Origin of the sequence: Streptomyces sp. CS113 (assembly GCF_002188365.1) — a bacterium.
Lineage (GTDB): Bacteria > Actinomycetota > Actinomycetes > Streptomycetales > Streptomycetaceae > Streptomyces > Streptomyces tendae.
In genome coordinates this window covers 6,817,771-6,931,350 of record NZ_KZ195574.1, presented here as the reverse complement: position 1 = coordinate 6,931,350, position 113,580 = coordinate 6,817,771, and the positions used below count along the sequence as shown (strand labels likewise).

Here is a 113,580-nt window from a genome sequence, read left to right as displayed (position 1 = left end):
AGGTGCGCGTACGCCTTCGCCTGCATCGCGTACAGGTCGGAGGCGAGCGCCGGGGTGATGTGCCGTCCGGCGGCGCGCAGCGCGGCCTCCGCGAAGGCGACGGCCTGCCGGTACTCCCGCGTGAACAGCGCCTGGTTGACCAGCAGTGCGATGACGTAGGCGCCGAGCCCACGGTCGCCGCTGGCCTTGGCGAGCCGCAGCGCCTGGTGGAAGTAGCGCTGGGCGAGGCCGTGCGCGTCGGAGTCGTACGCGCAGATCCCGGCCACCGCGACCAGGCCCCCGGTGGCCCGGTGCAGCTGCCGGCCGGTGGCGTCGGTGTAGCCGCCGCGCAGCAGCGGCGCGGCCTCGGAGTTGAGGAAGCCGACGATGCGGGCGCGGGTCGCGATACCGCCGGCCTTGCGGTACATCTGCTCGTAGTGCGTACGGGCGCAGCGCACCATCTCCAGGTCGGCCGCGGTGACCCGGTGCCGCCCGCCGCGGGAGACGTCCGTGTCCTCGGGCGGGTTCTCCCACTCCCACACCGGCATCACGGCGGGCGTGCCGGTGAGCGCGGGCGCGCCGAGGATGTGCGGGCGCTGCTGCTGGTCGGAGCGCCACAGGGCGGTGGCCCGCTCCACGAACCCGGACAGTGAACCGGTGTGCGGGGCGGCCGGTTCGCCGGGGACGCCGAGGCCGATGTCGTCGAGGGTGACCGGCCGGTGCAGCCGGGACGCGAGGACCTCGCAGATCAGGTCGGGCACCTGCCCGCGCGGCCGCTGCCCCTTCAACCACCGTGCGACGGCGGTGTGTTCGTACCTCAGTGCGAGCCCGCGTATCCGCCCCGCCTGGTTGACGTGCGCGGCCAGTCCCGCGTGCGAGATCCCGGCCTCGTCGAGGATCGCGTCGAGCAGGGTGTTGGGCTGCATGGTGCCCCCCGGTGGATCGGTGCCGACAGCGTAGTGTGCCGGTCTTCACACGGGGTGTGAACGGAGTGCGTGCATCCGCAGCGTGTGCGCGCTGTCGCGGAGAGTTCCGGGCCGGTTGACTGAAGGGCCTCGAAAGAGGCCGGCCGGGCCGCCGGCTCCCCCTCGTACAGTGCGGCGGCCCGTATCCATGCCGTCCGCCCGGCTGCCTGCCCGACACTCCGTGGCGGGGCGGACGGCTCCGCCGGCCGGAGAGGCGGTCAAGCGCCGCTCAGGTGCTGCCCCAGGGGCGCGGGGAACTGCGCGACCAGCCACCGACTGCCCGCGGCCGCCGAACCGGCAGAAACCCCACGCCCCTTGGGCGAACCGCTAACTACGGAGCACCGCTCCGACCCGCTCGCCCGCGAGGGCAACCGCCGCGTCCCGCGCAGCCGACGCCTCGTCGACCGTCAGCGTCCGGTCCGCCGCGCGGAAGCGCAGCGCGTAGGCGAGCGACTTGCGCCCCTCACCGAGCTGCTCCGCGTTGTCGTACACGTCGAACAGCCGGATGGACTCCAGCAGTTCGCCCGCGCCCTCGCGCAGCGCCGCCTCGACCTCCGACGCCGGCACGAACTCCTCGACGACCAGGGCGACGTCCTGCGTCGCGACCGGGAACGTGGAGATGCCCGGCGCCTGCGGGGTGTCGTCGCCGACCCGCTCCACGGAGTCGAGGTCCAGCTCCATCGCACAGGTGCGCGCGGGCAGGCCCAGCGTCTTCAGGACCCGCGGGTGCAGCTCACCCGCGTGTCCGACGACGCGCTCCTCGCCGTCCACGGTGACGAACAGCTCGGCGCAGCGGCCCGGGTGCCACGGCCCGTACTGGCCCTTGCGGACGCCCAGTTCGGCGCCGGCCTCGCGGGCGACGGTCCGGGCGGACTCGACCGCGTCGGCCCAGTCGGCCGGACGGCCCTTGCCCCACCAGCCGGCCTGCTCGCGGGCGCCGGCCAGGACCACGGCGACGTGCCGGGGCTGGTCGGGCAGCGCGGCGTCCAGCGCGGCGAGGTCGTCCTCGCTGGGGCGCCGGTCGACGGGCAGGTCGGCGGCGACGCGCTGCTCGTCGCGCGGGTGGAAGACCAGGCCGGTCTCGAAGAGCGCCAGGTCGTGCGCGCCCCGGCCGTCGTTGCGGCGCAGCGCGCCCATCAGGCCCGGCAGCAGCGAGGTCCGCAGCGCGGGCTCCTCGTCGCTGAGCGGGTTGACCAGTTTGACGACGCGGCGGGCCGGGTCGTCGGCGTCGAGACCGAGCTGGTCGAAGACCTGCTCGCCGACGAACGGGTAGTTCAGCGCCTCGACGTAACCGGCACCCGCCAGGGCCCGCCCGACGCGGCGGTGCAGCCGCTGCCGGGAGGTGAGGCCGCGGCCCGCCGGGGGCCGGGGCAGCGTGGAGGGCAGGTTCTCGTAGCCCTCCAGGCGGATGACCTCTTCGGCCAGGTCGTTGATGTCATCGAGGTCGGGCCGCCAGGACGGCACGGTGACGATCAGCTCGTCCTGGCCGTAGACGTCGCAGCCCACCTCCTGGAGGCGGCGTACGACGGTCTCGCGGCCGTACTCCACACCCGCGACCTTGTCCGGGTGGTCGGCCGGGACTCTGATGGTGTGCGGTGCGGACGGGGCGCTGATCTCCGTGACCCCGGCCTCGGCGGTGCCGCCCGCGAGCAGCACCAGGAGGTCGACGGTGCGCTGCGCGGCAGCGGCGGCGGCCTGCGGGTCGACGCCGCGCTCGAAGCGGCGGGACGCCTCGGAGGACAGCTTGTGGCGGCGGGCGGTGCGCGCGATGGACACCTGGTCGAAGTGGGCGGCCTCGATGACCACGTCACTCGTCGCGTTCCCGCCGTTCTCGGCGGCGTCGTGGTCCGCGATCTCGGTGTTGGCACCGCCCATCACACCGGCGAGGCCGATCGGGCCGCGGTCGTCGGTGATGACCAGGTCCTCGGCGTGCAGCTTCCGCTCGGTGCCGTCGAGGGTGACGATCTTCTCGCCCTCCTGGGCCCGGCGCACGCCGATGGTGCCCTGGACCAGGGAGCGGTCGTAGGCGTGCAGGGGCTGGCCCAGCTCCATCATCACGTAGTTGGTGACGTCGACGGCGAGCGAGATCGGGCGCATGCCGACCTTCTGGAGCCGGCGCTGGAGCCAGATCGGCGAGCGCGCCTCGGCGCTGAGGCCGGTCACGGTGCGGGCGGTGAAGCGGTCGCAGCCGGTGGGGTCGGCGATCTTCACCGGGTAGCCGTAGGCGTTGGGACCGGGCACGTCGAGCAGGGCCGGGTCGCGCAGCGGCAGGCCGTAGGCGATGGCGGCCTCGCGGGCGACGCCGCGGATGGACAGGCAGTCGCCGCGGTTGGCGGTGACGGCGATGTCCAGCACCTCGTCGACCAGTTCCAGCAGCTCGATGGCGTCCTTGCCGACCTCGGTCTCCGGCGGCAGCACGATGATGCCGTGGGTGCCGTCGTCGCCCATGCCCAGCTCGTCGCTGGAGCAGATCATGCCGTGGGACGTCTTGCCGTAGGTCTTGCGGGCGGAGATCGAGAAGCCGCCGGGCAGGGTGGCGCCGGGCAGGACCACGACGACCTTGTCGCCGACGGCGAAGTTCCGGGCGCCGCAGACGATCTCCTGCGGCTCACCGGTGCCGTTGGCCTGTCCGACGTTCACCGTGCAGAAGCGGATCGGCTTCTTGAAGCCCTCCAGCTCCTCGATGGTCAGCACCTGGCCGACGACGAGGGGGCCCTTGAGGTCGGCGCCCAGGTGCTCGACGGTCTCGACCTCCAGACCTGCCGAAATCAGCTTGGCCTGCACGTCGCGGCCGGTCTCGGTGGCCGGCAGGTCGACGTACTCCCGCAGCCAGGAAAGCGGGACCCGCATCAGATCTCCATCCCGAACGGCCGGGTGAACCGGACGTCACCCTCGACCATGTCTCGCATGTCCTCGACGTTGTGGCGGAACATCAGCATCCGCTCGATGCCGAACCCGAAGGCGAAGCCGCTGTACTTTTCCGGGTCGATGCCGCAGGCCGTGAGCACCCGCGGGTTGACCATGCCGCAGCCACCCAGCTCGATCCAGCCCTCGCTGGAGCAGGTGCGGCAGGGCCGGTCGGGGTTGCCGACGGACGCGCCCTTGCAGACGTAGCAGAGCATGTCCATCTCGGCGGACGGCTCGGTGAAGGGGAAGAAGTTCGGCCGCAGCCGGGTCTTCATCTCCGCGCCGAACAGCGACTGGACCATGTGGTCCAGCGTGCCCTTGAGGTCCGCCATGGTCAGGCCCTCGTCGACGGCGAGCAGCTCGACCTGGTGGAAGACGGGGGTGTGGGTGGCGTCCAGCTCGTCGGTGCGGTACACCCGGCCGGGGCAGATCACGTAGACCGGCAGCTCGCGGGAGAGCGCCGAGCGGATCTGCACGGGCGAGGTGTGGGTGCGCAGCACGACGCCGGACTCGGCGCCGCCCTCGGGACCCTGCACGAAGAAGGTGTCGGCCTCGCCGCGCGCCGGGTGGTCCGGGCCGATGTTGAGGGCGTCGAAGTTGAACCACTCGGCCTCGGCCTCGGGGCCCTCGGCGACCTCGTAGCCCATGGCGACGAAGATGTCCTCGATGCGCTCGGAGAGCGTGGTGAGCGGGTGGCGGGCGCCGGCCGGTACGCGGTCGTGGGGCAGCGTGACGTCCACGGCCTCCTCGACCAGGACCCGCGCGTCGCGCTCGGCCTCCAGCTCCTCCTGGCGGGCGGCCAGCGCCTTGTTCACGGCACCGCGGGCCATGCCGACGCGCTTGCCCGCCTCGGCCTTGGCCTGCGGGGGCAGGGCGCCGATCTCGCGGTTGGCCAGCGCCAGCGGGGAGGCGCCGCCGGTGTGGGCGACCTTGGCCTCCTGGAGCGCGTCGAGGGAGTCCGCGGCGGCGAAGGCGGCGAGCGCCTCGTCCCGCATGCGCTCGATCTCTTCCGGTTTCAACGCCTCGACCTCGACTGGGTCGTACGACTTATTCGGTGCCGACATCTCTTCCCGTGCTTCCGATTGGCTGGCTGGGACGCCCCGTCTACGGTCCTCAGGCGGTGCGGAGACGCTTCGTCGACGCTTCGTCTGCGGATCTGGACGCAAAGGTGCCAAAGACCGAGTCTAACGGGGCTGTGGAACGCGGATTACGCCCGTGGGGGTCGTCGGCCGCCTCTGGTGCTGCTCAGCTGAGGTACGCCGGTGCCGCCACGGGCAACGTAAATCGGAACTCGGCGCCGCCGCCGGGGGCGCGGCCGACCGTGATGGTGCCGCCGTGGGCCTCGACGATGCCCTTGACGATGTACAGCCCGAGGCCGGTGCCGCCGCGCTTGCTGCCCCGCCAGAAGCGGGTGAAGACGCGGTTCATGGATTCCTCCGGGATGCCCGCCCCCTCGTCGCTCACCGTGACCGACGTGCCGGTGTCCTCCCCCTCGCGGGGCGACGCCGTGGGCGTGACGTCAATGGTGACGGTTCCCTCGCCGTGCCGCACGGCATTTTCCAGCAGGTTGCTCAGCACCTGGTCGACCTTGTCGGGGTCGGCCCACAGGTCTGGCAGCGGCTGCGCGAGCCGGAGCAGGAACCGGTCGGCCTCCTGTCCGGCGGCGACGTACGCCTGGATGTGCCGGCCGACGGCGGCGCCGATGTCGACGGGCTGGCGGCGCACCTCCAGGCGGCCGGAGTCGATCCGGGAGATGTCCAGCAGCTCGGCGATGAGCCGGGTGACGCGGTCGGCGTCGGCGTCGACGGTCTCCAGCATCAGCCGCTTCTGGTCGTCGGTGAACCGCTCCCACTTGGCCAGCAGGGTGGCGGTGAAGCCCTTGACGGAGGTGAGCGGGGAGCGCAGCTCGTGGGCGACGGTGGCGATCAGCTCGGCGTGGCTGCGCTCGGTGCGGCGGCGGGCCTCGGTGTCGCGCAGGGTGACGACGACGCGGTGGACGGGGCCGAGGCGTTCGGTGCGGACGTAGCGGGCGGTGACCAGGACCTCCCGTCCGCCGGGGAGCAGCAGGTTGCGCTCGGGCTGCCGGACCCGGATGGCGAGGCCGCCGTAGGGGTCGGTGAGCTGCCACCAGCGGCGGCCCTCCAGGTCCTCCAGCGGCAGCGCGCTCTCCAGGGGCTGTCCGAGGGCCTCGGCGGCGGGGGTGGCGGTGATGCGGACGGCGGCGGCGTTGAAGCAGACCACCCGGCCGTGCTCGTCGGCGACGACCAGGCCGTCGGGCAGCTGGTCCGGGTCGATGCCGAGGTCGGCGGGATCGCCGGTCGTGCGGGGCGCGGGCGGGCGCGGCACCTGGTGTGCTCCCGGTGCGCTGCTCGTGCCGACGCTCATCCCCGTACCCCACCTCTCAACCGCGCAGGGGCCTTGAGCTGGTCACCTTACTAGCTCTCGGTGACGGAGCGGCACCCTCCGGCGGCGCGCTGTGCACGCGCCGACGCGTAGAGACATACGGCGGCGGCGGTCGCGAGGTTCAGACTCTCCGCCTTCCCGTGGATCGGGACGCGCAGGACGGCGTCGGTGAGGGCTCGGGTCTCCTCCGGGAGCCCCCAGGCCTCGTTGCCGAACACCCAGGCGGTGGGCCCGCCCATGGTGCCCGCGTCCAGCTCGGTGTCGAGGTCGTCCTCGCCCGCGCCGTCGGCGGCCAGCACCCGCACCCCGGCGTCCCGCAGCCCGGCGACGGCCCGCTCGACGGGGACGCCGACGGCGACCGGCAGGTGGAAGAGGGAGCCGACGGAGGCGCGTACGGCCTTGGGGTTGTACAGGTCGACGGAGGCGTCGGTGAGCACGACCGCCTCGGCCCCGGCGGCGTCGGCGCAGCGCAGCACGGTGCCCGCGTTGCCGGGGTCCCGCACGTGGGCGAGGACGGCGACGAGCTTGGGCCGGGCGGCGAGGATCTCGTCGAACGGCGTGTCCAGGAACCGGCAGACCCCGACCAGGCCCTGCGGGGTGACGGTGGTGGAGATGTCCTCGATCACCGCGTCGGCGGCGAGGTGCACCCGGGCGCCCACCTCACGGGCGGCCCCGACGATGTCGGCGTACCGCTCCGCGGCCTCGACGGTGGCGAACAGCTCGACCAGCGTCTCCCCGTACCCCGCGGCCTCCCGCACGGCCTGCGGCCCCTCGGCCAGGAACAGCCGCTCCTTCCCCCGAAAGTTCCGCTTCCCAAGCCGCCGCGCGGCAGCGACACGGGGAGAACGGGGGGAGATCAGCTCGGGGGCGGCGGGTCGCACTCTTCTCACCTTCACAACTAAAGCAACGCTGGCTGGGGCGCCCCTTCAGGGGCGCGGGGAACTGCGCGACAAGCCACAACGGACCCGCAGCCGAAAGAGAACCGGACGGGCGGCAACCGAAGGGACCCGCAGGCTCCAGCCTGCGGGTCCCTTCGACAACCGGCTAAAGCCAGCGCAGCGTCACGCCGCCTTCGGCGCGTTCACATCGCTCGGCAGCGCCTTCTGCGCGACCTCGACGAGCGCGGCGAACGCGTTCGGGTCGTTGACGGCCAGCTCGGCGAGGATCTTGCGGTCGACCTCGACGTTGGCGGCCTTCAGGCCCTGGATGAAGCGGTTGTACGTGATGCCGTTGGCGCGGGCAGCGGCGTTGATGCGCTGGATCCACAGCTGGCGGAAGTCACCCTTGCGCTTCTTGCGGTCGTTGTAGTTGTAGACCAGCGAGTGGGTGACCTGCTCCTTGGCCTTGCGGTACAGGCGCGAACGCTGACCGCGGTAGCCGGAGGCCTGCTCGAGGATCGCCCGGCGCTTCTTGTGGGCGTTGACTGCCCGCTTGACGCGTGCCACTTGTTAACTCCTTGTAGCGGGGCCGCGGTGGTCGTCACGCGGCCCGGTATCGATGGGGTCCCGGTCCTGCCGTACGGCGCTCAGTGGCGCCCGTACGTCACTTGCCGAGAAGCTTCTTGATCTTCGCGGCGTCGCCCGGGGCCATCTCGGCGTTGCCGGTGAGGCGACGCGTCACGCGGGACGACTTGTGCTCGAGCAGGTGGCGCTTGCCGGCGCGCTCACGGAGCACCTTGCCGGAGCCGGTGATCTTGAAGCGCTTGCTGGCACCGCTGTGCGACTTGTTCTTCGGCATAGCGCCGTTCTCTCCTCGTCGGTGGCGCTCCGGTGCCCGGTCGTGAAACCGGGCACGGGGTGGAGCGTCGCTCTTGTATCGGTTGGTGTCCTGGGGACTGGCGGTCCCCCGGGGTCACGCTTCGGCGGGTGCCTCGGCCTGGGCCTCGACGTCCTCGACCTCGACCTCGTCGGCCTCCGCGGCGTTCTGCGACTTGCCGGGGTTCGCCTTCGCGTCCGCCTTGCGCGCTTCCTGCGCCTGGCGGGCCTCGGCCATCGCCTCGGTCTTCTTCTTGTGCGGACCGAGAACCATGATCATGTTCCGGCCGTCCTGCTTCGGATTCGACTCGATGAAGCCGAGGTCCTGGACGTCCTCCGCGAGCCGCTGCAGCAGTCGGTAGCCGAGCTCCGGCCGGGACTGCTCACGACCGCGGAACATGATCGTGATCTTGACCTTGTCGCCCTGCTTGAGGAACCGGACGACGTGACCCTTCTTGGTGTCATAGTCGTGCGGGTCGATCTTCGGCCGGAGCTTCATCTCCTTGATGACCGTGTGCGCCTGGTTCTTGCGCGCCTCACGGGCCTTCATGGCCGACTCGTACTTGAACTTCCCGTAGTCCATGAGCTTGCACACGGGCGGACGGGCGTTCGCCGCGACCTCGACGAGGTCGAGGTCGTACTCCTGCGCAAGCTCCAGGGCCTTGGCAAGCGGGACAATCCCGACCTGCTCGCCGCTGGGACCGACAAGTCGCACCTCGGGAACGCGAATCCGGTCGTTGATGCGGGGCTCGGCGCTGATGGATCCTCCTCGGTAGCACCACGCGGCGGTCTGGCGGACAGCCGCGTAACGTCTGTGTTCGATAGACCTAACCGCGCCGGCACACAAAAAATGCCCCGGACGATCACAGGCGGGGCTCCTCGAACTGCTACCGGAGCACCGCCGCGATGACCGCGGGGCGCGATTTCGGGCTGGTCACCGCCGTGGGACGGGACCGCCTGACCGGTGACCCGCCGTCCGGAGGACGGCCAGGTGGGAGTTCGAAGCCTCCACTTGTGGGCCGGATCCGCTGCCGTGGGCGTGCGTGTCCGACCGGTCGTTACACAAGGTTAGCAGCTCGGCCGGGGAAGGGCTAACCGAGTCCGAGTGGGGCCCGCTCCCCCGCTGCGCCTATCGTGTGCGGCATGAGTGAGACCCCTGCTGAATCCTCGGCGAATCCCGACTTCGACGCCATGACCCGCGACATCGCCGAGGTCCCGGCGGTCGAGGTGATCGTGACGGTCGCCGTCAACCTGATGAGTGCCGCCGCCGTGAAGCTGGGCCTCACCGAGGAGGGCGACGCCCACAAGGACCTGGACGAGGCGCGCAAGCTGGTGCACGCGCTGGCCGGTCTGCTGGACGCGACCGCGACCGAGATCAGCTCGTTCCACGCGGCGCCGCTGCGCGACGGGCTGAAGTCGCTCCAGCTGGCCTTCCGCGAGGCCTCGCTGGTCCCGGACGAGCCGGGCCAGGGTCCGGGCGAGAAGTACACGGGCGCGGTCTACGGCTGACAGCCGCCCCCTGACACCTGCCGACCGGCAGGAACTATCCCCGTACGTACAAGGGCTCGCCCGGCGGCGTCGCCCCGGCCGGCAGCAGTGCCAGGTCGAGGCCGCGCACCAGGCGGGCCCTCAGTGTGTCGTCGGCGGCCAGCCGCCCGGCGACCGCGCGGGCGGCCTTCGCCGCGTCGGCGTCCGGGTCGAGGACCAGCGCGAGCGTGCCGTCGGCGCGTCCCGGTCCGAGGTGGGCGCGGAGCACGGCGGGCTCGTCGGCCAGCGCGGCGCGCACGGCCCCGGCCACGGCCGGGTCCGCGAGCGGGTCGGTCGTCGTACGCCCCTCGGCCAGCGCCAGCAGCACCGCTCCGGTCAGCTCGAACGGCACCGGCCCCGCCAGGTCGAGTACGACGGTGTCCGCCTTCTCGTGCGCGGCGGCCTCCAGTGCCTGGCGCACGGGTACGGCGACGGGGCGGGCCGCGGGGTCCCAGCGGGCGAGCGACGCGGTCGAGGTGAAGGCGGGGAGCGCGGTGCGGCCCCCGGCCTTCAGGGTCGGTACGGCCATGTCGCTGGTCTTCTCGCGGCGCAAGCCGTTCTCGTCCTCCTCCACCTCGCCGAGTACGGCGACGACGGGGACGAGCAGCCGGGCGCCCTTGAGCGCCTCCAGGACCGGGCCGACGGCGGCGCGGTCCTCGGCCCAGGCGGCGAGCGCGGCGCTCAGCCGGGGGTCGGCGGAGCCGTCGTCGTCGGAGAAGGCGGAGTCGGGGATGTTCTTGTTCGCCACGGTCCCCGACCCTATCGGGGGGCGCGCACGGCGCTCGTCACCGGGCTCTCAGGGATCTCTGAGCGGGATTTGACCTCCGTCGAAGGACCCGCACAGCAAGCGCCTGGACGATCGCGGCCATGGCATCCTCCAGAGCCCGGCGGGCGCGGCGGCCCCGTCGGCGGCGTGCCCCGGTGTGGTCCGCCCTGATCGCGTTCGCCGTCGTCGGCGCCACGGCCACCGGCGCGGTGTACTGGCAGGGGCACGCACGCCCCGGCGCGGGCGGCGCCGTATCGTCGTCGGCCTCGGCACCCTCGGGCGGGGAGGCATCGGTGGAGACGGTCGAGCCGGTCGAACCGGGGATCGACGGCGACGCGCGGCTGGCCGCGGCCATGGCGTCGGTGCCGGTGGCGGACGGCGCCGAGGTGTCGGTGGCAGTGCTGGACCCGGACTCGGGTGAGGGCGCCTCGTACGGCACCGGCGCCTTCGACACGGCGAGCATCGTCAAGGTCGACATCCTGGCGGCGTTGCTGCTGCGGGCGCAGGACGAGGGGCGGCCCCTCACCGCTGCGGAGAAGTCGTACGCCGGCGCGATGATCGAGAACAGCGACAACGACTCGGCGTCGGCGCTGTGGCGGGCGATCGGGACGGCCGAGGGGCTCGACGCCGCGAACGAACGCTTCGGGCTGACGGACACCGAGGGCGGCCGGGGCCCGCTGTGGGGCCTGACCCGGACCACCGCCGCCGACCAGGTCACGCTGCTGCGGCAGGTGTTCGTGGCGGACGGCTCGGCGCTGAGCGCGGCCTCACGTGCGTATGTGCGGGGACTGATGGAACACATCGCCGACGGGCAGCGGTGGGGTGTGTCGGCGGCGGCCGACGCGGCCGCGGGGACGGACGGCTCGGCGTGGGCGCTGAAGAACGGCTGGCTGCGGCGCAGCACCACCGGACTGTGGGTGGTCAACAGCGTTGGGTGGGTGGCGAGCGGCGGCCACGGCTACCTGGTGGCGGTGGTGTCGCGGGGCAGCGGTACGCAGGCGGAGGGGATCTCGCTGACCGAGGCGGCGGCACGGGCGGCGGTCTCCGTGCTCGCGGACGGCGCGCCCTAGGGACCTCTAGGCGCCTCTAGGGACCTTCTAGGGACCTCCAGGCCCTCTAGGGACCCTCCGGGCGGTCGTCCGGGCGGTCATCGGGGCGATGTTCCGGGCGGTCAGAATTCCTCGTGGCGTTCGCGGCGCCCCCGCCACAGGACGACGGCCGCGACCACCAGGACGCCGCCCGCGCTGCCTGCCAGGGGTGCGGCCCAGGCGGAGGTGTCGTCGTCCGAGGCTGGGGCGTCCGGTCCCGGGCCGAAGTACTTTTCGCCGTACGCCGCCGCCTTCAGCCCCTCCGGCTTCAGCCGTCCGGCCGCCTCGATGGCGGCGGCCGGGTCGACGAAGCCGAAGCCGCGGGAGTCGTCGCGGCCCTCGGCCGGGGCGTTGCGGGCGGTGTCCTCCAGGACGGACTTGACCTGGGCCGGGGTGAGGTCCGGGTGGGCCGCCTTCACCAGGGCGGCGGCCCCGGAGACGAAGGCGGAGGCGGCACTGGTGCCCCAGCCCTCGTAGTACCGGTGGTCGGGGTCGGCGATGATCACATCGACGCCGGGGGCGCTGACCGTGGCGTACCAGCGGCGGGTGGAGAAGGAGGCGCGGGTGCCGTAACGGTCGACGGCGGTCGCGGCGATCACGCCCGGGTAGGCGGCCGGGTAGGAGACGTGGTCGCCCTTCTCGCCGCCGTTGCCGGCCGAGGCGACGACGATCACGCCCTTCTTCAGGGCGTACTGGATGGCCTCGTCCTCCGCCGGTTCGGGGTGGGCGGAGGCGGAGTCGTCTCCGAGGGAGAGGTTGATGATGTCGGCGCCGTGGTCGGCGGCCCAGCGGATGCCCTCGGCCAGCGCGTTGCCGCGGGTCTTGCGGGCCTTGGCGCGGGAGGGGTCGCCGTCCTCCAGGATCACCCGCAGGGGGAGGATCCTGGCCTCCGGGGCGATGCCCATGACGCCTTCGGTGTTGCCGGTGCCGTGTCCGTGACCGGCGATGATCCCGGCCATGGCGGTGCCGTGCCGGGCCCAGGAGCGGTCGCCCTCGCTCGCGCCGAAGCCGACCAGGTCCTTGCCGGTGAGGACGTTGCCGGCCAGGTCGGGGTGGTCGGCCTCGACTCCGGTGTCCAGGACGGCGACGGTGACGCCCGCGCCCTTGGTGGTGCGCCACGCCTCCTGGGTGTGCATGGCGTCCAGGGCCCACTGCTGGGCGCGGATGCCGTCGGCGTGCGCGGCGGGGGCCGGGGCGAGGACGAGGGCGGCGGCGAGGAAGAGGCTCAGGGCGCCGCCGGTCCTGCGGCGGATGTCCGCGGGGGTCACGAGGGGTGCTCCGTGGGCGCGCCGACGTTCTTGCGCAGGGCGCGTTCGACACGGTCGGCGAGGCCCTGCGCCTCGTGGCCGAGACCGGCCTGGGCGGGCGCCGACGCGGCGCCGGACTCGATGGCTCCCTCGGCGGGTTCGGGCTCGTCGACGGTGCGGCCGTCGGCCCAGCCGGACACGGCGTAGACGACGACCGGGGCGTCGCTGAGGACGGAGACGGTCCAGGAGGCCCGCTGCGGTGCGCCGAAGCCCGCGGCGACCGTGTCCTTCGCGGCGTACGGCAGGGGCATGAGGTCCTCCCGGCGGCCCAGGCCCTGCTTTTCGAACCGGTCCGCCAGCGCGGTCATGGCGGCGGCGTCGGCCTTGGTGAAGAGCAGGCCGACGGTGGTGACGTAGCTCTGGGTGGCGTCGGTGTAGGTGGCGCGCAGCAGGCGTGAGCACCCGACCGGGTCGAGCGCCTTGGCGAGGAGCCGGTCGAAGGCGCCGGCGCAGTCGCCGTCCGGGGCGACCCCGACCCGTGTCCAGGTGCGGTCGGCTCCGCCGGGTCCGGCGCCCTTGCCCAGGAGGGTGGGCGGGAACAGCTGGTCGACGGGCACGCTGTGCCACAGGTCCCCGGCCTCGGTGTACGCACTGCGCGCGCCGTCGTCCGCGGAGTCCCCGGCGAGCCAGCTGCCGGTGACGGCGCCGGTGAGGAGCCCCACCCCGAGCACCAGGCAGACGGCGGCGGCGACGGCCTGCGGTCGCGGACGCCCGCCGAGCGGACGCGGCCGGGCCAGTCCGTCGTACCCCTCGGGCTCCCCGAACCAGACCCGGGGCCGGGGGTCGTGCGGGGTGCTCCAGGAGAGGGCCGGGTCGGGGGTGCGGGCGGCGGCGGGGCCGGAGGGCGGGACGGCTGCCCGGGGCGCGGGAACGTCCGTTCCGGCCGCCGTCTCCGCTTGCGGCGCCGCCGGGATCGGGCGCAGGCGTGCGGTCGTCTCCGTCGGGGTCGGTGCGGGAGCGCCGGCACGGCGGGACGGCGCCTGCTCCGCGCCGCCCCCGTGCGGGGCGTCCCGGCCGACCGTCGGCGCGGCGTCGGGGAAACGGGCGGAGGGACTGGGCGGCGGGGCGGCGTCGGTGCTGCGGGCCGAGGGGATGGACGGCGGGACATCGGAGGCCCGGGAGTCGCCGAGCCGGAAACGCGGGTAGCGGGTCCGGGCACCGGGGCCCGTGGGGTTTCCGTCCCGGCCGTCGTCCGGGGTCGTGGGTGTGTCCCCACGGCCGTCACGGCTCGCCGTGGGTGCGGGTGCGCCGGCCTCACCGGTACGCCGGGGCGCCCCGGGCTCCGCGGCCTCGCCGCGCTCTCCTGCCGGCCCCTGCGCCGGGCGGGGAGGCACACCGGGGCGGGGCGGGGTCTCCGGGCGCGGCGGCACCGGCGGACGCGGCGTCGCCGCCCGGGAGGAGGCATCCGGGCCGGGCGCAGCTTCCGGGCCGGGCCCGGCCTGGGCACCGGCCGACGTCCGCGGTCCGGAAGCGGCATCCGGTCGGGACTCGGAGGCCGGACGGAGAACGCCGCCGAACCCGGGCGCGGAGTCCGCTCCCGGAGCAGGCGCAGGCGCGGGCTCGTGCCCGGGACGGGGCGGTACCGCCCGGCCGAACGGCGCGGCGGGATCCGGCGCGGAGCCGGAACGGTCCGGGGACTCCGGGCCAGGAGCCGCGTCCGGACCCCACGCGGACCCCGGCACCGGGGCGCCCCCGGCACGCGGCGGCGCCGGCGGCCCGGCGGCGGCATCCGGCCGGGGCGTCTCGTTCGTGCCCGGCGCGGGTGCGGAAGGCGGTCCGGGGTGCGTGTGCGCCGGCGTCTCGGGGCGGGGCGGGGTCTCCGGGCGGGGCGGTGCTGCGGGATGCGGGGGGAGGGAGGCGCGGCGCGCTTCCGTGCTCATGCACCCCCCGTTTCCTCGGGCCCGGCCCGTTTCTCCGACGCGGGCCGGAGACGGTGGTCCTGACCGCGGTCTCCTGCCCGGCCCGGCGCGGAACCGATCCGTCCCGGGCACGCATACCCGCTCGGGGGGACCGCCATCCCGGCGCGGGCTTCCTGGGCCCTGCCGCCGGGGCCGGACCCGCCGTGCGTGCGCGTCACTCTACGGCGTGACCCCGCCGGAGGGGGAACCAGTCCGCACGCCCGTGGCATTGGCCCGGATCGTCCCCCTACCCTGCGGTAATCCTGTCTGGCAGGCTTCCGTCATGACCGCACGCGCCGCCGACCGGGCCCGCTACGACCGGGCCACCGCCCATCTGGACGCCCCCGTGGCGATCGTGGACCTGGAGGCCTTCGACGCCAACGCGGACGATCTGGTCCGCCGGGCCGGCGGGAAGCCGATCCGGGTCGCCAGCAAGTCCGTACGCTGTCGTGCGCTGCTGGAACGGGCCCTGGCCAGGGACGGTTTCGCGGGCGTCATGTCGTTCACGCTGGCCGAGTCCCTGTGGCTGGCGCGCTCCGGTTTCGAGGACGTGCTGCTCGCCTATCCGTCGGCGGACCGTGCCGGGTACGCCGAGCTGACCGCCGACCCCAAGCTCGCCTCCGCCGTGACGGTGATGGTCGACGACGTGGCGCAGCTGGACCTGGTCGACGCGGCGCGCGCGGGCGACGGCGGCCGGGAAGTGGTGCGAGTGTGCCTGGAGTTGGACACCTCGCTGAGGTTGCTCGGGGGCCGGGTGCGGGTCGGGGCCCGGCGCTCGCCGCTGCACTCCCCCGCCGAGGTCGCCGGCCTGGCCCGCGCGGTGGCCCGCCGCCCGGGGTTCGAGGTCGTCGGCATCATGGCGTACGAGGGGCACGTCGCCGGGGTCGGCGACGCGCTGGCGGGGCGGCCGTTGCGGTCGCGTGCCGTGCGGCTGATGCAGGCCGCCGCCCGCCGGGAACTCGCCGAGCGGCGGGCGGCCGTGGTGCGGGCGGTCCGGGCCGTGGTGCCCGGTCTGGAGTTCGTCAACGGCGGCGGCACGGGCAGCGTGCAGCACACCGCCGCCGAGGACGCGGTGACGGAGATCGCGGCCGGTTCCGGGCTGTACGTGCCGCGGCTGTTCGACAACTACACGTCGTTCAGCGGTCGTCCGGCGGCGCTGTTCGCGCAGCCCGTCGTGCGGCGGCCGGGCGTCGGGGTGGTGACCGTGCTCGGCGGCGGGTATCCGGCCTCCGGCGCGCCGGGCCCCGACCGGCTGCCGGTGCCGTACCTGCCCGAGGGTCTGCGCTACGACCCCCAGGAGGGCGCCGGCGAGGTGCAGACGCCGCTGCTGGGCTCGCCCGCCGACGACCTGCTCATCGGCGACAAGGTGTGGTTCCGGCACGCCAAGGCCGGGGAGCTGTGCGAGCGGTTCGACGCGCTGCACCTGGTGGCGGGGGACGCGGTGACGGCGACGGTGCCGACGTACCGGGGCGAGGGGCACACCTTCCTGTAGCGCGGGCGCTCCGGTCCGGGGTCAGTCCGTCGGGCCGATGCCGCTGCCCACGCCGCCGCCGGTGTCCGCGTCGCCGATGGGCCGGATGCCCTTGGTGATCCGGTCCATGTCCGCCAGGGGCGGTCCGTCCGCGCCGGCGTCGAAAACGTAGCGGACGAGGATCGGGGACTCGGTGCCGACGGTGGAGGGGAACACCATCGACTGCACGTAGCCGCCGGGCCCCTTGGCCGTCGTCACCCGCCAGCGCACGTAGTACCCGGCGCGTCCGGCGACCGCGACGGGACCGGACGCCACCTCCTCGTGGGACTCGATGCCGCCGAAGGGCTTGTTGCCGATCAGGTCGCGGTCGTAGGCGTCGTCGGCCGCGTCCTCGATGTCCTGCTGGGCCAGGACCTTCGGGGAGGACTCGGCGTTCGCCGTGACGGTGCGGGAGACGACGAGGCCGTGCCGGCAGACGCTGCCGTCGGCGGGGCAGTCGTAGGTGCCGTCGGTGGTCATCATGACGTCGTCCTCGGCGACGTACTTGGGCCGGACCCAGCCGTCCAGGAGCGGAAAGGTGACGCCGTTGAGCTGGTCCTCGACCAGGGCCGGGTCGTCGGCGGCGGGGGCGGAGGCGGTAGCGGTGGCGGAGGCGGTGGCCGAGGGGGACGGCGGGTCGCCGACCGGCTCGGGATCCGTGGCGGTCGCCGTGACCGGCGGGGCCTGCGTGCGCGGGCTGCCGCCGTCGTCCTCGCCCAGGACGAAGACGCCGGTGACGATCGCCGCGACGAGCACGGCCGCGGCGGCGGTGAGGGCGACGGCCCTGCCGCGTCCGCCGCCGCCCGGTCCGCCCGGTGCGCCGTCGGAGGACGGGGGCAGGGTCTCCACCTGGCCGGGCTGCCCTGGGTGGTACACCGGCGTCGGCGGCTGCCCCGTCCACGCGGCCGGGCCCACCGCCGGCCCGTACCCGACGGGCTCGGGAGCGCGGCGGTGGTCCGTCCAGGCCGTGCCGTCCCACCACCGTTCCTGGTGCGGGGCCGACGGGTCGCGGTACCAGCCGGGCGGCGGCGTCATGCTCATCCCGGCACTGTAGGACGCCGTGCGCGGTGTTCTACAGCGGTGTGACGTACGCCCCGGAGATCCCGCCGTCGACCAGGAAGTCGGTGGCGTTGACGAAGGAGGAGTCGTCGCTGGCCAGGAAGGCGACGGCGGCGGCGATCTCCTCGGCCTCGGCGAACCGGCCCACCGGGATGTGCACCAGGCGGCGCGCGGCCCGCTCCGGGTCCTTGGCGAACAGCTCCTGGAGGAGCGGGGTGTTGACCGGTCCCGGGCACAGCGCGTTGACGCGGATGCCCTCCCGCGCGAACTGCACGCCCAGTTCCCGGGACATGGCGAGAACGCCGCCCTTGGAGGCGGTGTACGAGATCTGCGAGGTGGCCGCGCCCATCCGGGCCACGAAGGACGCGGTGTTGATGATGGACCCCCGGCCCTGGCGCCGCATGTAGGGGATGGCGGCCTTGCAGCACAGGTAGACGGAGGTGAGGTTGACCTCCTGGACGCGCTTCCACGCCTCCAGCCCGGTCTCCAGGATGGAGTCGTCGTCGGGCGGCGAGATCCCGGCGTTGTTGAACGCGACGTCGACGCTGCCGTAGGTGTCGTACGCCGCCGCGAACAGCGCCTCGACCTGTTCGGCGACGGTGACGTCGGTCTTGACGAAGATTCCGCCGGTCTCCTCGGCCGCGGCCTTGCCCCGGGTCTCGTCCACGTCGCCGCAGACCACGTGCGCGCCCTCGGCGGCCAGTCGGCGGACGGTGGCGAGGCCGATGCCGCTGCCCGCCCCGGTGACGACGGCGGTACGGCCGACCAGGCGGCGGCAGACGGCGTCCCCGGTCGTGTGTGGCTCGGTCATGAGTGGTCAGGCCTCCGTACTGATGAAGACGTTCTTGGTCTCGGTGAAGGCGGTCAGCGCGTCCGGGCCCAGTTCGCGGCCGAGGCCGGACTGCTTGAAGCCGCCGAACGGTGTCCAGTAGCGGACGCTGGCGTGGGAGTTGACGGACAGGTTCCCGGCGCGCACCGCGCCCGACACGCGCAGGGCGCGGCCGACGTCCCGGGTCCACAGCGAACCGGACAGGCCGTAGGCGGTGGCGTTGGCCAGGCGGATCGCGTCGGCCTCGTCCTCGAAGGGCAGGACGACGGCGACGGGCCCGAAGACCTCCTCGACGGCCACGCGCGCGTGCGCGTCGACGCCGGTGAGGACGGTCGGCGGAAACCAGAAGCCGGGGCCGCCCTCGGGCGCCTTGCCGCGGATCCCGGCGGCGTCGGCGGGCACGTGGGAGCGGACGCGTTCCAGCTGGGCGCGGGAGATCAGCGGGCCCATCTCGGTGCTCTCGTCGGCCGGGTCGCCGACGCGGACGGCCTCGATCGCGGGCGTGAGGAGTTCCAGGAAACGGTCGTACACGGACCTCTGGACCAGGATGCGGGTGCGGGCGCAGCAGTCCTGGCCCGCGTTGTCCAGGAAGGACATGGGTGTGGCGGCCGCGGCGGCCTCGATGTCGGCGTCGGCGAAGACGATGTTGGGGCTCTTGCCGCCGAGTTCGAGGGTGACGGGTTTGAGGAGGGCGGCGCCCTTGGCGGCCACCTGCCGGCCGACGGCCGTGGACCCGGTGAAGACGATCTTGGCGACGTCCGGGTGTTCCACGAGCGCGTCGCCCGCGACGGGCCCGTGTCCGGGCAGCACCTGGAACAGGCCCTCGGGAAGGCCCGCCGCCAGGGCGAGTTCGGCCAGGCGCAGCGCGGTGAGCGGGGTCGTCTCGGCGGGCTTGAGGAGGACCGCGTTGCCCGCCGCGAGCGCCGGCGCGGTGGCCCAGGCCGCGATCGGCATCGGGAAGTTCCAGGGGGCGATGACGCCGACGACACCGAGGGGTTCCAGGAGCGTGACGTCCAGGCCGCCGGCGACCGGGATCTGGCGTCCGGTGAGCCGCTCCACTCCCCCGGCGGCGTAGTCGAGCAGGTCGCGGACGTTGCCGGCCTCCCAGCGGGCGTTGCCCAGGAGGTGCCCGGCCTGGCGGACCTCGAGGCGGGCCAGCTCCTCCAGGTGCTCGTCGACGGTGGCCGCGAAGCGGCGCAGCAGCCGGGCCCGGTCGCCGGGGGCGAGGGCCGCCCAGGTCGCCTGGGCCCGTGCGGCGCGGGCGACGGCGGCGTCGACGTCGGCCGCGGAGGCGGCGGGGACGGTGGCGACGACCTCTTCGGTGGCGGGGTTCAGGACACGTAGCTCGTCGGGGAGCTTCTCGGACGGCTCGGACAGCTCGGACGACTCAGACAGCTCGGACGGCTCAGACGGCTCGGACAACCGGTGCCTCACATGCGTTCGAAGGAGCGGCGCAGTTCCCAGTCGGTGACGGCGGCGTCGTAGGCGTCCAGTTCGACGCGCGCCATGTTGCGGTAGTGGGCGACGACCTCGTCCCCGAAGGCGGCCCTGGCGAGGGTGCTGTTCTCCCACAGCTCGGCGGCCTCGCGCAGGGTGGTGGGGACGTGCGCGAAGTCGGCGGCGTAGGCGTTGCCGGGGCAGGGCTCGGGCAGCTCCAGGCGTTGCTCGACGCCGTGCAGTCCGGCCGCGACCAGGCCGGCCACCGCGAGGTAGGGGTTGACGTCACCGCCGGGGAGGCGGTTCTCGAAGCGGAGGGAGCGGCCGTGGCCGACGACGCGCAGGGCGCAGGTGCGGTTGTCGCGGCCCCAGGCGACGGCGGTGGGGGCGAAGGAGCCGGGCTGGAAGCGCTTGTAGGAGTTGATGTGCGGGGCGTAGAGGAGGGAGAACTCGCGCAGCGCCACCAGCTGTCCGGCGAGGAAGTGCCGCATGACGTCGGACATGCCACGGCCCTGGCCGTCGTCGGCCATGGCGTTGCGGCCGTCGGCGTCGGCGAGCGAGAGGTGGATGTGGCAGGAGTTGCCCTCCCGCTCGTTGTACTTGGCCATGAAGGTGAGGGACATGCCCTCCTGGGCGGCGATCTCCTTGGCGCCGGTCTTGTAGACCGCGTGCTGGTCGCAGGTGACCAGGGCCTCGTCGTAGCGGAAGGCGATCTCGTGCTGGCCGGGGTTGCACTCGCCCTTGGCGGACTCGACGGTGAGGCCGGCGCCGGCCATCTCGTTGCGGATGCGGCGCAGCAGGGGTTCGACGCGGCCGGTGCCGAGGACGGAGTAGTCGACGTTGTACTGGTTGGCCGGGGTCAGGCCGCGGTAGTTCGCGTCCCAGGCGTGTTCGTAGGTGTCGCGGAAGACGATGAACTCCAGCTCGGTGCCGACCTGTGCGGTGTACCCGTGCCCGGCGAGCCGCTCCAGTTGGCGGCGCAGGATCTGGCGGGGCGCGGCGAGCACCGGGGAGCCGTCCTCCCAGGCGAGGTCGGCGACGACCATCGCGGTGCCCTCGTTCCAGGGCAGCCGGCGCAGGGTGGCCGGGTCGGCGTGCATGGCGAAGTCGCCGTAGCCGCGGTCCCAGGAGGACATGGCGTAGCCGTCGACGGTGTTCATGTCGGCGTCGACGGCGAGGAGGTAGTTGCAGCCCTCGGTGCCGTGTTCCAGGACCTCGTCGAGGAAGAAGCGCGCGGCGAACCGCTTGCCCTGGAGACGGCCCTGCATGTCGGGGAAGGCCAGGACCACGGTGTCGATGTCACCGGCGGCGACGAGGGCGTGCAGTTCCTCGACCCCGAGCGGGGGTGTGCGGTCTGCCACGGGGAGAGCCTCCTTCTGGCCGGGAGCCATAAGGTATTGCCGGGAACCTTTGGTTGGGAAGGGGGCGCGGCCGCGTGCGGGAGGAATCCGCCGGGAGGGCCGGAAGTACCGGAAGTGCCGGGAGCGTGGCGGACCGGCTGGCGCCGGTGCTGCGGCCGGTGCGGGCCGGGAACGGCTTCGAGGAGGCGCTGGAGCAGATCCTCCAGGTCGTCCGGCTCGGCCTGGTGGCGGGCGGCGAGCGGCTGCCGGCCGAGCGGGAGCTGGCGGAGCGGCTGGGGATCAGCCGGGTGACGCTGCGCGAGGTGCTGCGGGTGCTCCAGGACCAGGGGCTGGTCGAGGCGCGGCGGGGGCGGTACGGCGGAACGTTCGTGCTGCCCCGCGCGGACGCGGCCGGCGAGGACGAGCTGCGGCGCCGGGTGGCGGCGGTCGACATCGAGGACGTGCTGCGCTTCCGGGAGGTGCTGGAGGTGGGCGCGGCCGGGCTGTGCGCGGCGCACGGGCTGACGGACGCGCGGGCGGCGCGGCTCGGCGAGGCGCTGGCCGGTACGCGGGAGGCCCCGCTGGCGCAGTACCGGCGGCTGGACACGATGCTGCATCTCACCCTGGCGGAGCTGTGCGGCTCACCGGCGCTGGCGGCGCAGTACGCGGCGGTCCGCGCCACCCTCAACGACCTGCTGGACTGCATCCCGCTGCTGGTGCGCAACCTGGAGCACTCCCAGCGCCAGCACGCCGCGCTGGTGGAGGCGGTGCTCGACGGGGACGCGGACGGGGCGCGGGAGATCGCGCGGGAGCACTGCGCGGGGACGGCGGCGCTGCTGCGCGGGTTCCTGACGTGAACGCCTTGCCGTGACCACGTCCTCCGGCAAAGGTATGGGAACGGTTCTTTGTCTGGAGGACGGATGGCCGACCGGCCGCTGATCGGTGTCAGTACGTACCTGGAGCCCGGCGCGCGCTGGGGCGTGTGGGAGCTGGAGGCGGCGCTGTTGCCGGCCGGGTATCCGCGGCTGGTGCAGCGGGCGGGCGGGCTGGCCGTGCTGCTCCCGCCGGACGCACCGGAGCACGCCGCCGAGGCCGTCGCCCGCGTCGACGGGCTGGTGATCGCGGGCGGCCCGGACGTGGAGCCGGTCCGTTACGGCGCCGAGCCCGATCCGCGCACCGGTCCGCCGGCCCGGGCCCGGGACACCTGGGAACTGGCGCTCATCGAAGCGGCGCTGGCGGCGGGCGTCCCCCTGCTGGGCATCTGCCGGGGCATGCAGCTGCTGAACGTCGCCCTGGGCGGCACCCTCGTGCAGCACATCGAGGGGCACGCCGAGGTGGTGGGCGTGTTCGGCGGCCACCCGGTGCGGCCGGTACCGGGAACACTGTACGCCGGTGTCGTGCCGGAGGAGGCGTTCGTGCCGACGTACCACCACCAGGCGGTGGACCGGCTCGGCACCGGCCTGGTCGCGTCGGCGCACGCGGCGGACGGCACCGTCGAGGCCCTGGAACTGCCCTCCGCCCCCGGCTGGGTCCTGGGCGTGCAGTGGCACCCGGAGATGGGCGAGGACGTACGGGTGATGCGCGCCCTGGTGACCGCGGCCCGCCCGGACCGACCAGTACCCGAGGACGAGCCGGTGCCCGAGGACGAGCCGGCACTCGACGATCGGCCGATGCCACAGGACAAGCCGGCACGCGACGATCGGCCGGTAGCAGCGGACCGGCACGGCCGACGCGGGTGACGGAGTCGGTGACACCCGACCGACGCGGGTGACGGAGTCGGTGACGCCCGACCGGCGCGGGTGACGGAGTCGGTGACGCCCGACCGGCGCACGGGCGGAGCCTGCCGCGCACGCCGCACGCCGCACGCCGCGCTCCTCGCAGCACGCGGACCGCGAGAGCCCCCGCCCCGCCGCGGGCCGAGCCCGGCCCGGCGCCGTCGCCGCACCCACGGCCGGGTCGCCGACTCCCCCCGACGAACCCGGCCGACGCGCGGGGACCGGCCCGACCACACGACACCCGGCCCGCCGGAGAGGACGGCCCGCGCAACCCCCTGGGCGGGTCCCGGCCGGCCCCGTCGGCGCGGCTACGCCCTGGTCAGGGACAGCAGCCGGCGGGCCGGACCGGTGGGGCGGTGGCCGGTGGGCCACACCGCGCGCAGGTCGCGGGCGAGGACGACGTCCGCCACGGGGACGCTCACCAGGCGCCGGGTGGTCAGCTCCTCGCCGACGGCTAGTTCGCTGAGGACGGAGGGGCCGGCGCCGCCGACCGCGGCGGCCTTCACCGCCGTGGTCGAGGACAGCTCGATCAGGGGGCGGGCCAGGCCGCCCAGCGCCGCGTCCAGGACCTGCCGGGTGCCCGAGCCCTTCTCCCGCAGGATCAGCGGGGTGGCGGCCAGCTCCGCCGCCTTCAGCGGGCGCCTGCGCCGGGCCCAGGGGTGGCCCGGCGCGGTCACGACGATGAGCCGGTCGTGGCCGATGACCGCGGAGTCGAGGCCGGTGGGCACGCTCACCCCTTCCACGAAGCCCAGGTCGGCCTCGTCGGACAGCAGACGCTCCGCCACCGCCGCCGAGTTGCCCGCGAGCAGCGACACCGCCGTGTCCGGCAGCTGGGTGCGCAGCGCGACCAGCCAGCCCGGCAGCAGGTACTCGGCGATCGTCATGCTCGCCGCGACCCGCAGCCGCGAGTCCCGCCGGTCCCGCAGCGCCTGCGCGCCCGCGTCGAACGCCTCCGCGGCCTCCACGATCCGCCGCGCCCAGTCCGTGACCAGCGCGCCCGCGTCGGTGAGCCGGGAGCCGCGCGGCGAGCGGTCCACCAGGGCGACGCCCAGCTGCCGTTCCATCGAGCGGATGCGGCTGCTGGCGGCCGGCTGGGTGATGCCCAGCTCGCGTGCCGCTCCGCCGAGGCTGCCCAGGCGCGCCACCGCCAGCAGCAGCTCCATCGCGCCGAGGTCCGGTACCCGGTGCGCCAGCGAGCCCGCCACGTGCCGTGCCCGGGTGTCGTGCCCGCCGTCCGCGGCTCCCGTGCCGCCGCCCGTGTCCCTGCCCGTGCCCCTGCTCATAACTCCAGCTTATGCCCTCATAGAGACAGGGTCCCTGGTCAGGGGCTTCGCCCGCCGGGACGGTGGATCCATGGTCACCGCAGCCCAGCACCGCTCGCCCGTCCCCTCCCCCGCCGCCGGCCCGGCCGTCCGGCGGGTCCCGGCCGTCCGCCACCTCGGTCCCAACTGGTACGCCTGCGTCATGGGCACCGCCATCGTCGGTACGGCGGGGGCCGCGCTCCCGGGGCACGTGCCCGGCCTGCGGGCCGTCTGCACCGCGGTCTGGGCGCTGTCCCTCCTCCTGCTGGCGGTGCTGCTGGCGGCCCGGTCCCTGCACTGGCGTCACCACCGCGACCAGGCCCGGGCCCATCTCCTGGACCCGGCCGCGGCCCCGTTCTACGGCTGTCTGTCGATGGCCCTGCTGGCCGTCGGCGGCGGTGCCCTGGTCCTGGGCCGGGACTGGATCGGCACCTCGGCCGCGGTCGCCCTGGACACCGTGCTGTTCACCGCCGGTACGGTGATCGGCCTCGCGGCGGCGGTCGCCGTGCCGTACCTGATGGCCGTACGCCACCGGATCGAGCCGGGCTCGGCCAGTCCGGTCTGGCTGCTGCCGCTCGTCGCACCGATGGTGTCCGCGGCCGTCGGCCCCCTGCTCGTTCCGCACCTCCCGCCGGGGCAGCCCCGCGAGACGCTGCTGCTCGCCTGTGTCGCGATGTTCGGCGTCAGTCTGCTCGCGACCCTGGTGACGCTGCCGGTGATCTTCGGGCGGCTGCTCACCGGCGGGCCGCTGCCGCTCGCGCTCACCCCGTCGCTGTTCCTCGTCCTCGGCCCGCTCGGGCAGTCGACGACCGCCGCGGGGAAGTTCGCGGACGTGGCGCCGGGCGTGCTGCCGGGGCCGTACGCCGGGGGCTTCTCGGTCTTCGCCGTGCTGTACGGAGTGCCCGTCATGGGCTTCGCGCTGATGTGGCTGGCGCTCGCCGCCGCGCACGTCGTACGGGCCCGCCGGGAGGGCATGCGCTTCTCGATGACGTGGTGGTCCTTCACCTTCCCGGTGGGCACCTGTGTCACCGGCGCCGAGGCGCTGGCCCGGGAGACGGGCCTGGTGGTCTACGACGGGCTCACCGTCGCCCTGTACGCCCTGCTCGTGGCGGCCTGGGCCGTCGCCGCCGTGCACACCGCCCGGGGCGTGCTCAGCGGTGTGCTGCTCGCAGGGCCGCGGCCAGCACCCGGGGCGCCTCGGCCAGTGACGGCCCGTACCACGTGAGGTACCGGCCGTCGACGAGGGCGCAGGGCAGGCCGGGGAAGGCCTCCGGGCCGTCGTCGGCGGTGAAGCGGTACGGCTCGTCCGGCAGCACCACGAAGTCCGGGCGGGCCGCCCGCAGCTCGTCCACCGGCACCTTCGGGTAGCGGTCGGCGTGGGCGGCGTAGAGGTGGTCGACGCCGAGGCGGGCCAGGACGTCGCCCGCGAAGGTGTCGCGACCCAGCACCATCCAGGGCCTGCGCCAGATCGGTACGACGGCCGTGGCACGCCGCTCGGGGGCGGGCGGGTCCGCCCAGGCGGCCGCCGCCTCGTCCAGCCAGCGGGGCCGGGCGGACGCGCCGCAGGCGGTCAGTACCCGCTCCAGCTCCGTGAGGGCCTGCGGGACGGTGCGCACCTCGGTGACCAGCACCTCCACGCCCGCCGTTCGCAGGACGTCGAGGTCGCCGGCGCGGTTCTCCTCCTCGTTGGCGACGACCAGGTCGGGGCCGAGGGAGAGGATCCGGTCGGTCTTCGGGTTCTTGGTGCCGCCGACGCGCACGACGTCGAGGCCGGCCGGGTGGCTGCACCAGTCGGTCGCGCCGATCAGCGCCCCGGGGACCGTGCGGGCCACCGCCTCGGTCAGCGAGGGCACCAGGGAGACGACCCTCACCCGCGCGTCCTCACCTGCGCGGTCCTTCCCTGACCGCCTCGATGTGCTCGGCGACGGCGACGACGATCAGCCGGGTGTCCGGCACCGTGGCCCGCCAGCGGTGCCGGACCCCGCCGGTGAGGTACAGCGTGTCGCCGCGCCCGAGGCGGTAGGCGCGGCCCTCGGCCTCGATCTCGACCGCGCCCTCGGCGACGAACATCAACTGGTCGTTGCGGTACTGGAGTTCCCGGCCGGCGTCGTGGTCGCCGGTGAACTCGGAGGCGTGCATCTGGTGGTGTCCGCGCACCAGCGAGCGCACTCTGGGCGCCAGCTCGGGGTCGGGGTCCTCGGCGCGGACCACGTCGACGCTGCACGCGGGGTCGGCTGCGGCGAGGAGCTCCACGGCGGTGGTGCGCAGGGCGTCGGCCACCTTCTCCAGGGAGGTCTGGCTGGGCCGTGCCCGGTCGTTCTCGATCTGGCTCAGGAAGGGCACGGACAGGCCGCTGCGCTCGGACACCACGGCGAGGGTGAGTTCGAGGTCCCGGCGCCGCCGCCGCACGGCCGCGCCCACCCGCAGGTGCTGATCCTTGTGGTCGCCCATCGCTCCGGCTCCCTCCTCCACCCGTCGTCGTACCGTCACCGCGTCCCGTGCGGGGCGCCGTCCTCCTGAGGAGTTCTCTGCACCCTACGCATGTTCGGCAAACCGTTTCATGCGGCCGTCACATCGATGTCACGGCGCGGTGGCCGCGACCTCACGTTTCTCGCCATCGACGGGCAGGTCCACACCCCCTACCGGTTCAAGGCGTGGCCGGTCCCGCATGTTCCCGCCAGCCCCTCGCGCCCCGGCCGGAGGACACTCAGGCCGGGGCATGACGCTTCGTGGTTGGCCGAATTCCTACCGTGTCCGGTCCGGGGACGACCCGAGGGGTGGGCCCGGCGGCGCGCCGTCAGGAGACGCCACCGGGCCCACCCCTCGGGGTGACCGTCACTGGGTACCGCTTGTTACGGGGTCATCCGGCCGACCATGTCCGGGTGCTCCTTCAGCCAGGCGGCGACGGCTTCCTCCTCCTTGCCCTGGCCGCGGTCCTTGATCTCGGCCTCCAGGCTGCCCAGCTCGTCCTCGCTCATCTTGAAGTTCTTGATCCACTCGGTGAGCTGCGGGTACTGCTCGGGGAACTTCTTGCTGGAGATGGTCCGGATCGTGTTGCCCTCGCCGAAGGCCTTCTTCGGGTCCTTCAGCTTGGTCAGCTCGTAGTCGCTGTAGGCCCAGTGCGGCGACCACAGGGTGACCGCGACCGGCTCCTTCTTGGCGAGAGCGCGCTTGAGCTCGGCCAGCATGGCGGGCGTGGAGCCGTCGACGACCTCGTACTCGTCCTCGAGGCCGTAGCCGGGCAGGACGTCGTTCTTCAGCAGCTGCATCTCACCGGTGCCGGGCTCGATGCCGATGATCTTCCCGTCGAAGAGGTCGCTCTTGCCCTTGAGGTCGGCGAGGGACTTGACGTCCTTCACGTACGAGGGGACGGCGATCTCCAGGGAGGTCGGTTCGTACCAGGTGCCCAGGTCGACGAGGTTGTCCTTGTGCTTGTTCCAGTAGTTGCTCTGGGCGTAGGGCAGCCAGGCGTCGAAGTTGAGGTCGATGCCGCCGGAGGCCAGGCCGGTGTAGACCGGGCCGACGTCCATCTGCTTCAGGTTCATCTTGTAGCCGCGGCGCTCGAGGACGTTCTTCCACAGGTAGGTGACGGCGACGTCCTCCTCCCAGGGGAACCAGGCCACGTCGAGCGGCTGCTTGGCCTCGGCGGGGGTGCCGCCGGAGCCGCCCTCGACCGGGGCGAGCTTGTCGACGACGCCCGGGTTGGCCTTGAGCCAGGTGCGGACGGCCTCCTGCTGCTGTCCCTTGCCGGCCTTGTTGATCTCGGCCTCGAGGCTGGTGAGCTGCTTCTCCGTCATGGAGAAGTCCTTCAGCCACTTGGCCACGACCGGGTTGTCGTCCGAGAAGCCCTTGCGGGACAGCGAGTGCACGCCGTCGCCCTTGCCCCAGGCGCCCTTGGGGTCCTTCAGCTTCTTCAGCTTGTAGTCGTTGTACGCCCAGTGCGGGGACCACAGCGTGGTGACGATCGGTTCCTGCTTGCTGTAGGCCCGCTTCAGCTCGGCCAGCATCGCCGGCGTGGAGCTGTCGACGACCTTGTACTCCTTGTCGAGGCCGTACTCCTTGAGGACCTTGCTCTTGAGCAGGTTCATCTCACCGGCGCTGGGCTCGATGCCGGTGATCTTCCCGCCGAAGAGGCCGGCCTTGCCCTTGAGGTCCTCGAGGGAGTTGATGTCCTTCATGTACGCCGGGACGCTCAGCTCCAGCGACGTCTCGTCGTACCAGGAGCCGAGGTCCTCGAGCTGCTTGCCGTACTTCTTCCAGTACTGCTCGTGGGTCGTCGGCAGCCAGGAGTCGGTCTGGAAGTCGATGTTGCCCTGGGCGAGCGCGGTGTAGAGCGGGCCGGCCTCGAACTGCTTGGCCTCGACCTCGAAGCCGCGCTGCTCCAGGATCTCCTTCCACAGGAACGTGGAGGCGACGCCCTCGTCCCAGGGGATGTAGCCGATGGAGACCTTCTTGCCGTCGCCGACGTTCTTGCCGCCGCCGGCCGTGTCGGCGTCGTCGGAGTCGCCGCCGAACATGCCCATGCCGCCGGCCACCAGGGCGAGGATCACGATGCCGATCACGGCGACCTGCGGCTGGGGGCGGTAGGACCAGATCTTCAGACCCTTGGCGGCGCGTGCCTTGGCGGCGGCGCGGCGGCCCAGCGGGGAGACGTGGGTGCCCAGCGCGCTGGTCATGCGGTCCAGGTAGATCGCGAGGATCACGATGGCGAGACCGGCCTCGGCGCCGAGGCCGACGTTGAGCTGCCCGATGGACTCCATGACGTCGCCGCCGAGGCCGCCGGTGCCGACCATGCCGGCGATCGCGGCCATGGACAGGCCGAGCATGATGACCTGGTTGACGCCCGCCATCACCGTGGGCAGCGCCAGCGGGAGCTGGACGCGCAGCAGGGTGTTGCGGGGAGTGGTGCCGAACGCCTCGGCCGCCTCGACCAGTTCCTTGTCGACCTGGCGGATGCCCAGCTCGGTCATGCGGACACCGGGGGCGAGGGCGAAGATCAGGGTGGCCACGATGCCCGGGGCGGAGCCGGTCCCGAAGAACAGGATCGCCGGGATCAGGTAGATCATCGCGGGCAGCGTCTGCATGAAGTCCAGGACCGGCCGCACGAACGCGCTCACCCGGTCCGAGCGGGCCGCCCAGATGCCCACCGGCACCGCCACGACCAGGGCGATGATCGTGGCGACCAGCAGGAGCGCCAGGGTGACCATCGCGTTCTCCCACAGTTCGAGGGAGTCGATGAAGGCGAACCCGACGAAGGAGAGGATGCCCGCGAAGGTGCCGCGCAGCCAGAAGGCGATCACGGCGAAGATACCGGCGAGCAGCAGCGGCTCGGGGGCCTGGAGGACGGCGTTGATGCCGTCGTAGGCGCCGGTGAAGATGTCCTTGAGGAAGGTGAAGAGCCAGGAGACGTTGTCGAGCAGCCAGTCGACACCGTTGTTGACCCAGTCGCCGAGGGGGACTCTAGGCACGGCTGATCACCTTCTTGCCGCCCTTGTCCCGCGGGCTGTCGCAGACACCGGGGACCACGTCCTCGTCGTCGCCGAGGAAGCCGATGAGCCGCTGGGCCGGGACGACGCCGACCAGTCGGCGGTCGCCGTCCACCACCGCCACCGCGTGGGGCACGCGGGCGCTGATCGCGCACAGTTCCGAGAACGGCGTCTCGGGCGTCGCGGTCTCGCAGTCGCAGTCGGCCTCGTCGCCGCGCACGTCGGTCTCCATGACGGCGGCGGCGGTCAGGACGCGGGAGCGGTCGACGTCCTTGGTGAAGGAGGCGACGTAGTCGTTGGCGGGACGTATCAGGATGTCCTGCGCGGTGCCTATCTGCACGATCCGGCCGTCCCGCATGACGGCGATGCGGTCGCCCAGGCGCATGGCCTCGTTGAGGTCGTGGGTGATGAAGACGATGGTCTTCTTCAGGGTCTTTTGCAGGTCGAGCAGCTGGTCCTGCATGTCGCGGCGGATCAGCGGGTCGAGGGCGCTGAAGGACTCGTCCATCAACAGCAGGTCGGCGTCGGTGGCGAGCGCGCGGGCCAGGCCGACGCGCTGCTGCATGCCGCCGGACAGCTCGTCGGGCCAGGAGCTCTCCCAGCCGGCCAGGCCGCACAGGGCGAGCGCCTCGTCGGCGCGGCGCTCGCGCTCGGCGCGGGGCACGCCCTGCACTTCAAGGCCGTAGGCAGCGTTGTCACGGACGCTGCGGTGGGGGAAGAGCGCGAAGTGCTGGAAGACCATGCTGATCTTCATGGAACGGACGACGCGCAGCTCGCGGTCGCTGAGTTCGGTGAGGTCCTGTCCCCCGAAGCGGACATGCCCGGCGGTCGGCTCCGACAGACCGTTGAGCATGCGCAGCAGCGTGGACTTGCCTGATCCGGACAGGCCCATGACCACGAAGATCTCGCCGGGCTCCACGGTGAAGGACGCGTCGATGACGGCGGCGGTGGTGCCGTCGGCGCGCAGTTCCTCCCGTGCGTCCTCGCCCTGGCGCAGTCGTTCGACTGCCTGGTCCGGTTTCCTGCCGAAGACCTTGTACAGGTTCTCGGCCTCTAGTCTGGCTGACACGCTTACCTCTTGAGTCGGGGGCAGGGACAGGGCCCAAAGCTCCCCTAACAGTTGAATGCATCAACCAGCTCCGGCCCGGCTGCGCGCCTGCCCCGATGCTTATGCGCCAAACATTCAAGTGAGCCAGTTCACACGCCCTCCCCCGCCCGCGCACCCGGCCTGCGGCATGATTGCGAGGCGTGACCGGACGACTGATGCTTCTCGACACCGCCTCCCTCTACTTCCGCGCCTACTTCGGCGTGCCGGACTCGGTGCGGGCGCCCGACGGCACGCCGGTGAACGCCGTGCGCGGACTGCTGGACTTCATCGACCGCCTGGTGAAGGACCACCGGCCCGACCACCTGGTGGCCTGCATGGACGCCGACTGGCGACCGCACTGGCGGGTGGAGCTCATCCCCTCCTACAAGGCGCACCGGGTGGCGGAGGAACGCCCGGCGGGCCCCGACGAGGAGGAGGTGCCCGACACCCTGTCTCCGCAGGTCCCCGTCATCGAGGCGGTTCTCGACGCGCTCGGCATCGCCCGCGTCGGCGTGGCGGGATACGAGGCGGACGACGTCATCGGCACCTACACCGCGCGGGCCACCGGCCCGGTGGACATCGTCACCGGTGACCGCGACCTCTACCAGCTCGTCGACGACGGCCGCGGCGTGCGCGTGCTCTACCCGGTCAAGGGGGTCGGCACGCTCAACCTCGTCGACGAGGCCGCACTGCGCGAGAAGTACGGCGTCGACGGCGCCGGCTACGCCGATCTCGCGCTGCTCCGGGGCGACCCGAGCGACGGGCTGCCCGGAGTGCCCGGCATCGGCGAGAAGACGGCGGCCAAGCTGCTCGCCGAGTTCGGGGACCTGGCCGGGATCCGGGCCGCCGTCGACGACCCGAAGGCGAAGCTGACACCCTCGCAGCGCAAGCGGCTGACCGAGGCCGCGCCGTATCTCGCGGTCGCCCCGAAGGTCGTCAGGGTCGCCGACGACGTGCCGCTGCCGGACACCGGCACCGCGCTGCCGCACGGTCCGCGCGACGCCGGGGCACTGGACGCGCTGGCGGCGCGATGGGGGCTCGGCGGGTCGCTCCAGCGGCTGCTGACCACGCTCACCACCTGATCGGCGGCGCGCGGCACCCGTTTCCCCGCGCCGCGCACCGGACGGGGATGCTAGCTTAGGTATACCTAACTCAGGGGACCGCACGCAGGGAGCAGGGAGGCCGACATGGCAGACCGTCCGGCACGCAAGCCGCGCAAGCCGCACACCGCGCAGGTCGTCCGCACCGAGCGGCTGACCCCGCACATGCAGCGCGTGGTGCTCGGCGGCGAGGGACTCTCCGCGTTCGCGGCGGACACCTGCACCGACCACTATGTGAAGCTGCTCTTCCCGTCCGGGGGCGCCACCTACCCGGAGCCCTTCGACATGGAGCGGATCCGCGAGGACTTCCCCCGCGAGCAGTGGCCGGTGACCCGGACGTACACCGTCCGCCACTGGGACGCCGAGCACCGTGAGATGACGCTGGACTTCGTCGTCCACGGCGACGAGGGGCTCGCCGGGCCCTGGGCGAAGCGGGTGCGGCCGGGCGAGACGATCCACTTCATGGGCCCCGGCGGCGCCTACGCCCCCGACCCGGCCGCCGACTGGCACCTGCTCGCCGGTGACGAGAGCGCGCTGCCCGCGATCGCCCGCTCCCTGGAGGCGCTGCCCGACGGTGCCCGCGCGTTCGCCTTCGTCGAGGTCGACGGGGCCGAGGAGGAGCAGAAGATCGACTCCGACGTGGAGGTCGTCTGGCTGCACCGCGCCGGCCGTCCGGTCGGGCAGGCCCTGGTCGAGGCCGTGCGCGCGCTGGAGTTCCCCGAGGGCCGGGTCCACGCGTTCGTCCACGGCGAGGCGGCCTGCGTGAAGGAGCTGCGCCGGTACCTGCGTCTGGAGCGCGAGATCCCCCGCGAGGACCTGTCGATCTCCGGCTACTGGCGGCTCGGCCACAACGAGGACGGCTGGCAGGCCTCGAAGCGCGAGTGGAACGCCCGCATCGAGGCCGAGCAGGAGGGCACGACGGCGGCGTGACACGCCCGCCGCCCCGGGTGCCGGGCGCGTCGACGACGGGTGCCGGGCAGGTCCGGGGCCGGCGTGGTCGTCAGTCGCCGCGTACGCGTGCGTGCAGGTGCATGTCGTGCCACCCGTCGGGGTGGAGCACGGCGCGGCGCTTGGTGCCCTCCAGGGCGAAGCCGGTCTTCTGGGCGACCCGGCACGAGGCCTCGTTGGCCACGGCGTGCAGGAGTTCCAGGCGCTGGAAGCCGATCTCGTCCAGCGCCCAGTGGGCGAGGGTCCGCGTGGCCCGCGCGGCGACGCCCCGGCCGCGGGCATCCGCCGTGGTCCAGTAGGCGACCTCGGCCTCCCCGTCACCGAGCACCCATGCGCGCAGCGCGACCCGGCCGAGCAGCCGGTCGTCCGCCGCGTCCGCGACCGCCCACTGGACGCCGCGCTCCTGCTCCCAGGCGCGCTGCCACTCGCTGATCCAGCCCCGTACCTCCTCCTCGGAGTCGGCGGCACGGACGTGCCACTGGTGCATCACCGGGTCCTGGAAGGCCGTGTGCACGGCGGGGGCGTCCTCGGTGCGCCAGGGGCGCAGCACCAGCCCGTCGCCGGTGGGGAGGGTGGGCTGCGGGGCGCGGGAGAGGGTACCGGCGGCGAGGACCGGGCGGGTGAGGTAGGGCATGGCGGCATCCTGCCAAGGGGGCCGTGCGGCGGCCCAGCGGTTTTCCGGGGCGGCCCTGCGGTTGTCGGCGGCCCGGCGGTTTTCCGGGCGGCGCGGCCGACCGGATCCACCGTCGCAGGTCACCGCCTCGTACGCTGGCAGGTGATGAGACGCCGTACCCCTCCCCCGCCCTCGCCCCTGCCGCAGCGCGACGGCATCGACGCCGTGCGGGTGCGGCTGCCCCCGGACGGGCCGTGGGCCACGGTGCGGGAGCACCTCGCGCAGCGGCTGTCGGGCGCGGGCGCCGGGGTGGTCGACGGCATGTTCGACGCCGGGCTGTTCGTCGGGGCGGACGGGCGCCCGGTGGCGGGCGACGCGCCGTACGAGCCGGGCATGTTCGTGTGGTTCCACCGCGAGCTGCCCGCGGAGGTGCCGGTGCCCTTCCCGCTGGAGGTCGTGCACCGCGACGACCACATCGTCGTCGTGGACAAGCCGCATTTCCTGGCCACCACCCCGCGCGGCGGCCACGTCACGCAGACCGCGCTGGCACGGCTGCGCCGGGAGCTTGACCTCCCGCGGCTCGGCGCCGCGCACCGGCTGGACCGGCTCACGGCGGGGCTGGTCCTGTTCACCGTGCGCCCCGAGGAACGCGGCGCCTACCAGGGCCTGTTCGCCGACCGGCGGGTGCGCAAGGAGTACGAGGCCGTCGCCCCCTACGACGCGGCGCTCGCCCTGCCCCGCACGGTCCGCAGCCGGATCCTGAAGGAACGCGGGGTGCTGGCCGCCCGCGAGATCGACGGCGAGCCCAACGCCGTCACCCGCGTCGAGCTGCTCGCACACCGGCCGGACCGCGGCCTCGGCCGGTACCGGCTGGTGCCCGGCACGGGCCAGACGCACCAGCTGCGCGTGCACATGAGCGCGCTCGGCGTGCCGATCCTCGGCGACCCCCTCTACCCCGAGGTGGCCGCCCCCGTGCCGGCCGGCGACTTCCGGCGCCCGCTGCAACTGCTGGCCCGGGAGCTGGGGTTCACCGATCCGGTCACGGGGCGCGAGCACCGTTTCCGCAGCGGCCGGTCCCTCGGGGCCTGGACGGCGTACGAGGACTGGGCGGCGCGGGCGGCCCGGGCCTGACCGTCAGTCGCCGCGCCACCAGCGCAGGAAACGCTGCCAGGCACCGCGGCGAGGCGCCTGTTCCGCTTCCGGCGCCTGCTGGGGCTCGGCGGCCGTCACCGACACGGGCTCCGGCGGCCGGGCGGGCCGCGGCGGCTGTGTCCGCTGCTCCGCCTTCGGGAGGCCGACGTGCCAGGGTGCGTGCCGTGCCGGGGTCGGGGCGTGACTCGGCTGCTGCATGATGTCCTGCTGCGCCCTGGGCTCGAAACGGACCGGCAGTTCCACCAGGTGCCGCGAGGCGATCGACGACCGCCAGCGCAGCTCGTCCTCGTCGCAGTCGAGCTGGAGGTCGGGCAGCCGCATCAGCAGCGCGTCGATGCCGGCGTCGGCGATGGCCCGCCCGATGTCCTGCCCGGGGCACTCGTGCGGGCCACCGCCGAAGGCGAGGTGGGCGCGGTTGCCCATCATGCTCGCGTCCAGGTCGGGACGGATGCGCGGGTCGACGTTGCCCGGCGCGATGCCGAGCAGCAGGCCGTCGCCGGCCCGGATGCGCTGACCGCCGAGTTCCGTCTCCTGCTTGGCGAAGTAGGCGAAGACGGTGCTGAACGGCGGCTCGTCCCACAGGGACTGCTCGACCGCCTGGGGCACCGTCATCTGGCCGCCGCTGAGCTGGGCGCGGAAGCCCGGATCGGTGAGCACCACGCGCATCACGTTGGCGATCAGGTTGACGGTCGCCTCGTAGGCGGCCAGCAGCACCACCCGCAGGTGTTCGCGGACCTCGTCGTCGGTGAGCCCGGCGGGGTGGGTGACCAGGCGGCCGGCGATGTCGTCGGCCGGGTCGGCCCGGCGGGTGGCGGTGAGCCGGCCCAGTGCCTCCATGACGTAGGCGTGGCTGGCGATCGCCGTCTCGGTGCCCTTGAGGGTGTCGCGGGCCGCCTCCACCAGCCGGTCGTTGTACTCCTCGGGCATGCCGAGCAGATGGCACATCACGCCCATCGGGAGGTGCTCGGCGAACTGGCTGACCAGGTCGGCGCGGCCCTCCTCGCAGAACCGGTTGACGACGCGCTGGGTGTAGCGCTTGATGTGCCGGCGCAGCTCCCGGTAGTCGAGGTCGGACATGGCGCTGGTGACCGCGCCGCGCAGCCGCTTGTGTTCGTCGCCCTCGGCGTGGGAGCAGATGGGCTGCCAGGCGATGTGCGGCATCAGCGGGTGGTCGGGTTGAACCATGCCCTCGTTGAGCGGGGTCCAGATTCGGCTGTCCCGGCAGAACTGGGAGGGGGTGCTCACCATGTGCAGGTTCTCGGCGTGGCCGAGGACCACCCACATGGGTACGTCGTCGTGGAGCAGCGCGGGCGCCACCGGTCCGTGCTGCGCGCGCAGCTTCTCGTACAGCTCCTCCAGGTCGTCCGCCTCGTGCAGCCGGTGCAGTCCGCCCGGCCCGAGGCCGTGGGCGGGGCAGCCGGGGGGCGGTTCGAGCAGGGGTTCGCCCGTTCCGGTCGGGGAGTGGCTTTCAGGCGTCACAGTCTCGCTCCGCAAACAAATGGGGGTGGGTCTACGTGGGTCTACGTCAAGGGGTGTCGGTGGGGCGCGCGGGTCAGGTGAGCGCGCCCTTCATGGCGAGGGAGTGCAGGAAGCGCATCAGGGTCATCAGGACGTCCCGGCTGGAGGCCCGGCGCCGCACGTCGCAGTCGAGGATGGGGATCTCCTCGGGCAGGTCGAGTGCGGTGCGCAGTTCCGCGACGGGGTAACGGGGCGCGTCGGGGAAGGTGTTGACGGCGACGACGAAGGGCACGCCGCGTTCCTCCAGGCGGCCCATGACGTCGAAGCTGACCTCCAGGCGCCGGGTGTCGACCAGGACGACCGCGCCGAGGGCGCCTTCGAACAGGCCGTTCCACAGGAACCAGAAGCGCTCCTGGCCGGGGGTGCCGAAGAGGTAGAGCACCAGTTCGTCGGTGATGCTGATCCGGCCGAAGTCCATGGCGACGGTGGTGGCCGTCTTGGAGGGGGAACCGTAGTTGTCGTCCACGCCGATGCCGGCCTGGGTCATCGTCTCCTCGGTGGTCAGCGGTCTGATCTCGCTGACCGAACCGACCATGGTGGTCTTGCCGACCCCGAAGCCGCCCACGATGACGATTTTCACGGCGGCTTCCGCCGTGTGCGGCAGCCGGTCCTCGGTCCGTGGGCCCGGGATCGTGTCAGAGCTTTTGAAGTCCATGCATCACCGCTTCGAGGAGGTTTCGGTCGGCGACCTTCTGGCGGACGATCGGGGCGCGGGCCTGCACCAGTTCCGACGCCAGCAGGTCGGTGAGCAGCACGGTCACCACACTGAACGGCAGGCTCAGGTAGGCCGACAGCTCGGCCACGGACAGGGGCGCGGCACACAGCCGCAGCAGGGCGGCCTGTTCCGGTGTGGCGGACACCGGGGGGTCGGCACGGGCCACGATCAGGGTGACGAGGTCGATGTCGGCGCGTTCGCCGCCTCCCTCACCGCCGATGACGAAGAGCCGCTCGGGATTGCGGACCTCGCCCTCCTTGGCGGGCGCGCCGTCAGGGGCGGGCGCGGCGGGCCGGTCGGGCCCGGGGGATCGCCTCTGGCGCTGGGGAGGAGTCATACGGTCTGCCCGTTGCGCCGTGCCGGACTGGTCAGATGGGGGCCGATCCGGGCGACCAGGTCGGCCATGCTCAGGCCCATCCGGCCGGGTTCGCACCGTACGTCGGAGAGCACGGCGAGGTAGGCGTTGGGACCGGCGGCCATCAAGTAGAAGTAGCCGCCGTTCATCTCGATGAGCACCATCTTCATGTCGCCGTCGCTGGTGGGGATCTCCTGGCTGACGGCGCTCGCCAGGCTTTGCAGGCCCGCACAGGCGGCGGCGACCCGGTCGGCGGCGTCCGGGTCCCCGGAGTAGCGGGCGATGCGCAGGCCGTCGGCGGAGAGCACCACGATCATCTCGATGCCCGGGACGCCGTCGTAGAGGTCCCGGAGCATCCAGTCGAACTTGCCTTGCTGCTCGATCACTTGAGGTTCCCCTCGTCGTCTGCCGGGGCGTGGGCCGGCTCGTTGCTGCTGGACTGCTGGTGGGCCTGGGTGCTGCCCGGGTGCTGCTTGAGTCCCTCCCAGAAGGCGCCGATGAAGTGGCCCGGCGGGAGGCCGCCCTGGTCCTTCTCCTGCGCGGGCTCCGGCTCCGCGGGCGCCGGGATGCCGTTGCGGGCGCGCTCGGCGGCCTGGCGGGCCTCGCGTTCGGCGTCCTCCCGCTCCCACGCCGCCTGCTCGGCGAGGCGCTGGCTGAGCGGCATCTTGACCCGGCTGCGGCGCTGCGGGAGCCCGCCCGCCGTCCACTCGGTCACCTCCGGAACGTCGTCCTCCAGGGAGACCGTGGCGGGGATCCGGGGGCTGGTGGGACGGCGCTTCTTGGGCTTGCGCTCCGGTCCGGGCAGGGCGTCGGGGCCGGGGGTGGGGATCGAGGTGGCGCCGATGCCGTGGGCGAGGCCGACGCCGGGCTCGGTGGTCATCATCTTGCTGGGCACGATGAGGATGGCGCGGACGCCGCCGTACGCGGAGGCCCGCAGTGAGACGTCCATGCCGAACTGGGTGCACAGCCGGCCGACCACGGACAGGCCCAGGCGCGGGTGGTGGGCGAGGTCCTGCACGTCGGTGCCGCGCTTGGCCTGCTCGAGGAGGCCCTCGATACGGCCGCGGGACTCCTCGCTGAGGCTGACGCCGGCGTCCTCGATCTCGATGCACACGCCGCTCTGCACCTCGGTCGCGGTGACGTGCACCTTGGCCGCGGGCGGCGAGTAGCGGGTGGCGTTGTCGAGGAGTTCCGCGGCGGCGTGGATGACCGGTTCGACGGCGGTGCCCTTGATGTTGACCTTGGCGATGGAGGCCAGGTTGATCCGGCGGTACTCCAGGATCCGGGACATGGCGCCGCGCAGCACGCTGTAGAGGGCGACCGGTTCGGGCCACTGGCGTCCGGGCCGGCCGCCGCCGATCACGGAGATGGAGTCGGCGAGGCGGCCGATCAGGGAGGTGCCGTGGTCGATGCGCAGCAGGTCGTCGAAGACCTCGGGGTTGCGCCCGTGGTCCTCCTCCATCTCGCGGAGTTCCTTCTGCTGCTGGTGGACGATCGCCTGGACCCGGCGGGCGATGTCGACGAAGGAGCGCTCGGCGGACTCGCGCATGGCGTCCTCGTGGTCGACGATCTCGCAGACCATCCGGATCAGCTTGCGCTGGGGCTCGCCGAGTTCGGCGTAGGCGGGGTTCACCTCGCCGAGGCGGCCCATGATTTCGCGGGGCGTGACGCCCCTGCGCATGAAGTGCAGGACGTTGGGGAGGACTTCGGCGCCGAGGCGGACCATTTCCTCGTGGTGGCCGGCGGCCCGGTGTTCCAGATACGCGGTGTGACGGGCGTGCTCGGCGCGCAGGGCCCGCAGGGCGCGGCCGCGCCGCACCGCTTCGGCGGCCGCGGCGATCACCAGGACGGTGGCGACGGCACCGCACAGGCCGACGGCGAGCCGGGCCGGTTCCGTCACGAGGGCGACGGCGGCCCCGGTGGCCGCGGCCATCAGTATGGCGGGCAGCAACAGTGTGCGCGCGTACGGGAGTTCGCGGCGACCTGGAGGGGAATCAACACTCACCATGTAGGCCCTCTGAAAACGAATCGGCTGGGACGGGGGATCTAGGGGTGTCGTTTGGTTCTTGCCGGGTCGGCAGCAAGGCACCGTTGCCTGGAGCCGGCCTGATGTAAACGACACCCCCTAGCGGCGGGGTATGTCTGGGAGTTGTCGGGATCTTCGGCACATTGGGAACAAGCGCGCGAATACACCTCAACTCGGTGCGCTGCGGGCGAGCTTAGTCCGGGGGGATCATCGCCGTGTCATATTCGGCAAGCACCTGAAACGGGCCCGGGGACTGGAGTATGGTCGTGCCCATTTGCACGATGGGGAGTCATTCGAACACGTGGAGTAATGCTCCATGGGCGTACGAATATCACTCACCGTGATGAGGGAAGAGGGCGCCGGGAGCCTGCGGACGCGGCGAAGGCCCGGCGGGAATCCCGCCGGGCCCCGCTGAGGGGTGGGGTCAGCCCACCGACGAGTAGGCGACCACTCCGCGCAGCAGCTCGTCGACCGCCTTGCGCGCGTTCTTCGGGACGGTGGAGCCGGCGCCGGGCGCGGCGGCCGAGATCTGGCCGAGGACGTCGATGACCTGCTTGCACCAGCGCACGAAGTCGCCGGCCGGCATCTCCACCTCGCGCAGCACCTCGTCGAGGCCCTTGCCGGACGCCCACATGTACGCCGCCCAGGCGAAGCCGAGGTCCGGCTCGCGCTGGCCGACGCCCTCGGTCTGGCTGATCCGGAAGTCCTCCTCCAGGGCGTCCAGGCGGCCCCAGATGCGGACCGTCTCGCCGAGCGCGGCCTTGGCCTTGCCGGAGGGCACCTTCGGCGCCATCGCGTCGTCGGCGGCCCGCGACTCGAAGACCAGCGCCGAGACGCAGGCGGCCAGCTCGGCCGGGGACAGTCCCTCCCAGACGCCCTCGCGCAGGCACTCGCTGGCGAGCAGGTCCAGCTCGCCGTAGAGCCGGGCCAGGCGCTTGCCGTGCTCGGTGACCTCGTCGCCGCGCAGGTAGTCCAGCTCGGTCAGCAGCGCGACGATCCGGTCGAAGGTGCGCGCGATGGTGTTGGTCCGGCCCTCGATCCGGCGCTCCAGCTGCGAGGTGTCGCGCAGCAGCCGGTGGTAGCGCTCGGCCCAGCGGGCGTGGTCCTCGCGGTCGTCGCAGCCGTGGCAGGGGTGGGCGCGGATCGCCTTGCGCAGCCGGGCGATCTCCCGGTCGTCGGCGGCCTGGGACCGCTTCTTGCGGGCCCGCTCCGGCGGGATGTGCCCGGCCTTGGTGCGCAGCGCGGAGGCCAGGTCGCGGCGGGACTGCGGCGAGCGCGGATTGAAGGACTTCGGGATCCGCATCCGGTCCAGGGCCTCGACGGGCACCGGGAAGTCGATCGACGCCAGCCGCTTGACCTGCCGCTCGGCCGTCAGCACCAGCGGACGGGGCCCGTCGTGGTGGTCGAAGCCGCGGTGCCCGTTGGACCGCCCGGCGGGCAGCCCGGGGTCGAGGACCAGGGCGAGGCCCGCGTACTTGCCGGTCGGGACGTGGATGACGTCGCCCGGCTTCAGCTTCTCCAGCGCCACGGCGGACTCGGCGCGCCGCTCGTTGGCGCCCTGCCGGGCCAGCTCCTGCTCGCGGTCCTTCAGCTCGCGGCGCAGCCGGGCATACTCGTCGAAGTCGCCGAGGTGGCAGGTCATGGAGGCCTTGTAGCCCTCCAGGCCCTCCTCGTTGCGCTGTACCTGGCGGGAGATGCCGACGACCGACTTGTCCGCCTGGAACTGCGCGAAGGACGTCTCGAGCAGCTCCCGCGAGCGGTGCCGGCCGAACTGCTCGACCAGGTTGACCGCCATGTTGTACGAGGGCTTGAAGCTGGAACGCAGCGGGTACGTGCGGGTGCCGGCGAGTCCCGCGAGGTGCTCGGGGTTCATGGCGCGCTGCCACAGCACCACGGCGTGGCCCTCGACGTCGATGCCGCGCCGTCCGGCCCGGCCGGTGAGCTGGGTGAACTCGCCGGGGGTGATGTCGGCGTGCTGCTCGCCGTTCCACTTGACGAGCTTCTCCAGCACGACCGAGCGGGCGGGCATGTTGATGCCGAGGGCGAGGGTCTCGGTGGCGAAGACGGCCTTCACCAGACCGCGGACGAACAGCTCCTCGACGACCTCCTTGAAGGTGGGCAGCATGCCCGCGTGGTGGGCGGCGATGCCGCGCTCCAGTCCCTCCAGCCACTCGTAGTAGCCCAGGACGTGCAGGTCCTCGCGGGGGATGGCGGAGGTGCGCTCCTCGACGAGGGCCCGCACCTGTTCCCGCGCGCCCTCGTCGTTGAGCCGGAGGCCCGCGTACAGGCACTGCTGGACGGCGGCCTCGCAGCCGGCCCGGCTGAAGATGAAGGTGATCGCGGGCAGCAGCCCCTCGGAGTCCAGCCGCTCGATGACCTCGGGCCGGCTCGGCGTCCACACCCGCGAGCGCTGTCTGCGCTCCCGCTCCCGGTCGGCCTCCTTCATGGCGCGGCCGCGCCTGCGGTCCTGGTAGGAGGGCCGGCTCGCCTCCAGGCGGGCCATGCGCGTGAGGTCGGGATTGACGGCCTTCTTGTGGCCCTCCCCCTCCTCGAACAGGTCGTACATCCGGCGCCCGGCCAGCACGTGCTGGAACAGCGGCACGGGCCGGTGCTCGGAGACGATCACCTGGGTGTCGCCGCGCACGGTGTCGAGCCAGTCGCCGAACTCCTCCGCGTTCGACACGGTCGCCGAGAGTGACACCAGGGTCACGGACTCGGGGAGGTGGATGATCACTTCCTCCCAGACGGCGCCGCGGAACCGGTCGGAGAGGTAGTGCACCTCGTCCATCACCACGTACCCGAGGCCGAGGAGGGTCTGCGAGCCCGCGTACAGCATGTTCCGCAGGACCTCGGTGGTCATCACGACCACCGGTGCCTCCGAGTTCACGCTGTTGTCGCCGGTGAGCAGGCCCACCTTGTCGGCGCCGTAGCGGCGGCACAGGTCGGCGTACTTCTGGTTCGACAGGGCCTTGATGGGTGTCGTGTAGAAGCACTTCCGGCCCTGTTGCAGGGCGAGGTGGACGGCGAACTCGCCGACGATCGTCTTGCCGGAGCCGGTGGGCGCGGCCACCAGCACGCCCTTGCCCGCCTCGAGCGCCTGACAGGCCTCGATCTGGAAGGGGTCGAGGCCGAAGTCGTACATCTCGCGGAAGGAGGCGAGCGCGGTGGCCTGCTCGACAGCGCGCTGACGGGCTGCCGCGTACCGCTCGGCCGGTGAGAGATCCTCTGTCATCGTGCTTTCGAGCGTACCGGCCCGCACCGACAACCGGACGATCATTATCGGGATCGGCCGTGTGGGGGTTCGGTGGGGGCGGCGACGCCTGCGGTCACCGCCCCGGCCGCCCTCAGGTCACGTCGTCGTAGCCGTTGACCCGGTCCTTCGTGGCCTGCTCGGGCAGGGCACGGGCTGTGGTCACGGCCTCGACCTCGCCGATGTCCTCGGGAGTGAGGTCCAGGTCGGACGCTTCGTCGTCGTCGGGCTCCAGCGCCTCGCGGCGGGCCCTGCGGCGGTCGTTCAGCAGGGAGACGGTGACGGCGGCGAAGTACAGGACCCAGATCGGCCCGGCCAGCATGATCATGGTCAGGGGGTCCGTGCTGGGCGTGGCGATGGCCGCGAACAGGGTGATCCCCATGATCATCGCGCGCCACCAGCCGAGCATCCGCCGGCCGGTCAGTATGCCGGTGAAGTTGAGCATCACCAGCAGCAGGGGCAGCTCGAAGGAGAGGCCGAAGACGAGCACCATGCGCGTGACGAGATCGAGCAGCTCGTCCAGCGGCAGCAGGTTGTCGACGTCGTTCGGCGTGAACTCGATCAGCACCTCCGCGGAGGTCGGCAGCACCGCGTAGGCGAAGTAGGCGCCGATGAGGAACAGCGGGGCGCCGGTGGCGACGAACGCGTAGGCGTACTTCTTCTCGCTTCGGTGCAGGCCCGGGGCGACGAACGCCCACAGCTGGTAGAGCCAGACCGGCGAGGCCAGCACGACACCGGCGGTCAGGGACACCTTCAGCGCCAGGGTGAAGGGGCCGAGCAGACCGTTGATGGTGATCTGCGCGCACGGCTCCGAGCCGGCCTTCGACTGGGCCAGCTCCGCGAACGTCTTCTCACAGCCGATCGACTCGAGGATCGGCTCGGTGAGGAGGTTGATGATCTCCTGATAGAAGAAGGCGGCGGCCACAGTGATGACGACGATGGCCAGCAGCGCCTTCGCGAGCCGGTTGCGGAGCTCACGAAGGTGCTCCGCGAGCGGCATCCGCCCCTCGGGATCCTTCTCCTTGTTGCGGGCAGACTTCAGCAACCCACGTTCCCATCTCGTGCGGCGGGCCGGAGGTCACCGGCCCTGCGTCAGCGCTTGGTCGTGTCCGTCGGCTCGGTGACCGGCCGGGAGCTGGTCACGTCGCCGGGGGCGGCCTGGATGGTGCGCTGCGCCGCGGACTGCTCGGGGGTGGGCGGGTCGGCGGGGGCGGCGTCGTCGGACTTGGCCTCGCTCTTCATGGCCTTGGCCTCGCTCTTGAGGATGCGCGCCGACTTGCCGAGCGACCGCGCCATGTCCGGAAGCTTCTTCGCGCCGAACAGCAGGATGATGACGACGAGGATGAGAATGATCTCGGGGGCGCCGAGCCTTCCGAACATAAGCTTTACCTTCTCACCGAGGCGGCTGGGTGGGGATGCTGTCCGACCGGCCGGACATGTGTCCGATCGATCGTCTTGTGCAGCGATCGTAACGCTCAGGGGTAAACGTGAGGCAATCCCCGTGCGTACTCCCGTCCGCGACCGGGCCTCGTTTTCCAGCCGCGACCAGCAGCGTACCGTCCGGGGCCCGTGAGGTGACAGGGCGAAGTGTCCCAAAACATAGCCCGGACCGGCCCGTCGGAGCAGCGGCGGGGCACCTCGGCGGGGTGCCCGGGGTCACAGGGCGTCGACGGCACGGGCGGCGCTCTCCGTCGCGCGCTCCAGGTCCTCCGCGGCCCGGCTGATCCGGCGGGCGGAGTCCGTCACCTGGCTGCCGAGGCGCTGCGCCTCCACGAACACCTTCACGGCGAACACCGCGAGGACGGCAAGACCCAGGAAACCCACGGCAACCGCGAACATCGGCCAGAACATGGGGTCGAGACTAGACCGTCGAGTGCAGCCGCAGGGTCCTGACCCCGCCGCCGGTGAGCAGCTCCACGACCCGCTCCCCCGCCGGCTTGCGCACGGCCGACCCGCACTCGGGGCAGGTGAACGAGTAGAAGGTGGTACGGCTCGTGGCGCCGATGGCCAGGCGCAGGGCGCTCGCGGCGAGTTCGAAACGCCCCCGGCAGTCCGGGCAGCCCGCCTTGAACACGACGGGTGACACACGTCTCATGCCGGCGAACGCGGTCGCCGCCGTCATGCCCGGCCCGGACGACCCGGCCGGTCGGGTCGGCCCGGACGGCCCGGTCGGCCCCGTCGGTCCGGTCGGTCCGGTCGGTCCGGTCGGTCCCAGGGGGTCGCTCACAGTGCTCGCTCCTGCCTGTCGTGCTGCCCGTCGACCGCCCCGGCCCCGGCGACCGTCTCGGCGCCGCCCCGCGCCCCCGCCGCCTCCATCCCGTCGTACGCGGCCAGCGCCTCGCCGGCGGCCCGCCGGGCGCTGTCGGCGAGCGCGGACGGCGAGACGATCCGGCCGTCCCGCCCGAGCCGCAGCGCCAGCCGCCGCAGGGAGGCGGGGTCCGGGGTGCGCAGGGTGATACGCAGGCCGCCGTCGGGAAGTTCGTCCGCGCTGTCGTGCGGGTAGTACTCGGCGACCCAGCGTCCGCCCGGACCGACCTCGACGACGACCTCGGGGTCCTCCGCGGCGGGCTGCACCAGCCCCTCCGACAGGTCCCGCAGCTCCACCTCCGGCGGTGCGGAGGGCTCGTCCAGGATCCGGATCTCGGCCACCCGGTCGAGCCGGAAGGTGCGCCGCGCCTCGGAGCGGCGGCACCAGGCCTCCACGTACGTGTGCCCGACGCTGACCAGCCGGATGGGATCGATCTCCCGCTCGGTGACCTCGTCGCGGGCCGGCGAGTAGTAGCGGATCCACAGCCGGCGGCGCTCCGAGATGGCCCGGTCGACGTCGGCGAAGACACCGCCCTCGGACTCGAAGGTGACGGACAGGCGCGAGCTGGCACCGGCGGCCTCACCGGCCGAGGTCTCCACCTTCGCGGTCGCCCGCAGCAGCGCCTGCCGGTCGCTCTCGCGCAGCCCCGGCAGGGTCGCCACGGCCCGGGCGGCGACCAGCAGCGCGGTCGCCTCGTCGGCGGCCAGCCGCAGCGGCTCGGCCGCGTCCGCGCCGAGCGCGGCCGGGTTGTGCCACCAGATGCGCTCGCCGTCGGTGTCGATGTCCAGCAGATCGCCGCCGCGGAAACTGGTGCCGCACATGGGCAGCACGTCGAGGTCCGAGACCAGCTCGTCCTCGGTGATGCCGAAGGCGCGGGCCACGTCCTCGATCCGGGCGCCGGGGCGCTCGCGCAGATACGTCACCAGGGACAGCATCCGCCGGGTCTGGTCGATGGCGTTCACGGGCCTGACCGGTTTGCCTGCCACAGTGTTGTCCGCTCCCCCTCAGCCCTTGGCGACGGCACGCAGCCGGTCCACCACGTCCGCACGCAACTCCGCGGGCTCCAGCACCACCACGTCCGGCCCGAACTCCACCAGCCAGGCGTCCAGGCCGTGCCCGTACGGAATCTCCAACTCGTCCCAGCCGTCACCGAGTTCCCGCACCCCGGTGGCCTTCGCCCGAAGGGGGTAACCCGCGCCCGTACGCAGCCGGATCAGCGCCGAACGGTCGGCACTCTCGCCCGCCCAGCTCGCGACCGTCTCCCGGACCGTGACGACGTCCGGCACCGGTGCGGTGAAGCGCGAGCCGCGCGCGCGCACCTTCCCCGTGATCCGCGACAGCCGGAACACCCGCTCGGCACCCCTGTCGCGGTCGAAACCCGCCAGGTACCAGTGGCCGCGCCAGCACTCCAGCGCCCACGGCTCCACGTGCCGCGGCTCGGGCTGGGCGGCATTCGCCTTGCGGTAGTCGAAGACCACCGGCCGGCGGTCGCGGCAGGCCAGCATTAGCGGCTCGAAGGCCGCCTCGTGCACCGGGATGCGGGGCTCCAGCGCGCTGTGCGGCTCGTACGGGTCGACGTCCTCGGGCAGCCCGGCGGCCCGCAGCTTTTGCAGCGCGCCGCTCGCGGCGCCGGCGAGACGGGCCTGCTGCCACACCTTCGCGGCCAGCCCGAGGGCGGCGGCCTCCTCGGCGTCCAGGGTGATGGGCGGCAGCCGGTTGCTGTCCCGGCGGGCCAGGTAGCCGATCTCGCCTTCGAGGCTCTCCACGGTCTCGATGACCAGTCCGAGTTCGCGCAGGTCGTCCTTGTCCCGCTCGAACATGCGGTTGAAGGAGTCGTCGGAGCCCGCCTCGAGGTAGGCCTCGACCGACTCGCGCAGCTCACGCTTGCTGAGCGGCCGCCGTGTCCCGAGCAGACACAGCGCCAGGTTCATCAGCCGCTCGGCCTTGGCAATGGCCATCGACGCCCTTCTCCCTATGGTGCTTACGACGGATGACCGTACCGCTCCGCGGTGGCGTGGCAAAAGCCGAGGGCCCACGCCCGGACAGGCATGGACCCCAGGTGACCGGCTCCGATCGCCGGCCGTTCGGACTTCGATCAGACTCCGAGCAGATCGACCACGAAGATCAGCGTCGAGCCGGGCGGGATCGCCGGGGTCGGGCTCTGGTTGCCGTACGCGAGGTGCGCGGGGATGGTCAGCTGGCGGCGGCCGCCGACCTTCATGCCCTGCACGCCCTGGTCCCAGCCCTTGATGACGCGGCCGCCACCGAGCGGGAAGCGGAACGGCGTACCGCGGTTCCAGCTGGCGTCGAACTCCTCGCCCGTGCTGAAGGTCACGCCCACGTAGTGGACGGTCACGGTCTGACCGGCCTCGGCAACCGGGCCGTCGCCCTCCCAGATGTCCTTGATCTCGAGGTCCGCCGGGGGCTCGCCGCCCGGGAAGTCGACCTCGGGCTTGTCGATGCTCACGTGTTCAGCTCCTGCTTGTCTGCGAAAAGGCAACGGCCCAAGTCTTACATCTCCGAGGGCTCACATCTTCGCGAGGATGTCCACGGAGAAGACCAGCGTGGAGTCCTTCTCGATGCCGCTGCCCTCCGGCGGGCTGTCGCCGTACCCCAGGTCCGGCGGGATGACGATGAGGACCCGGCTGCCGACCTTCTTGCCCGTCAGGCCCTGCGCCCAGCCCTTGACGACCTGCTGCAACGAGAACGACGTCAGCTGCTTCCTGGCGTACGTGGAGTCGAACTCCTTGCCGCCGTCCCACAGCACACCCTTGTACTGCACGAGCACACTGTCCTGCGCGCCGACCTCGGCGCCGTCGCCCTCCAGGACGTACTCGGCGGCGAGCTTCTTCGGCGCGTCGGTCTTCGGCACCTCGATGGACGGTGCCTTGCCGTCGGTGTTGGTGCCGACCTTCGGCAGGGCGGCGTCGTCCTGCGCGACCTTCTTGCCCTGGGCGCTGCTCTTCGCGTTGAACGTGTCCTGGATGTCGACCACGAACACCAGCGTGTCGTCGCCCTTGATACCCGCCTGCTCGTTGCCCTGCTCCCCGTACCCCCAGGTCGGCGGCACCGAGAACTGGACGCGGCTGCCGGTCTTCTTGCCGGTGAGCGCGTACCGCCAGCCGTCGATGATGCTGCCCTGGGCGAGCTGGATGACCAGCGGCGTCTTGCGGTCGTAGGAGTTGTCGAAGACCTTCGCGCTCTGCCAGACCTGGCCGAGGTAGTTCGCCGAGATGAAGTCGTTCTCCGCGACGGCCTTGCCGCCGCCCGCGATGACCGTCTTGACCGCGAGGTCCTTGGAGGGCTCGCCGCTGCCCTTGGCGACGGTCGGCTTCTCGTCGAACTTCGTCCCCGCCGTGATCGCCGGCAGCGGACCGTCGACGATCTTCGGCGGCGGCGCGGCCGAGGTGGCCGACGCGTCGGGCGACGGGCTCTCGCTCGCGTTGCTCGATGAGCCGGAGTCGTCGCTGTCACCGCAGGCGGCGAGCGTGGCCAGTCCCGCGGGGACGGCGATGAGGAGTGAGCGTCGGCGCACGGTGGGGGCCTCGTATCGGTATCGGTATCGGGTCGGTCCTGTTGGCTGGCGTGCGCGCAACTCTACGGCGTGAGAAGGGCACCGCACGGCTAACGTACGGTGCCCGTGTGGCGTTCCGCGCTTTCGCGCGGAGACGCTTCTCTCACCCGTCCGGACTCATGCCGCCCGGATCAGACCCGGATCACATCCCGGCGATCAGCTTCTCCACCCGGTCGTCCACCGAACGGAACGGGTCCTTGCACAACACGGTGCGCTGCGCCTGGTCGTTGAGCTTGAGGTGGACCCAGTCGACGGTGAAGTCCCGGCGCTGCTCCTGGGCCCGCCGGATGAAGTCGCCGCGCAGCCGGGCCCGAGTGGTCTGCGGCGGAACGGACTTGCCCTCGAAGATCTTCAAGTCGTTGGCGACCCGGGCCGCCTGGCCCTTCTTCTCGAGCAGGTAGTACAGACCACGACGCCGGTGGATGTCGTGGTAGGCGAGGTCTATCTGCGCGACCCGCGGGTGCGACATGGTCATGTTGTGCTTGGCCCGGTACCGCTCCAGCAGCTTGTACTTCATGACCCAGTCGATCTCGGTGCCGATGCGGTCGAGGTCCTCGGCCTCGATGGCGTCCAGCGTGCGGCCCCACAGCTCCAGCACCCGCTCCACGGTGCCCGTGCGGATGCCCCGGCGCTCGCAGAAGTCCACGGCCTTCTCGTAGTACTCGCGCTGCACCTCCAGCGCCGACGCCTCCCGGCCGCTGGCCAGGCGCACCTTGCGGCGCCCGGTGATGTCGTGGCTGACCTCGCGGATCGCCCGGATCGGGTTCTCCAGGGTCAGGTCCCGCATCACCGTGCCCGCCTCGATCATGCGCAGCACCAGATCGGTGGCACCGACCTTGAGCAGCATGGTCGTCTCGGACATGTTCGAGTCGCCCACGATGACGTGCAGCCGCCGGTAGCGCTCCGCGTCGGCGTGCGGCTCGTCGCGTGTGTTGATGATGGGCCGGGACCGGGTCGTCGCCGAGGAGACCCCCTCCCAGATGTGCTCGGCCCGCTGACTGACGCAGTACACGGCACCGCGCGGCGTTTGCAGCACCTTGCCCGCACCGCACAGCAGCTGCCTCGTCACCAGGAACGGAATGAGGATGTCCGCGAGCCGCGAGAACTCCCCGTGCCGGGCCACGAGGTAATTCTCGTGGCAGCCGTAGGAGTTGCCGGCGGAGTCGGTGTTGTTCTTGAAGAGGTAGACGTCGCCCGCGATTCCCTCCTCGTGCAGGCGTCGTTCGGCGTCCACCAGGAGTCCTTCGAGAATGCGCTCGCCCGCCTTGTCGTGGGTGACGAGCTCGGTCACGTTGTCACATTCGGGTGTCGCGTACTCCGGATGCGATCCCACGTCGAGATAAAGGCGGGCGCCGTTGCGCAGAAAGACATTGCTGCTGCGGCCCCATGACACGACACGGCGGAAGAGGTACCGCGCCACCTCGTCAGGCGACAGGCGGCGCTGTCCCCTGAACGTGCACGTGACGCCGTACTCGTTCTCCAGCCCGAAAATGCGGCGGTCCATGACTGAACATTACGCCTGATGACCCGAACTGAAACGGGGTTCGACGGCACGGTTTGGATCATTTTCCGATGAAGCCGCAACCACCGCCTCCCGCGCGGGAGCTGCGAGGACCCGCCCCGTGCACGCCAGTACGAGCAGCGAGACGAAACCCGCCGCCCCCGGCACCGCGAAGCCCCACAGCGCCCCACCGTGCTCCACGACGGGCCCCGCCAGGCCCGTCCCCACCGAGGCACCCACGGTGAACGTCGTCACGAGCCACGAGAACGCCTCCGTCACCGTGCCGCGCGGCGCGTGCACGTCGACGAGCACGAACGCACAGGCGATGCACGGCGCGAGGAACACACCCGCGAGGACCGTGAGCAGCACCATGGCCACCGCGCCCGGCATCAGCATCAACGGCAGATAGCAGACCGCCAGCAGGGCCACCAGCAGCCGCAGCCTGCGCGCCGGCGCACCGGCCCACCGCCGCGCACCGTAGACCGCTCCCCCGACCAGCGCACCCAGCCCCAGCGCGGCCATCAGCCACCCGTACACCGCGTCACCGCCGTGGTCGTCCGCGTACGGCACCGAGGCCACCGTGATCGACCCGAGCGCCATCCCGATGAACAGGAAGGCACCCAGCAGCGCCAGCAGCCCGCCCGAACGCAGCGCACCCAGCCAGTGCGCCTCCCGCGGCGCCGACCGCCACGCCCGCGAAGGCGGCGACACGACCACCGACAGCGCGCCCAGCACACCCACACCGTTCAGCACGAGCAGCGCCGCCAGCGGCGACCACAGCGACACGCACACCGTCACCAGCAGCGGCCCGACGGTGAACATGACCTCCTGCGCCACGGCGTCCATCGCGTACGCCGTGTGCACCTGGTCCTCCTTGCCCAGCACACTGGGCCACAGCGCCCGCAGACCGCCCTCCAGCGGCGGCGTGAACAGCCCCGCGGCCCCCACGGACAGGTACGCGAGCGCGGCCGTCCCGGTGCCCGCGAACGCGAACACGGCCATCGCCAGCGCCGACAGCACCGCGGCCGGCAACTGCACCCGCGGCTGCCCGTGCAGGTCCACCAGCCGCCCCAGCACCGGCTGCCCCACGGCGTTCGCGACGCCGTACACGGCCGCCAGCGCCCCCGCGAGGCTGTACGAACCGCCCTCGGCCCGCACGAACAGCACGATCGCGATCGCCGCGGTCGCGTTCGGCAACCGCCCGACCAGCGTGCCGACGAGCAGCCGCACGGCATGCCGCGCCCGGAGGATGTCCAGATACCCGGCGACCACGACCCACCTCCTTTGTCCGCGCTCCAGCAAGTTTTACGTATAACTTCCGTCGTCATACGTACCATGACGCCAGTTCCGCAGTCCAGACGAAAGCGCAGGCGAACGGTGGCACGAGGCAGCACCCGCCCCACGAGCCGGGACGTCGCCCAGGCCGCCGGCGTCTCCCAGGCAGCCGTCTCCCTGGTCCTCGGCGACAAATGGCGCGGCCGCGTCTCCGAACCGACCGCCCAGCGGGTCCGCGACGCCGCGCTGGAACTCGGCTACCGCCCCAACCTCGCCGCACGCAACCTGCGTCTCGGTCGCACCCGCACCGTCCTGCTGGTCGTCCCCGCCCTCACCACGGAGTTCTTCGCCGAGGTCTACACGGGCGCGGCACGCGTCGCCGCCGCACACGGCTTCGGCGTCGTCCTCTACCCCTCACCCGAAGGCGTCGGCCCCGCCCGGGACCCCTTCGCCTCCGCCCAGGCCGCTCTCGACGGCATCATCGCCTCCTCCATGGCCGCCGACGCCCTCACCGCCATCCGCGGCGACCAACTCCCCCTCGTCATGCTCGACAGCGACCCGGAAGGCAGCCTGGGCGCCGCCACGGTCAACCTCGACATCGCCGACGGCATCCGCCAGGTCACCGAGCACCTGCTGGCCCTCGGCCACCGCAGCTTCCTCCACCTCGCGGCCGACATCCCCTCCTGGACCTTCGAAGTACGCGCCCGCGAACTGGCCTCGCGGCTCGACGCCGCCCCCGGCACCGCACTGCGCACGATCCGGGCACCCATCTCGATCGAGGGCGCCCTGCGGGCCACCGAAGCCGCCCTCGCCACGCCCGGACCCCGGCCCACGGCGCTGGTCTGCGACGACGACAAACTGGCGGCCGGCGCCTACAAGGCCGTCCGACGCGCCGGACTCCGCGTCCCCGACGACCTGTCCGTCACCGGCCTCGACGACCTCGGCCTCGCCACCGCCATCGACCCCGAACTCACCACCGTCCGCCTCGACGCGGAGGCCTTCGGCGAACGGGGCATGCGCGCACTGCTCGCCGTACTGGAAGGCAGGCCCCCCGAGAAGGGGGACCTGCCGGTCAGCCTGGTGGTACGGGGATCCACGGCCCCGCCGCGGTGAGGCGGGCCCAGGTGGCGCCTACTCCTCGTCCGACCCGGAGTCGGTCTCTGCCTCGGCACCGGACTCGGACTCGGACTCGCTGTCCGCCGACGCCGTACCCGCTGCCCCGCCCGACTCCAGCAGCCGCGACAGCTGTCCGCCCACGATGCGCTTGAACTTGCGCTGCTGCGGACGCGTCCGGTCCAGCACCGCGACCTCCAGCCGCTCCGCCGGAATCTCCCGCTCACTGCCATTGGTGTCGCGCGACAGCGCCTGCACCGCCAGCTTCAGCGCCTCGGCCAGCGTCATGCCGTCCCGGTGCCGCTGGTCCAGATACCCGCTGATCTGCTCCGCGTTGCCCCCGACCGCCACCGAACCGTGCTCGTCCACGATCGAACCGTCGTGCGGCAACCGGTAGATCTGGTCGTTCTCCGGGCTGTCCCCGACCTCCGCGACGACCAGCTCCACCTCGTACGGCTTCTCGGCCTGGCTGGAGAAGATCGTGCCCAGCGTCTGCGCGTACACGTTCGCCAGACCGCGCGCCGTCACATCGTCACGGTCGTAGGTGTAACCCCGCAGGTCGGCGTAGCGCACCCCGCCGATCCGCAGATTCTCGTACTCGTTGTACTTGCCGGCGGCCGCGAAGCCGATCCGGTCGTAGATCTCGCTGAACTTGTGCAGCGCACGGGACGGATTCTCACCGACGAACACGATGCCGTCGGCGTATTGCAGCACCACCAGGCTGCGACCACGCGCGATGCCCTTGCGGGCGTACTCCGCCCGGTCCGCCATCGCCTGCTGAGGAGATACATAGAACGGCGTCGACACCGGTTATCCGTCCCTTCCTGTCGAAATCACTGGACCACCTGACAACGAAGACCCGCGCCCGCTAGAGCAGCGCGGCCCGCGGCCCGTCGGGCTGCTGAAGCCGGGCCTGCAACACCGAGCCGGCCAGCTCCGCGGCCTCGTCCTCACCGAGCCGACGGAAACCGTCCTCGGTGATCACAGTGATGATCGGATAGATCCGGCGGGCGACATCGGGACCACCGGTCGCCGAGTCGTCGTCAGCCGCGTCGTACAGCGCCTGCACCACGAGCGTCGTGGCCTGCTCCTCGGTCAGGTCGTCACGGAACAGCTTCTTCATCGCACCGCGCGCGAAGACCGAGCCCGAACCCGTGGTCGCGTAGTTCCGCTCCTCGGACCGACCGCCCGTCACGTCGTACGAGAAGATACGGCCCCTGCCCCGGTCCACGTCGTACCCGGCGAACAACGGCACCACGGCCAGCCCCTGCATCGCCATGCCCAGGTTGGACCGGATCATCGTCGACAGGCGATTGGCCTTGCCCTCCAGGGACAGCTGCGCGCCCTCGACCTTCTCGAAGTGCTCCAGCTCCAGCTGGAACAGCTTCACCATCTCCACGGCCAGGCCGGCCGTACCGGCGATGCCCACCGCCGAGTACTCGTCGGCCGGGAAGACCTTCTCGATGTCCCGCTGGGCGATCATGTTGCCCATGGTGGCCCGCCGGTCACCGGCGAGGACGACGCCCCCGGGGAACGTGACCGCCACGATCGTGGTGCCGTGCGGTGCCTCGATGACGCCCTGCACCGGCGGCAGCTGCCGGTTGCCCGGGAGCATCTCCGGCTGGTGCTCACCGAGGAAGTCCATGAAGGAGGAGGATCCAGGCGTCAGGAAGGCAGCTGGTAGACGCCCGGTGCTACGAGTGTTGGCTTCCACGCGATTCCTTCCACGTAAGCGGCAGCCCGCCTTATGGCATCGGGCCGGTCCTTGAACTGCCCCAGCGCAGCGTTGCAGCTGAAGCACAGTACGCCACGGACCCTACCCGTCTCGTGGCAGTGATCCACATGTGCGGCGGGGGCGGCAAGACATATGCAGCAGACGCCGCCTTGGCCGGCGATCAATTGATCGCGCTCGGCCTCGGTGAGGCCGTAGTGACGCTTCAGGTGACCTTCCCGCCCCTGGATGGCTCGGCATGCCTTGCAGCGGGTCGCCAGGCCGTCAGACGCGGTCGCGTTGCGGTGCCACTCGCTGTGCGGCTTGACTTCGCCGCAGGTCCGACAGAGCTTGTGCCCCGCTGGGACGTCGACTTTTTCGCGGACAGTAAGCCCCATGGCCTCGCGGCGGCGCCGGTAGTGCGCGGCGCTGTACTCCGCCACGCACTCCCGACACCGCACTTGAAGCCCGTCACCACGATTCTTGTCGCGGGCGAACTCGGACACGGGCGCAATCCGCTTGCATCCCGTGCACCGTTTCCCGCCCGATTGCCCAACCACCCCGAACTCCCCCGTTACCTTCATTTCGAAGGAAAAGTGGCCACGACGCCTTTACTGGCCACCCTTTTGCACGAAGGAGCGCACGAAATCCTCGGCATTCTCCTCGAGTACGTCGTCGATCTCGTCCAGGACGGAGTCCACGTCGTCGTTCAGCTTCTCCTGGCGTTCCTTGAGGTCCTCCGATGCCTGCGCGTCCTGCGCCTGCTCCTCGACCTCCTCGGTGGACCGCGTGGCCTTCTGCTGCCCGCCGCCGGTGTCCTTGGTCGCCATCACCCTCACCCCGCTCGGTTCGCCCGACACAGTTGCTCGGTCAAGATCAGACCCTACAGATCTGGTCCGACATCGGCCCCGCACTTCCTCCAACGTACGGGGACCATCTCCATGGTTCCCGGACCTGGGATATTCCACCCTGTCCGGCTGCTTACTCCCCGGTACCCGCCCGGTCCGCTCACCCGCCGGCCAGGACCCTGACCAGGTCTTCCGCGGTACGGCAGCGGTCCAGGAGCTCCTTGACGTGATTACGCGTTCCGCGAAGCGGTTCCAGGGTTGGGACCCGCTGGAGCGAGTCCCGGCCCGGCAGATCGAAGATCACCGAGTCCCAGGAGGCCGCCGCGACGTCGTCCGCGTACTGCTCCAGGCAGCGGCCGCGGAAGTAGGCCCTGGTGTCCTCCGGCGGCTTCGTACGGGCCCGCTCGACCTCGTTCTCGTCCAGCAGGCGCTTGATGCGGCCGCGGTCCACCAGACGGTTGTAGAGGCCCTTGTCGGGCCGTACGTCGGCGTACTGGAGGTCGACGAGGTGCAGCCGGGCGGCGTCCCAGTCGAGGTTGTCGCGGCGGCGGTAGCCCTCCATGAGCTCCCGCTTGGCGACCCAGTCCAGCTCGCCGGCGAGGCTCATCGGGTCGTTCTCGAGCCGGTTGAGGGTGTCCTCCCAGCGGCCGAGGACGTCCTTGGTCTGGTCGTCGGCGTCGGCGCCGTACCGCTCCTCGACGTATTTGCGGGCCAGCTCGTAGTACTCCATCTGGAGCTGTACGGCGGTCAGTGTGCGGCCGCTGCGCAGCGTGACGAGGTGCTTGAGCGTGGGGTCGTGCGAGACCTGGTGGAGGGTGCGTACGGGCTGGTCGACGGCCAGGTCGACGGCGATGAAGCCGTCTTCGATCATGGACAGGACCAGGGCCGTCGTGCCCAGCTTCAGATAGGTCGAGATCTCCGACAGGTTCGCGTCGCCGATGATGACGTGCAGTCGGCGCCATTTCTCGGCGTCGGCGTGCGGTTCGTCGCGGGTGTTGATGATGGGGCGCTTCAGCGTCGTCTCCAGGCCGACCTCGACCTCGAAGTAGTCGGCGCGCTGGCTGAGCTGGAAGCCGTGTTCGTGGCCGTCCTGGCCGATGCCTACGCGGCCGGCGCCGGTGAAGACCTGGCGGGAGACGAAGAAGGGTGTCAGGTGGCGCACGATGTCCGAGAAGGCGGTTTCCCGCTTCATCAGGTAGTTCTCGTGTGTGCCGTAGGAGGCGCCCTTGTTGTCGGTGTTGTTCTTGTAGAGGTGGATGGGCTGGGCGCCGGGCAGCTGGGCGGCGCGTTCGGCGGCTTCGGCCATGATGCGTTCGCCGGCCTTGTCCCACAGGACGGCGTCGCGGGGGTTGGTGACTTCCGGAGCGCTGTATTCGGGGTGGGCGTGGTCGACGTAGAGCCGTGCTCCGTTGGTGAGGATGACGTTGGCGAGGCCGATGTCCTCGTCGGTGAGCTGGCTGTTGTCGGCGGCCTCACGGGCGAGGTCGAAGCCTCGCGCGTCCCGGAGCGGGTTCTCCTCCTCGAAGTCCCAGCGGGCCCGGCGGGCCCGGTGCATCGCCGCCGCGTAGGCGTTGACGATCTGGGACGAGGTGAGCATGGCATTGGCGTTGGGGTGGCCGGGGACGGAGATCCCGTACTCCGTCTCGATGCCCATTACTCGCCGTACGGTCATGCGGCCCTCCTTGCCCGGCAGCGCCCGTAGTGGGTGCTGCTCAAGTACCGCTGGCGCTCCGATGCGTGTGCGGTGCCCGTCCCCGCACTGCGCGACTCGGCGGTATGGAAGAGCCTAGAACGCCTTTGCGCTGGCGGGGAGATCATTTGCGTCATTGCCTTGCTCCAGCCGGGGCTCCGGAAAACAGTCGGCTGCGGGTACCCACTGTGGGGACCCGCAGCCGCCCCGCCTTTTACAGGTACTGACCGGTGTTCGCCACCGTGTCGATGGAGCGTCCGGTGTCCGCGCCCTGCTTTCCGGTGACGAGCGTACGGATGTACACGATCCGTTCGCCCTTCTTTCCGGAGATGCGGGCCCAGTCGTCGGGGTTGGTGGTGTTGGGCAGGTCCTCGTTCTCCTTGAACTCGTCCACGCAGGCCTGGAGGAGGTGGGAGACGCGGAGGCCCTTCTGGTTCTTGTCGAGGAAGTCCTTGATCGCCATTTTCTTGGCGCGGCCCACGATGTTCTCGATCATGGCGCCGGAATTGAAGTCCTTGAAATAGAGGACTTCCTTGTCGCCGTTGGCGTAGGTGACTTCCAGGAAGCGGTTCTCCTCGGATTCGGCGTACATCTGTTCCACCGCTGTCTGGATCATGCTGGAGACGGTGGCCGCCTTGTCCTTCTCGTGCTCCGCGAGGTCGTCGGAGTGGAGGGGGAGGCGTTCGGTGAGGTACTTGCCGAAGATGTCCTTGGCCGCTTCGGCGTCCGGACGTTCGATCTTGATCTTCACGTCGAGCCGGCCGGGCCGCAGGATGGCGGGGTCGATCATGTCCTCGCGGTTGGAGGCGCCGATGACGACCACGTTCTGCAGGCCTTCCACGCCGTCGATCTCGGCGAGCAGCTGCGGGACGATGGTGTTCTCCACGTCCGAGCTGACGCCGGAGCCGCGGGTGCGGAAGAGGGATTCCATCTCGTCGAAGAAGACGATGACGGGGGTGCCCTCGCTGGCCTTCTCACGGGCTCGCTGGAAGACCAGGCGGATCTGGCGCTCGGTCTCGCCGACGTACTTGTTGAGGAGCTCGGGGCCCTTGATGTTGAGGAAGAAGCTCTTGCCGGCGGCCTGGCCGGTGACCTCGGCGACCTTTTTGGCCAGCGAGTTGGCGACGGCCTTGGCGATGAGCGTCTTGCCGCATCCGGGGGGCCCGTAGAGCAGGACGCCCTTGGGCGGTCGCAGCTCGTGCTCCCGGAACAGGTCGGGGTAGAGGTAGGGGAGCTCGACCGCGTCGCGGATCATCTCGATCTGTCCGCCGAGGCCGCCGATCTGCTCGTAGCCGATGTCGGGGACCTCTTCGAGGACGAGTTCCTCGACCTCGCTCTTGGGGACGACCTCGTAGACGTAGCCGGACCGGGGTTCGAGCAGGAGGGCGTCGCCGGGGCGGATGGTGAGGCCGCGCAGAGGTTCGGCGAGCCGTACCACTCTTTCCTCGTCGGTGTGGCCGAGTACCAGGGCGCGCTCGCCGTCCTCGAGGATTTCCTTGAGGGTGACGATGTCGCCGACGCTCTCGTACTCCATGGCCTCGACCACGTTGAGTGCTTCGTTGAGCATCACTTCCTGGCCGCGTCGGAGCTCGTCGAGCTCGACGCTCGGGCTGACGTTCACCCTGAGTTTGCGGCCGCCGGTGAAGATGTCGGCGGTGCCGTCCTCGTTGGCCTGTAGGAAGACGCCGAAGCCGGCGGGTGGCTGGGCCAGCCGGTCGACTTCTTCCTTGAGGGCCACGATCTGGTCGCGGGCCTCGCGGAGTGTGCCGGCGAGTCGCTCGTTCTGGGCGGACACGCCGGCCAGGTTGGTCTGCAGTTCGACGATCCGCTCTTCGAGAATTCTCGTGTGTCGCGGAGATTCGGCGAGCTTGCGTCGCAGGACGGCGATCTCCTGCTCAAGGTAGGCCACCTGCCCGGCCGGGTCCTCGGACCCGCGTCCCGGGCGGATGCCGCGGTTCATGTCGTCGTCGTGGGCTGCCACGGTCCTCACCTCCTCCAAGGGGAGCTGGACGCTTCCAGACCCTACCTGGGTGGGTGTCGATTGAAACCCCTAGATCACAAAGACTGTCGGGGTGTGTCCGATCTTCACCCTTGCGCTCTCCCTCACGCCAGGGGAATACCCACGGAACGTGAGAGGAACCCAGGCGGGGGTAGGGTCGAAGTGTTCAACACCCGTCAGAGCTGGCCGGATTCCCGAACGGCTCGGCGCAGGAAACGGCAGGAGAGATGAGCGTGCAGCAGGAGGCCGGGGTCGGTGGCGAGGCTCTGGAGGTCTGGATCGACCAGGACCTGTGTACCGGCGACGGCATCTGCGCCCAGTACGCGCCCGAGGTGTTCGAGCTGGACATCGACGGTCTGGCCTATGTGAAGGGCGCGGACGACGAGCTGCTGCAGGTTCCGGGGGCGACAACGCCCGTGCCGCTGACGCTTCTCACGGATGTGGTCGACTCCGCGAAGGAGTGTCCGGGCGAGTGCATCCACGTGCGTCGCGTTTCGGACAGGACCGAGGTCTACGGACCGGACTCAGAGTGACCAAATCGTGACTCGATGCGCACGCTCCGTGACTACTGTCTGGTGTGTCACACCGGTTGCCCCGGGGGTGGCGGTCACACGGTGCGGGCGTGTGAGGGCGTGTCGCTGACGAACGCGCCGTTCTTCCATCGCCACTTCACGTCGTCCGTCACGTCGGGGCAGCAACTGGGCACGTCGGTGGACGAGTAGCCGAGCAGGGTGGTGCGGACGACGCCGGCGCGCACCGAGAGTTCGGTGGCCGTGCGCCGTTCCCGGGGGTCCACGAGGGTGGCCACGACGCGGGGCTTGCCGCCGTCGTGGCCCCGTGTGACGACGTACACGCCGTCGGGTGGTGTGCCCATGGGCGCGTCGCAGTGCACGACGGCCACCGTTTCGGGCCGTCCGTCGCCGTCGAGGTCACCGGAGGCCTTCTTCTGCACCAGGGCCTTGACCGGGCCGCAATCCAGGGGGAAGGCCACGGTGGCCGGGTCGGGCGGCGTGCTGTGGGCCGGCGCGCTCTTCGGGGCGGGGGTCGCGGCCTTGTCGGCGCTCTGGGCGGCCGTCGCGGCGTCGGGCTGGAGGACGGAGGACAGGGCGACCACTCCGGCGACGGCCGTGGCGGTGGCGACCCAGTGGATCGGCCGGGTGTGCGTGTGCGAGAGGTCCGGAACGGCGGGGTGCTGCACGAGGAGTGTCTCCTGTGAGGGCTGTGCCGGTGGGGGTGGCCAGCATCGTGCCACACGTCACAGTGCGGGGGAACGGCGGGGTGGGTACTCGTTCCGATTCCCGTGCGAGCGCGTGTGCCGCCGCGTGGGCGCCGCTGCCTGGTGGCGGCCGTGGTGGCGGCCGCCTGGTGGCCGTCAACGCGTCGACGCCGTGGTGGAGTTCCCGGAGTGTCCGGGAACTCCACCACGGCGTCTGCACGTTGTACGCGGCACGGGGCCGCCTCAGCGGCCGGAGCCTCCGCCGGCGTTGGGGCCCTCGTAGTCCTCGCCGTAGGCGCCCTTGGCGGGGCGGCGGCGGCGCATGGGCGGCTCGACGCCGTCGGCGAGGCGCCGGGCGGTGAGCAGGAAGCCGGTGTGGCCGATCATCCGGTGGTCGGGACGGACCGCGAGGCCCTCCACGTGCCAGTTGCGGATCATCGTCTCCCAGGAGGTCGGCTCGTTGAAGCAGCCGATCTCGCGGATGGACTCGACGGTCCGGGCGAGCTGGGTGGTGGTCGCGACGTAGCAGCACAGGATGCCGCCGGGCACGAGCGCCTTCTTGACGACGTCCAGGCACTCCCACGGGGCGAGCATGTCCAGGATGACGCGGTCGACGTCGGTGTCGGACAGGTTGTCCTGGAGGTCGCCGACGGTGAGCTGCCAGGCGGGGTGCGGGCCGCCGAAGTAGCGCTGCACGTTCTGCTGGGCGATCTCGGCGAAGTCCTCGCGGCGCTCGTAGGAGTGCAGCATGCCCTGGTCGCCGATGGCGCGCAGCAGGAAGCTGCTGAGGGAGCCGGAGCCCACACCGGCCTCCACGACGCGTGCGCCGGGGAAGATGTCGGCGAAGGCGAGGATCTGCCCCGCGTCCTTCGGGTAGACGACGGCTGCCCCGCGGGGCATGGACAGGACGTAGTCGGGGAGCAGGGGGCGCAGCGCGAGGTAGGCGACGTTCCCGGTGGTGCGGACAACGCTGCCCTCGGGAGCACCGATCAGTTCGTCGTGGGGGAAGGAACCCTTGTGGGTGTGGAAGTTCTTCCCGGCCTCGAGCGTGAACGTGTAGTGGCGGCCCTTGGGGTCGGTCAGCTGAACCTGGTCCCCGACCTTGAAGGGCCCGCGCCTGCGGGCGGCACCGGTCGGTTCGGACATGTGACCAGCCTACCGGTCCCGCGCGGGGCCGCCGACCACGGCGGTGGGAGGACGGGGGTCAGGAGGGGCGGGCCATGGCCTTGACGAAGGCGCGCTCGACGTCGGCCGCGGACAGGACGCCGTAGATCTCGCCGGTCTCCTCGACGACGAGGTACTCGGTGGCCGGGTTGGCGCGCAGGGCGTCCAGGAGTTCCTCGCCCGACAGTTCCGCGGAGACGCGCATGCCGTCGGTGAGGTCCTGGGCGAGGGTGCTGACCGGTACCCAGGGGCGGCGGTGCTCGGGTACGCCGACGATGGCGGCCTCGCGGACCAGGGAGGCGGGGGTGCCGTCGGCGTCGACGACGACGAGGGCGCGGGCTCCGGAGGCGTTGGCGCGGCGCAGGGCCTCGGAGAGGGGGGTGTCGGCCTGGACGGGGACGGCGCGCCGGGTGAGGGCGCGGGCGCGCAGCTCGGGGAGGTGTTCGCGCAGGCGGGCCATGCGGAGGCTGTTTCCGGCGCCGGTCCAGATGATCGCGGCGAGGATGGCGGCGAGCAGGGCGTCCATGACGGTGTCCATGCCGACGTCGTCCGCGGCGTCGCTGCCGAGTGACTGGGTGAGCAGCGGCAGGCCGATCAGTACGGCGATGGCGAGGGCGCGGCCGACCCAGGCGGCGGCGATCGTGCCGCTCATCGGCTTGCCGGTGAGCTTCCAGACGACGGCGCGGAGCATGCGGCCGCCGTCGAGGGGGAGGCCGGGCAGCAGGTTGAAGGCGGCCACGATGAGGTTGGAGACCATCAGGCCGGCCAGCAGCACGCCGGGCACGCTGTCGGGCTCGACGGGCAGCAGGGCGGCGTAGAAGACGCCGGAGAGGACGAGGGAGAGCAGGGGGCCGACGAAGGCCAGGACGAATTCGCGGCCGGGGGTCTCGGCTTCCTTCTCGATCTCCGAGACGCCGCCGAAGAACTGGAGCTGGATGCGGCGGACGGGGAGTTTGAAGCGGAGGGCGGCGACGGTGTGGGCGAGTTCGTGGACGAGGACGGAGGCGTAGAAGGCGATGGCGAAGAAGAGGGAGACCAGGTAGCGGGCGGCGCCCAGCTCGGGCAGCACGCGGTCGAGCTGGCCGCCGAACACCCAGGTGATCAGGATGGCGACCAGGAACCAGCTGGGGGCGACGTACACGGGCACGCCGAAGGGCCGGCCCATCAGCAGCCCGCCCCCGGGTTCCGGTCGGCGCTGCGGCGGCCGTCCCGGCCCGCCCGTGCCGTCGGTGTGGGCCTCGGTGCGGTGGCGTGGGGTGCCGGTGCCGGTGCCGGCGTGGTGAGCGGCGTGCCGGGGGGCGGCGGCCGGTTCGCGGGGCTCGGCGGGTCCCTGGGGGCCGGGGGCCGAGGTGCCAGGGGATGCCGGGGTGCCGGAGGGTGCCGGACTACCGGAGGGTTCCGAGGTACCGGAGGGCGCCGGGCTGCCGGAGGGCGCCGGGGTCGGTCGGCCGTCCGACGGCGGCTTCGACCTGGCGTCCGGGTCGCCCTCGGCGCCGGTGTCCGGGGCCGGTTTCCCGGTCGGGGCGGCGGCCCGGCCGGGCTCGTCGGGTGCGGCGGGGGTCTCGTCGGAGGACTCCCCCGGTCCGCGCTCCGCGGGGCCGGTGGGGTCGGCGGCCGGGTCCGTGGGATGTGCCCGGGGCTCGGCCGACTCGTCGTTGCCGGACCGCGGCTGCCCGCTCCCGCCGCTCACGTCCACGGTGTCCCCTCGTTCGAAGCGTCTCCCGCCTGCGGACGGGAGGGTCTCGTGTCGATGGTATGCGTCCGTCGCCTCCCGTTCCGCTCCGGCACCCCTCTGCTTCCCTTCCGCCACACGGGTCACGCCTGCGGGCTGGGTCGTTGTCAGTGTCCGGCCGTATGGTCTGTGGACATGGAGACGAGTACCGAGGACGTCGCGGAGGACGCCGGCGGGTCCGCCCGACCGGCGGCGGCGGTGGTGGACCAGCCGGGGACGGCCGTGGAGCCGGGCGCCCCGGCGGCGAAGACGGCGGCCGCGGCCGCCTCGCCCGCGCCCGTGGTGATACCGCCCACCTCGCTCTCGCCCTCCCGGGCCGGCGACTTCATGCAGTGCCCGCTGCTGTACCGGTTCCGGGTGATCGACCGGCTGCCGGAGAAGCCCAGCGAGGCGGCGACCCGGGGCACCCTGGTGCACGCGGTGCTGGAGCGGCTCTTCGACGCCCCGGCGGCCGAGCGCACGGCGCCCAGGGCGAAGGCGCTGGTCCCCGGTCAGTGGGACCGGCTGCGGGAGAGCAGGCCGGAGGTCGGTGAGCTGTTCGCGGACGATCCGGAGGGCGAGCGGCTGGCGCAGTGGCTGACCGAGGCGGAGCGGCTTGTCGAGCGCTGGTTCACCCTGGAGGACCCGAGCCGGCTGGAGCCCGCCGAGCGGGAGCTGTTCGTCGAGGCCGAGCTGGACTCCGGGCTGCGGCTGCGCGGCATCATCGACCGGGTCGACGTGGCCCCCACCGGTGAGGTGCGGATCGTCGACTACAAGACGGGCAAGGCACCTCGGCCGCAGTACGCCGAGGGTGCGCTGTTCCAGATGAAGTTCTACGCGCTGGTGGTGTGGCGGCTCAAGAAGGTCGTCCCGCGGCGGCTTCAGCTGGTCTATCTCGGCAGCGGCGACGTGCTCACGTACGACCCGGTCCTGGCCGACCTGGAGCGGGTCGAGCGCAAGCTGCTGGCGCTGTGGGAGGCGATCCGGCTGGCCACCGAGACGGGTGACTGGCGTCCGCGTCCCACCAAGCTGTGCGGCTGGTGCGACCACCAGGCGCACTGTCCGGAGTTCGGCGGCACTCCCCCGCCCTACCCGCTGCCGGTGAGGGCGGCCGACTCCGGCGCCGTCGCGCAGGGCAGAATGGGGCCGGACTAGCGAGAAGGAGACTTACGTGGCCATCCGCGTCCTACTGGTCGACGACCAGCCGCTGCTGCGCACGGGCTTCCGGATGATTCTGGAGGCGGAGCAGGACCTCGCGGTCGTCGGCGAGGCCGGAGACGGCCTCCAGGCGCTCGACCAGGTGCGGGCGTTGCAGCCCGATGTGGTGCTGATGGACATCCGCATGCCGCGGATGGACGGTGTGGAGGCGACCCGGCAGATCACCGGGCCCGAGCGGGACGGCCCGGCGAAGGTGCTGGTGCTGACCACGTTCGATCTCGACGAGTACGTGGTCGAGGCGCTGAAGGCGGGCGCCAGCGGCTTCCTGCTCAAGGACGCCCCGGCCAACGAGCTGGTGCAGGCGATCCGCGTGGTGGCGAACGGCGAGGCGATGCTCGCGCCGAGCATCACCCGGCGGCTGCTCGACAAGTACGCCACGCACCTGCCCTCCGGGGACGAGCCGGTGCCGAACACCCTGCACACGCTCACGGACCGCGAGGTCGAGGTGTTGAAGCTGGTGGCCCGCGGGCTGTCCAACGCGGAGATCGCCGCGGACCTGTTCGTCAGCGAGACCACCGTCAAGACCCACGTGGGGCACGTGCTGACCAAGCTGGGCCTGCGGGACCGGGTGCAGGCCGCGGTGTACGCGTACGAGAGCGGTCTGGTGCGTCCCGGCGCCCAGTAGGCGCTCCCTCCCCGCGGCCCGTGCCGTGCACGACGCGAAGGGCGCCTTCCTCCGAGCGGGAGGAAGGCGCCCTTCGCGCGTGTCCGGTGCCGGCGTCAGCCGTCCGTTGTCGGCGTCAGCCGCTCACGCCCCGGCCCAGCTCCCAGAGCTGGAGCGAGGAGGAGGAGTTGAGGAGGTAGGCCGTGCCGGTGACGTCGTCGCGGGTGGCGACGTACTGCTTGCCCTGCCAGAGCGGGATCAGCGGGACGTCCTTGGCGGTGATGTCCTGGACCTCGGTGAGGGTGTCCACCGCGGAGAGCCGGTCGGCCTCGCCGCGGGAGGCGGGGATCAGGTTGTTGATGATCTCCGGGTTGGAGTACGGGATGTTGAGGGTGTTCTTCTTGTCGAGGAACGGCGCGATGAAGCTGTCCGCGTCCGGGAAGTCGGGGAACCAGCCCATGCCGAACACGTCGTACTCGCGGTTCCGCTCCGCCTTGTGGAACTTCTCCCAGGGCGTGCCCTTGATGTCGACGTCGAACAGACCGCTGTCGTTGAGCTGCTTCTGGAGGTGCTCGAACTCCGGCTTGGTCGCGGCGCCGTAGTGGTCCGTCGTGTAGTCCAGCGTCAGCTTGACCGGCGTAGTGATGTCCGCGTCCTCCAGCATCGCCTTCGCCTTGGCGACACTGGGGTCGCCGTACTTGTTGAAGAACGAGTTGGAGTGGCCGGTGATGCCGGCCGGAACCATCGAGTAGAGCGGTTCGGCCTGGGATCCGTAGACCGCGGAGACGAGTTCGCTGCGGTTGATGACCTGGGCCATCGCCGTACGAACGGCCTTGTCCTTGACCGTCGAGGCGTCCGTGTTGAAGGCGAGGTAGCGGATCTCGAGACCGGCCACCTCGACCAGGTCGACGTCGCCGTCCGTGGCCTTGGACAGGTTCTGGATCTGTTCCGGCGTCATCGCGCGGGTCATCACGTCGATGTCGCCCTTGTCGATGGCGTCGCCCATGGCTTCGGCGTCGGCGAAGGACACGAGTTCGACCTTGTCGTTGTTCACCTTGAGACTCCCCTTGTATTTGGGGTTCTTGGTGAACACGGCCTTGGTCATCTGGTCGTCCTTGACCTCGGCCTTCATCGTGTACGGGCCCGAGCCGGTCAGCTCGAAGCCGTCGCGCAGCTTGTCCTTCGCGTAGTCGTCCGGGTTGACGATGCCGGCGACCGGCGTCGACAGCTTGAACGGGAAGGTGGCGTCGGCGGTGTTGAGGTGGAAGATGACCTCGCGGTCGCCCTTCGTCTCGACGGTGTCGACCGTGGAGAGGATGGAGGCGACCTCGGTGTCGGCGTCGATCTTCCGGACACGCTCGATGGAGTACTTCACGTCCTCGGCGGTGACGGGGTCGCCGTTGGCGAACTCCAGGCCGTCGCGCAGGGTGCAGGCGTAGCGCTCGTTGCCGGTGTCGGTGAATCCGCACTGCTGGGCGGCCTCGGGCACGGGTTCGCCGTCACCGCGGGGCAGCACCATCAGCGTCTGCGAGGTCTGGCGCATGATGTTCCAGGCGCCGACGTCGTAGGCGTACGCCGGGTCGAAGGGCGCGGTGATCTCTTTCGAGACGCTGAACCCGTCCGTGGTGCCGACGGCGATCGCGTCCCCGTCGCCGCTGCCGCTGTCCGACCCACCGCAGGCGGCCAGTACCGGCGCGAGCAGGCCGACGACCGCCGGCAGCACCAAAGTCTTGCGGTTCATGCTCGAGTTTCTCCAGAGCTGTCGGTCCGTGTATCCGGCATGCAGGGGGTGTCGCTGCGGATCACGGGGGTAGTGGCCGATGTTCTCGCGACGAGATTAGTCCGCGCCCGCACGGGCGCTCGCAGCCACTGGAGTTGAGGGCTCATCACGGAGCGAAACCGGGTGTGGACACACCGAAAACCCGACAGTGGAAGGATTCGTGCAGGGTTTCACCAATCAGGACACAAGGGCTCCTCGACAACGTTCGCCACGCCGTACGCAGCACACCCGAGCACCCCTGTCGACCCCTGAGAAGGTGGCGAACCTCACAGTCGGACTTCGCTCGCTCGCACCGGAATTCGGCCACCGGAGGCGGCGGAAATGGACGGTGAACATGTGCCGGTCGCGCCGGGCGGCCCTTCCTCGAAATTGCCGCGCCGACGCGCCCGCACACGTGGTGAACGGCTAGCGCATTTGCGTCATCAGACCGCGCAGAAATGTCAGGTCGACCTCTTCCAGGGAGGCGACCACCGTGCGCCGGGCGGCCGGGGTGATGGGTGCGACCGACGGCACCGCCACGACATGGCAGCCGGCGGACTCCGCGGCGGCGACCCCGGTCGCGGTGTCCTCGACGACGGCGCACCGGGTCGGGTCCACGCCGAGCCCGGCCGCCGCCGCCAGGTACGGGTCGGGGTGAGGCTTGGTGCGCGGTACCTCGTCGCCGGCGATGGTGAGGGCGAAGTGCTGGGGGCCCAGCGCCTTCAGGACGCGGTCGATGATGCGCCGGTGCGAGGCGGAGACCAGGGCGGTGGGGATCTCGTGCGCGGACAGCTCCGCGAGCAGTCGGGCGGCGCCGGGCATGAGGGGCAGGTCACGGCCGATGCGCTGCTCGAAGCCGTCGTTGAGCAGGACGCTCAGTTCGGCCAGGGTGATGTTCGCGCCGGTGGCCTCGATCAGGAAGCCGGCGCTGCGCGTCATCGGGCCGCCGACCACGACATGGCGCCAGGAGTCGTCGAGGGTGTGGCCGAGGGAGGCGAAGATTTCCGTCTCGACGTCCCACCAGAAGCCCTCGGTGTCCACCAGGGTGCCGTCCATGTCGAGGAGCACGGCCTGTAGGGCTGAGCCTTCGGCCGTACGGGTTCCGAGCGCGGGGACCGTGCTGGTCATCCACGTACCTCCTTGAGGGACGATCAGGCCGGCTCCCACGAAAGGGAGCCGGCCTGCGGTGGACCGACCAGTGTACGTCGTGCGGGGCGCGAACGCCTGGTGAGGCCCGGGAGGTGCCGCGGAGCCTCAGCGGGCGTTGAAGTACTTCGCCTCGGGGTGGTGGATGACGATGGCGTCGGTGGACTGCTCGGGGTGGAGCTGGAACTCCTCGGACAGGTGGACGCCAATGCGCTCCGGCTCCAGCAGGGCGGCGATCTTGGCGCGGTCCTCCAGGTCCGGACAGGCGCCGTAGCCGAGGGAGAAGCGGGCGCCCCGGTACTTCAGGGCGAACATGTCCTCCATCTCGGCCGGGTCCTCCCCTGCGAAGCCGAGTTCCGAGCGCACGCGCGCGTGCCAGTATTCGGCGAGTGCTTCGGCGAGCTGGACGGACAGGCCGTGGAGTTCGAGGTAGTCGCGGTAGGCGTTGGCCTCGAACATGCGGGCGGTCTCCTCGCCGATGCGGGAACCGACGGTGACGACCTGGAAGCCGACCACGTCGGTCTCGCCGGACTCCTCCGGGCGGAAGAAGTCGGCCAGGCACAGGCGCCGGCCGCGGCGCTGGCGCGGGAAGGTGAAGCGGGTGCGTTCGTTGCCGTCGTCGTCGAGGACGATCAGGTCGTCGTCCTTGGACACGCAGGGGAAGTAGCCGTAGACCACGGCCGCCTCCAAAAGGTTGTCCGTCTGGAGCCGGTCCAGCAGGCCCCGCAGCCGCGGCCGGCCCTCGGACTCGACCAGTTCCTCGTAGGAGGGCCCCTCACCGGTGCGGGCCTGCTTGAGCCCCCACTGGCCCTTGAAGAGAGCGCCCTCGTCCAGCCAGGACGCGTACTCCTTGAGCTGGATGCCCTTGACCACGCGGGTGCCGCGGAAGGGCGGGGCCGGGACCGGGTTGTCGGTGGCGACGTCGGAGCGGACGTGGCCCTCCTCCGGCCGGTCCTCGACCTCGACGGTGGCGGCCCGCACCCGGCGCTGCTTCAGCTCCGGCAGCCTGGCACCGGGCACACCGCGCTTGATCCCGATCAGCGCGTCCATCAGGCGCAGACCCTCGAACGCGTCGCGGGCGTAGCGGACCTCGCCGTCGTAGATCTCGTGCAGGTCCTGCTCGACATAGGCGCGGGTCAGCGCGGCGCCGCCGAGGATGACGGGGTAGTCGGCGGCCAGCTTGCGCTGGTTCAGCTCTTCCAGGTTCTCCTTCATGATCACGGTGGACTTGACGAGGAGGCCGGACATGCCGATGACGTCGGCCCGGTGCTCGTCGGCCGCCTCCAGGATCGCCGAGACGGGCTGCTTGATCCCGAGGTTGACGACGTTGTAGCCGTTGTTCGACAGGATGATGTCGACGAGATTCTTGCCGATGTCGTGGACATCACCGCGGACGGTGGCCAGCACGATCGTGCCCTTGCCGTCGTCGTCGGTCTTCTCCATGTGCGGCTCCAGATGAGCCACCGCGGTCTTCATGACCTCGGCGGACTGGAGCACGAACGGCAACTGCATCTGGCCGGAACCGAACAGCTCACCGACCACCTTCATGCCGTCGAGCAGGGTGTCGTTGACGATGTCGAGGGCCGGACGCTCCCCAAGGGCCTCGTCGAGGTCCTGCTCCAGGCCGTTCTTCTCACCGTCGATGATGCGGCGCTTGAGGCGCTCCTCCAGCGGGAGGGCGGCCAGTTCCTCCGCCTTGGACGCCCTCAGCGACTTGGCCGTGGCCCCCTCGAAGAGCGCCATCAGCTTCTGGAGCGGGTCGTAGCCCTCACGGCGCCGGTCGTAGATCAGGTCCAGGGCCGTGGTGACCTGCTCCTCGTCGAAGCGGGCGATCGGCAGGATCTTCGACGCGTGCACGATCGCCGAGTCGAGTCCGGCCTTGACGCATTCGTCGAGGAAGACCGAGTTGAGCAGGATGCGGGCGGCCGGGTTGAGGCCGAAGGAGATGTTCGACAGGCCCAGCGTGGTCTGCACGTCCGGGTGGCGCCGCTTCAGCTCCCGGATGCCCTCGATGGTGGCCACACCGTCACCCCGGGACTCCTCCTGACCGGTACAGATGGTGAAGGTCAGGCAGTCGACGAGAATGTCCGACTCGTGAATGCCCCAGTTGCCGGTCAGATCCTCGATCAGCCGCTCGGCGATCTCGACCTTCTTCTCCGCGGTGCGGGCCTGGCCCACCTCGTCGATGGTCAGCGCGATCAACGCCGCCCCGTGCTCCCGGGCCAGCTTCGTGACCCGCGCGAACCGGGACTCGGGACCCGCACCGTCCTCATAGTTCACCGAGTTGATCACCGCGCGGCCGCCGAGCTTCTCCAGACCCGCCCGGATCACGTCGACCTCGGTCGAGTCCAGCACGACCGGCAGCGTCGAGGCCGTCGCGAACCGGCCGGCCAGTTCCTCCATGTCCGCGACGCCGTCCCGGCCGACGTAGTCCACGCACAGGTCGAGCATGTGCGCGCCCTCGCGGATCTGATCGCGGGCCATCTCCACACAGTCGTCCCAGCGGCCATCCAGCATGGCCTCGCGGAACTTCTTCGACCCGTTGGCGTTCGTACGCTCACCGATCGCCAGGTAGGAGGTGTCCTGCCGGAAGGGCACGGTCTGGTAGAGCGAGGCGGCGCCGGGCTCGGGGCGCGGGTCGCGTGCGCTGGGGGTGGTGTCCCGGACCCGCTCCACCACCTGGCGCAGGTGCTCGGGCGTGGTGCCGCAGCAGCCGCCGACCAGGGACAGCCCGTACTCGCGCACGAACGTCTCGTGCGCGTCGGCCAGCTCCGGCGCCGACAGCGGATAATGCGCGCCGTCCTTGCCCAGCACAGGCAGACCCGCATTGGGCATGCAGGTCAGCGGAATACGCGAGTGCCGGGCGAGGTAGCGCAGGTGCTCGCTCATCTCCGCCGGACCGGTCGCGCAGTTCAGGCCGATCATGTCGATACCCAGCGGCTCCAGCGCGGTCAGCGCCGCACCGATCTCCGAACCCAGCAGCATCGTGCCCGTCGTCTCCACCGTGACCGACACGATCAGCGGCAGATCGAAGCCCAGCACATCCAGGGCGCGCCGCGCACCGAGCACCGAAGCCTTCGTCTGGAGCAGATCCTGCGTCGTCTCCACCAGCAGCGCGTCCGCACCACCCGCGACCAGACCCTCCGCATTGCGCTGATAGGCGTCCCGCAGCACCGTGTAGGGGGCGTGGCCCAGGGTGGGGAGCTTGGTGCCCGGCCCCATGGAGCCCAGCACCCAGCGCTGCCGCCCGTCACGCGCACCGAACTCGTCGGCGACCTCACGGGCCACCCGCGCACCCGCCTCGGACAGCTCGTGCACCCGCTCGGGAATGTCGTACTCACCCAGAGCGGAGTGGTTGGCGCCGAAGGTGTTCGTCTCCACGCAGTCCACACCGGCCGCGAAGTACTCCTCGTGCACCGAACGCACGATGTCGGGCCGGGTCAGGTTCAGGACCTCGTTGCACCCCTCCAACTGCTGGAAATCGTCCAGCGTGGGGTTCTGGGCCTGCAACATGGTGCCCATCGCGCCGTCGGCGACCACCACACGGGTGGCCAGGGCCTCTCGAAGGGCGGACACGCGGGTGCGGGTGTCGGCGGGCGGGGTGGATGGCGACGAGGCCATGAAAGGGCTCCCTAGGATGCGACGGCTGTCGGCTTTGCCTCTGCCCGGTGCCGTCCGTCGTGGACGTCCCCGGGGAGAACGCACGCCGCCAGGGTAGCCGGGACCGGGGGCTGATGGTCAGGGCGTCCACGAGACGGACGAGGATGGCGGGGCGAATACCCGCCGAACGGACGAGCCCGTCCCGCCCGGACCGTCCCGCTCCGGCGGTGGCCCGCGCCCGGCGCACGCGCGGGGTGCACGCATCTCGCACGGAACGGCCGTGGTCACCGGGAGGTGGCCGAAGTGCAACAGTTGCCCACCGACCATTGGCGGGAGGTCGGCATCGACCGGTAGTGTTCGGCATTGCCGAACGACGTCAGCGACGCCGAGGTCGGCAGTCGAAGGGGACGGAGGCAGTACGTCGATGGCACGGAACATCCAGTCGCTCGAGCGGGCGGCCGCGATGCTGCGCCTGCTCGCGGGCGGCGAGCGGCGGCTCGGCCTGTCGGACATCGCCTCGTCCCTGGGTCTGGCCAAGGGCACCGCGCACGGCATCCTGCGCACCCTCCAACAGGAGGGCTTCGTCGAGCAGGACGACGCCTCCGGGCGCTATCAGCTGGGCGCCGAGCTGCTGCGCCTGGGCACGACGTACCTGGACGTGCACGAGCTGCGGGCGCGTGCCCTGGTGTGGACGGACGACCTGGCCCGCTCCAGCGGGGAGAGCGTCCACCTCGGGGTGCTGCACCAGCAGGGCGTCCTGATCGTGCACCACGTCTTCCGGCCCGACGACAGCCGGCAGGTCCTGGAGATCGGGGCCATGCAGCCGCTGCACTCCACGGCCCTGGGCAAGGTGCTGTCAGCGTACGACCCCGTGGCGCACAGCGAGGCGCTGGAGGCCGACCGCAAGGCGTACACGGACCGGACCGTCTGCGAGCCGGACGGCTTCGAGCACATCCTGGACATCACCCGCGCGCGCGGGTACGCCGCCGACGTCGAGGAGACATGGGAGGGCATCGCCTCCATCGCCGCCCCCATCCACGACCGCAGGCGCATGCCGGTCGGCGCGGTCGGCATCACCGGCGCCGTGGAACGGCTGTGCCGGGAGGGCGAGCTGCGACCCGAGCTGGTCGCGGCGGTACGGGACTGCGCCCGCGCGGTGTCGCGGGACCTGGGCGCCGGGCGGTTCTAGGGCACACACGGGCCGGCGCGAGCCGACACGGGCCGACACGAGGCCGGGACACCGAAGGTGTTCCGGCCTTCGACGTTCCCGCGGGACGGCCGGGCGGGAGATCGATAGCCCACGACGATCAATAACGATCGTGCTTTCGATAACACAGCTCTTGACGCACGCGTGCCACCGAACGAGACTCGCGTCCATCGGTCGGCATTGTCGAACACCTACCGGCAATAAGCGTTAGAGTGTGACAGTGCCAAGGGCCGCCATCGCTCTCATACCGAGGGCGCCGGAACACCCGGAGGGACCCGGGGGTTCGGCTTCCCCTGGACGAAGGACAAAGGAGTCGCGGGTGTCCAGCTCCGACATCTTCATCGGCGAGACCATCGGTACCGCCATACTCATCCTGCTCGGCGGCGGCGTGTGTGCCGCCGTGACGCTCAAGGCCTCCAAGGCACGCAACGCCGGCTGGGTCGCCATCGCCCTCGGGTGGGGCTTCGCCGTCATGACGGCGGCCTACATATCGGGTCCGCTCTCCGGAGCCCACCTGAACCCGGCCGTGACGATCGGCATCGCGATCAAGGACGGCGACTGGAGCAACACGCCGACCTACTTCGCGGGCCAGATCCTCGGCGCCATGATCGGCGCGGTGCTGGTCTGGATCACCTACTACGGCCAGTTCCAGGCCCACCTCACCGACCGGGAGATCGTCGGCGGCCCGGGCGCGCAGGACACGACGGCCAAGTCCGTCGAGGCGCAGGAGAAGGGCGCCGGCCCGGTCCTGGGCGTCTTCTCCACCGGTCCGGAGATCCGGCACACGGTCCAGAACCTCGCCACCGAGATCATCGGCACCTTCGTCCTGCTCCTCGCCATCCTGACCCAGGGCCTGAACGACGAGGGCAACGGTCTCGGCATCCTGGGCGCCCTGATCACCGGCTTCGTGGTGGTCTCCATCGGCCTGTCGCTCGGCGGCCCGACGGGATACGCGATCAACCCGGTCCGCGACCTCGGCCCGCGCATCGTGCACGCCCTGCTGCCCCTGCCCAACAAGGGCGGCTCCGACTGGTCCTACGCCTGGATCCCGGTCGTCGGTCCGCTGATCGGCGGTGCGATCGCCGGAGGTGTCTACAACCTCGCGTTCGCCTGAGCGGGCCCCCGCTCGGCGATCATCGAGCCGCAGACCACGCGCCGTACGCACCGGCCACCGCCACCCACCACGGAACCCCAGGAGCACACAGTGACCGACTCCCACACCGCAGGCCCCTTCATCGCCGCGATCGACCAGGGCACCACGTCCTCGCGCTGCATCGTCTTCGACCGCGACGGGCGCATCGTCTCCGTCGACCAGAAGGAGCACGAGCAGATCTTCCCCAAGCCGGGGTGGGTCGAGCACAACGCCACCGAGATCTGGACCAACGTCCAGGAGGTCGTCGCCGGAGCCGTCGAGAAGGCCGGCATCACCCGCGACGACATCAAGGCCATCGGCATCACCAACCAGCGCGAGACCACCCTCGTCTGGGACAGGAACACCGGTGAGCCCGTCCACAACGCCATCGTCTGGCAGGACACCCGCACCGACGCCCTGTGCAAGGAGCTCGGCCGCAACGTCGGCCAGGACCGCTTCCGCCGCGAGACCGGCCTGCCGCTGGCCTCCTACTTCGCCGGTCCCAAGGCCCGCTGGCTGCTCGACAACGTCGACGGCCTGCGCGAGCGCGCCGAGGCGGGCGACCTGCTGTTCGGCACCATGGACACCTGGGTCATCTGGAACCTGACCGGCGGCGTGAACGGCGGCAAGCACGTCACCGACGTCACCAACGCCTCGCGCACCATGCTGATGAACCTGCACACCATGGCGTGGGACGAGAAGATCGCCGAGTCGATCGGCGTGCCGATGCAGATGCTCCCGGAGATCCGCTCCTCCGCCGAGGTGTACGGCGAGATCACCGGCGGCCGCCTGGGCGAGCTGCTCGGCGGCATCCCGGTCGCCTCGGCGCTCGGTGACCAGCAGGCGGCCCTGTTCGGCCAGACCTGCTTCTCCGAGGGCGAGACCAAGTCGACGTACGGCACCGGCACCTTCATGGTGATGAACACCGGTGACAAGCTCATCAACTCCTACTCGGGCCTGCTGACCACGGTCGGCTACAAGATCGGCGACCAGGACACGGTCTACGCCCTGGAGGGCTCGATCGCCGTCACCGGTTCGCTGGTGCAGTGGATGCGCGACCAGATGGGCCTGATCTCCACCGCCGCCGAGATCGAGACCCTCGCCCTGACCGTCGAGGACAACGGCGGCGCCTACTTCGTCCCGGCCTTCTCCGGACTGTTCGCCCCGTACTGGCGCTCCGACGCCCGCGGTGTGATCGCCGGCCTCACCCGGTACGTCACCAAGGCGCACCTCGCGCGCGCCGTCCTGGAGGCCACCGCCTGGCAGACCCGCGAGATCGCGGACGCCATGACGAAGGACTCCGGGGTGGAGCTGACCGCCCTCAAGGTCGACGGCGGCATGACCTCCAACAACCTGCTGATGCAGACCCTCGCCGACTTCGTGGACGCCCCCGTGGTGCGCCCGATGGTCGCCGAGACCACCTGCCTCGGCGCCGCCTACGCCGCCGGCCTGGCCGTCGGCTTCTGGAACAGCACCGACGACCTGCGCGCCAACTGGCGGCGGGCCGCCGAGTGGACCCCCCGCATGGACGCGGAGATCCGCGACCGTGAGTACAAGAGCTGGCTCAAGGCCGTCGAGCGGACCATGGGCTGGCTCGAGGACGAGGAGTAAGAACGACCATGACCACTCAGTCCACCCTGCAGTCCGTGCCTGCCCTGGGTACGCACCCGGCCTCCGGCTCCAACCCGAGCCGGGCCGAGACCCGGGAGCAGCTCTCCAAGGCGTCGTACGACCTTCTCGTGATCGGCGGCGGCATCCTGGGCATCTCCACCGCCTGGCACGCCGCGCAGTCCGGCCTCAGGGTGGCCGTGGTCGACGCCGGCGACTTCGCCGGCGCCACCTCCTCCGCCTCCTCCAAGCTGCTCCACGGCGGGCTGCGCTACCTTCAGACCGGCGCGGTGAAGCTGGTGGCGGAGAACCACTTCGAGCGCCGTGCGGTCTCCCGCCAGGTGGCTCCCCACCTGGCGAACCCGCTCACCTTCTACCTCCCCGTGTACAAGGGCGGGCCGCACGGCGCGGCGAAGCTCGGGGCCGGTGTCTTCGCGTACTCGGCGCTGTCCGCCTTCGGCGACGGCGTCGGCCACCTGCTCTCCCCGGCCAAGGCCGCGCAGGACGTGCCGGAGCTGCGCACCGACAACCTCAAGGCCGTGGCCGTGTACGGCGACGACCAGATGAACGACGCCCGCATGGCCCTGATGACCGTCCGCGCGGCGGTCGAGTCCGGCGCGGTGGTCCTCAACCACGCCGAGGTGACGGGGCTGCGCTTCACCAACGGCCGGGTGACCGGGGCCGAGCTGAAGGACCGGCTGTCCGGCGACGAGTTCGGCGTGAACGCCCGGCTGGTGCTCAACGCCACCGGTCCGTGGGTCGACCACCTGCGCCGCATGGAGGACCCGGCGGCGGCGCCGTCGATCCGGCTGTCCAAGGGCGCGCACCTGGTGCTCAAGCGCACCGCGCCGTGGAAGGCCGCGCTGGCCACCCCGATCGACAAGTACCGGATCACCTTCGCCCTCCCCTGGGAGGACATGCTGCTGCTCGGTACCACCGACGAGGAGTTCGAGGGCGACCCCGGGGACGTCGCGGTCAACGACAAGGACATAGCCCAGATCCTCGACGAGGCCGCGTTCTCCATCCGCGACCAGCAGCTCGACCGGGACCTCATCACGTACTCCTTCGCGGGGCTGCGGGTGCTGCCGGGCGGTCCGGGCGACACGGCGAAGGCCAAGCGGGAGACGGTCGTCACCGAGGGCCGGGGCGGCATGCTGTCCGTCGCGGGCGGCAAGTGGACCACCTTCCGCCACATCGGCCGTACGGTGATGAAGAAGCTGGAGGCGCTGCCGGGCCACCCACTGGGCGACGACTTCGAGCCCATCGCGTCGCTGCCGAAGAAGCTGCCGCTGCCCGGCGTCGCCAACCCGCGCGCGGTCGCCCACCGGCTGCTGGTGGACGGTTCGGCGCCCGGCCCGCGGATGGCGGCCGACACCGCCAGGCACCTGGCCACGCACTACGGTTCGCTCGCCTTCGACATCGCCCGGCTCGCGAACGAGCGTCCCGAGCTGGGCCGGCGCGTCCACCCGGACGCCCCCGAGATCTGGGCGCAGGTCGTGTGGGCCCGGGACAACGAGTGGGCCGAGACGGCGGACGACGTGCTGCGCCGCCGTACGACGCTGACGATCCGCGGCCTGGCCACGGACGACGTCCGCGCGCAGGTGCAGGACGTGCTCGACAAGAAGTAGGGCCCCCTTTCAACGACGGGCGTCGGGTGTCCGCACGCCTGGTACGGGGCAGTGATCCGTTCACTGCCCCGTGCACAGGGGCTGCGGGCGGCCCCTCGGCACGCCGTAAGGTTGGGGGGTACGCGAGGGCACGTCGGAAGGAGGCGCTGGGTGATCGAGCTCGAGGGGGTTCCCGAGCTGGTCGACCCGGTCATGGTGGCCGCGTTCGAGGGCTGGAACGATGCCGGTGACGCCGCCTCCACCGCGGTCGCGCATCTCGACAGGGAGTGGAAGGGCGAGGTGTTCGCGGCGCTGGACGCCGAGGACTACTACGACTTCCAGGTCAACCGTCCCACGGTGTTCATGGAGGACGGCGTACGCAAGATCACCTGGCCGACGACCCGGCTGTCGGTGGTCCGCGTCGGCGGTGACAAGCCGCGCGACCTCGTACTCGTCCGCGGTATCGAACCGTCCATGCGCTGGCGTTCGTTCTGCAACGAGCTGCTCGGTTTCGCCCATGAGCTGGGCGTCGAGCTGGTGGTCGTGCTGGGCGCCCTGCTGGGCGACACGCCGCACACCCGTCCGGTCCCGATCAGCGGGACCACGTCGGACGCCGACTTGGCGCGGCGGATGGACCTGGAGGAGACCAAGTACGAGGGGCCCACGGGCATCGTCGGCATCCTCCAGGAGGCGTGCACGCACGCGGGCGTGCCGGCCGTGTCGCTGTGGGCGGCGGTGCCGCACTACGTGTCGCAGCCGCCGAACCCGAAGGCCACGCTGGCGCTGCTGAACCGGCTGGAGGACCTGATCGGCGTGCGGGTCCCGCTGGGCGAGCTGCCCGAGGACGCGCGTGCCTGGCAGGTGGGCGTGGACCAGTTGGCCGCGGAGGACACCGAGGTCGCCGAGTACGTGCAGTCGCTGGAGGAGGCCCGGGACACGGCGGAGCTGCCGGAGGCGTCGGGTGAGGCGATCGCGCGGGAGTTCGAGCGGTATCTGCGGCGGCGGGACGGGTCGGGGACGGGTGGGCCCGGCCCCGGGGGTCCTGGCGGGCATGCCACGGCGGACGGCGGTGACGGGCCGTCCGGGGCGCCGTTCCTGCGGGACAACCCTGGTGGACGGACGCGGCCGCCGAAGCCGCCGAAGGCGGGCGGGGACGACGAGGAGTCGTCGGAGGACTGAGCGCAAGAACCGGGGGCCGCTTCCTGAGAAGCGGCCCCCGGTTCTTGCGTCGCTGCGCCTGTTTACAGCGCCACGCCCAGCAGGGCGTCCACCGCGCGGGAGACGACGCCCGGGGCGCCGGCGTCCGTGCCGCCGGTCTCCTGCTGGAGGGCGGCCCAGCGGTCGACCGCGGCGAGGGCGGCCGGGGAGTCCAGGTCGTTCGCGAGGGCTTCGCGGATCTGCTCCACCAGGGCCTCGGCGGGCGGGCCGTCGGGGCGGGAGACTGCGGCGCGCCAGCGCTCCAGGCGGGCTAGGGCGTCCTGAAGCACCTGGTCGGTCCACTCCCAGTCGGAGCGGTAGTGGTGGGCGAGCAGCGTGAGCCGGATGGCGGCCGGGTCGACTCCCTCGCGGCGCAGCTGCGACACGAAGACCAGGTTGCCCTTGGACTTGGACATCTTCTCGCCGTCGAGTCCGACCATGCCGGCGTGCACGTACGCCTTGGCCATGGGGAACTCGCCGGTGAGGGCCTGGGCGTGCGAGGCGCCCATCTCGTGGTGCGGGAAGGCGAGGTCGGAGCCGCCGCCCTGCACGTCGAAGCTCATGCCGAGGTGGTCCAGGGCGATGGCGACGCACTCGATGTGCCAGCCGGGCCGGCCGCGGCCGAGCGTGCCGCCGTCCCAGCTGGGCTCGCCCTCGCGGGCGGCCATCCACAGCATCGGGTCGAGCGGGTTCTTCTTGCCCGGCCGGTCCGGGTCGCCGCCCCGCTCCGCGGAGAGCAGCCGCATCGCGGCGGCGTCCAGGTTCGAGACGCTGCCGAAGTGCGGGTCGGTCTCGACGGAGAAGTAGGTGTCGCCCTCCAGCTCGTAGGCGGCGCCGGCGTCGCGCAGCCGCTCGACGAGCGGGACGATGCCGGGTATGGCCTCGACGGCTCCGACGTAGTGCCGCGGGGGGAGCATCCGCAGCGCCGTCATGTCCTCGCGGAAGAGGGCGGTCTCCTGCTCGGCGAGGGCGGTCCAGTCGACCCCGTCGCGCACGGCCCGCTCCAGGAGCGGGTCGTCCACGTCGGTGACGTTCTGGACGTAGTGGACCTGCCGCTTGGTGTCGAGCCACACGCGCTGTACGAGGTCGAACGCGTTGTAGGTCGCCGCGTGCCCCATGTGGGTGGCGTCGTACGGCGTGATGCCGCAGACGTAGATACGGGCGACGGGACCGGGGTCGAGGGTGACGAGGCCGTCGGTCGCGGTGTCGTGGATCCTCAGGTCGCGGCCCTGACCAGGCAGGGCGGGGACCTCGGAAGCGGGCCAGGCATGCATGTCATGAGCCTAACCGGACGGATGTTCCGTACACGAACCGGACCGGGCCGGATGGCCGGTGAGGCGTTCTTGCGCGACACCGGCCGTTGTGCGGCCTGGGTGGCTACACGGGCGGCCAGGGGATGGCCGGCCACTCGCCGCTCGGTTCGGGGTGCTTCCCGGAGTCCAGCAGGGCGTCGACCCGCGCGCGCGTGGCGTCGAGTTCGGCGGGGGTGATGAGCGCGGCGAGCCGGGTCGCCAGGGTGCCGCCGTCCTTCAGTGCCTCTTTGAGGGCGTCGAGGACCGCCAGGGCCTCCGCGGTGAGCGGGTCGCCCGCCCAGCCCCACAGGAGGGTGCGGAGCTTGTTCTCGGCGTTGAAGGTGACGCCGTGGTCGATGCCGTACAGCCGCTCCCCCGCCGCGGGCAGCAGGTGGCCGCCCTTGCGGTCGGCGTTGTTGATCACCGCGTCGAGTACGGCGAGCCGGCGCAGCCGTGCGTCGTCGGCGTGGACGAGCAGCGCGGTGCGGCCCTCGCCGACCTCGGCGAGGGCGATGCCCTTCCAGCCGGGGCCGGGCTCCTCCTCGTCCACCAGGGCGAGCAGTTCCGTCTCCGGCTCGGTCTCGATCCACAGCTGGACCATGCCCTCGCCGTACGGGCCGTCGCGCAGCACGGTGGGCGGGACCAGGCCCCAGCCGGTGGCCTCGGAGACCTCGTAGGCGGCGACCTCGCGCTGGGCGAGGGTGCCGTCGGGGAAGTCCCACAGCGGGCGCTCCCCGGCGACCGGTTTGTAGACGCAGGCCGCCTCGCGTCCCTCGTGCGTCACCGTGCAGTACAGCGCCGCGTTGGACGCGTCACGGATGCGTCCGCGCACGGTCAGTTCGCCCAGGGCGAGCAGTTCGGCCGCCGCCGCGTCGGTGGTCACGCTCCGCGGCGGTATCCGTTCTGGCGCGGACATACGTGTCCTTCCGGGTCGAGCGGGAGGCTGCACAGCGGGCACGGCGGCCGCCCGGCGTTGACGACGTCGAGGGCGCGCTTGGCGAAGGCCCTGGCCTGCGCGCCGGTGAGGCGGACCCGGAGCATGGGCGGGCCGTTCTCCTCGTCCTGGAGGAGCCGTTCCTCGGCCTCCGCCAGGTCCTCCTCGGACTCGGCGTCCAGCTCCACGAGGGCCTGCGCCTCGACGATCATGCGCTGGTCCTCGCCGTCCCAGGCGAGCGCCATGGTGCCGACCCGGAACTCCTCCTCGACGGGGGTGTCCAGCGGCGCGGTGTCGGCGGGCCCGGTGGGCGCGGTGGCGGGGACGACGGTGCTGCCGCCGCTGCGCCGTACGACTTCGTCCAGGAGCTCGTCCATGCGCTCGGCGAGGGCGGCGACCTGGGTCTTCTCCAGGGCCACGCTGGTCACCCGGGAGCCGGCGGAGGCCTGGAGGAAGAACGTACGGCGCCCGGGCAGCCCGACCGTACCGGCCACGAAACGTTCCGGTTGGTCGTAGAGGAACACCTGACGGGACACGTCCTGTCTCCATGGAAGTCGGGGAAGGCGGAAGATCGGATCGGGGTCACTGCCGCGACCGGTTCACCCTACTGCGGCGGACGATCACGGTGCGCCCGCACCACCCCCGACCGGGGCCTCGTCACCGGACGGCTCCTCGCGCGGGGCCAGGGAGGCGAAGTCGCCGGTGTCCCCGAGGCGGACGAGGAAGGGGCGCAGCCGGGTGTAGCGGATCGCGGTGACGGAGCAGGGCTCCACGGAGATCCGCTGGAACAGGTCGAGGTGGAGGCCGAGGGCCTCGGCGACGAGGGACTTGATGATGTCGCCGTGGGAGCACATGAGGTAGACGGCGTCGGGTCCGTGGTCGCGTTCCACGCGCGCGTTCCATTCGCGTACCGCCTCGGCGGCGCGGGTCTGCATGGCGCGCATGGACTCGCCGCCGGGGAAGGCCGCGGCGGAGGGGTGCGCCTGCACCACCTCCATCAGGGGCTCGTCCTTGAGTTCGGCGAGCTTGCGGCCGGACCAGTCGCCGTAGTGGCACTCCCCGATCCGTTCGTCGGTGTGGGCCCGCAGGCCGGGCCGGGCGTCGAGCAGCGGCCGGAGGGTCTCCTGGCAGCGTTGCAGCGGGCTGGTGACGATCTCGGAGAGTGGCAGGCCGGCGAGCCGCCCGGGGAGCGCGGCGGCCTGTGCGGCGCCGCGTTCGTCGAGGGCGACGCCGGGCGTCCAGCCGGCGAGCAGTCCCTCGGTGTTGGCGGTGGAACGTCCGTGCCTAACCAGGATCAGCGTGGGCATGCGGCCAGGGTAGGCGTACGGCGCGGTACAGGGGCGCCGGGGCGAGGGGAGAATGGGTTCGGTGATCGTCAACTGCGCCATTTACCGGGACGGGCACCGCACGGACGGGCCCGAGGACTTCTCCGACGCGCTCGGTGAGGCGCGGCAGGCGGGCGGGTTCGTCTGGATCGGCCTGCACGAGCCGACGGAGAAGGAGTTCGAGCTGGTCAGCCAGGAGTTCGGGCTGCATCCGCTGGCGGTGGAGGACGCCCTCAAGGCGCATCAGCGGCCCAAGCTGGAGGTGTACGACGACTCGCTCTTCGCCGTCCTCAAGCCGGTGGTGTACGAGCCGGACAGCGACGCCGTCTCGACCGGCGAGCTGATGATCTTCCTGGGCGACTCCTTCGCGGTCGTCGTCCGGCACGGCGAGGGCTCGCCGCTGAAGGCCGTACGGCAGCGTCTGGAGCACGAACCGGAACTGCTCGGCAAGGGCCCCACCGCGGTGCTGTACGCGATCGCGGACGCCACCGTGGACCACTACCTGGACGTGGCGGTGGAGCTCCAGACCGACCTGGAGGAGCTGGAGGCCGAGGTCTTCTCGCCGGACGGCGGTGGTACCCGGCACACCGCGTCGCGGATCTACAACTTCAAGCGGCAGGTGCTGGAGTTCCGCCGCGCGACCGGTCCGCTCGCGCCGCCGCTGGCCCGGCTCGCGGGCACGGGGGCGTACGGCGGCGGCGTGCCGTTCGTGAACGACCGGGCACGGCCCTTCTTCCGGGACGTGAGCGACCACCTCACGCGCGTGAACGAGTCGGTGGAGAGCCTGGACCGGCTGGTGTCGGACATCCTGTCGGCGCATCTGGCGCAGACGAGCGTCCGGCAGAACGACGACATGCGGAAGATCTCGGCGTGGGCGGCCATGGCGGCGGTCCCCACGATGATCGCGGGGATCTACGGCATGAACTTCGACCACATGCCGGAGCTGCACTGGGTGTGGGGCTATCCGGCGGTGATCGCGCTGATGGCCGTCCTGGAGGTGCTGTTGTACCGGCAGTTCAAGCGCCGCGGCTGGCTGTAGGGACGGCCGGGTCCGGTCAGGCGATCTCGGGGGCCGCGGTGGCGGGTCCGCCGAGCGCGTCGCGCCGTTCGGGGGCCCGCAGCGTCACCATGCGGCGCCAGCCGGCCAGCCGCTCGGCGGCGTACACCGCGTGGATGCCCGCCGCGAGCAGCGCCGACCTGGCCCGGGACCAGCCGAGGAGGCGCCCCATGCGGGCCATCACGGCGAGGCTGACGTCGCGGTGGACGCGGATCTCGGCGTGCGCGCACTCGCGCAGGGTGCGCCGGATGTACGGGCCGTGCCCGGCGGCGGCGTAGCGCAGCAGTTCCTCGTGGGAGTAGGCGAGGTGGTTGTCCTCGTCGGCCGAGATCATCCGGACCGCCCGGCCCAGGTCGGGGTGGACGGCGAAGTACTTGAGGAGCATCGCCATCTGCTCGGCCGCGCGCTGTTCGGTGACCCTGCTGTGGGCGAGGTAGGTGATGACGTCCCGCACGGTGAGGGGCTGGTCGGCCTTGAGCTTCTCGTGGGCGAGGCCGATGCCGTGCCGCTCCAGGAGCATCGTGTAGTCGGTCTCGGGCGGTACCTCGACGGGTTCGAGGCCGCGCTTCTTCAGCAGGGCGTTGAAGATCCGGCCGTGCTTGTCCTCGTCCGCGCCGTGCCGGGTGATCTTGGGGGCGAGGGCGCGTTCGCTCTCCGGCACCAGCGCCGCGATGCGCGCGTTCTCCCAGCCGCCCTGGGACTCGCCACTGGCCGCGATGGAGCAGAAGAGACGGAACGCCTCGTCGTTGTCGAGGATCTCCTGGAAAAGGCTCTTGGCCGAAAGCATCGGGGGCACCTCTCTGCCGCTGCGTGGTCCGCAGGTTCCGCACACTCCGCGATGCACGAGTCAAGTGCGGGAGAGGGGGCGCGGCAACAGGTGCGGCGCACAACTCCGCCGAAAGAAGGACGGCCGGGGACGCGGGAAGGCGTAACCCCGCGCGCGTGGGCGCGTTGTTCCCCGTGACGGCCGTGGCGGGGAAGACCCCCGAGCCCCCACCACGGCCGCAGAAACTTTCTCCGCGGTACTACGCCAGTCCGGCGCGCTCCAGGGCTTCGGTGCCCGCGCGGAGGGCGGCGAGCCGCTCGTCCAGGGTGAAGCCCGCGGGGGCGAGGGTCAGGGTGGTGACGCCGGCCGCGGCGTAGGCCTTCATCCGGTCGGCGATGCGGTCGACGGAGCCGAGCAGGGTCGTCTGGTCGATCAGCTCGTGCGGTACGGCCTCGGCGGCGCCCTGCTTGTCGCCGGACAGGTACTTGTCCTGGATCTCGGCGGCTTCCCGCTCGTAGCCCATGCGCTGGGCGAGCTGGTTGTAGAAGTTCTGCTTGCGGCTGCCCATGCCGCCGACGTAGAGGGCGGTGTAGGGGCGGAAGGTGTCGGCGAGGGTGGTGACGTCCTTGTCGTCGCCGAGGGCGAGCGGCAGGGTCGGGCAGACGTCGAACCCGTCGAGGGTCTTGCCGGCCTTTTCGCGCCCGGCGCGCAGGTGTTTGACGGCGGTCTCCTCCAGGTGGTCGGCGGAGGGGAAGATGAGCAGGGCGCCGTCGGCGATCTCGCCGGTCTGCTCCAGGTTCTTCGGGCCGATCGCGGCGATGTACAGCGGGATGTGCTCGCGCTGCGGGTGCACGGTCAGCTTGATGGGCTTGCCGGGGCCGCCGGGCAGCGGCAGCGTCCAGTGCCGGCCTTCGTAGGACAGCCGCTCCCGCGTCATCGCCTTGCGCACGATCTCGACGTACTCGCGGGTGCGGGCGAGCGGCTTGTCGAACGTGACGCCGTACCAGCCCTCGGAGACCTGCGGTCCCGACACGCCGAGGCCGAGGCGGAAACGGCCCTTGGACAGGGAGTCCAGGGTGGCGGCGGTCATCGCGGTCATCGCGGGCTGGCGGGCCGGGATCTGGAAGATCGCCGAGCCGACGTCGATGCGCTCGGTCTGGGCGGCGACCCAGGTCAGCACGGTGGCCGCGTCGGAGCCGTAGGCCTCGGCGGCCCAGCACACGGCGTATCCGAGCCGGTCGGCCTCCTGGGCGACGGCCAGATTGTCCGCGTCCATTCCGGCACCCCAGTAGCCGAGGTTGATCCCGAGCTGCATGGCCGATTCCCCTTACCGATCAGTAACGTGGCTGGTGCCCCGACCTTAGCGCGCGGAAATCGGTTGTCCACAGGCCCCCACAGGGCGAGCGGTGGCCAGTAATGTCGGCGTTCATGGAGCAGAGGCATCTCGGCCGCACCGGCCTGCGCGTGTCCCGCATCGGTCTAGGCACCCTGACCTGGGGCCGGGACACGGACGAGCATGACGCCGCGGACCTCTTGAAGACCTTCTGGGAAGCGGGCGGGACGCTCGTCGACACCGCGGACGTGTACGGCGACGGCGAGTCGGAGTATCTGCTCGGCCGCATCATGGAGGGCCTGGTGCCGCGCCGGGACCTGGTGATCTCGACGAAGGCCGGCAGCGTTCCGGATCCCGACCGCCGGTTCGACGGTTCGCGTGCCCATCTGCTCTCCGCGCTGGACGCCTCACTGGCCCGCCTGGGCACGGACCACGTCGACGTGTGGCACCTGCACGCCTTCGACCCGCACACCCCGCTGGAGGAGACGCTGCACGCCCTCGACGTGGCGGTCAGCAGCGGCCGGGCGCGCTACGCGGGGGTCTCCAACTTCTGCGGCTGGCAGCTGGCCAAGGCGGCGACCTGGCAGCTGGCGGCGCCCGGTGTGCGCAACCGGGTGGCGAGCACCCAGATGGAGTACTCGCTGCTCCAGCGGGGCGTCGAGCGGGAGGTGCTGCCGGCCGCCCTGGACCTGGGCATCGGGCTGCTGCCCTCGTCGCCGCTGGGACGCGGGGTGCTCACCGGCAAGTACCGCAAGGACGCCACGCCGCCGGACTCGCGGGGCGCCTCGGACCATCTGGCCCCGTTCGTCGAGCCCTACCTCGACGACACTGCCGGGCACATCGTGGACGCGGTGGCGACGGCGGCGGACGGGCTGGCGGTGACCCCGCTCCAGGTGGCGCTGGCCTGGGTCCGCGACCGGCCCGGGGTGGTCGCCCCGATCATCGGTCCGCGCAACGCGCAGCAGCTCACGGCGGCGCTGTCAGTGGAGACCCTTAGTCTTCCTGACGAGATCTGCCGGGCGCTCGACGACGTGTCGGCGCCCGTGCACCGCTATCCCGATCACGACTGGAGCACGCTGTGAGCACGGAGCCCGAGCCCGCCACCGAGGACGCCACGGACGCCGTGGAGACCGGGCCGGAGACCCCGGGCACCGCGGAGACGGCCGGGGCTTCCTCCGACGCGCGGTCGGACGAGCCCGCCGGGGACGGGGGCGAGTCGGCCGCGCAGGTGTCCGAGGTCGAGGCCGAGCTGGCCGCGCAGCGGATCGAGCGGGAGCGCATCGAGCGGCGGAAGGCCGAGAAGCAGGGGCCGATCGACGCCGGGGGCAAGCTCAGCGGCTCGGCGGCCGACCTGCTCGCCGCCGTACGCGCCGTGGAGAGCGGTGAGAAGCCGGCGGCCACGGTCTTCGGCGCCCCCGAGCCCGCGCGCCGCCCCGCGCCGGAGCCGGTGCGCCCGCCCCGGCCGGCGCCCGCGGAACCCTCCGCCGGGTCCGTGGGACCGGCGCCGGAGACCGTGCAGAGCGTGCGAGGCGTACTGGCGGAGGGCGGCGCCCCCGAAGGGCTCGCGCCGCAGACCGCCGCGCTCCTCGGTGAAGGCGCTCAGGACGCGCTGCGCGCGGACCCCTGGCTGTTGCTCCGGGTCGGCGGGGTGCGGCCGGAGCAGGCCGACGGGTTCGCCCGCGCGCTGCTCGGCGCCGAGTGCGGCCCGGACGACGAGCGGCGCGGCCGTGCCGTGACCGGGTGGCTGCTGGAGCAGGCGGCGCTGGCCGGACACACCGCGCTGGAGCTGCCGCGGCTCACCGCCACGCTGGCCCAGCGGGGCGTGCCGGATCCCGACGCGGCCGTGCAGAGCACGCTCGCCGAGGGCGAGGCACTCGCCTTCCAGGACGCCCTGGAGGAGACCGGCGCCCGCCGGGAGGGCGAGCAGGACGAAGAGGGCGAGGAGGGCGGGGAGCGTCCCGTCCGGGTGCTGATCGGTCTCGAGCGATACGCGCTCGCGGAGGAGAGCCTCGCCGACGGACTGGCCCGGCTGGTCAACTCGGCGCCCAAGCAGGACGGCTCCGCGGCGGACTGGGAGCAGGCTGCTGCCTCCGCGCAGGGCTCGGCGGCCGAGCTGATCCGTGCCGTCGCGGGCCACGGGCTGGTCCTGCACACCGGGGGCGAGGCGTCCCTGGCCGAGCCCGCCGCCCTGCTGCACGCGGCGCACGCCCTGGGCCTGCGGGCCTGGGCCGCCGCGCCCGGCCCGCTCGGCCGGGACCGCTTCGCCGCCCTGCTGGCCGAGCCGCCCTCCTCGGGACCCCAGGCTCCTGCCGCGGTCACCGTGACCGGGCTGCTGACCGGCGTCGAGGGTCCGGGGCGGGACGCCGACGGGGCGCTGGACCTCGATCTGCTCGTGGTGGTCGACGCGCCGCAGCTCGACGTGGAGGCGGGCGCCCTGCTCGCGGAGTCTCTGCCGGACGGGGCCCGGCTGGTGCTGGCCGGGGATCCGGCGGTGCTCTGGTCCGTGGGCCCCGGGCGGGTCTTCGCGGACCTGCTGGCGGCACGGGTCTGCCCCCAGATCGCCTCGCGGCGCCCGGACCCGGGTCCGCTCGGCGAACTGGTCTCCGGCATCGGCATCGGTGAGCTGAGCCAGGTGGAGGCGCCCGGCAAGGAGGTCGTGATCGTGCCGGTGCGGGACGCGGGCGAGGCCGTGCACCGCACCGTCCAGCTCGTGGCGGACTCGGTGCCGCGCGCGATCGGTGTCCCGGCCGAGGAGACACAGGTCATCACGCCGGGCCACGGCGGTGCCGCGGGCACACGCGTGCTCAACGCGGCGCTGAAGGAACGCCTCAACCCCGGCCCCGGGCGCTTCGGCGGTTTCGACCCCGGGGACCGGGTCGTCCACACGCCCGTCCCGGGCCGGGTGCTGCCGGGGCGGGTAATCACGGCCGACGCCGAGGGACTGCACCTGTCGTGCGCGGGCGAGACGGTGATCGTCCCCAGGGACCGGGTGGAGGGCTCGGTGCGGCACGGCTGGGCGCTGACCGCCCACCAGGCGCTGGGCGGCCGCTGGCCCGCGGCGGTCGTGGTGCTGCCCGGCGACGCCGTGCAGGCGCTCAGCCGTCCCTGGATCTACACGGCGTTCGGCCGGGCCGCCCGGCATCTGTCCGTGGTGCACGGCGTGGAGCAGGCCCTCCCCCGCGCGGTGGCCGAGACCCCGGCCAAGCCCCGTACCACCCGCCTGCCGATCCTGCTGGCCCCCCAGATCCCCACCACCACCGACTGACCCCCGGCGCGTGCCCTCTGGGCCACCCAGGGGGTCGACAACACCCGCGCCGACGCCACGCCCGGCGAAGGCCCCCAGGCCCGCCGTACGGGCTCCCCGGGCCCCGGCCGCCACCGGTCACGGGCGCCCGGCCCCGCCACCCGACGCGGGCCCGCCGGGCCGCCCAGGGGGCCGGCAGCGCTCGCGCCGTCATCGGGGCCGGGCGTCCCCGGGTGCCCGGGCCGGGTGGGGCGTGGCGGGGCACGAGGTCAGCGGTCGGCCTCCAGCCGTGTGGGGGCACCGTCCTCGTCGAGGTCCGTGTCGAGGTCCTCTTCCAGCTCCGCGAGGTCGGCCTCGTCGTCCTCGGCGTCATCGCCGTCCTCGGCGTCCTCGTCATCTCCGTCGTCGTCATCGCCGTCGTCGAACTCCTCGTCGAAGACCGCGCTGACGTCGAAGCGGCAGACCACCCGCTCGGGGTCGACCTGTTCGAACGGGTCCTCCAGCCACTCGCCGGGCTCGGCACTCTCGTCCGCGGCCGTCACCCAGAGCGTGGAGTCGCCCTCCTCGAGACCGAACTCCTTGTGCCGGGAGGCGATCTCGTCCGGCTCGAACTCGCCGAAGAGCAGGCCGAGGGCGCCGTGCACCGTGCCCGAGGCCCCGGCGCCCGGTGCGTCCTCGTCCGCCGCCTCGACCCGTCGGGCCTGGGCCATCAGCCGCTGCGGCTCGGCCACGGCGTAGTCGCGGCGGATCAGGACGCTCAGCGCGCTGGGTTCCTCCGGGCCCGTGTACGGCGGCAGCGTGTCCTCGCCGGGGATCTCGAAGGGAGTGACCTCGTCGTACCGGTCGTAGAGCAGTTCGTCGTACGCCTCCGCGGCCGCGGCCAGCTCGTTGAACGCGTCGTAGACGGCCGGGTCTTCCTCTCCCGACCGGCGTTCGACCGCGGCAAGGTGGCGGTCGAGCGCGGTCTTGACCGCCTCGGCGGCGGCGCGTACCTCGGCAGCGGTGGGCTGCGCAGCATCAGACATAGTGCAGACGCTATCCGTACCGGGCCCCAGCCCGCACAATAGATTCGATGCCGGAATACGAATTTGTCGATGTGTACCTACCGCGCGGGGTCACCCGCAAGGAGGCGGCACGTCAGCTGACGGACCATGCCGAGTACGGACACTGGGAGTTGTACCGCCTGACCCTGCTGCGTGACGGCAGCCGCAAGGTGCGGTTGCGGCGGCGGATCATCCGCCAGGTGCGCGCCACCTGGTGAGACGGGCGGAAACGGAGCGGGCCCCGCCGGTGCGGAGCCCGCTGCGTGTGCCGACGCGTCCGTCTCACGCCGAGGCGCGCGCCTTGCGGTAGAGCACCGTGCCCGCGAGCAGCGCGCCCGCGCCCACCGGCAGGGCGAGGCCCAGCGGCAGGTCGCTGCCGGTCTCGGCGAGCGCCGCGTCACCGCGGGGCTGGCCGACGGTCTGGGTGCCGGGCCGGTTGCGGTCCGTGGAGTCGTCCGGCGTCTCGCCGTCCGGGCCGGACGGCTTGTCCGGGGTGTCGGGGTTGCCGGGATTGCCCGGGTTGTGCGGCTCGCCGGGAGGCGTCTCGTGGTCGCCGGGAGGCGTCGAGTGATCCCCGTCACCCCCGTTGTTGCCGCAGTCGTTGCCGGTGGTGGGGTTGAGGGCGCCGACCACGTCGACGCTGTTGCCGCAGACGTTCACCGGCACCTCGATCGGCACCTCGACGTGATTGCCGGAGGCGACACCCGGCGAGTCGGTGGCGTGCCCGTCCGCGTGGGACCCCCCGTGCAACCCGCCCTTGCCGCCGGAGTCGCCGTGTCCGCCGGAGGCGTCGCCGCCCTGGTTGGCGCACGCGTTGCCCATCGCCGGGTTGAGGACGCCGACCACGTCCACCGTGTTGCCGCAGACGTTCACCGGCACGTGCACCGGGGCCTGCACCGTGTTGCCCGACAGCACGCCGGGCGAACCCGAACTCGAGCCGTGCGCACCCGAGTCCGCGTGGGCGGTGCCGCCCGCGGCGGCGATCACGCCGGTGGCCGCCGCCATCGTCATCAGGCCCTTGCGGGTGACCTGTCGCATTTCCTGAATCCCTGCCTTGTCCTGGTCCCGTGGTACCGAGAATGCCGAGCGTGCCGGAATTCCGGCGTCGCCGTCGTCCTCCCGCCTCGAATGTCCCCCGAAAGGCCGTCGGCCCCGGAGCGCATGGCGTGCACTCCGGGGCCGGCGGAATCAGACCCTCACGGGGCGGGGCACAACGTCACTTGTTGATGCAGACGTTGCCGAAGGCGGGGTTCAGCAGGCCGATCACGGAGATCGTGTTGCCGCAGACGTTCACCGGCACGTGCACGGGAACCTGAACGACGTTGCCGGAAAGGACGCCGGGCGAGTGCACGGCGGCACCCTGGGCCCCGGAGTCGGCGACGGCCATGCCCGCGCCCGCGAGAACCAGACCACCGGTGGCAGCCGCGGCGGCGACGACCTTCTTGAGCATTGTTCCTCCTAGTTGGCAAACGCGATCCCAAAATTTGCCGATCGCATCACCTGTAACGAGGAGGGAGTAATGAGGCTACGAGCTTATGAGCGCATTCACTCGCCCCGGTCACTTCCCGTACGCACGGGCGAATTCAGGACGCGTCGATGAAGCGGTCGAGCACCCGCACACCGAACTGGAGTCCCTCCACCGGCACCCGCTCGTCGACGCCGTGGAACATGCCCGCGAAGTCCAGCTCCGGCGGCAGCTTGAGCGGCGCGAAGCCGAAGCCGCGGATGCCGAGTTCGTCGAAGGACTTGGCGTCCGTACCGCCGGAGAGCATGTAGGGGATCGCCTTCGCGGCCGGGTCCTCGGCCACCAGGGCGGACTGCATCGCGTCGACCAGCGCTCCGTCGAAGGTCGTCTCGACGGCCTTGTTGGCGTGCACGTCCTCGCGCCGCACGAGCGGTCCGAGGATCCGGTCGACGTCGGCGAGGAACTCCTCCTCGTACCCGGGCAGGAAGCGGCCGTCGACGTGCGCGGTGGCCTCGCCGGGGATGACGTTGACCTTGTAACCCGCGCCCAGCTGGGTCGGGTTGGCGGTGTTGCTCAGGGTCGCGCCGATGAGCTTGGCGATGCCGCCGAGCTTGGCGATCGTCCCGTCCATGTCCTCCGGGTCCAGCTCGGTGCCGAGCGCGTCGCCCAGTTCGTCGAGGAAGGCCCGGGTGGTCTTGGTGACGCGGACGGGGAACTTGTGGCGGCCGAGGCGTGCGACGGCCTCGGACAGCTCGGTGATGGCGTTGTCGCGGTGGATCATCGACCCGTGCCCGGCGGTGCCGGCCACCGTCAGCTTCATCCAGTGGATGCCCTTCTCGGCCGTCTGGATCAGGTACAGGCGGCGCTGCTCGTTCACGGTGAAGGAGAAGCCGCCCACCTCGCTGATCGCCTCGGTGACGCCCTCGAAGAGGTCGGGGTGGTGGTCGACGAGATGCCGGGCGCCGTAGGTGCCGCCGGCCTCCTCGTCGGCGAGGAACGCGAGCACGATGTCCCGCGGGGGCTTGCGCCCGCTGCGCAGCCGGTCGCGGACGACCGCGAGCGTCATCGCGTCCATGTCCTTCATGTCGACGGCGCCGCGCCCCCACACGCAGCCGTCGGCGACCTCCCCGGAGAAGGGGTGGTGGGTCCAGTCGTCCGCGTTGGCCGGGACGACGTCGGTGTGGCCGTGGATGAGCAGCGCGGGCCGGGACGGGTCCTCGCCCTCGATCCGGGCCACCGTGGAGGCGCGTCCGGGGTGGGACTCGAAGATCCTCGGTTCGAGTCCCACCTCGGCGAGCTTCTCGGCGACGTACTCGGCGGCCTTGCGCTCGCCCGGCCCCGAGTGGTCGCCGTAGTTGCTGGTGTCGATCCGGATCAGTTCGCGGCAGAGGTCGACGACCTCGTCCTCGCCGGTGACGCTCCTGGCCGTGCCCGTGCCCGAGTCGCTCACGTGGTTCCTCCCGCTGTCACTGCTGGTGGGTCCCCCTCATCCTCCTCCCTGGGCCGCCCGGGCCCAAGGAGGGGGTGATCGGCCACCCCCGAAAGCCTGGTAATGTTTACGTCGTCGCCGCGGGGAGAAACCCGCACGACAGACACCTTGTCCGGGTGGCGGAATGGCAGACGCGCTAGCTTGAGGTGCTAGTGCCCTTTATCGGGCGTGGGGGTTCAAGTCCCCCCTCGGACACCAGCTGAGACCCCTGCTGAGCAGGGGTTTTCTGCTTTTCTCCGGCTGCCCTTCCTCTACAGTGGTCGCCATGACCAGCCCTTCCTGCCCCTGCGGGCGGTCCGAGCCGTACGAGAAGTGCTGCGGCCGTTTCCACGCCGGGGCCGCCGCCCCGACCGCCGAGGCCCTCATGCGCTCGCGCTACTGCGCCTTCGTCAAGGGGGACGCGGGCTACCTGCTGCGCACCTGGCACCCCCGCACCCGGCCCGCGCGGCTCGACCTCGACCCGGGCATGCGGTGGACCGGGCTGGAGATCCTGGACACGGCCGACGGCTCCGCCTTCCACGCCACCGGGACCGTGACGTTCCGGGCGTCCTACCGCGGCGGCTCGCTGCACGAGCGGAGCCGCTTCGAGCGCGTGGACGGGGCGTGGGTGTACGTGGACGGGGAGTTCCTCGACTGAGGACATCTCCTCTGACACCACCCCCGGCGTTCAGGGCGCCAGGATGTCCAGCTCCTGGAGCGCGCCCTCGGTGATCTCCCGGGTGAGCCGCTCGGCACGCTCGGCGTCGCGGGCGCGGACCGCCTCGGCGACCTGGACGTGCAGGGTGACGGCGGCCGGATCCGGGTCCTCGAACATCACGTCGTGATGGGTGCGGCCGGCCAGCACCTCGGCGACGACGCCGCCGAGGCGGGCGAACATCTCGTTGCCCGAGGCGGTGAGGATGACGCGGTGGAAGGCCACGTCGTGGAAGAGGTACTCCTCCAGCCGGTGGCCGCGTGAGTTGGCGACCATGCCGAGCGCGCACTCGGTCAGCTCGGCGCACTGCTCCGCCGTGGCGTGCCGTGCGGCCAGGCCCGCCGCGACCGGTTCGACGGCCGACCTCAGCACGGTCAGGGAGCGCAGCTGCCGGGGGCGTTCGGAGCCGGCCAGGCGCCAGCGGATGACCTGCGGGTCGTAGACGTTCCACTCGCACTCGGGCAGGACGGTGACGCCGACGCGGCGGCGCGACTCGACGAGGTGCATGGACTCCAGCACCCGGACCGCCTCCCGCATCACGGAGCGCGACACCTCGAAGCGCTGCGCGAGTTCGTCCGTGCGCAAAACGCTGCCCGCGGGGTATGCGCCCGCTGTGATCGCGGGGCCGAGGGTGTCCAGTACGCGGCCGTGCAGCCCCCGGCCCGGTGTGCTCATGCACTCAGCGTACGGGGCACGTCACCGGAATAAAAAGTCAGACTTATATGTCACAGACTCTTGAAGTCGTCGTACCTAATGAGTTTCAGTTACGTCGACATCAGGTGTCGACGAAGACAGCAGACAGCGAGAGTGCGATGCAGCAACTGCACACCCCCCACGTGGTCGTGGTCATGGGCGTCGCGGGCACCGGGAAGACCACCATCGGTCCCCTGCTCGCGGCCCGGCTCGGCGTCCCCTACGCCGAGGGCGACGACTTCCACCCACCGGCCAACATCGCCAAGATGACGGCCGGCACCCCGCTCACCGACGAGGACCGCTGGCCCTGGCTGGACGCCATCGGCGGCTGGGCGCACGGGCGTGCCGGGCTCGGTGGGGTGGTGAGCAGCTCGGCGCTGAAGCGGTCGTACCGCGACCGGCTGCGGGCCGCCGCTCCCGGTGTCGTCTTCGTGCATCTCACGGGCAGCCGTGAGCTGATCGAGGACCGGATGTCGCACCGGCAGGGCCACTTCATGCCGACGGCCCTGCTCGACTCCCAGTTCGCCACGCTCCAGCCGCTGGAGCCGGACGAGGCGGGAGTCGCGGTGGACGTCGCCGGCGCCCCCGAGGAGATCACCGAACGGGCCGTCACCGCCCTGCGGGATCTCCCCGAGCCCGTCCGGTAACCCCCGCACCCACTCCCCCGGGGTCGTGCCGCCTTCCGCCCGCACGGCCCCGAACTCCCCCATCCCCATCACGCAAGGGAACCACCGTGACCAGACTCAGCGTCGAGATGCTGGCAGCGGACCCCGTCGAGCCGATCACCTCGGCGGGCCACGCCCAGCTGGGCATCGCCGTGCTCCTCGGCATCGCCGTCATCGTCCTGCTCATCACCAAGTTCAAGCTGCACGCCTTCCTGGCGCTGACCATCGGGTCACTGGCGCTCGGCGCGTTCGCCGGTGCGCCGCTGGACAAGGTCATCACCAGCTTCACCGCCGGGCTCGGCTCCACCGTCGCGGGCGTCGGCGTCCTGATCGCCCTCGGCGCCATCCTCGGCAAGATGCTCGCCGACTCCGGTGGCGCCGACCAGATCGTGGACACCATCCTGGCGAAGGCCACGCCCCGCTCGATGCCGTGGACGATGGTGCTGATCGCCTCGGTCATCGGGCTGCCGCTGTTCTTCGAGGTCGGCATCGTGCTGCTGATCCCGGTCGTCCTCATGGTCGCCAAGCGCGGCAACTACTCGCTGATGCGGATCGGCATCCCGGCCCTGGCCGGTCTGTCCGTAATGCACGGTCTGGTCCCGCCGCACCCCGGCCCGCTGGTCGCCATCGACGCGGTGGACGCCAACCTCGGTGTGACCCTGGCGCTGGGCGTGCTGGTCGCGATCCCGACGGTGATCATCGCCGGTCCGGTCTTCTCGAAGTACGCGGCCCGCTGGGTGGACGTCCCGGCCCCCGACCGCATGATCCCGCAGCGCGCCTCCGAGCAGCTGGACAGGCGTCCGAGCTTCGGCGCCACGCTGGCCACGATCCTGCTGCCGGTCGTGCTGATGCTGCTCAAGGCCCTGGTCGACATCATCGTCGACGACCCCGAGAACGTGGTGCAGCGCACCTTCGACGTCATCGGCAACCCGCTGATCGCCCTGCTGGTCTCCGTGCTCGTCGGCATCTTCACGCTGCTGCGGCCCGCCGGGTTCGGCAAGGACCGTCTCTCCGGCCTGGTCGAGAAGGGGCTGGCGCCCATCGCCGGCATCCTCCTGATCGTCGGCGCGGGCGGCGGCTTCAAGCAGACGCTGATCGACTCCGGCGTGGGCCAGATGGTCCTGGACATCTCCAAGGACTGGTCGATCCCGGCGCTGCTGCTCGCCTGGCTGATCGCGGTGGTGATCCGGCTGGCGACCGGTTCGGCGACGGTGGCGACCGTCTCGGCGGCCGGTCTGGTCGCGCCGCTCGCGGCCGACATGTCGACCACGCACGCCGCCCTGCTGGTCCTGGCCATCGGCGCCGGCTCGCTCTTCTTCAGCCACGTCAACGACGCCGGCTTCTGGCTGGTGAAGGAGTACTTCGGGCTGAACGTCGGCCAGACCATCAAGACCTGGTCCGTGATGGAGACGATCATCTCGGTGGTCGCCGGTGGCCTGGTCCTGCTGTTGTCCCTCGTCATATAGCCGCACCAGGCACCGGACACCAGCGAGCAGGAACGGAAGTACGACGATGACGGCGCACCCCCTCTTCGACATCGGCGGCCGCACCGCCCTGGTGACCGGCTCCAGCCGGGGCATCGGGCTGGCGCTGGCCCGGGGCCTCGCGGAGGCCGGCTGCCGGGTGGTCCTGAACGGACGCGACGGCGACCGCCTCGCGAAGGCCGCCGCCGGGCTGCCCGGCGAGGTCCACACGGCGGTGTTCGACGTGACCGACGGCCCGTCCGTGGCCGCCGGGATCGCGCAGGTCGAGGAGCGGGTGGGTCCGCTCGACATCCTGGTCAACAACGCCGGGATGCAGTTGCGGGCGCCCCTGCTGGAGTTCGCGGACGCGGACTGGCACCGCGTCCTGGACACCAATCTCACCAGCGCCTTCCTGGTGGGCCGGGAGGCCGCGCGCCGGATGACGGAACGCGGCCACGGCAAGATCGTGAACATCTGCTCGCTACAGAGCGAGGTGGTCCGCCCGGGCATCGCGCCCTACGCGGCCACCAAGGGCGCGCTGAAGATGCTCACCAAGGGCATGTGCGCCGACTGGGGCCCGTACGGCGTCCAGGTCAACGGGCTCGGTCCCGGCTACATCGAGACCGAGCTGACCCGGCCACTGGTGGAGGACGAGAAGTTCAGCGCCTGGGTGCGCGGCCGCACCCCCGCGGGCCGCTGGGGCCGTACGGAGGACCTGGTGGGCGGGCTGCTGTTCCTCGCCTCGCCCGCCGCGGACTTCGTCGGCGGCCAGATCCTGTACGTCGACGGCGGAATGACGAGCGTCCTGTGAGCGCCGGGGAGGGTGCGGGAGCGGCACTCGTGCCGGGCTGTGTGATCCACGGGGCGGGCGACCTGCGGGTCGAGGACGTGCCCGTCCCCCGCCCGGGGCCGGGTGAGGCGATGGTCGCCGTCCGCTACGGCGGGGTGTGCGGCTCGGACCTGCACTACTGGCGGCACGGCGGGGTCGGCGACTTCCGCCTGCGGGAGCCGATGCTGCTCGGGCACGAGGTGGTCGGGACGGTCGTGGCGTACGGCTCCCCGGACACGCCGGGTCCGGCGGCCGGTACGTCCGTCGCGGTGCACCCGGCGACCCCGTGCGGGGTGTGCCCGGAGTGCGCGGCCGGGCGGCGCAACGTCTGCCGGGACACCCGGTACCTGGGCAGCGCGGCCCGCTTCCCGCACATCCAGGGCGGTTTCGCGGCGCGGATCGTCGTCCCCGCCGGGCAGGTGCGCGCCCTGCCGGCCGGGCTCGGCGCGCGCCGCGCCGCCCTCGCCGAACCGCTGTCCGTCGCGCTGCACGCCGTACGCCGGGCCGGGGACCTGACCGGGCGGCACCTGCTGGTGACCGGGGCCGGGCCGATCGGCTGCCTGGTGGTCGCGGCGGCGAAGGCGGCGGGCGCGGCCCACGTGACGGTGACGGACCTGCTGCCCGCGGCCCTGGAGTACGCGCGGGCCGCCGGCGCCGACACCCTGGTACGGGCGGACGACCCGGACGACTCGGGTTGGCCGGTGGAGGTGGACGCGGCGATCGAGGCCTCCGGGGTGGCCGCGGGTCTCGACACCTGTCTGCGGCGGGTGCGGCGCGGCGGCGTGGTCGTCCAGCTCGGCATGCTGCCCCCGGGACAGAGTCCGTTCGCGGGGAACCTGCTGGTGAGCCGGGAGATCGAGCTGCGCGGGGCGTTCCGCTTCGACGGTGAGTTCGACGACGCTCTGCGTCTGCTGGCGACCGAGCCCGCGTTCGACGCGCTGGTCAGCGCGGTGGTGCCGGTGCGGGACGCGGCCTCCGCGTTCGAACTGGCCGCGGACCGGAGCAGGTCCTGCAAGGTGCTGCTGGACTTCGGCGCGGCCCCGGCCGCCTGAGCCTGCCCGGCAGCAGGCCGTGCCGGGCCGTCCGGGCCTGGGGAGGGGCCGGGAGTCCGCCGTGTGGCGGGCTCCCGGCCCCTCCCCCGTTCCCGGCCCCTCCCCCGTTCCCGGCCCGGCGTCAGGAGGACGCGGCCTTGTCCAGTTGGAACGCCTCGTTGCCCTGGCCGATGCGGGCGTGCCGTTCGGGGGCGCGGGAGCGCAGGAGCAGGCCCTGCACCACCCCGGCCAGCGCGGCGAGGCCGATGATGCCGGGCAGCACCCAGCTCAGGGCGGAGTCGGGTCCCGCGCCGACGAGGACGTCGAAGTCCTTGACCGTGTAACCGGCGATCACCAGCAGGGCGAGGCCCGCGACGGTGGAGGTGACCAGGCGTACGCCCTGGGCCCCGGCGGCCCCGCGCCGGACGAAGAAGGCCACGACGGAGAACGAGGCGGCGGCCATCAGCACGATCACGCCGAGGGCCCCGATGTTGCCGCCCCAGGTGAACAGGTGCAGTACGGGCTGGGTGGGGTCGCCGTTCGGCTTGTCGTCGGCGATCGCGAACCCGATGACGACGACCGCGGACACGGCGGTCTGGAGCAGCGAGCCGGTGCCGGGCGCTCCGCTGGTGCCGCTGGTCCGCCCGAAGGCGGCGGGCAGCAGGCCCTCGCGGCCCATGGCGAAGGCGTACCGGGCGACGACGTTGTGGAAGCTGAGCAGCGCGGCGAACATGCCGGTGACGAACAGGACGTGCAGCACGTCGGTGAAGGTGTCGCCGAGCCGTGACTCGGTCAGGAAGAAGAGCAGTCCGGCGCTCTGTTCCTGCGCGGTGCCGACGATCTTGTCGGGGCCGGTGGCCACGGTGAGGGCCCAGCTGCTGAGTGCGAAGAAGACGGCGACCCCGCCGACTGCCAGGAACATGACACGCGGGACCAGGACGTGCGGCCTGCTGGTCTCCTCGGCGTACACCGGCGCCTGCTCGAAGCCGAGGAAGGCGGCGATGCAGAAGCAGAGGGCGGTGCCGACCCCGGCGCCGGTCAGGGTGTCCGGGTTGAAGGCGTGCAGCGACAGCCCCTGGGCCCCCGGGTCGGTGACGGCGGCGATGTCGAACACCACCACCAGCACGACCTCGATGAGCAGCAGGACGCCCAGCACCCGCGCGTTGACGTCGATCTTCAGCCAGCCCAGCGCGCCGACCGCGAGGACGGCCAGGAGCGCGGGGATCCACCAGGCCACGTCGAGGTCGGCGTAGGTGGACAGCAGGCCGGAGACCTCGAAGCCGAAGATGCCGTAGATGCCGACCTGGAGGGCGTTGTAGGCGACCAACGCGACCAGGGCCGCGCCCGCGCCCGCGGTGCCGCCGAGTCCGCGGGAGATGTAGGCGTAGAAGGCGCCCGCGTTGTGGACGTGCCGGCTCATCTCCGCGTATCCGATGCTGAACAGGATCAGCACCACGCCCAGCACCACGAAGAGCAGCGGCTGTCCGACGATGCCCATGACCGCGAAGGTGGTGGGCATCACGCCCGCGACCACCATCAGCGGGGCGGTGGCGGCGAGCACGGACAGGAGAAGGCCCCCCGTGCCCAGCCGGTCGGCGCGCAGTGCGCGCTCCTCGCCCTTGAAGGTGCTGATGGCGCCACCGCTCGCGGATCTGCTCGTGCTCGAACTGTCCGTGGTCATCGCAGGACGTCCTTCTCTCTCATGGCTTTCGTGTGGGTGGTGTGCGTCGGGGCGGTCAGGCCGTGCCGAGCGCGCCCGCGCGGGCGGCACGGAAGGCGGAGAACGGATCGCGGTCCGGGTACGACCAGGGGGCCGGCGTGGCGTGCTCGCCGATGCGGTGGAAGAGGGCGGCCGCCTCGGCGCCGCGGCCCTCGCAGGACTTGGCGTGGGCGAGGAAGTTGAGATCGATCAGCCGGCGCGGGTGACCGTCCTGCTCCCACTCCAGCCACCAGTCGAAGGCCGCCTTCATCACCAGCCGGGCCCGTCGGCCCACCCAGTGGCCCGAGGCGCTCGGGTCGGGTGACTCGTGTCCGGCGGCGGCCAGCACGCGGTAGCGCTCGGCGTGCGCGACGACCGGGAGGATGGCCAGCGGGGAGTCCGCCGGGGCCTGCTCGGCGGCCCAGTTGGCGAAGTCGTACACCTCGTGCAGTGGGTCGGCGCCGCCGTCGCCGCCGCGCTCGGCGAGCCGGGCCACCATCAGGTGATGGGCGTGGTGGTGGTCGGCGTACCGTCCGCGCACCTCGTCGAAGACGCGGATGACGTCCTCGTCGGCGCCCAGGGAGCGCTCCAGCACGAGCAGGCCGAGCCAGGGCGTGGGGTCGTCCGGCACGAGAGCGGCGGCGTCCCGGCACGCCTCACGGACCCGTGCGGGCTTCTCCTTGCCGCGCAGGGCGCGGTGGACGAGGGCGAGGGCGAGCAGCACCGAGGCGTCGGCGGAGTCGGGTTCGGCCAGCAGCCACTCGCGGGCCCAGGGGGCGCAGTGGGACTCCTTGGCGAGCACCGCCACCCGGTGCCCCCTGCGGTCCCAGTCGTCACCCGTGTGGACGAGCAGGGAGCGGACGGACTGCCAGCGTCCCTGGGCCAAGGCGGCGCGTGCGGCGACGAGTTCGGCGTCGTCGAGGGCCTCGTCGAAGGCCTGGGCCGCACGTTTGCGGCCGCGGCCGAGGGGAGGCGGGGGTGGGGACACCGCGGAAAACTTCCTCACGCGACACGCTGGGTCGTCGTAGCCGGACTGCCATGACCGGATTGCCATGAACTGATCACGCACAGCAAACCGGCAGCCAAGGCTTGACGTCAAGAGGAATCAGCGCGTTACACGCGTCAACACACGTGACTCCAGGGGAAGTTGTCATTGATCATCCCTCCTCCCTCACCCCGAATGCGCCACTCGCCCGGCGCCCGCCTCCCACCCGCATTAGTGTCGTCCCCGACGCCCCCGTGACCCGACTGACGATCGAGGTACGCAGCGTGTCGGTTCTCGTTCTGGTTCTCGCCGTGTGCGCCGCCTGCTGTCTGGGTCTCGGTTTCGTCCTCCAGCAGAACGCGGCCGAGCGCGCCCCGCTCGGCGACTTCCTCTCGCCCCGCCTGCTGCTCGACCTGGTGCGGGTGCCGCGCTGGCTGGCCGGCATGGGGTTGATGGTGGCCGGTCTGGTGCTGGGCGCGCTGGCGCTGGGCGGCGGTGAACTGACCCTCGTCGAGCCCCTCCTGGCGACGAACCTCCTCTTCGCCCTCGCCCTCTCCCGCTTCCAGACCCGGCAGCCGCTGGGCCGCCAGGGCTGGGCCGGCCTCGCGCTGCTCGCGGGCGGGGTGACGGCGTTCATCCTGGCGGGCGAGCCGCGCGGGGGCAGTGCGGTGACCGACCCGCTGCGGCACTGGCTGATCGTCGGCGTGATGCTGGGCCTGGCTCTCCTGCTCACGCTGTGCGCCGGCCGCCTGCGGCTGACCTGGGGCCCGACGCTGCTGGCCCTGGCCGCCGGCCTCCTCTACGGGGTTCAGGACGCCTTGACCCGGGTCAGCGGCCGGCGCTTCTCGGCGGGCGGCTTCGCGGAACTGCTGACGGGCTGGCAGCCGTACGCCGTGGCGGTGCTCGGCGTCACGGGCCTGGTCCTGGTCCAGAGCGCCTTCGAGACGGCGCCCCTGCGCAGGTCGCTGCCCGCGCTGACGGCGGCCCAGCCGCTCGCGGGCATCGCCTGCGGGGTCGGCTTCCTCGGCGACCGGCTGCACACCGGCGCCGGGGCGCTCGCGTGGCAGGCGGGCGGCCTCGCGGCGGTCGTGGCGGGCATCGTCCTGCTGGGGATGCACCCGGCGATGCCGCAGGGCACGGGGGAGAGCGGGCGCGAACGGGCGCTGGAGCGGAGCTGACGCCGGGCCCGCCGGCGCATGGGCTTGTATGGGTGCATGAGTTCTGCTGACGAGATCCTGGACGTCGTCGACGAGCACGACCGTGTCGTCGGCCGGGCCCGGCGGGGCGACGCGTACGCCCGGGGGCTGCGGCACCGGTGCGTGTTCGTGTGGGCCCGGGACCCCGAGGGGCGGGTCTTCGTCCACCGCCGCACGGCGACGAAGCTGGTGTTTCCCTCGTTGTACGACATGTTCGTCGGCGGGGTGGTGGGCGCGGGCGAGTCCTACGACGACGCGGCGCTGCGGGAGGCGGAGGAGGAGCTGGGGGTGAGCGGGCTGCCGCGGCCGGAGTACCTGCTCAGGTTCCTGTACGACGACGGGGCCGGGCGGACCTGGTGGTCGGCGGTGTACGAGGTGCGGGTGGCGGGGGCGGTGTCTCCTCAGGTGGAGGAGGTGGCCTGGTACGGGTTCCTGCCGGAGGCGGAGCTGGAGGGGCGGCTCGGGGAGTGGGAGTTCGTGCCGGACGGCTTGTCGGCGTATGCGCGGCTGCGGGCTTGGCGGGGGTTCAGTGGACCGGCGTCGAGCGATGCCCCGGCGTGAGTCTGACCGCGGGGTGGGTCGCGTGGCCCGGCGCTTGCGGGGTGCCGCCGCGCCCACCCGTGCCGCCCCAGCGGCACGACTGCCCGCGGCGAGGGCGAGCCGCAGCCGCGTACGGCGGGAAGGGGACGTGTCGGGGGGTGTTCGCCCGCAGCGGTTGGCGCGTCAACGCCGCGCACCTCTGTAGCCGACCGATTCCGCGCCGTTCCGAGGACGAACACCCCCCGGCGCGGCCCCGACCCACAACCGAACGCACCGCGCACCGCGCACCGCGCACCCCCACCGAACCCGCACAGGCGCCGCAGGCATCGCGCGCACCCCCACCACCCCCACAGGCGCCGCAGGCATCCGCGACGGGCCCCGGATAGGGTCCCCAGGTGATCGATTTCGTGCGGAGCGTTCGGCTGTGGTTCTTGCCTGCGGAGGCGCGGCGGGAGGGAACCACCCCCGACTACCGGTTCTCGCTGGCCAACGAGCGGACGTTCCTGGCCTGGCTGCGTACCGCCCTCGCCCTGATCGGCGGCGGGTTCGCGGTGGACCAGTTCCTGCCCGACCTGCGCTGGGGCTGGCGGGTCGGGCTCGCGCTCGCGCTGCTCGTCGCCGGGGTGCTGTGCTCGCTGCGCGCCGTGAACCACTGGGCGCGCTGCGAACGCGCCATGCGCCGGGGCGAGGACCTTCCCGTCTCGCGCTTCCCGGCGCTGCTCAGCCTGGTCGTCGCCGTGGTCGCCGTGGTCATGGTCGTCGTGGTCCTCGTCGGCTGGGAGGGCTGAGCGTGAGCGGCGCCGACGCGGCACCCGCGGACCGCGACCCCGGCCTCCAGCCCGAGCGCACCCGGCTCGCCTGGCGCCGCACCACCCTGTCCGCCACGGTCGTCGCCGTACTCGCCGCGAAGACCGCGCTGCACGGCGGCGCGACGCCCGTCTCGGTACTCGCCGCCGTCCTGTGCTGCGCCCTCTGGCTGGCCTTCCTCCGGATCGCCCACGGCCGTATCGGCACCCTCGCCGCCGCGCACCGGCCCCGCGCCCTCGCCCCGCCGCTCGCCGCCGCCGCGGCCCTGTGCACGCTGGCCCTCGCCGTCTGCGGCGCGTTCCTCGTCCTCTGAGGCGGGAGACCCCGCAGGACCGGCCGTAACGCCGATCACGTTCCGCCCGCCCACTGGACGGCATACCGACCGGTCGGCATCATGTGTCGGGTACTGTTCACCCGCCCCTGGGAGTGACGATGAGCCCCGACCACCCGCCCGGACTCGATCTCGACCGGTTGCGCGTCCTGCTCGACCGCGAGCGGCCCGGCCTGGTGACCGGTCCGCTGTCCGGCCGGCTGATCGAGGGCGGACGGTCGAACCTCACCTACGCCGTCTCGGACGGCACCGCCCGCTGGGTCGTACGACGCCCGCCCCTCGGCCACGTCCTGGCCACCGCGCACGACATGAGACGCGAGCACCGCGTCATCGACGCCCTGTACCCGACCGACGTACCCGTGCCGCGCCCGGTGCTCCTGTGCGAGGACGAGGAGGTGCTGGGGGCGCCCTTCTACGTGATGGAGTTCGTGGAGGGCACCCCGTACCGCACCGCCGAACAGCTCGTCCCCCTCGGGCCCGAGCGCACCCGCGCCGCGGTACTGAACCTGGTCGACACGCTGGTCGGGCTGCACGCGGTGGACCCCGCCGCCGTGGGTCTCGCGGACTTCGGCCGCCCCGAGGGCTTCCTGGACCGCCAGCTGCGCCGCTGGGCCAAGCAGCTCGACGCCTCGCGCAACCGCGACCTGGCCGGCATCGACGAGCTGCACGCCACCCTCGGCCGGGAGCTGCCCCGCTCCCCCGCCCCGACGGTCGTGCACGGCGACTACCGCCTCGACAACGTCCTGATCGGCGGCGAGGACGACGAGATCCGGGCGGTCCTCGACTGGGAGATGTCCACGCTCGGCGACCCGCTGACCGACCTGGGCCTGCTGGTGATGTACAGCAGCCCGCTGGGCATGCCCGACTCCCCCGTCTCCACCACCGCCCAGGCCCCCGGCCACCCCGCCCCCGCCGAGCTGGTCGAGCGGTACGCCGCCCGCTCGGAGCGCGACGTCTCCACGGTCGCCTGGTACACGGCGTTCGCGTGGTTCAAGCTCGCCGTGATCCTGGAGGGCATCCACTACCGCTACACGCTGGGCCAGACGGTCGGCCGCGGCTTCGACCGCATCGGCGACCTCGTCCCCGTCTTCATCGAGCACGGCCTGACCACCCTTCAGAAGGGCTGACCCCGTCATGGACTTCGCGTACGACGCACGCACCGAGGAACTCCGCGCCAGGCTGCTCGCCTTCATGGACGAGTACGTCTACCCGGCCGAGCAGGTCGCCCACGAGCAGCGCGCCCGACTGGCCTCCCCGTGGGACACCCCGCAGGTCGTCGAGGACCTGAAGGCCGAGGCCCGCCGCCAGGGCCTGTGGAACCTCTTCCTCCCCGACGCCGAGCACGGCGCCGGTCTGACCAACCTCCAGTACGCCCCGCTCGCCGAGATCACCGGCCGCAGCCCGCAGCTGGCGCCGACGGCGACGAACTGCGCGGCCCCCGACACCGGGAACATGGAGGTGCTGGCCCAGTTCGCCGACGCGGCGCAGCAGAAGCAGTGGCTTCAGCCGCTGCTCGCCGGCGAGATCCGCTCGGCGTTCGCGATGACCGAACCGGACGTGGCCTCCTCCGACGCCACCAACATCACGACGCACATCGAGCGCGACGGCGACGAGTACGTCGTCACGGGCCGCAAGTGGTACATCTCCGGGGCGATGAACCCGGACTGCAAGATCTTCATCGTGATGGGCAAGACGGACCCGGACGGCGCCGACATCCGCCGCCAGCAGTCCATGGTGCTGGTCCCGCGCGACACGCCCGGCGTGACCGTCAACCGGGCGATGCAGGTCTTCGGCTACGCGGACCACTACCACGGCGGCCATGCCGAGGTGACCTTCGACCACGCGCGCGTGCCGGTGACGAACCTGATCGGCGAGGAGGGCGGCGGCTTCGCCATCGCGCAGGCCCGGCTCGGTCCGGGGCGCATCCACCACTGCATGCGGCTGATCGGCATGGCCGAGCGCGCGATCGAGCTGATGTGCCGCCGTGCGGTCTCCCGCGAGGCCTTCGGCAAGGCGCTGGCCCAGCAGGGCGTGGTCCACAACTGGATCGCGGACGCCCGGGTCACCGTCGAGCAGCTGCGGCTGCTGGTGCTGAAGACCGCCTGGCTGATGGACACCGTCGGCAACCGGGGCGCCCACACCGAGATCCAGGCCATCAAGATCGCCACGCCTCGCGCGGTGGTCGACATCATCGACCGGGCGATCCAGTTGCACGGCGCCGGGGGCGTGAGCCAGGACTTCCCGCTGGCCGAGCTGTACGCGGGGGCGCGGACGCTGATGATCGCCGACGGCCCCGACGAGGTCCACCAGCGCTCGCTGGCCCGGCGGGAGATCAAGAAGTACCTGTGACGGAGGCGCCCCCGGGGGATCCCCCGGGGGCACGGCACGGCACGTCACCTCACGGAAGCGTCAGGGCCGCAGGGCCCGCAGCAGCAGGTCGGCCAGGTGGTCGGCGACCTCCTGCGGGCTGAGCGGCCCGTTCGGCCGGTACCAGGTGGACAGGTGGTGGATGGACCCGAAGTGGTAGTCCACCACCAGGTCGGCCGGGGTCTCCTTGGTGAAGACGCCGGTCCGCTGCCCCTCCTCGATCAGCGCGCGGAAGCGCTCGTGGTAGCGGCGGCGCTCGGCGCGCACCTGCTTGTTCTTCTCCGGGCTGAGCTGGTGCATGGAGCGGAAGAAGATCGACGCGTCGTCGAGGTTGTCGATGGTGGTGACGACGACGTCGGCCGCCGCGTCCCGCACCCGCTTCTCGACCGGCTCGTCGGCGTCCGCGAAGGCGTCCAGGCGTTCCTGCTGGAGGCGCAGCACGCGCGCGTACACCTCGTGCAGCAGGTCGTCCTTGGAGCCGAAGTAGTGGTAGAGCGCCCCCTTGGTGACGCCTGCCGCCTCGACGATCTCCTGTACCGAGGTGCGGTCGTAGCCCTGCTCGGCGAAGAGCCGGGTGGCGGCGGCCAGGAGCCGCTGCGGCACCGGAGTGCCGTCCCCGTCCGTGGTCCTGGGCACTGCCGTCACCTGCCTTTCCTTTTTCACTGTCCGTTCACTGCTGCGTCCCGTGGTGACTGGAACGCAGTTCCCGACGGAGGATCTTCCCACTCGCCGTCTTCGGCAAGTCGGGCAGGATCTCCACCTGGCGCGGGTATTTGTAGGCGGCCAGTCTCTCCTCGCAGTACGCGACGAGGGCGTCCGGGTCCGTGGCGGCGCCCGGCCGGAGGCTGATGTAGGCCTTGACGGTCTCCCCGCGGTACCCGTCGGGCACGCCGACGACGGCGGCCTCGCGCACCGCGGGGTGGGTGTAGAGCACGTCCTCGACCTCGCGCGGCCAGACCTTGAAGCCGGAGGCGTTGATCATGTCCTTCTTGCGGTCGACGACGTAGAGCCAGCCCTGGGCGTCCATGAAGCCGATGTCCCCGGTGCGCAGTTCGCCGCCGGGGAAGGTCTCGGCGGTGGCGTCCGGGCGGCGCCAGTAGCCGGGGACGACCTGGGGGCCGCTGACGACGATCTCGCCCTGCTCGCCGAAGGGGACGTCCGCGCCCAGCTCGTCGACGATCCGCACCACGGTCTCGGGTCCGGGCACGCCGACCGCGAGGGTCCCGGAGACCGGGTCCACCGGGGCCTCCAGGTGCGGCGGTACCGAGGCGCAGGGCGCGGTGCACTCGGTGAGTCCGTAGCCGTTGCGGATGTACGGGCCGAAGCCCGCGCGGAACTTCTCCACCAGGGCGGGCGGCAGCGGGGCGCCGCCCGAGGAGATGTTCGCGAAGGACGCGAAGTGCTCCCGGGTGACCGAGGGGTGGGCGGCGAGCGCCATGAAGGCCGTGGAGGGGCCGACCGTGTAGTGCGGCCGGTGCTCGGCGAACGCGTCCAGGACGACGCCCGCCTCGAAGCGGTACGCCAGGACGAGCGTGCCCACGCTGTTCAGGCAGGCGCCGAACTCGCAGACCATGCCGGTGATGTGGAACAGCGGCGCCAGCGCGAAGTAGACGGGCGCCGGGGGCAGGCCGAGCCCGGTGCGCTGCCGCTCGGCGTTGTACATGATGTTGCGGTGGGTGTTGGCGGCGCCCTTGGGCGTGCCGCTGGTGCCCGAGGTGTAGCTGATGAGCGCGGTGTCGCCGGGCTCCGGGTCGCGGCCCTCGGGTGCCCGGTGACCGGCGCGGGCCACCGCCGCGAGGTCGTCGGCGTCCGGGGCGTCCGGCAGCCGCTCGAAGGTCAGCACGCGCGCGTCCCGGCGGGTCTGGAAGTCCAGCTCGCACCCCGTGAGTACGATCCGCACCGGCGAGTCGGCGGCCGTCTCGCGCAGGTACGACTCCCAGGCCCGGTCGGAGCAGATCAGCGCGGCCGCCTCGCCGTCCCGCAGGACGTGGCCGACCTCCCCCGACTTGTACATCGGGTTGACGGGCACGACGACCGCGCCCGCCTTCCAGGCGCCCAGCACGGCGAGCACGAAGTGCGGGGAGTTCTGGAGCAGGACGGCGACCCGGTCGCCGCGCTCCAGGCCGCGCGCGGCGAGGTGCCCCGCGACGGAGTCGCTCAGCTCGTCCACCTCGCGGTAGGTGAGGCGGCCGTCGAAGTAGGCGAGGAAGACGCGGTCGGGTGCCTCGGCGGCCGCCCGGCGCAGGGCGTGCACCAGGGAGGCGTCGGGGTCGAGCGGGGCCTTCTGCGCGTCGGTCAGCAGGCCGAGCCAGGGCTTGGCGGCGTAGCGGGAGCCGGTCATCGGGCCGTCGCCTCCTCCCACTGCCGCTGGAGCCGGTTCATGCCGTGCAGCCAGCGGTCGGGTTCGGTGGCGCGGGCCTGGTAGTACTCCGCCACCTCGGGGTGCGGCAGGATCAGGAAGCGGTCCTCCTCGATGCCCTTGAACAGGGCGTCCGCGACGTCCTGCGGCTCGATCGCGGTGGGCTGGAGCACCAGGTCACCCGCGCTGCCGCTCGCGGTGAGCATGTCGGTGCGCACCCCTTGCGGACAGATGGCGTGGACCTTGACCCCGCGGTGGCGGTACGTCAGGGACAGCCATTCGGCGAAGGCGTACGCGCCGTGCTTGGTGACGCTGTAGGGGGCGGCGCCGATCATGGTGAGCAGCCCGGCGGCCGAGACGGTGGAGACGAAGCGGCCGCTGCCGCGCTCCAGCCAGTCGGGGAGCAGCTCGTGGGCCGCCCGCACGTGGGCCATGACGTTGACGTCCCAGGCGAGTGCCCAGACGGCCTCCGCCGCGGCCTCCGAACCGCCGGAGCCGACGCCCGCGTTGGCGCAGTACACGTCGACCCTGCCGCCCAGCGCGTCGCGGGCCTCGGCGACGATCGCGGAGGCGTCGCCGGGAACGGCGATGCCGCCGATCTCGTCGGCGACGGCCTTCGCCCGGCCGGCGTCCAGGTCGTTGACGACGACCCGGGCCCCCTCGGCGGCGAAGCGGCGGGCCAGCGCGGCTCCGATGCCGCCTCCCGCCCCGGTGACGACGACTCCGGCGTCCTGCACGGCTTCCACCATCGGTCTCCTTCGACACGGCTCGGGCACGGCTCGCTCCCCGTTGCAGCGCCAGACTAACCAGTCGGTATGTCGTACGGAAGAGGCGAACCGCGGTCTACTCCATTCCCCGGGCGCCGGGGTGCGGGTTAGCGTGCGTGCGCATGACACCCGCCGCGATCACGGAGGTCACCGCATGACGCTGTCCAGACGGAACCTGCTCGCCACGACGGCCGCGGTGGCGGCCGGCACCACGGCCGCCACCGCGTCGGCGGGCCCGGCGCAGGCCGCGCCCGCCGGGCACGGGGGCCGCCGGCTGCGCACCGGCTTCGAGCGCCTCGCCGACGGCGGCTACGCCCCGCTCGACGGGCAGAAGGTCGGCATCGTCACCAACCCGACCGGCATCACCCGGGACGTGCGCCACATCGTCGACGTCATGCACGCCGACGCCCGGGTGAACCTGACCGCCGTCTTCGGCCCCGAGCACGGCTTCCGCGGTACGGCGCAGGCGGGCGGCTCCGAGGGCCGCTACGACGACCCCGCGACCGGGCTGCCGGTCTACGACACGTACCTGAAGAGCGGGCAGCCGCTCGCGGACGTGTTCACGGCGTCCGGGGTGGACACCGTCGTCTTCGACATCCAGGACGTGGGGGCGCGCTTCTACACGTACATCTGGACGCTGTTCGACTGCATGGAGGCGGCCTCGCTCGCGGGGAAGCGGTTCGTGGTCCTGGACCGGCCGAACCCGGTGACCGGGCGGGCGGCCCTCGGCCCGGTCCTGCACGAGGAGTTCGCGACCTTCGTCGGCCGGCAGCCGATCGCGCAGGCGCACGGCATGACGGTCGCCGAGCTGGCCCTGCTCTTCAACGGCGAGTTCCTGACGTCGCCGGTGCCGCTGGAGACGGTGACGATGTCGGGCTGGAAGCGCTCGGAGTTCTTCGACGCCTCCGGGCTGCCCTGGGTGCCGCCGAGCCCGAACATGCCGACGCCGGAGTGCGCGCTGGTGTACTCGGGGACCTGTCTGTTCGAGGGCACGAACCTGTCCGAGGGCCGCGGCACGACCCGCCCGTTCGAACTGCTGGGCGCCGAGGGCGTCGACGGGGGCTGGGCCGCCGCCGCCAACGACCTCGGCCTGCCGGGTGTGCGGTTCAGGGAGGCGTACTTCGCGCCCACCTTCTCCAAGTTCCAGGGGAAGACCGTCGGCGGTGTGCAGCTCCATGTGCACGACCGGGCCGCGTTCGACCCGGTGCGCACCGGCATCGCCCTCCTGGTGACCGCCAAGCGGACCTGGGAGGGCTTCGCCTGGCGGTCGGACAACTGGATCGACAAGCTCACCGGGTCCACGCAGGTGCGCACGATGATCGACGCGGGCGCGGACACCGACGAGGTGGTGGCCGGCTGGGAGGCGGAACTGGCGGCGTTCCGCAGGACGCGCCGCCAGTACCTGCTCTACCGGTGAGCTGCCGGCCGGCCGGTCACCGGTGGGACGTGAACTCCACGACCTGCTGGTAGGTCGGCCGGTTCTGCCAGCTGATGCCGCCGTGCTTGATGCCGCCGAGGGTGCGGTGGATCACCGAGTCGGCGCACCACTGGTCCCCCGCCGAGCAGCTGTCGTCGCCGGGATAGACCTGGGCGGCCGTGCGGCCCGCCGCCTCCTTCAAGGTGGAGACCAGGGTGTCCCGGCAGGCGGCGAGGTCGCCGTCGCCGCAGTACGGGTGCGCGAGCGGGCCCTCGACGGACTCGCCGAGCACGGACCGGATGTCCTTGTCGACATAGCTCCACCAGCCGTACTGGAAGGCGCTGCCGGCGTGCGCGCCGGTCGGACCGTGGGCGGCGGACGGGGACTCGTCGACGGGCAGGTTGCGGGTGAAGGCGGTGTACAGGCCGGCGCCGAGGCCCGGTTCGAACTCGGCCTTGACCAGCAGGGGCCACCAGGCGTCCAGGGTGCGGATCGCGTCGGCGTGGGCGTACTTCCTGGAGCCCGCCGAGGTCTCGGTGCGCAGGCCGCCGCCCTGCGACAGCCACGCCTTCAGCCGGTCCACGGCGGCCTTCGCCGCCGGGTCGGTCACCGGTGCGGACTCGACCACCTTCAGCAGGTCGGGGACGACGTCCTCGGCGCGCAGGTCGGCGAGGCCCGCCTCGGCCATGGCCTTGACCAGCGCGGTGCGGGTGACGCCGCCTTCGGCGACCAGCTTCTTCACCCGGTCGTCGAGGAGGTTGCCGCGGTGGACGGAGCCGTTGCCCCAGGAGGCGGCGGGGTAGCCCTTGGCCTGCTTGTTGTTCCAGGAGATGTAGTAGTCCTGGTCCACCGACTGCGGGTGGGCGGACGCACCGGTGTACCGGGCGGTGTTGTCGGCCGGGTCCCAGCTCTGCCACTCGTACGCGGGCCGGGCCCAGACCGGGAACTCGGCGTCGACGCCGTTCGCGCGCAGCGGGTTGTCGCCGCTGTTGTAGTAGGCGGTGTGCTCGGAGTCGGCGTAGAACCAGTTGAAGGTGTAGTTGATGTGCTGGACGGCGCCCTGGAAGCGCTCCGGGCTGTTGAGGTACTCCGGGTCGTTCAGCATCTGGAAGCCGATGATGGAGTCGGCCTCGTGCAGGTAGGAGGAGCGCAGGGTGGTGTAGGCGACCTTCTTGCCGCCGACCGTGGCGCGGGACTCGACCGGGCCGTACTTGGTGCGCCAGACGCGCATCGTGTAGGAGCCGGCCGCGGTGGAGTCGGCGACGGTCGGCTTCCAGGCGTTGTGCCGCTCGACCTTCTCCATCGGCGTGCAGGTGCCGCGGTAGAGGTAGTGGTAGTCGTCCTGGCACAGCTCGACCGCGTAGGTGTCGATGATGTCCTGGCCCGAGGTGGTGGCGCTCCAGGCGTAGTCCTGGCCGCGGCCGAGTTCGACGTACATGCTCAGGCCCGCGAAGGAGGCGCCGCGGGCGCTGATGCCGGGGCCCTGGATCTCCTGGAGCATGAGCAGCTGCGGGGCGAAGTAGCCGGTCTGCGGTCCGAAGACGGCGACCGGGTGGCCGCTCGCGGTGTGCTCGCCGCTGACGACGAGGGCGTTGGACATGCCGCGCCGCGCCGAGGTCACCGCCGCTTCCGCGGACTTGGCGGAGGCGCCGGTCGCGCCCGCCGCGCCGGCGCTGCCCGTACGGTCGTACACCAGCGGTTCCGGCTCGACCGACCCGGCGTCGGGCAGGGCGCGGCCCTGCGGGTCGTCCGGGGTGGGCAGGTACGGGAAGCTGCCGTCCTGCTGGGTGAGGACGGCCTCGGGGTCGTTGCGCTGGCGGAAGGACTCCCAGACCTTCGTGCCCTCGGTGACGCCGTACTTCTCCTGGGCGGCCAGGAGGGACAGCGCGTTGTTGACCTCGCCGCCGCCTCCGGCGCCGAAGAGGGAGCCGATGACGGAGGCCAGCGCGATCAGGTCGGTGCGCTTGAAGCGTTCGATGGTGCCGGCGTTGGTGATGGCGTCCTTGTGGCCGGTCAGCACGTACTCGCCGGGGAAGTAGCGGCCCTTGTCGGAGGCGTCGATGTAGGCGTTGACACCGGCGACGTAGGCGTCCACGTCGGCCAGGGCCAGCTCGCCGCGCTCACCGGCCTTGGCGGCCGCGCTCTCGATCTGCGCCTCCAGGTCGTCCTCGGTGTAGGGGGCGCTGCGCCAGAACTGCTGCTCCAGACCCTGGTTGGCGGGGGCGCCGCCGGCGAAGGGGGTCAACTGGCCGCGTCCCACGTGCCGGAAGAGGTCCATGAGCCACAGCCGGTCCTGGGCCGCGGCGTATCCGGCGCCGAACTCGGTGCCGTAGCGGGTGGTGCCGGTGATGTGCGGCACGCCGGTCTTCTTGTCGCGGACGATGGTGACGTCGTCGCGTCCGGCGGGGCGGACGGTGGAGGCGACCTGGCCGGCCGGGACGCCGAAGGAGGCGTCGTTGAAGAAGGTGTTGATCTTGTCGTTGGTGAGGCCGGTGTAGCCGGTGGCGAGGCTCGCGTAGGGGCCGAGCTGGTCCTCGGCATGCGCGGGCTGGGTGCCGAACGCCTGGTTGAGGAGGATCTGGGCCAGGGTGGCGTTGCCGTTCTGGCCGGGCGGCAGGATGTCGGAACACTGGCCGCCGCAGTGGTCGTTGGCGGCGGCTTCGGCGGCCGTGACCTCGGCGTTCGTCTCTCCGGCGGCCAGCGCCGGGGAAAGCGGTGACAAAAGTCCGGCAATGAGGGCGCATACGGATGCGGTCTTCAGGAACCCGTGGAAGCCGCGGGGAGTTCTCAGTCTGTCGAGGGCGTTGCGTGGGGTGCGCCGTGGCATGGCAGCTCCTCCCGACGGGGGTGTGGCGGGACGTTACCGCCGGTATCCCCGAGTGGGAAGGTGAACATGCGTCACTTTTTGGGAGCGGGTGGATCGGCTTATGGGGGGCATCGGAAATCGGATGGAGCCGAATCGGTTGTCGATACGTCTATTCGGCGACGTCCGTACGACGACGCCGAAATGACCCAAGTGCAGGTGCAGGTGTGACGGAGGTGCAGGGCGATGGCCGGTTTCCGAAGTCTGGCGAGACAGGTCCGCGATCCACGGTGCGACCTGGCGCTGCGGCGCTATTCGCTGCGCAAGTGCCTTGAGCGTTTCGCCCCTTATGGGCACAGGGCGACCTGGGACCATCTCTGCTCCCGGGCCGGGTTCGGTCCCGAGGACCGCTCCCCCGACCCAGCGCGGCTCGTGGCCGCACTGGAGGAGCTGGAGGAGGCGCGTTCGGTGTGGCTGGCCTACGAGGTCGAGTTCGCCGAGCGGCGCAGGAAGGAGAAGCACGACGGGCTGCGCAGGCCCGGCAGCGTGGACGACTGGCACCGGCTGACCTGGGGCGGGTTCGGGGTGGCCTGGTGCGACGACCCCCGGGTCCATCCCGACGGGCCGCTGGCGGAGGTGCTGCGCCGGCTGATCACGGCGCTGGAGCGTGAGCCGGGCTCGGGGTGCCCGGTGTGCGACGGGGAGCGCCTCGTCTGGAAGTACGACCTGGACCACGAGCCCTCGACGGGCCCCGTCTGCACGGACTGCGGCATCCTCGTGCCGCGGCCCGTCCTCACTCCCGCGGCGCGCGCGGACGCCCGGCGGGGCCGCCGGTTGCTGATGTCGGCGTAACCGGCCACGGGGGTGCGCCGGGGATGCCGCACCCCCGGTGTCCGGTACGGCGGTACGGCACCGGGTCCGGCGGGCGCTGTCAGTGGCGCCCGGCACCATGGGGGGATGGTGCAGCTGTGTGTGAACGGGGCGCGGGGAGGCGCCGACGGCGCGGTGGTGCCTCTGTCGCCGGAGGCGGTCGCGGACTCGGTGGCCGAGGCGGTCGCCGCCGGGGCCACGGACGTCCATGTCCACCCGAAGACCCCGTGCGGCCGGGACACGCTGTCCGCGCGTGTGCTGGCGGCGACGCTGGAGGCGGTCAGGGCGCGCGTCCCGGCGTCGGTGCCGGTCGGCGTCACGACGGGTGCCTGGGCCGAACCCGGCCCCGCTGCCCGGGTGGCGCGGATCCGGAGCTGGACGGTGCTGCCCGACCACGCCTCCGTCAACTGGCACGAGCCGGGCGCCGAGGAGACGGCCGCCGCCCTGATCGAGCGCGGGGTGGGCGTGGAGGCGGGCGTCTGGTCCGGCACGGACGGCGCGGCCCGGTTCCTGCGCTCACCGCTCGGGCCGAAGGTGCTGCGGGTACTGGCGGAGGTCACGGACACCGACCCGGCGACGGCGCCGGACTCGGCGCGCGCCCTGCTGTCCGGCCTCGGTCCGGCCCACGGCCGCCCGGTCCTGCTGCACGGCGAGGACGGCGGCGCCTGGCCGGTGCTGCGGCTGGCCGGCCGGCTGGGCCTGGCGACCCGGATCGGCCTGGAGGACACCCTGTTCCTGCCGGACGGCGGCCGGGCGGCCTCCAACGCGGCCCTGGTCACCGCGGGCCTGAGGGAGTGGTCCTCGGTGCGCCGGGGCGAACACTGACGACCGGG

Annotated in this window: 102 protein-coding genes and 1 tRNA gene (1 of these 103 only partly in view); 37 read left to right on the top strand and 66 right to left on the bottom strand. The window is 72.0% G+C overall.

The genetic code is table 11. From position 1 onward, the window contains the following. From B9W62_RS31170 to infC, 8 genes are all read right to left on the bottom strand, one after another. Positions 1–905: the 5' portion of an NsdA family TPR-like regulatory protein gene (locus B9W62_RS31170; RefSeq protein WP_087810271.1), read on the bottom strand. Its footprint begins 436 nt before the window's first position; the window shows 905 of its 1,341 coding nt (coding positions 1–905); it begins with the start codon at positions 903–905; its stop codon lies off the left edge, out of view. Positions 906–1,271: 366 nt separating this feature from the next. Beyond that, positions 1,272–3,794 carry a phenylalanine--tRNA ligase subunit beta gene (pheT, locus tag B9W62_RS31165; RefSeq protein ID WP_087810270.1) on the bottom strand — a complete coding sequence of 841 codons (2,523 nt, stop codon included), beginning with the start codon at positions 3,792–3,794 and terminating at the stop codon, positions 1,272–1,274. Further along, positions 3,794–4,915, bottom strand: coding sequence for a phenylalanine--tRNA ligase subunit alpha (pheS, locus tag B9W62_RS31160; protein WP_087810269.1), 1,122 nt, complete (start codon positions 4,913–4,915; stop codon positions 3,794–3,796). Before pheS ends, pheT begins: the two co-directional genes overlap by 1 nt. A 181-nt stretch (positions 4,916–5,096) precedes the next feature. Beyond that, positions 5,097–6,236 carry a sensor histidine kinase gene (locus B9W62_RS31155; RefSeq protein WP_087810268.1) on the bottom strand — a complete coding sequence of 380 codons (1,140 nt, stop codon included), beginning with the start codon at positions 6,234–6,236 and terminating at the stop codon, positions 5,097–5,099. A 50-nt stretch (positions 6,237–6,286) separates the two neighbouring features. After that, positions 6,287–7,135: a TrmH family RNA methyltransferase gene (locus B9W62_RS31150; RefSeq protein ID WP_087810267.1), complete on the bottom strand. Its 849-nt coding sequence runs from the start codon at positions 7,133–7,135 to the stop codon at positions 6,287–6,289. 180 nt (positions 7,136–7,315) lie between these two features. Further along, positions 7,316–7,699: a 50S ribosomal protein L20 gene (rplT, locus tag B9W62_RS31145; RefSeq protein WP_003977226.1), complete on the bottom strand. Its 384-nt coding sequence runs from the start codon at positions 7,697–7,699 to the stop codon at positions 7,316–7,318. Positions 7,700–7,796: 97 nt separating this feature from the next. Continuing rightward, positions 7,797–7,991, bottom strand: a complete 195-nt coding sequence (gene rpmI, locus B9W62_RS31140) for a 50S ribosomal protein L35 (protein ID WP_003977225.1) — start codon at positions 7,989–7,991, stop codon at positions 7,797–7,799. 114 nt (positions 7,992–8,105) lie between these two features. Next, the gene (gene infC, locus B9W62_RS31135) at positions 8,106–8,768 is read right to left on the bottom strand and encodes a translation initiation factor IF-3 (protein ID WP_087812182.1); all 663 of its coding nucleotides are present in this window, start codon (positions 8,766–8,768) and stop codon (positions 8,106–8,108) included. Positions 8,769–9,151: 383 nt separating this feature from the next. Between infC and B9W62_RS31130 the strand changes: the two genes are divergently transcribed. Continuing rightward, positions 9,152–9,517 carry a DUF1844 domain-containing protein gene (locus B9W62_RS31130; protein ID WP_052837775.1) on the top strand — a complete coding sequence of 122 codons (366 nt, stop codon included), beginning with the start codon at positions 9,152–9,154 and terminating at the stop codon, positions 9,515–9,517. A 34-nt stretch (positions 9,518–9,551) separates the two neighbouring features. Here the strand turns inward: B9W62_RS31130 and B9W62_RS31125 are convergent, their stop codons facing one another. Continuing rightward, on the bottom strand, positions 9,552–10,283 hold the full coding sequence (locus B9W62_RS31125; protein WP_087810266.1) for an SseB family protein: 732 nt from the start codon (positions 10,281–10,283) through the stop codon (positions 9,552–9,554). A 119-nt stretch (positions 10,284–10,402) separates the two neighbouring features. Here B9W62_RS31125 and B9W62_RS31120 point away from each other — a divergent pair, with 119 nt between their 5' ends. Next, positions 10,403–11,371, top strand: a complete 969-nt coding sequence (locus tag B9W62_RS31120; protein WP_087810265.1) for a serine hydrolase — start codon at positions 10,403–10,405, stop codon at positions 11,369–11,371. A gap of 101 nt (positions 11,372–11,472) precedes the next feature. Here the strand turns inward: B9W62_RS31120 and mycP are convergent, their stop codons facing one another. After that, entirely contained in the window at positions 11,473–12,657 is a 1,185-nt protein-coding gene (mycP, locus tag B9W62_RS31115) for a type VII secretion-associated serine protease mycosin (RefSeq protein ID WP_087810264.1), read from the bottom strand. After that, a complete protein-coding gene (locus B9W62_RS40940) occupies positions 12,654–14,030 on the bottom strand; it encodes a hypothetical protein (protein WP_256976635.1) in 1,377 nt (458 codons plus the stop codon). The genes mycP and B9W62_RS40940 overlap by 4 nt, the downstream gene beginning before the upstream one ends. An 847-nt stretch (positions 14,031–14,877) precedes the next feature. Here B9W62_RS40940 and B9W62_RS31105 point away from each other — a divergent pair. Further along, positions 14,878–16,086, top strand: a complete 1,209-nt coding sequence (locus tag B9W62_RS31105) for an amino acid deaminase/aldolase (protein ID WP_087810263.1) — start codon at positions 14,878–14,880, stop codon at positions 16,084–16,086. A gap of 21 nt (positions 16,087–16,107) precedes the next feature. Here the strand turns inward: B9W62_RS31105 and B9W62_RS31100 are convergent, their stop codons facing one another. Genes B9W62_RS31100 through glnA4 form a run of 4 tightly spaced genes read right to left on the bottom strand, consistent with a single transcriptional unit; the run spans position 16,108 to position 20,790 of the window. Then, complete coding sequence (locus B9W62_RS31100; protein ID WP_087810262.1) at positions 16,108–17,139, bottom strand: DUF2510 domain-containing protein; 1,032 nt, start codon at positions 17,137–17,139, stop codon at positions 16,108–16,110. A gap of 37 nt (positions 17,140–17,176) precedes the next feature. Beyond that, positions 17,177–17,974, bottom strand: a complete 798-nt coding sequence (locus tag B9W62_RS31095) for a 3-oxoacyl-ACP reductase (RefSeq protein ID WP_087810261.1) — start codon at positions 17,972–17,974, stop codon at positions 17,177–17,179. 6 nt (positions 17,975–17,980) lie between these two features. After that, positions 17,981–19,369 (bottom strand): aldehyde dehydrogenase family protein, encoded by a 1,389-nt coding sequence (locus B9W62_RS31090; protein WP_373433748.1) that lies wholly within the window; start codon positions 19,367–19,369, stop codon positions 17,981–17,983. A gap of 53 nt (positions 19,370–19,422) precedes the next feature. After that, positions 19,423–20,790: a gamma-glutamylethanolamide synthetase GlnA4 gene (gene glnA4 / locus B9W62_RS31085; RefSeq protein WP_087810259.1), complete on the bottom strand. Its 1,368-nt coding sequence runs from the start codon at positions 20,788–20,790 to the stop codon at positions 19,423–19,425. A gap of 125 nt (positions 20,791–20,915) precedes the next feature. Between glnA4 and B9W62_RS31080 the strand changes: the two genes are divergently transcribed. Then, positions 20,916–21,626, top strand: coding sequence for a FadR/GntR family transcriptional regulator (locus B9W62_RS31080; RefSeq protein ID WP_087810258.1), 711 nt, complete (start codon positions 20,916–20,918; stop codon positions 21,624–21,626). Positions 21,627–21,689: 63 nt separating this feature from the next. Continuing rightward, a complete protein-coding gene (locus tag B9W62_RS31075) occupies positions 21,690–22,508 on the top strand; it encodes a gamma-glutamyl-gamma-aminobutyrate hydrolase family protein (RefSeq protein ID WP_256976634.1) in 819 nt (272 codons plus the stop codon). Positions 22,509–22,852: 344 nt separating this feature from the next. On the opposite strand, the gene B9W62_RS31070 is transcribed toward B9W62_RS31075, so the two are convergent. Further along, the gene (locus B9W62_RS31070; RefSeq protein ID WP_256976804.1) at positions 22,853–23,707 is read right to left on the bottom strand and encodes a LysR family transcriptional regulator; all 855 of its coding nucleotides are present in this window, start codon (positions 23,705–23,707) and stop codon (positions 22,853–22,855) included. Between the two features lie 190 nt (positions 23,708–23,897). Here B9W62_RS31070 and B9W62_RS31065 point away from each other — a divergent pair, with 190 nt between their 5' ends. Further along, complete coding sequence (locus B9W62_RS31065) at positions 23,898–25,070, top strand: TDT family transporter (RefSeq protein ID WP_087810256.1); 1,173 nt, start codon at positions 23,898–23,900, stop codon at positions 25,068–25,070. On the opposite strand, the gene B9W62_RS31060 is transcribed toward B9W62_RS31065, so the two are convergent. The 4 genes from B9W62_RS31060 to B9W62_RS31045 all read right to left on the bottom strand — a co-directional run bounded on the left by B9W62_RS31060 (position 24,997) and on the right by B9W62_RS31045 (position 30,400). Beyond that, the gene (locus B9W62_RS31060) at positions 24,997–25,716 is read right to left on the bottom strand and encodes a helical backbone metal receptor (protein WP_087810255.1); all 720 of its coding nucleotides are present in this window, start codon (positions 25,714–25,716) and stop codon (positions 24,997–24,999) included. The genes B9W62_RS31065 and B9W62_RS31060 overlap by 74 nt on opposite strands. A 10-nt stretch (positions 25,717–25,726) precedes the next feature. After that, the gene (locus B9W62_RS31055) at positions 25,727–26,296 is read right to left on the bottom strand and encodes a helix-turn-helix domain-containing protein (RefSeq protein ID WP_030190837.1); all 570 of its coding nucleotides are present in this window, start codon (positions 26,294–26,296) and stop codon (positions 25,727–25,729) included. A 401-nt stretch (positions 26,297–26,697) separates the two neighbouring features. Beyond that, positions 26,698–29,313: an ABC transporter permease/substrate binding protein gene (locus tag B9W62_RS31050; RefSeq protein WP_087810254.1), complete on the bottom strand. Its 2,616-nt coding sequence runs from the start codon at positions 29,311–29,313 to the stop codon at positions 26,698–26,700. Continuing rightward, on the bottom strand, positions 29,306–30,400 hold the full coding sequence (locus B9W62_RS31045; protein ID WP_087810253.1) for a quaternary amine ABC transporter ATP-binding protein: 1,095 nt from the start codon (positions 30,398–30,400) through the stop codon (positions 29,306–29,308). The genes B9W62_RS31050 and B9W62_RS31045 overlap by 8 nt, the downstream gene beginning before the upstream one ends. A 194-nt stretch (positions 30,401–30,594) precedes the next feature. On the opposite strand from B9W62_RS31045, the gene B9W62_RS31040 reads away from it, so the two are divergent. Then, positions 30,595–31,500 (top strand): 5'-3' exonuclease, encoded by a 906-nt coding sequence (locus B9W62_RS31040; RefSeq protein ID WP_087810252.1) that lies wholly within the window; start codon positions 30,595–30,597, stop codon positions 31,498–31,500. A 105-nt stretch (positions 31,501–31,605) separates the two neighbouring features. Further along, positions 31,606–32,448, top strand: a complete 843-nt coding sequence (locus B9W62_RS31035; RefSeq protein ID WP_087810251.1) for a siderophore-interacting protein — start codon at positions 31,606–31,608, stop codon at positions 32,446–32,448. Positions 32,449–32,518: 70 nt separating this feature from the next. Here B9W62_RS31035 and B9W62_RS31030 read toward each other — a convergent pair whose 3' ends face one another. After that, a complete protein-coding gene (locus tag B9W62_RS31030; protein ID WP_087810250.1) occupies positions 32,519–33,100 on the bottom strand; it encodes a GNAT family N-acetyltransferase in 582 nt (193 codons plus the stop codon). 144 nt (positions 33,101–33,244) lie between these two features. Here B9W62_RS31030 and B9W62_RS31025 point away from each other — a divergent pair, with 144 nt between their 5' ends. Continuing rightward, entirely contained in the window at positions 33,245–34,210 is a 966-nt protein-coding gene (locus B9W62_RS31025) for an RluA family pseudouridine synthase (RefSeq protein WP_087810249.1), read from the top strand. 3 nt (positions 34,211–34,213) lie between these two features. On the opposite strand, the gene B9W62_RS31020 is transcribed toward B9W62_RS31025, so the two are convergent. The 16 genes from B9W62_RS31020 to B9W62_RS30945 form a co-directional block, all read right to left on the bottom strand. Further along, on the bottom strand, positions 34,214–35,710 hold the full coding sequence (locus B9W62_RS31020; RefSeq protein ID WP_087810248.1) for a cytochrome P450: 1,497 nt from the start codon (positions 35,708–35,710) through the stop codon (positions 34,214–34,216). Between the two features lie 73 nt (positions 35,711–35,783). After that, positions 35,784–36,404 (bottom strand): GTP-binding protein, encoded by a 621-nt coding sequence (locus B9W62_RS31015; protein WP_087810247.1) that lies wholly within the window; start codon positions 36,402–36,404, stop codon positions 35,784–35,786. Continuing rightward, positions 36,385–36,801, bottom strand: coding sequence for a DUF742 domain-containing protein (locus B9W62_RS31010; RefSeq protein WP_087810246.1), 417 nt, complete (start codon positions 36,799–36,801; stop codon positions 36,385–36,387). Before B9W62_RS31010 ends, B9W62_RS31015 begins: the two co-directional genes overlap by 20 nt. Beyond that, positions 36,798–37,175 carry a roadblock/LC7 domain-containing protein gene (locus B9W62_RS31005; protein WP_167308645.1) on the bottom strand — a complete coding sequence of 126 codons (378 nt, stop codon included), beginning with the start codon at positions 37,173–37,175 and terminating at the stop codon, positions 36,798–36,800. Before B9W62_RS31005 ends, B9W62_RS31010 begins: the two co-directional genes overlap by 4 nt. Before the next feature lie 26 nt (positions 37,176–37,201). After that, positions 37,202–38,827, bottom strand: coding sequence for a sensor histidine kinase (locus B9W62_RS31000; RefSeq protein ID WP_087810245.1), 1,626 nt, complete (start codon positions 38,825–38,827; stop codon positions 37,202–37,204). A 442-nt stretch (positions 38,828–39,269) separates the two neighbouring features. Continuing rightward, the gene (locus B9W62_RS30995; RefSeq protein ID WP_087810244.1) at positions 39,270–42,122 is read right to left on the bottom strand and encodes a DEAD/DEAH box helicase; all 2,853 of its coding nucleotides are present in this window, start codon (positions 42,120–42,122) and stop codon (positions 39,270–39,272) included. 67 nt (positions 42,123–42,189) lie between these two features. Next, the gene (gene tatC / locus B9W62_RS30990) at positions 42,190–43,140 is read right to left on the bottom strand and encodes a twin-arginine translocase subunit TatC (protein ID WP_087810243.1); all 951 of its coding nucleotides are present in this window, start codon (positions 43,138–43,140) and stop codon (positions 42,190–42,192) included. Positions 43,141–43,187: 47 nt separating this feature from the next. Beyond that, positions 43,188–43,475, bottom strand: a complete 288-nt coding sequence (gene tatA / locus B9W62_RS30985) for a Sec-independent protein translocase subunit TatA (protein ID WP_087810242.1) — start codon at positions 43,473–43,475, stop codon at positions 43,188–43,190. A 276-nt stretch (positions 43,476–43,751) separates the two neighbouring features. Further along, positions 43,752–43,946, bottom strand: a complete 195-nt coding sequence (locus B9W62_RS30980; RefSeq protein WP_087810241.1) for a hypothetical protein — start codon at positions 43,944–43,946, stop codon at positions 43,752–43,754. Positions 43,947–43,956: 10 nt separating this feature from the next. Next, positions 43,957–44,190 (bottom strand): hypothetical protein, encoded by a 234-nt coding sequence (locus B9W62_RS30975; RefSeq protein ID WP_373433715.1) that lies wholly within the window; start codon positions 44,188–44,190, stop codon positions 43,957–43,959. A gap of 128 nt (positions 44,191–44,318) precedes the next feature. Then, a complete protein-coding gene (locus tag B9W62_RS30970) occupies positions 44,319–45,389 on the bottom strand; it encodes a helix-turn-helix transcriptional regulator (protein ID WP_087810240.1) in 1,071 nt (356 codons plus the stop codon). An 18-nt stretch (positions 45,390–45,407) separates the two neighbouring features. After that, positions 45,408–46,361, bottom strand: coding sequence for a helix-turn-helix transcriptional regulator (locus tag B9W62_RS30965; protein ID WP_087810239.1), 954 nt, complete (start codon positions 46,359–46,361; stop codon positions 45,408–45,410). A gap of 137 nt (positions 46,362–46,498) precedes the next feature. Continuing rightward, entirely contained in the window at positions 46,499–46,870 is a 372-nt protein-coding gene (locus B9W62_RS30960; protein WP_087810238.1) for an FKBP-type peptidyl-prolyl cis-trans isomerase, read from the bottom strand. A gap of 60 nt (positions 46,871–46,930) precedes the next feature. Next, positions 46,931–47,938 carry an FKBP-type peptidyl-prolyl cis-trans isomerase gene (locus B9W62_RS30955; protein WP_087810237.1) on the bottom strand — a complete coding sequence of 336 codons (1,008 nt, stop codon included), beginning with the start codon at positions 47,936–47,938 and terminating at the stop codon, positions 46,931–46,933. A gap of 181 nt (positions 47,939–48,119) precedes the next feature. Then, positions 48,120–49,481 (bottom strand): Pup--protein ligase, encoded by a 1,362-nt coding sequence (pafA, locus tag B9W62_RS30950; RefSeq protein WP_003977186.1) that lies wholly within the window; start codon positions 49,479–49,481, stop codon positions 48,120–48,122. A 9-nt stretch (positions 49,482–49,490) separates the two neighbouring features. Then, positions 49,491–50,750: an MFS transporter gene (locus B9W62_RS30945; protein WP_179235761.1), complete on the bottom strand. Its 1,260-nt coding sequence runs from the start codon at positions 50,748–50,750 to the stop codon at positions 49,491–49,493. A 105-nt stretch (positions 50,751–50,855) separates the two neighbouring features. On the opposite strand from B9W62_RS30945, the gene B9W62_RS30940 reads away from it, so the two are divergent. Further along, entirely contained in the window at positions 50,856–51,866 is a 1,011-nt protein-coding gene (locus B9W62_RS30940) for a LacI family DNA-binding transcriptional regulator (protein ID WP_179235760.1), read from the top strand. Between the two features lie 18 nt (positions 51,867–51,884). Here B9W62_RS30940 and prcA read toward each other — a convergent pair whose 3' ends face one another. The 6 genes from prcA to arc form a co-directional block, all read right to left on the bottom strand. Continuing rightward, positions 51,885–52,673, bottom strand: coding sequence for a proteasome subunit alpha (prcA, locus tag B9W62_RS30935; protein ID WP_087810235.1), 789 nt, complete (start codon positions 52,671–52,673; stop codon positions 51,885–51,887). Between the two features lie 61 nt (positions 52,674–52,734). Further along, the gene (gene prcB / locus B9W62_RS30930; RefSeq protein ID WP_087810234.1) at positions 52,735–53,580 is read right to left on the bottom strand and encodes a proteasome subunit beta; all 846 of its coding nucleotides are present in this window, start codon (positions 53,578–53,580) and stop codon (positions 52,735–52,737) included. Continuing rightward, positions 53,532–54,161, bottom strand: coding sequence for an endonuclease VII domain-containing protein (locus B9W62_RS30925; protein ID WP_087810233.1), 630 nt, complete (start codon positions 54,159–54,161; stop codon positions 53,532–53,534). The genes prcB and B9W62_RS30925 overlap by 49 nt, the downstream gene beginning before the upstream one ends. Before the next feature lie 27 nt (positions 54,162–54,188). Then, entirely contained in the window at positions 54,189–54,407 is a 219-nt protein-coding gene (locus B9W62_RS30920; RefSeq protein ID WP_053128307.1) for a ubiquitin-like protein Pup, read from the bottom strand. A gap of 178 nt (positions 54,408–54,585) precedes the next feature. Next, complete coding sequence (gene dop / locus B9W62_RS30915; RefSeq protein ID WP_345742412.1) at positions 54,586–56,097, bottom strand: depupylase/deamidase Dop; 1,512 nt, start codon at positions 56,095–56,097, stop codon at positions 54,586–54,588. Between the two features lie 232 nt (positions 56,098–56,329). Next, complete coding sequence (gene arc / locus B9W62_RS30910; RefSeq protein WP_007447848.1) at positions 56,330–58,096, bottom strand: proteasome ATPase; 1,767 nt, start codon at positions 58,094–58,096, stop codon at positions 56,330–56,332. 245 nt (positions 58,097–58,341) lie between these two features. Here arc and B9W62_RS30900 point away from each other — a divergent pair, with 245 nt between their 5' ends. Beyond that, positions 58,342–58,647, top strand: a complete 306-nt coding sequence (locus tag B9W62_RS30900) for a ferredoxin (RefSeq protein WP_087810230.1) — start codon at positions 58,342–58,344, stop codon at positions 58,645–58,647. Positions 58,648–58,721: 74 nt separating this feature from the next. Here B9W62_RS30900 and B9W62_RS30895 read toward each other — a convergent pair whose 3' ends face one another. The 3 genes from B9W62_RS30895 to B9W62_RS30885 all read right to left on the bottom strand — a co-directional run bounded on the left by B9W62_RS30895 (position 58,722) and on the right by B9W62_RS30885 (position 62,190). After that, on the bottom strand, positions 58,722–59,312 hold the full coding sequence (locus B9W62_RS30895) for a hypothetical protein (RefSeq protein ID WP_087810229.1): 591 nt from the start codon (positions 59,310–59,312) through the stop codon (positions 58,722–58,724). 261 nt (positions 59,313–59,573) lie between these two features. After that, positions 59,574–60,476 carry a tRNA (adenine-N1)-methyltransferase gene (locus B9W62_RS30890; protein WP_087810228.1) on the bottom strand — a complete coding sequence of 301 codons (903 nt, stop codon included), beginning with the start codon at positions 60,474–60,476 and terminating at the stop codon, positions 59,574–59,576. Positions 60,477–60,534: 58 nt separating this feature from the next. Continuing rightward, entirely contained in the window at positions 60,535–62,190 is a 1,656-nt protein-coding gene (locus tag B9W62_RS30885) for a site-2 protease family protein (protein ID WP_179235759.1), read from the bottom strand. A gap of 171 nt (positions 62,191–62,361) precedes the next feature. Between B9W62_RS30885 and B9W62_RS30880 the strand changes: the two genes are divergently transcribed. Both B9W62_RS30880 and B9W62_RS30875 read left to right on the top strand, forming a co-directional pair. Further along, entirely contained in the window at positions 62,362–63,360 is a 999-nt protein-coding gene (locus B9W62_RS30880; protein ID WP_087810227.1) for a RecB family exonuclease, read from the top strand. 16 nt (positions 63,361–63,376) lie between these two features. Beyond that, complete coding sequence (locus tag B9W62_RS30875; protein WP_087810226.1) at positions 63,377–64,048, top strand: response regulator; 672 nt, start codon at positions 63,377–63,379, stop codon at positions 64,046–64,048. Between the two features lie 115 nt (positions 64,049–64,163). Here the strand turns inward: B9W62_RS30875 and B9W62_RS30870 are convergent, their stop codons facing one another. The 3 genes from B9W62_RS30870 to metH all read right to left on the bottom strand — a co-directional run bounded on the left by B9W62_RS30870 (position 64,164) and on the right by metH (position 70,553). Further along, positions 64,164–65,768 (bottom strand): ABC transporter substrate-binding protein, encoded by a 1,605-nt coding sequence (locus B9W62_RS30870; protein ID WP_087810225.1) that lies wholly within the window; start codon positions 65,766–65,768, stop codon positions 64,164–64,166. 444 nt (positions 65,769–66,212) lie between these two features. Beyond that, positions 66,213–66,914, bottom strand: a complete 702-nt coding sequence (locus tag B9W62_RS30865; protein ID WP_087810224.1) for an HAD family hydrolase — start codon at positions 66,912–66,914, stop codon at positions 66,213–66,215. Between the two features lie 126 nt (positions 66,915–67,040). After that, positions 67,041–70,553, bottom strand: coding sequence for a methionine synthase (gene metH, locus B9W62_RS30860; RefSeq protein ID WP_087810223.1), 3,513 nt, complete (start codon positions 70,551–70,553; stop codon positions 67,041–67,043). Between the two features lie 403 nt (positions 70,554–70,956). On the opposite strand from metH, the gene B9W62_RS30855 reads away from it, so the two are divergent. The 5 genes from B9W62_RS30855 (at position 70,957) to parJ (ending at position 77,265) form a co-directional block, all read left to right on the top strand. Beyond that, a complete protein-coding gene (locus B9W62_RS30855) occupies positions 70,957–71,721 on the top strand; it encodes an IclR family transcriptional regulator (RefSeq protein ID WP_087810222.1) in 765 nt (254 codons plus the stop codon). Between the two features lie 337 nt (positions 71,722–72,058). Continuing rightward, the gene (locus tag B9W62_RS30850; RefSeq protein ID WP_087810221.1) at positions 72,059–72,853 is read left to right on the top strand and encodes an MIP/aquaporin family protein; all 795 of its coding nucleotides are present in this window, start codon (positions 72,059–72,061) and stop codon (positions 72,851–72,853) included. Between the two features lie 90 nt (positions 72,854–72,943). Then, entirely contained in the window at positions 72,944–74,482 is a 1,539-nt protein-coding gene (gene glpK / locus B9W62_RS30845) for a glycerol kinase GlpK (RefSeq protein WP_087810220.1), read from the top strand. A gap of 8 nt (positions 74,483–74,490) precedes the next feature. Next, positions 74,491–76,107 carry a glycerol-3-phosphate dehydrogenase/oxidase gene (locus B9W62_RS30840; RefSeq protein WP_087810219.1) on the top strand — a complete coding sequence of 539 codons (1,617 nt, stop codon included), beginning with the start codon at positions 74,491–74,493 and terminating at the stop codon, positions 76,105–76,107. 150 nt (positions 76,108–76,257) lie between these two features. Continuing rightward, the gene (gene parJ / locus B9W62_RS30835) at positions 76,258–77,265 is read left to right on the top strand and encodes a filament polymerization regulator ParJ (protein ID WP_087810218.1); all 1,008 of its coding nucleotides are present in this window, start codon (positions 76,258–76,260) and stop codon (positions 77,263–77,265) included. Positions 77,266–77,327: 62 nt separating this feature from the next. Here parJ and mshC read toward each other — a convergent pair whose 3' ends face one another. The 4 genes from mshC to B9W62_RS30815 form a co-directional block, all read right to left on the bottom strand. Further along, complete coding sequence (gene mshC / locus B9W62_RS30830) at positions 77,328–78,557, bottom strand: cysteine--1-D-myo-inosityl 2-amino-2-deoxy-alpha-D-glucopyranoside ligase (protein WP_087810217.1); 1,230 nt, start codon at positions 78,555–78,557, stop codon at positions 77,328–77,330. Between the two features lie 103 nt (positions 78,558–78,660). After that, a complete protein-coding gene (locus tag B9W62_RS30825) occupies positions 78,661–79,491 on the bottom strand; it encodes an SCO1664 family protein (RefSeq protein WP_179235758.1) in 831 nt (276 codons plus the stop codon). Beyond that, positions 79,455–80,045: a DUF3090 domain-containing protein gene (locus B9W62_RS30820; RefSeq protein WP_003977160.1), complete on the bottom strand. Its 591-nt coding sequence runs from the start codon at positions 80,043–80,045 to the stop codon at positions 79,455–79,457. Before B9W62_RS30820 ends, B9W62_RS30825 begins: the two co-directional genes overlap by 37 nt. A gap of 84 nt (positions 80,046–80,129) precedes the next feature. Further along, positions 80,130–80,816, bottom strand: a complete 687-nt coding sequence (locus tag B9W62_RS30815) for a histidine phosphatase family protein (protein ID WP_076973595.1) — start codon at positions 80,814–80,816, stop codon at positions 80,130–80,132. A gap of 61 nt (positions 80,817–80,877) precedes the next feature. Between B9W62_RS30815 and corA the strand changes: the two genes are divergently transcribed. Next, positions 80,878–81,873: a magnesium/cobalt transporter CorA gene (gene corA, locus B9W62_RS30810; protein ID WP_179235757.1), complete on the top strand. Its 996-nt coding sequence runs from the start codon at positions 80,878–80,880 to the stop codon at positions 81,871–81,873. A 16-nt stretch (positions 81,874–81,889) separates the two neighbouring features. Here the strand turns inward: corA and B9W62_RS30805 are convergent, their stop codons facing one another. Together B9W62_RS30805 and B9W62_RS30800 are read right to left on the bottom strand one after the other, a co-directional pair. Further along, positions 81,890–82,678, bottom strand: a complete 789-nt coding sequence (locus B9W62_RS30805; protein WP_087810214.1) for a hypothetical protein — start codon at positions 82,676–82,678, stop codon at positions 81,890–81,892. 238 nt (positions 82,679–82,916) lie between these two features. After that, entirely contained in the window at positions 82,917–83,972 is a 1,056-nt protein-coding gene (locus B9W62_RS30800; protein WP_087810213.1) for an LLM class F420-dependent oxidoreductase, read from the bottom strand. Between the two features lie 113 nt (positions 83,973–84,085). Between B9W62_RS30800 and B9W62_RS30795 the strand changes: the two genes are divergently transcribed. Then, on the top strand, positions 84,086–85,072 hold the full coding sequence (locus tag B9W62_RS30795) for an aldo/keto reductase (protein ID WP_087812178.1): 987 nt from the start codon (positions 84,086–84,088) through the stop codon (positions 85,070–85,072). After that, positions 85,069–87,255, top strand: a complete 2,187-nt coding sequence (locus B9W62_RS30790) for a helix-hairpin-helix domain-containing protein (RefSeq protein ID WP_087810212.1) — start codon at positions 85,069–85,071, stop codon at positions 87,253–87,255. The genes B9W62_RS30795 and B9W62_RS30790 overlap by 4 nt, the downstream gene beginning before the upstream one ends. Positions 87,256–87,503: 248 nt before the next feature. Here B9W62_RS30790 and B9W62_RS30785 read toward each other — a convergent pair whose 3' ends face one another. Then, positions 87,504–88,259 carry a hypothetical protein gene (locus B9W62_RS30785; protein ID WP_087810211.1) on the bottom strand — a complete coding sequence of 252 codons (756 nt, stop codon included), beginning with the start codon at positions 88,257–88,259 and terminating at the stop codon, positions 87,504–87,506. A 47-nt stretch (positions 88,260–88,306) separates the two neighbouring features. On the opposite strand from B9W62_RS30785, the gene B9W62_RS30780 reads away from it, so the two are divergent. Next, positions 88,307–88,495 carry a DUF5703 family protein gene (locus B9W62_RS30780; protein ID WP_003977152.1) on the top strand — a complete coding sequence of 63 codons (189 nt, stop codon included), beginning with the start codon at positions 88,307–88,309 and terminating at the stop codon, positions 88,493–88,495. A 64-nt stretch (positions 88,496–88,559) separates the two neighbouring features. On the opposite strand, the gene chpC is transcribed toward B9W62_RS30780, so the two are convergent. The 3 genes from chpC to B9W62_RS30765 form a co-directional block, all read right to left on the bottom strand. Next, entirely contained in the window at positions 88,560–89,315 is a 756-nt protein-coding gene (chpC, locus tag B9W62_RS30775; RefSeq protein WP_087810210.1) for an LAXTG-anchored chaplin ChpC, read from the bottom strand. Between the two features lie 178 nt (positions 89,316–89,493). Next, positions 89,494–89,727: a chaplin ChpH gene (gene chpH, locus B9W62_RS30770; protein ID WP_003977150.1), complete on the bottom strand. Its 234-nt coding sequence runs from the start codon at positions 89,725–89,727 to the stop codon at positions 89,494–89,496. Positions 89,728–89,860: 133 nt separating this feature from the next. Further along, positions 89,861–91,192 carry a M20/M25/M40 family metallo-hydrolase gene (locus B9W62_RS30765; protein WP_087810209.1) on the bottom strand — a complete coding sequence of 444 codons (1,332 nt, stop codon included), beginning with the start codon at positions 91,190–91,192 and terminating at the stop codon, positions 89,861–89,863. Between the two features lie 149 nt (positions 91,193–91,341). Here B9W62_RS30765 and B9W62_RS30760 point away from each other — a divergent pair. Beyond that, positions 91,342–91,429 (top strand) — tRNA-Leu (locus B9W62_RS30760). Between the two features lie 67 nt (positions 91,430–91,496). Then, positions 91,497–91,868: a YchJ family protein gene (locus tag B9W62_RS30755; protein ID WP_087810208.1), complete on the top strand. Its 372-nt coding sequence runs from the start codon at positions 91,497–91,499 to the stop codon at positions 91,866–91,868. 30 nt (positions 91,869–91,898) lie between these two features. Here B9W62_RS30755 and B9W62_RS30750 read toward each other — a convergent pair whose 3' ends face one another. Next, positions 91,899–92,600 (bottom strand): FadR/GntR family transcriptional regulator, encoded by a 702-nt coding sequence (locus tag B9W62_RS30750; RefSeq protein WP_030187728.1) that lies wholly within the window; start codon positions 92,598–92,600, stop codon positions 91,899–91,901. Positions 92,601–92,737: 137 nt separating this feature from the next. On the opposite strand from B9W62_RS30750, the gene B9W62_RS30745 reads away from it, so the two are divergent. The 4 genes from B9W62_RS30745 (at position 92,738) to B9W62_RS30730 (ending at position 96,627) form a co-directional block, all read left to right on the top strand. Then, positions 92,738–93,265 (top strand): gluconokinase, encoded by a 528-nt coding sequence (locus tag B9W62_RS30745; protein ID WP_087810207.1) that lies wholly within the window; start codon positions 92,738–92,740, stop codon positions 93,263–93,265. Positions 93,266–93,351: 86 nt separating this feature from the next. Then, positions 93,352–94,749 (top strand): GntP family permease, encoded by a 1,398-nt coding sequence (locus tag B9W62_RS30740; RefSeq protein ID WP_087810206.1) that lies wholly within the window; start codon positions 93,352–93,354, stop codon positions 94,747–94,749. A gap of 46 nt (positions 94,750–94,795) precedes the next feature. Continuing rightward, positions 94,796–95,557 carry an SDR family oxidoreductase gene (locus B9W62_RS30735; RefSeq protein ID WP_087810205.1) on the top strand — a complete coding sequence of 254 codons (762 nt, stop codon included), beginning with the start codon at positions 94,796–94,798 and terminating at the stop codon, positions 95,555–95,557. Positions 95,558–95,586: 29 nt separating this feature from the next. Further along, positions 95,587–96,627 (top strand): L-idonate 5-dehydrogenase, encoded by a 1,041-nt coding sequence (locus B9W62_RS30730; RefSeq protein WP_179236152.1) that lies wholly within the window; start codon positions 95,587–95,589, stop codon positions 96,625–96,627. 121 nt (positions 96,628–96,748) lie between these two features. On the opposite strand, the gene B9W62_RS30725 is transcribed toward B9W62_RS30730, so the two are convergent. Next, positions 96,749–98,287 (bottom strand): APC family permease, encoded by a 1,539-nt coding sequence (locus tag B9W62_RS30725; RefSeq protein WP_087810203.1) that lies wholly within the window; start codon positions 98,285–98,287, stop codon positions 96,749–96,751. 55 nt (positions 98,288–98,342) lie between these two features. Beyond that, positions 98,343–99,293 carry a tetratricopeptide repeat protein gene (locus B9W62_RS30720; protein WP_179235756.1) on the bottom strand — a complete coding sequence of 317 codons (951 nt, stop codon included), beginning with the start codon at positions 99,291–99,293 and terminating at the stop codon, positions 98,343–98,345. 281 nt (positions 99,294–99,574) lie between these two features. Between B9W62_RS30720 and B9W62_RS30715 the strand changes: the two genes are divergently transcribed. The 6 genes from B9W62_RS30715 to B9W62_RS30685 all read left to right on the top strand — a co-directional run bounded on the left by B9W62_RS30715 (position 99,575) and on the right by B9W62_RS30685 (position 104,513). Then, positions 99,575–100,468, top strand: coding sequence for a DMT family transporter (locus B9W62_RS30715; protein ID WP_087812177.1), 894 nt, complete (start codon positions 99,575–99,577; stop codon positions 100,466–100,468). 36 nt (positions 100,469–100,504) lie between these two features. Then, complete coding sequence (locus tag B9W62_RS30710) at positions 100,505–101,047, top strand: NUDIX hydrolase (RefSeq protein WP_179235755.1); 543 nt, start codon at positions 100,505–100,507, stop codon at positions 101,045–101,047. A gap of 374 nt (positions 101,048–101,421) precedes the next feature. Beyond that, positions 101,422–101,814, top strand: a complete 393-nt coding sequence (locus B9W62_RS30700; protein WP_087810201.1) for a YidH family protein — start codon at positions 101,422–101,424, stop codon at positions 101,812–101,814. A 2-nt stretch (positions 101,815–101,816) separates the two neighbouring features. Continuing rightward, on the top strand, positions 101,817–102,146 hold the full coding sequence (locus B9W62_RS30695) for a DUF202 domain-containing protein (protein ID WP_087810200.1): 330 nt from the start codon (positions 101,817–101,819) through the stop codon (positions 102,144–102,146). Between the two features lie 119 nt (positions 102,147–102,265). Then, complete coding sequence (locus B9W62_RS30690) at positions 102,266–103,291, top strand: phosphotransferase family protein (protein WP_087810199.1); 1,026 nt, start codon at positions 102,266–102,268, stop codon at positions 103,289–103,291. A gap of 7 nt (positions 103,292–103,298) precedes the next feature. Beyond that, positions 103,299–104,513 (top strand): acyl-CoA dehydrogenase family protein, encoded by a 1,215-nt coding sequence (locus B9W62_RS30685; protein ID WP_087810198.1) that lies wholly within the window; start codon positions 103,299–103,301, stop codon positions 104,511–104,513. A 60-nt stretch (positions 104,514–104,573) separates the two neighbouring features. Here B9W62_RS30685 and B9W62_RS30680 read toward each other — a convergent pair whose 3' ends face one another. The 3 genes from B9W62_RS30680 to B9W62_RS30670 are packed head-to-tail and all read right to left on the bottom strand — an operon-like array spanning position 104,574 to position 107,639. Beyond that, complete coding sequence (locus B9W62_RS30680) at positions 104,574–105,167, bottom strand: TetR/AcrR family transcriptional regulator (protein WP_087810197.1); 594 nt, start codon at positions 105,165–105,167, stop codon at positions 104,574–104,576. A 34-nt stretch (positions 105,168–105,201) separates the two neighbouring features. After that, the gene (locus tag B9W62_RS30675; RefSeq protein ID WP_087810196.1) at positions 105,202–106,872 is read right to left on the bottom strand and encodes a class I adenylate-forming enzyme family protein; all 1,671 of its coding nucleotides are present in this window, start codon (positions 106,870–106,872) and stop codon (positions 105,202–105,204) included. Next, positions 106,869–107,639: an SDR family oxidoreductase gene (locus B9W62_RS30670; protein ID WP_087810195.1), complete on the bottom strand. Its 771-nt coding sequence runs from the start codon at positions 107,637–107,639 to the stop codon at positions 106,869–106,871. The genes B9W62_RS30675 and B9W62_RS30670 overlap by 4 nt, the downstream gene beginning before the upstream one ends. Before the next feature lie 172 nt (positions 107,640–107,811). Between B9W62_RS30670 and B9W62_RS30665 the strand changes: the two genes are divergently transcribed. Further along, a complete protein-coding gene (locus tag B9W62_RS30665) occupies positions 107,812–109,074 on the top strand; it encodes an exo-beta-N-acetylmuramidase NamZ family protein (RefSeq protein WP_179235754.1) in 1,263 nt (420 codons plus the stop codon). Positions 109,075–109,090: 16 nt separating this feature from the next. Here the strand turns inward: B9W62_RS30665 and B9W62_RS30660 are convergent, their stop codons facing one another. Further along, positions 109,091–111,901, bottom strand: a complete 2,811-nt coding sequence (locus B9W62_RS30660) for a penicillin acylase family protein (protein ID WP_179235753.1) — start codon at positions 111,899–111,901, stop codon at positions 109,091–109,093. Between the two features lie 222 nt (positions 111,902–112,123). Here B9W62_RS30660 and B9W62_RS30655 point away from each other — a divergent pair, with 222 nt between their 5' ends. Both B9W62_RS30655 and B9W62_RS30650 read left to right on the top strand, forming a co-directional pair. Beyond that, positions 112,124–112,729 (top strand): hypothetical protein, encoded by a 606-nt coding sequence (locus B9W62_RS30655; protein WP_087810193.1) that lies wholly within the window; start codon positions 112,124–112,126, stop codon positions 112,727–112,729. A 105-nt stretch (positions 112,730–112,834) separates the two neighbouring features. Then, positions 112,835–113,572 carry a 3-keto-5-aminohexanoate cleavage protein gene (locus tag B9W62_RS30650; protein WP_179235752.1) on the top strand — a complete coding sequence of 246 codons (738 nt, stop codon included), beginning with the start codon at positions 112,835–112,837 and terminating at the stop codon, positions 113,570–113,572. The last annotated feature ends 8 nt before the right edge of the window (positions 113,573–113,580 follow it).

What these genes read in the sequence shown, in the direction of transcription:
- pheT (WP_087810270.1), bottom strand. Translation starts at nt 3,794, where the DNA reads ATGCGGGTCCCGCTTTCCTGGCTGCGGGAGTACGTCGACCTGCCGGCC.
- pheS (WP_087810269.1), bottom strand. Translation starts at nt 4,915, where the DNA reads ATGTCGGCACCGAATAAGTCGTACGACCCAGTCGAGGTCGAGGCGTTG.
- B9W62_RS31155 (WP_087810268.1), bottom strand. Translation starts at nt 6,236, where the DNA reads ATGAGCGTCGGCACGAGCAGCGCACCGGGAGCACACCAGGTGCCGCGC.
- rpmI (WP_003977225.1), bottom strand. Translation starts at nt 7,991, where the DNA reads ATGCCGAAGAACAAGTCGCACAGCGGTGCCAGCAAGCGCTTCAAGATC.
- B9W62_RS31130 (WP_052837775.1), top strand. Translation starts at nt 9,152, where the DNA reads ATGAGTGAGACCCCTGCTGAATCCTCGGCGAATCCCGACTTCGACGCC.
- B9W62_RS31120 (WP_087810265.1), top strand. Translation starts at nt 10,403, where the DNA reads ATGGCATCCTCCAGAGCCCGGCGGGCGCGGCGGCCCCGTCGGCGGCGT.
- B9W62_RS31105 (WP_087810263.1), top strand. Translation starts at nt 14,878, where the DNA reads ATGACCGCACGCGCCGCCGACCGGGCCCGCTACGACCGGGCCACCGCC.
- B9W62_RS31100 (WP_087810262.1), bottom strand. Translation starts at nt 17,139, where the DNA reads ATGACGCCGCCGCCCGGCTGGTACCGCGACCCGTCGGCCCCGCACCAG.
- B9W62_RS31095 (WP_087810261.1), bottom strand. Translation starts at nt 17,974, where the DNA reads ATGACCGAGCCACACACGACCGGGGACGCCGTCTGCCGCCGCCTGGTC.
- B9W62_RS31075 (WP_256976634.1), top strand. Translation starts at nt 21,690, where the DNA reads ATGGCCGACCGGCCGCTGATCGGTGTCAGTACGTACCTGGAGCCCGGC.
- B9W62_RS31070 (WP_256976804.1), bottom strand. Translation starts at nt 23,707, where the DNA reads ATGGAGCTGCTGCTGGCGGTGGCGCGCCTGGGCAGCCTCGGCGGAGCG.
- B9W62_RS31065 (WP_087810256.1), top strand. Translation starts at nt 23,898, where the DNA reads ATGGTCACCGCAGCCCAGCACCGCTCGCCCGTCCCCTCCCCCGCCGCC.
- B9W62_RS31055 (WP_030190837.1), bottom strand. Translation starts at nt 26,296, where the DNA reads ATGGGCGACCACAAGGATCAGCACCTGCGGGTGGGCGCGGCCGTGCGG.
- B9W62_RS31040 (WP_087810252.1), top strand. Translation starts at nt 30,595, where the DNA reads ATGCTTCTCGACACCGCCTCCCTCTACTTCCGCGCCTACTTCGGCGTG.
- B9W62_RS31035 (WP_087810251.1), top strand. Translation starts at nt 31,606, where the DNA reads ATGGCAGACCGTCCGGCACGCAAGCCGCGCAAGCCGCACACCGCGCAG.
- B9W62_RS31030 (WP_087810250.1), bottom strand. Translation starts at nt 33,100, where the DNA reads ATGCCCTACCTCACCCGCCCGGTCCTCGCCGCCGGTACCCTCTCCCGC.
- B9W62_RS31025 (WP_087810249.1), top strand. Translation starts at nt 33,245, where the DNA reads ATGAGACGCCGTACCCCTCCCCCGCCCTCGCCCCTGCCGCAGCGCGAC.
- B9W62_RS31015 (WP_087810247.1), bottom strand. Translation starts at nt 36,404, where the DNA reads ATGGACTTCAAAAGCTCTGACACGATCCCGGGCCCACGGACCGAGGAC.
- B9W62_RS31010 (WP_087810246.1), bottom strand. Translation starts at nt 36,801, where the DNA reads ATGACTCCTCCCCAGCGCCAGAGGCGATCCCCCGGGCCCGACCGGCCC.
- B9W62_RS31005 (WP_167308645.1), bottom strand. Translation starts at nt 37,175, where the DNA reads ATGCTCCGGGACCTCTACGACGGCGTCCCGGGCATCGAGATGATCGTG.
- B9W62_RS31000 (WP_087810245.1), bottom strand. Translation starts at nt 38,827, where the DNA reads ATGGTGAGTGTTGATTCCCCTCCAGGTCGCCGCGAACTCCCGTACGCG.
- B9W62_RS30995 (WP_087810244.1), bottom strand. Translation starts at nt 42,122, where the DNA reads ATGATCGTCCGGTTGTCGGTGCGGGCCGGTACGCTCGAAAGCACGATG.
- tatA (WP_087810242.1), bottom strand. Translation starts at nt 43,475, where the DNA reads ATGTTCGGAAGGCTCGGCGCCCCCGAGATCATTCTCATCCTCGTCGTC.
- B9W62_RS30980 (WP_087810241.1), bottom strand. Translation starts at nt 43,946, where the DNA reads ATGTTCTGGCCGATGTTCGCGGTTGCCGTGGGTTTCCTGGGTCTTGCC.
- B9W62_RS30975 (WP_373433715.1), bottom strand. Translation starts at nt 44,190, where the DNA reads ATGAGACGTGTGTCACCCGTCGTGTTCAAGGCGGGCTGCCCGGACTGC.
- B9W62_RS30965 (WP_087810239.1), bottom strand. Translation starts at nt 46,361, where the DNA reads ATGGCCATTGCCAAGGCCGAGCGGCTGATGAACCTGGCGCTGTGTCTG.
- pafA (WP_003977186.1), bottom strand. Translation starts at nt 49,481, where the DNA reads ATGGACCGCCGCATTTTCGGGCTGGAGAACGAGTACGGCGTCACGTGC.
- B9W62_RS30925 (WP_087810233.1), bottom strand. Translation starts at nt 54,161, where the DNA reads ATGAAGGTAACGGGGGAGTTCGGGGTGGTTGGGCAATCGGGCGGGAAA.
- B9W62_RS30920 (WP_053128307.1), bottom strand. Translation starts at nt 54,407, where the DNA reads ATGGCGACCAAGGACACCGGCGGCGGGCAGCAGAAGGCCACGCGGTCC.
- dop (WP_345742412.1), bottom strand. Translation starts at nt 56,097, where the DNA reads ATGACCGTACGGCGAGTAATGGGCATCGAGACGGAGTACGGGATCTCC.
- B9W62_RS30900 (WP_087810230.1), top strand. Translation starts at nt 58,342, where the DNA reads ATGAGCGTGCAGCAGGAGGCCGGGGTCGGTGGCGAGGCTCTGGAGGTC.
- B9W62_RS30890 (WP_087810228.1), bottom strand. Translation starts at nt 60,476, where the DNA reads ATGTCCGAACCGACCGGTGCCGCCCGCAGGCGCGGGCCCTTCAAGGTC.
- B9W62_RS30880 (WP_087810227.1), top strand. Translation starts at nt 62,362, where the DNA reads ATGGAGACGAGTACCGAGGACGTCGCGGAGGACGCCGGCGGGTCCGCC.
- B9W62_RS30870 (WP_087810225.1), bottom strand. Translation starts at nt 65,768, where the DNA reads ATGAACCGCAAGACTTTGGTGCTGCCGGCGGTCGTCGGCCTGCTCGCG.
- B9W62_RS30865 (WP_087810224.1), bottom strand. Translation starts at nt 66,914, where the DNA reads ATGACCAGCACGGTCCCCGCGCTCGGAACCCGTACGGCCGAAGGCTCA.
- metH (WP_087810223.1), bottom strand. Translation starts at nt 70,553, where the DNA reads ATGGCCTCGTCGCCATCCACCCCGCCCGCCGACACCCGCACCCGCGTG.
- B9W62_RS30855 (WP_087810222.1), top strand. Translation starts at nt 70,957, where the DNA reads ATGGCACGGAACATCCAGTCGCTCGAGCGGGCGGCCGCGATGCTGCGC.
- B9W62_RS30840 (WP_087810219.1), top strand. Translation starts at nt 74,491, where the DNA reads ATGACCACTCAGTCCACCCTGCAGTCCGTGCCTGCCCTGGGTACGCAC.
- mshC (WP_087810217.1), bottom strand. Translation starts at nt 78,557, where the DNA reads ATGCATGCCTGGCCCGCTTCCGAGGTCCCCGCCCTGCCTGGTCAGGGC.
- B9W62_RS30825 (WP_179235758.1), bottom strand. Translation starts at nt 79,491, where the DNA reads ATGTCCGCGCCAGAACGGATACCGCCGCGGAGCGTGACCACCGACGCG.
- B9W62_RS30815 (WP_076973595.1), bottom strand. Translation starts at nt 80,816, where the DNA reads ATGCCCACGCTGATCCTGGTTAGGCACGGACGTTCCACCGCCAACACC.
- B9W62_RS30805 (WP_087810214.1), bottom strand. Translation starts at nt 82,678, where the DNA reads ATGCTTTCGGCCAAGAGCCTTTTCCAGGAGATCCTCGACAACGACGAG.
- B9W62_RS30800 (WP_087810213.1), bottom strand. Translation starts at nt 83,972, where the DNA reads ATGCAGCTCGGGATCAACCTCGGCTACTGGGGTGCCGGAATGGACGCG.
- B9W62_RS30795 (WP_087812178.1), top strand. Translation starts at nt 84,086, where the DNA reads ATGGAGCAGAGGCATCTCGGCCGCACCGGCCTGCGCGTGTCCCGCATC.
- B9W62_RS30785 (WP_087810211.1), bottom strand. Translation starts at nt 88,259, where the DNA reads ATGTCTGATGCTGCGCAGCCCACCGCTGCCGAGGTACGCGCCGCCGCC.
- B9W62_RS30780 (WP_003977152.1), top strand. Translation starts at nt 88,307, where the DNA reads ATGCCGGAATACGAATTTGTCGATGTGTACCTACCGCGCGGGGTCACC.
- chpC (WP_087810210.1), bottom strand. Translation starts at nt 89,315, where the DNA reads ATGCGACAGGTCACCCGCAAGGGCCTGATGACGATGGCGGCGGCCACC.
- chpH (WP_003977150.1), bottom strand. Translation starts at nt 89,727, where the DNA reads ATGCTCAAGAAGGTCGTCGCCGCCGCGGCTGCCACCGGTGGTCTGGTT.
- B9W62_RS30755 (WP_087810208.1), top strand. Translation starts at nt 91,497, where the DNA reads ATGACCAGCCCTTCCTGCCCCTGCGGGCGGTCCGAGCCGTACGAGAAG.
- B9W62_RS30750 (WP_030187728.1), bottom strand. Translation starts at nt 92,600, where the DNA reads ATGAGCACACCGGGCCGGGGGCTGCACGGCCGCGTACTGGACACCCTC.
- B9W62_RS30745 (WP_087810207.1), top strand. Translation starts at nt 92,738, where the DNA reads ATGCAGCAACTGCACACCCCCCACGTGGTCGTGGTCATGGGCGTCGCG.
- B9W62_RS30735 (WP_087810205.1), top strand. Translation starts at nt 94,796, where the DNA reads ATGACGGCGCACCCCCTCTTCGACATCGGCGGCCGCACCGCCCTGGTG.
- B9W62_RS30725 (WP_087810203.1), bottom strand. Translation starts at nt 98,287, where the DNA reads ATGACCACGGACAGTTCGAGCACGAGCAGATCCGCGAGCGGTGGCGCC.
- B9W62_RS30710 (WP_179235755.1), top strand. Translation starts at nt 100,505, where the DNA reads ATGAGTTCTGCTGACGAGATCCTGGACGTCGTCGACGAGCACGACCGT.
- B9W62_RS30690 (WP_087810199.1), top strand. Translation starts at nt 102,266, where the DNA reads ATGAGCCCCGACCACCCGCCCGGACTCGATCTCGACCGGTTGCGCGTC.
- B9W62_RS30685 (WP_087810198.1), top strand. Translation starts at nt 103,299, where the DNA reads ATGGACTTCGCGTACGACGCACGCACCGAGGAACTCCGCGCCAGGCTG.
- B9W62_RS30675 (WP_087810196.1), bottom strand. Translation starts at nt 106,872, where the DNA reads ATGACCGGCTCCCGCTACGCCGCCAAGCCCTGGCTCGGCCTGCTGACC.
- B9W62_RS30670 (WP_087810195.1), bottom strand. Translation starts at nt 107,639, where the DNA reads ATGGTGGAAGCCGTGCAGGACGCCGGAGTCGTCGTCACCGGGGCGGGA.
- B9W62_RS30665 (WP_179235754.1), top strand. Translation starts at nt 107,812, where the DNA reads ATGACGCTGTCCAGACGGAACCTGCTCGCCACGACGGCCGCGGTGGCG.
- B9W62_RS30660 (WP_179235753.1), bottom strand. Translation starts at nt 111,901, where the DNA reads ATGCCACGGCGCACCCCACGCAACGCCCTCGACAGACTGAGAACTCCC.
- B9W62_RS30655 (WP_087810193.1), top strand. Translation starts at nt 112,124, where the DNA reads ATGGCCGGTTTCCGAAGTCTGGCGAGACAGGTCCGCGATCCACGGTGC.
- B9W62_RS30650 (WP_179235752.1), top strand. Translation starts at nt 112,835, where the DNA reads ATGGTGCAGCTGTGTGTGAACGGGGCGCGGGGAGGCGCCGACGGCGCG.